Raw genomic sequence first — 115343 nt, forward strand, 5'->3', positions numbered from 1 at the left:
ATTTGATGTTGCTGCATTAGAATCATTAGAGATTGTAACTTTTTTATCTTGAGAACCTATTTTAATTGCACCAGTTGCATTAATTGTATTATTACCCCACATATTAGTAATACTACCATTGATGGTAATATCTTTTCCATCAATATTATTTGCTCCTACAGAGGTTTTTACTTCTCCTGTTATTGTAACTGTTTCTGCATTAAGTGTATTTGTTGCACTACTATTTGAGGTGAGATTTTTATTTACAGTAATTTTACTACCACTAGCAAGTGTTTCAGTGGTGCTTATACTATCAAGAGTTCCAGCACTACCACCATTTGTTACTAACTTAATAGTATTTGAACCAGCATTTGCAGTGATGTTATCCACTATAATCTCACTATTAGTTCCACCAGTTATAGTGTTTTTACTATGAGAAGTATTATTTGTTGTAATTTCAGTTGCATAAATTTTTAATGCACCTGTAGCTGTGATAGTATTAGAGGTTTCTTTAGTGGCTTGATTACCAGTTGCCTTAATGCTTGATTTCTTCTCCTCACTTCCTATAGTAAGTGTTTGTGCTGAAATAGTATTTTTATTCCATTGAGTAGTAATGTTTCCGCCAATAGTTAAGCTACCATTTGTAGCTGTAATAGTGTTTATTCCTGTGCCACTACCACTAATATTTCCTGTAATAGTGTTGGTAGAATTACCATTAAAAGTGATAGTGTTGCTTACATCAAAATTTGATGTACTTACACTAATATTTCCATCAATTTTGTTTTTTGTAGTAGTTTGAAAGTCAATTTTATTACCTGCACCACCATAACCATCGGCAGTGGCAGTGATATTACCCTGTATAATATTTTCAGGGGCATCACCACTGCTATTATTTTTAATTGTAACTTCAACATTTGAATTACTCGCAGATGAAATATCTCCACCTATCCAAGTTTTAGTCTGACTAGATTGATTACTTCCTGTTGGAGAAAAAATTACACTAACTTTTGCTTTGTTTTTGGCTGTTATACCACCAGTAATGGTTCCATCTATAAAATTAAGTTTATGTTGTGCTTGATTTGATGTTACTGAAACAGGATTACCTTCTGCACTAAAATTTCCTTTTAATGATGCTGAATTCTTAAAAGTATAGGTTGCATCCATATCATAGTAAGTATCATATTTTTTACCTGCAATATTTCCTATTACATCTCCACCAAAAGTTGCTTGAAATTTATTTTCACCAGTCCATTTTTGAGCTCTACCTCCTATAATATTGATATTACCTTTAAAAGCAACGCCACTGCCAACATTTGATAAATCTAAAATCATTTCCCTACGAGTTACATTTACAGTTCCCGTATTTCCAGCCACACCAAAATCAAAAGTAAGGGTTTTATTCTGCATATCAATACCCTTACCATTTGATATTAGCTTTAAAGTTGGTTGCCCACCAGTTCCAGTATTTCCTCCTAATTGTATAGTGTAAACATTCCCGTTTAAATTTTGACTGAGGGGATTGTTCCAAATTGATGTATTAGTAAATTTCAAAGTAATATCTACAGGTCCATTAGAAGTATTTTGTAGGGTATAAAGACTATTTTCTCCATCACCATTACTTCCATTCCAAGTTAAACTACTATCGGTAGGACTAATTTCCTTGTCACCTGTTCCATTTTGGTTATAACAAAAATATGGAGCACCATTAGAACTTGTGCAATCAGCACTTGCAATATTTGCACTTAAAAATAAAGCTAAAGAACTAGCAACTAAAGGTTTGAAGAATTTTTTTGAATCTTTTAAATTGTTTGAAGAGAAAGAAGCATTTAAAGAATTATTATACCCCCCCCCCTCATTACATCAAATTTTTGTTTCATAACAAAAACTCCTTTTTTAAGATTTTATTTTTTACTTTAAAAAGTATTTAAGCTCTTTATTTTTAAAGTAAGACAAAAATTATATATTAAAAAATTGCTTTTTTTGAATTTTTTTTAAAACTTATTTACTAAAGTTAATGAAATACAAAGAATATAGAGAAAATAATTGAATAAAAATAAAAGGATTAAAACAAAGATTTTTGGGTTATTTAGTCTTAAAAAATCAAAATAAAAATATTTATTGATACAATAATCTTTAAAAAAATTCAAAGGAAAATATACAAATGGCACAAAAAGTTGTTTTGATTATCACAGATGGTATTGGGCATAATCCTAGTAACTATTTTAATGCTTTTGCAAATGCAAAAAAACCTCATTATGATTGGCTTTTTGCAAATGTGCCACACTCTTTGATACGCACTTATGGAATGTATGCTGGATTGCCTGATGGACAAATGGGAAATTCTGAAGTAGGACATATGACTTTGGGAAGTGGGAGAATACTCTATCAAGATTTGGTAAAAATCAATCTTGCAATTGCAGATGATGTGCTAAAGGATAATGTGGTATTGAGAGATTTTTTTGACAAAAGCGATAGGATTCATCTGTGTGGATTGCTTAGTGATGGTGGGGTGCATTCTCATATCAATCATCTTAAAGCACTTATCCAACTTGCCAAAAAAACAAATAAGCCTGTATTTTTGCATCTCATCACTGATGGGAGAGATGTCTTTCCAAAGAGTGCAAAAACTTATATCCAAAGTATTGAGGAATTTTGTGATGAGCAAGTGAGGATTGCTAGCATTGCTGGAAGATATTATGCAATGGATAGAGATAAGCGATGGGAGAGGATACAGAAAGCTTATGAGTGTATTGCAAATGGCGATAATAGAATCTTGTTAGATATTTATGATTATTTAGAACAATCCTATGCAAAAGATATTGGCGATGAGTTTATCCTTCCTGCTTGTTTTGGAAACTATAAGGGTATGAAGGATAATGATGGATTTTTGTTTTTTAACTTTAGGAGCGATAGAGCTAGGGAATTGATGGAAGCACTAGATGGTAAAGCTCCTATCAAATATACCAAAGACTTAAGATTGCATTTTGCCACGATGACAGAATATGATAAGACTTTTTGCTATCCTATATTGTTTCCAAAAGAAGATATAAAAAATACTCTTGCAGAGGTGCTTGCTTCTTCTAACCTCTCTCAAGCACATATTGCAGAAACAGAAAAATATGCCCATGTAACTTTCTTTTTCAATGGAGGCATTGAAGAACCATTTATGGGGGAAAGCAGAGCTTTGATACCATCTCCAAAGGTTGATACTTATGATCTTATGCCTGAAATGAGTGCGCAAAAAGTGGGAGATAGTGTCATTAAATATATGCAAATGGGTGTAGATTTTGTGGTGGTGAATTTTGCAAATGGCGATATGGTAGGACATACGGGCAATTATGAAGCTGGGATTAAGGCGGTGGAGGCTGTGGATAGAGAGATTGGGAAAATTTTGCATTGTGCCAAAGAAAATAACTATGCTTTAATACTTACAAGCGATCACGGGAATTGTGAAGAGATGAAGAATCTCAATGGGGAAATACTTACTAATCATACAGTTGGTGATGTGTATTGCTTCATTATGGCTGATGGGGTAGATAGAATCAAAGATGGTGATTTAAGCAATATCGCTCCAAGTGTATTAAAAATACTTGGTATTGCTAAACCTCAAGAGATGAATCCTGCTCTTTTTTAATCAAAAGGCATAAGTGAGATTGATTCCAAAGGTGTTGGTATAGTTTTTTGGCTCAACAAAATTTCCTATAAAAACACCTTGCTGATAGGCTGGCACAATATTAGAATCTTCAATCTTCCAATAATCATAATAAGCACTAATTTTTAGTGCTCCTGCATTTTGAAAATAAATCTTTGTGCCAAATGTAATACGCCCTCCATAACCCATTTTTTGCTCAAAATACAAATCTTTGTCATAACCTATATCTGAAAAAGTGCTTGTATTGTGCCCAAAAAGTAAAATACGCTGTTCTATTGCACCAATAAAAGAAACCTTTGGATTAAGTGGCACTTCTCCACTCACTCCAATAGGTAAAAACAAGTATCCTTGATAGCGATCATAGGAAGCCTTGATACCTGGCTTATCTATGGAGAGATTGTGTAAAAAGCGATAGCCCAAGCCGATATAACCAAAAAATAATTCTTTTTTCATTTCAAAGAAAGTCATTCCAAATTTTGTGGTAACGCCTGTGTAATAATCTGTTGATTTTGTAGAATAGGCTGTAGTTGTTTGTGTAGTGTGATCATAAAGTCCGCCATCATAGACATTTGCCCCTACATGTGTAGCAAAATATAAATCTGTTTGAAAACGGAATATTTTTCTTATCACTCCTATTGTGCTATTAAAATTCATCATAGGACCAGTAATTTGCATCACATTTGGCTCTTTGTATTTATAGTATTCCATTCCGATACCAAGCTCTGCGATAAGCTGATTTGCCAATGGAGGCGTGATATTTTGCTGTTTATTTTTATTTACTGCTCTTGTTTTATTACCATATCTAGAAATAGTTTTTGATTCTAATGTGTTGCATAACAAAAAACATAAAATGCAAAGATTAAAGATTTTTTTCAAGTTTTTCTACCTTTTGTTGTAACTCTTTGAGCTGCTTTGTGTTTTGTGCTGTGGCACTTATTTGAGTCATCATAGCAAAAATTATAAACAATAATAAAAATACCACTATCATTGCTGATAAAATCATAATTTTTGCTATCTTTTTTTTCATCTCTCTACCCCAATAAGTTTTCTAATAAATAATATAAAAAATAAACTACACACAGATACTACTACAACGCAAGCACCTATACTTAAATCAAAAGCATAGGAAATACCAAATCCGCTCCAAATAAAAATAAGAGAAAAGATAAAAGAAAGTAGCATTTGTATTTTTAAAGAAGGTGCAAAAAACCCTGCAATATAAGCTGGAATTGAGAGGATAGAAATCACTAATATCAATCCAGCAACACTCATACTCATCACTACGCCAAGAGACATTAAAATAAACATTATGGTAAGAAATAATGGGGTATTGATTTGCTTTAGCTGACAAAACTCCTTATCATAAAATACACTGAGAATCTCTGTATAAAAAATACAAATAAAAACTAGCAGAAAACAATCAAAAAAAACAATCAAAAATAAGTCTTGAGAACTTACTGCGATAAGTGAACCAAAAAGATAGCTAGATAAATCACTACCATATCCCTTTGATAAATCAATACAAATCACACCTACTGCCATACCCAAAGCCCAAAGTGCTGCAACATAGCTATCTAAAACATTTTTATACTTTAAGGTTACATAAGCCATTAAGATTGCCATCAAGATTGCTGCAATGCTAGCACCAAAAGTCGTATTAAATCCAAAAAAAAGCGCAAGTCCTACCCCACCAAATGCACCATGAGCCACCCCCCCTGTCAAAAATACATTTTTGCTAGAAACTACAAGAGAACCGATAATTCCTGAACAAAAGCTAATGAGTATTGAAGCAAGAAAAGCATTTAGCAAAAAAGGATAATTTTGGAAAAAATCAATCATCAAAGCTCTTGCGGAGATAATTCTTTGTAAAATCTCTCTAAGTCAAATTTTTTATTAAGGTATTGTGTGATTTCTTGCGCATCAATCATAGCATTTTGCAAACAACTTGTAGCACCAGGAGATGGTGTCATATTAAAAGTGATGCCTTTTTTGGTTTGAATCTTTTTCTCACCCATTACTAATTTTCTTGCTGTCTTATCTAAAACCTGCGGACGGACTTCTCCATAATGATTTGCAAATTGCAAATCTTGCAATTTTAGGGATGGGATAATTTTTTGTGCATCAATCAAAAATTTTCTCTTTCCAATATATGGAAGCTCAAAAAGCATATTTTTAAATACATAATCCCTAATTTCCTTGTCCATAAATAAATCTTTTGCAATGGAAAAAACCTCAAGATTACAATCAAGTTTCAATAACTCTAAACTAATGTTATTAAACCATCTTTTGCCTTTTTCTAGCTTTGGTATAGATAAAGCTGTGGGACCAATGCGTGTTTTTCCTTTGATAAGAACATCTGGATCTCCGTGCAATGCTGCAAATGGTAGCTTTGGATTTTGCACTGTATAAACTTTCCCTTGTAATAAATCTGGGACAAAATAAAAACTCCCTGCTACAGGCAAACAACCCAAATCCATACCATAGCCCATAGATTGAGCCAAAGGAAGTGCATAAGAACCAGCATCTACTAAAACAAATTTTGCATAAATCTCCTCATCATCTTGAGAGATTACAGCATAGCCTTCTCCTCTTGGCTCTATCTTTTTTACCCAATAATTTAAAAAAGTGCGATTTTGTGATTTTTTTTGCATTCCCTCTTGAATAAAATGTTCGCTTAAAAGCGCATAATCCATTGCACACCAATCTTTTTCATACCCAAGCGCAACGACATTTTCAAATCTATCTTCCCCATCTGAGCCTTCAATGACTTTTGGTTCTAAAACCTTGATTTTTTGTTTATCAAAAAATTGCATTTGTGGAAAAATCTCTCTAAAATCTTCAAATCTTTTTTGAATCACCTCACACTCAAGATCTCCCACACCTATTGCCATTTTTTGATTCTCAAAAATCGCTTTGTTTTGCAAGCCTTTATTTAATGCATAATTTCTTACTTTTTGCGCTGAGAATCTTACTTTGGAGGCTTTTTGTAAATCGTAGTTTGTTTCAATGGAGCCATCGTGAATTGTTTGAGAATTTGCCCTAGCACTTGAACTAACATTTGCCCATTTATGACACTTATCTACAATCGCAATGCTTTGAATATCACTATATTCACTCAAAGTATAAAAAGCTGCACAACCTGATACTCCGCCCCCTATAATAATTACATCAAATTCTCTTTTCATTTTTTGTTCTCCATCATTTTGTTTAAAATATCAATCTCGCAAATATGCCCATCAAAAGGGACTTCAAAATTTGGAACATCATGTAACACAACCTCCCTATTTACCGATAAAACCCTAGAAGCATATCCTAATAAAATAGAAATATCGTGGCTGATGACAATTATAGTATGAAACTCATTAAAATTTTTTAATAAATCATAAATTTCTTTTTGAGTTCTAGAATCAATATTTGAAGTAGGTTCATCTAAAATAATAATGCTTGGATTCCCACATAAGGCTCTTGCAATCAAAGCTCTTTGACGCTGACCTCCTGAGAGCTCTCCAATCTTTTTATAAGCTAAATGCTCTATCCCTAATTTCTCTAAAATCTCAAATGCTTCTTGATTTTGTTTTTTAGTAGCTCTAAAACCAAAAATTTTGGGCTTTAAAAAGCCCATTTTTACCACATCGATGACTTGGATTGGAAAATCTGTATTGATACTTGTATCTTGAGGCACATAACCTATTTTTTCTTGAAGAGAATCTTGAGTGATAATTTCTCCTTTTTTTGGCTTCAATAAACCTAAAATCAATTTAATAAGCGTTGTTTTCCCCCCACCATTTGGACCAATAATGGCTAAAAAATCTTTATCAAAAACCTCAAAATTTACATTTTCTAAGACATTTTCATTTTGATAGGCAAAAAAGAGATTTTTACATTCAAAAATTTTTTGTTTTTCTTTATTTTTCATAGGCAATCTTTTGCGCAATATCCCACATATTTTCTAGCCAATCAAAAGCAAAAGGATCTAATGTAGAAATTTTGAGATGATGCTCTTTTGCCAAAAGCTCTACTTGCTTTGTTGAGAATTGAGGCTGTTTATAAATCACTTTGAGATTTTTTTGTTTAATCATTTGATTGAGCTTTTGAAGATGTTTGATTTTTGTTTCTTTATTGTGCATTTCTATGGCTAGTTCCTCTAAATTGTATTCTTTAGAGAAATATTCAAAAGCAGGGTGATAAACTAGAAATGTCTTTTGGGTATTTTTTTGCTCAAAAAGATTTTTTATTTTTTTATCTAAAACTTCTATCTCTTCTAAAAATGCTTCTAAGTTCTGCTTATATTTTTGCTGATTTTTTATATCTTTTTTTGCTAAAACCTCAAAAATCTCCCTAGCCTGCTCTTTTGCTAAAACTATAGATAGCCAAATATGAGCATCGTGCTTATGATGAAAGTCTTGGTTATGATAGTGAGATAAGTCAATAAAATCCATTTTAGGATTGATGCTTAAAAACCTTTCTTTCCACTTTGTCTCAAACTCCAAACCAATCCCAAAATACACATCAGAATCTTTTAGAAGTTTGGCTTGAGAAAATAATGGCTCATAGTGTTCTGGATTTTTATTTTTAGGAACCAAAATGATTGTCTCTACACTATCCCCTCCTATTTTTTTAACAAAAAATGCTTGAGGATCTATACTTACTGCGACTTTTAACTTTGAAGTAGTGGCAAAAAGCCCCAAAAAACAACAAAAAAATAGAGTAAAAAAACGCATGCTTCTTTCCTTATTTTATGGTAAATCCAAAATATACTGGTAGAGATCTGACATCCCTAAAATCTTATCTAGGAGTGTTTTAGATTTTACAAAAATGCCATTTTTATCACTTTCTGGTGTGAGTGTAGTAATCACCACACCCCCTAAAAGATTTTCTGTTTTTGAAAACATCTTTCTTGTCATCACACTCCAAGCACTATGAGCTACAATAGCCCTACCTTCATAAACTCCAAGATAAAGCATAATATGCCCCTTTAACCATAAAATCGTGGCAAATGGAGTAGCTTTTTGTATAATCATCTTTTCTTTTTCTTTTGCACTATAGGCACTTAAATCTATCATATTATTTGCATATTTCACTTGTGCTGCGGAATTCCTTGGTAAGAAGATTCCAAAGTTTGCAAAACTATCTCTTATAAAAGCAGAGCAATCTCTACTCTGAAGTTCTCCTCCCCAACCATAAAACTGCCCCATCATACTATCAATCACACTTGCCATATTTAAGACATCAAAATTTTTTGGAAAAAACGAAAAATCTTCTTGCTTTACTTTAGTAGTTTTAAATCCTACAAATCCATTGGCTTTTTTATAAGGCAAATAGATTTCAATATCTTTTTTTTGAATATCTTTTATAGCAAAGAGTTTTCCTATTCTTGCCATACTTAAAAATTCTTCATTTTCATCATAAATTGGTATTTTGTCTTTGTTTGAGAGCGCATATTCTCTAATATTAAAATAAAAATTCTCATCTTCTGGGGTTATCTTTGCAAGATTCTCAACTTTGACCCAACCATACACAAAACTACTTTGGATATGCGCCCAATCTTTTTTCAAATTGTAATGTGTGATTAAAACAGGAGTGCCCTCAAAGATTAAAGAATTTTGCCAACGATCAAAAGGATAATTATCCCTAGATTTAAAGCGAGGTAAAATTGTAGGCACAGCTCTTACAGAAGTATCTCTAGTAATGATTGCTTTGATATTTACACTAGGATAATGTTCCATATCCATAGAATCATAAAGCTCTCTCATCTCTTCTTGGGAATAACGCTTTAGATTTGGGGCAAAACCTGGATTTTTTAGCAATGATGGAGCTATCCAAAAAACTTCTGAAACATTAGGATTTGGGATTGGATTTTTCCAAGGGCTAAACCAAATTTCTAAATATTGTTTTTTTAACTTTGCAGAAAGTTCTTGAGAGATTTCTAAGTTTTGTAAATTCTCTTGTAGATAAAAATTTGCATCTTGAGGAAGCTTAAGATTTGCAACTTGCAAATTAGTAGCACCACAACCCCAAAAAAACAAAATGCATAGAAAACTTAAGAAAAAATGCATTAAAGAAAATTTTCCTCATAAAACATGGCATCAAAACCAAAAAAAAGTTTTTCTTTATCTTCTATCACTGGTCTTTTAATAAGACTTGGGTTTTGCACACAAAGCTGTATTTGTTCTTTTTGGGTTAATTTTTTATCTTTGAGTTGCAACTTCTTATAGGTAGTGCCTTTTTTATTTATAACAATATCTATACCTGCTTTTTCCACCCATTGTGATACTTTTTCTTCACTTGGAGGATTTTTTTTAAAATCAATAAATTCATAAGCAATTTGCCTACTCTCAAAAAACTCGCGAGCTTTCTTAACGCTACCGCAATTTACAATTCCATATATATACATTACTTAATCCCTTTTTTTACTAGGAATTCTACTTAAAATGTGTAAATTGCTTTTGCATCTCTAGCGTATCTTTTACGATACTAATCACACAATCTATGCCTCCAGCCAAAGAAAATAGCCAATATTTATGAGCATAGAGCCATTCTATTTGTTTGGCTTTTTTTTGCATATCATCTTGCGTGTATCGCACCAAGATTCTTGCTATATCCAATTCTTGATGAAAAATATAAGATTGGATAGCATCACTAAAATAATCTGTAAATTTCACATCATCAAACCAATCTTTGATTTTATCAACCTCAGTCGTTATTTTTTCTATCTTTTTGAAATTGATTTTATCTAACTGATTTTTTTCATTCAATGCTTCTAAATCTTCTGTAATCTTTGCTACTTTTAGGAAGATTTTTTCTACCTGTGCTTTTTTCTTACTCCCATAAGTAATAATATCTTCACATTTTTTTCTTGCTAGGGTGATATTTTTACTTATAGTTTTTTTATCAGGATATTTTAATTTTAATGGAATCTTATGCTTTTTTTCAACTAATGCAATAGCATCTTTAAAACTCATCTCCTTAGCACCATGTATTCTTGCACCACCTTCAGTAGCATTGATTACTTCTATCTTATAAGGAGTATGGGCGATATCTGTCTCAAAAAATTGCAAAAACAATTTCCAAACTAAGGTAGTTTCTACCTCTCCCCCACCTCCATATTTTTCAACAAAAAGCTTTTGCTCTTTTGGCTTTATCTCATCGCTCCCATAAACTGCATCTTTTGCATGGGAACTACCATCTGCACCAAAGGCTAAATCCTGCCCTATCAAAATACATCGCTTAAATCTTGAATGCACCACCATTTCATACGCCATATTTGCTGCACTCATTCCTATACCTACATAACCATACTTATGGAATCCAAACATATTTGTATAGCCAAAAGGACGCATACTAATTTGCTTAACTCCCTCTGTAATAGCATCTTTTAGCTTTGGATGGACAATAGAGGTAATTGCAAAAACCACATCTTTTTGAGCCTCTTTAGGAGTATCTGTATAAAATTTTGCAGTGGCCTCTACCCTCTCTAGAGACAATACTACATCTGGCTTGATTTCATTTTTATACAAAATAGGAAAAGAAGCATCAATGCAAAATAAAGTCGCATAAGGTGCTATTTGTTTTAATAATGACAATTGCTTGCTTAAACTTGGGCCTGTAGAAACAATAATAGCCGTATCTCTTTCTCTAAGCTCATCAATCAGATTTGTTAAAGTAGGAGAGCTTAGCATATCCGGAAGGTTGAAAATATGCTGTTTTAGTCCCACGATAGCATCATTTGCATCATTTCCCACACTAATGACATTATGTTCAATTGCTTTTATAAAATACTGATTGATTTTAATGATATCTTCTTGATATTTTTCATAAAAGAAGTTAAAAACATGCAAATCATATACTTTGGCATATAATCTACTTTTTTTATCCATCATAAAAAGAGAATTTACCATCACATCATTGCAATATGGAGTATAAAGTAAGATGACCTTATCACTTAAGATTTCTTGTTCAAAATCCACTAAATTTAATACAATAAATAAAATCTCAATTTCAGGCTCAATAATAACAATTCTTTTAATTGTCTCATTGCCTAAAAGCATCTTATAAAAAATACCATTTCCAAGACCATAAAAGTAAAAATAAGGATAATAGCTATAAGGTATAAAATCTGTTATTTTTTGAAGTGTCTCTTCTAGGGGCTTATGTGTGAAAATTGGTTTAAGATCTTTTTTTGAGATGATATTAAAATTTGCAGGATCATTTACATCCATAAAAACTTCAAAATTTTTATTTGGCTCTACTTGTGCTAAAGAAAGTGCTAGGAGTGGGTCTTTTTGTTTAAGTGCATTGAGATTTTTTGTATAAATATCCATAAAAATTCCTTAAGTATAAGGAGAAAAATCTCCTTATAAAAAATTATTGCAAAAGCCTTAAAACATTTTGTTGAACTGCATTTGCTTGAGCCAAAGCAAAACTTCCACTTTGAGCAAGAATATTATTTTTAGAGAAGTTCGCAGATTCTGCAGCAAAATCCACATCTCTAATTTGAGATTCAGCAGCCTTAACATTAACTTGTGTTGTAGAAATATTATTGATTGTAGAAACCAATTGAATTTGCACAGAACCCATATCTGCTCTAATTTTATCTAGTTGGATTCTCGCAGAATCAGCCATATCCATTACAACCATAGCACCTCGTAAGCTTGTAACGCCAGCACCAATACCTTGTCTATTTAACTCTGCTTGAGCCACATTCGCATTTGCTCCAGAAGCTGATGCAATATCTGCACCAAACATTCCTCTTATTTGTCGTAAATTTGCTGTAGCTTCCGCAATACCTTGAGCAGAGTGGAAACCAACATGCGAGAAATTCACACCACTTACAATAATATCTCTAGCATCGGTTCTAATTAGTGTAAGACGTCCTATTACTGCATGATTATTACCAGAAATTCCAGTAAAGTTTCCGCCACCAAATACTTGACCAGAATCTCCGTCTGCATGGATAGAAATTGCACGACCATCATTTGATTTAAGATTTATTCTTCCTGTAATATCCAAAGAAGCTTCTACACCTGTTTGGTCTTTTACTGAATTGATTGCATTAACAAGTTTTCCATCAGCATCATTTTTTCTAATATCATTGATTGTTCCAATCTTAATACCATTGATCTCTAACCCTCTTACAGTTCCTGATAATACAGGGCTTCCACCAGTTGCCATAACATTATAAGTTGCTCTTACACCTAATTTATCAGAAAACTTATTGATTACCTCACTCAAAGCACCAATACCTGTTCCAGCAGAAGTAGAAATTTTTACAGTTTCAAGCTCAAAGTTATTCACACCATCCACTGCTTTAAAATTAAATGCTACTTCTGTTAAATTGCTTCCAGCTGCTGAAGCGAGCATACCTACACCATTAAAAGATGCTGTTTCCATTCTAATATGTCCAATTTTATCAGAACTTGTAGCACCAATTGAAGCCTTTACTGTTGTATTAGAATACGCACCGATTTGAAATTCTCTATTTGTGAAAGCACCAGAGAGCATTTGTTGTCCGTTAAAACTTGTAGTATTAGCAATATTATCAAGCTCTTCCATCAATCTTTGAATATCGCTTTGAAGTGATTTTCTTGATTCTTGACTTTGTCCATCTTGTGCTGCTTGAATAGCCTTTGTTTTAATCGTATCAAGAATTTTTAATTGCTCATCCATAGCCTTATCAGCAATCTGAATGATACCAATTGCTTCATTTGCATTTTTAATTGCCTGACTTAAACTTTCACTTTGTGATCTTAAGCTATCAGCAATTGCCATACCAGAAGCATCATCTGCTGCCTTATTAATTCTTAAACCAGAACTTAGCTTCTCTAAAGAATTTGCTATATTTCTATTGGTTTGAACACCGATACTATGTGCATTTAATGCAGCCACATTTGTATTTATCCTAAAACTCATTTTGCATCCTTTGCGTTTTTTTAAAATGAATGCAAAACTTAAAGCAATAAGTGTTCCAACTTTTTATTTTTGAAAATTATCAAAGATGTGCTAGAATGCAAGCCTTTTAACAAACAAGTTTATATATCAGAGTAATAAAATGAAAAATCTTATCGTCGTGGAATCTCCAGCCAAAGCCAAAACTATAAAAAATTTTTTAGATTCTCAATATGAAGTTATTGCATCAAAAGGGCATATTAGAGATTTGCCAAAAAATACTTTTGGCATAAAGATACAAGATGAAAAATTTATACCAGAATATCAAATCTCTAGCGATCATAAAGAAATTGTAAAACAAATCAAAACTCTTGCCAAGGAAGCTAAAGAAGTATTTATTGCAACTGATGAGGATAGAGAGGGTGAGGCTATTGGCTATCATATTACGCAAGTGTTAGGAAAAGATGTAGCTAAATTTCCAAGAATTGTATTTCACGAAATTACAAAAAATGCCATTTTAAATGCTCTTAAAACCCCTCGCAATATCGATATGGACAAAGTCGATGCGCAACAAGCTAGAAGATTGCTTGATAGAATCGTGGGTTTTAAACTTAGCAGTCTTATTGCAAGTAAAATTCAAAAGGGACTTAGTGCTGGTAGAGTGCAAAGCAGCACTTTAAAACTTGTAGTAGATAGAGAGAGAGAAATCAATGCCTTTATTCCTGTAAGATATTTCAATATACAGGCTATTTTTAATTCAGAAATACAAGCCGAACTAATTGAATTTAAAAATAAAAAATTAGAAAAACTTAGCTTACAAGATGAAAAAGAAGTGCAAGAAATGCTAAAAATTCTACAAAATGAAAGCTATAGTATTCAAAAAATACAAAAGAAAAATAAAAAAACCCCTACTCCACCGCCTTTTATGACTTCCACACTCCAACAAAGTGCTTCAAGCATTTTAGGCTTCTCTCCTACTAAAACAATGAGTATTGCTCAAAAACTCTATGAGGGAGTGCAGACCAATGAAGGCATTATGGGTGCTATAACCTATATGAGAACTGATAGCCTTAATATTGCAAAAGAAGCCCAAGATGCTGCTAGGGCCTTGCTTTTAGAAAAATATGGAAAAGATTTTGTTCCTAAAAGTGCAAAACAATACACAAGCAAGAGCAAAGGAGCGCAAGAAGCTCATGAAGCTATCAGACCGACAAATATGAATTTTTCTCCAGATGTGGCAAAAAATTTTCTTAGTAATGATGAACTTAAACTCTATACTCTTATTTACAATCGCTTTTTAGCATCTCAAAGCAATGATGCTGAATTTGAAAGTCAAAGTATATTTTTTGAATCCACAAGTGGGCTTTTTAAAGCAAATGGCAGTAAGCTAATTTTTGAAGGTTTTTATAAAATTCTTGGAAGTGAAGATAAAGACAAACTCTTGCCCAATCTTAAAGAAAAAGAAATGGTTAAAACTCAAAAAATAAGTAGCAAAGAGCATTTCACAGAACCTCCAGCAAGATTTAATGAGGCAAGTTTAATTAAAATGATGGAAGGCTTGGGAATTGGAAGACCTAGCACCTATGCCCCAACAATAGCACTCCTATCCAATCGAGAATATATCAAAATTGAAAAAAAACAAATTTTTGCAACTGAGAATGCTTTCAAAGTTACTGATATGCTTAATGAACATTTTAATGAAATTGTAGATAGCCATTTTACAGCAAAGCTAGAAGAAGAACTTGATGATATTGCGGATAAAAAAATAAATTGGCAAAAGCTTCTGTGGGATTTTTATCAACCATTTGAAGCAAAAATCAATGAAGGTAAAAAAAATATTACTTCACAAAAAATTGTTATCCCTACAGGAGAGTTATGCCCATCTTGTGGCAAGGAACTCGTAAAACGCAATGGAAGATTTGGGGAATTTGTCGCTTGCAGTGGTTATCCAAAATGCAAATACATTAAAAAAGAAGAAAAAATACAACAAGAAATCATAGAAACTTCAGAAAAGTGTGAAAAATGCGGACTTCCAATGATAGAAAAAAATGGAAGAAATGGAAAATTTATTGCTTGCAGTGGTTATCCAAAATGCAAAAATACAAAATCTCTTTTACAACCTACACAAAATATTGATGCAAAATGCCCAGAATGCGGAGGCAATATTTTAGAGAAAAGAAGTAAAAGAGGAAACTTTTTTGGTTGTAGTAATTATCCAAAATGCACCTTTATATCAAAGTATGTGCCCATTGATACGCCAAAATGCAATTTTTGTGGCTATATGCTTGCAAAACGCACTTATAGAGGAAAAGATATCCTAGAATGCATTAAATGTAAAGAAAGACAAGAGTGTTGAAAAATAATATTATCTTTGGTCCTATTTATTCTAGGAGATTTGGAAAATCCCTAGGCATCGATCTCTCTCCTAGCCAAAAGCAATGCAATTTTGATTGTCTTTATTGCGAACTTGAGGCAAAAAAAGCCCAAGAAAAAATGATAGAAATTGTGCCAGTAAAAGAAGTTTTAGAACAGCTAAAACAAAGATTAAATGATGATATTGATGTTTTAACCATTACAGCAAATGGAGAGCCTACCTTATATCCATTTTTATATCCGCTTATGCAAAATATCAAATCCCTTATTCCAAAAAATACAAAAACTCTTATTTTAAGCAATGGTTCTAAATTTGGAGACAAAGAAGTGCAAAAGGCACTTTTATTATTTGATATTGTCAAATTTTCTTTTGATGGAGGAGAACAAAAGATATTTTCACGCATTGACAGACCTCACAAAAGCCTTTCATTAGATTCTATCAAACAAGGTATTTTGGATTTTTCAAAAATCTATCAAGGAGAACTTGTCGCAGAGATTCTCTTTGTTAAAAATATCAATCACTCACAAGAACATCTCAAAACACTTATTGATTTTTTAAGTCAAGTAAATCCTAAAAGAATTGATATCAATACTATCGACAGACCCCCTGCTTATAAATCAAATCCGCTGGATTTACAAGAATTAGAAACAATTGATTTATATTTTAAAAAACTACTACCTCATATAAAAATAAATACTCCATCAAGAAATCAACATATACAGCAAATTAAAATAAAAAATGTTGATGAACTGTATCACCTCATTAAAAAAAGACCTCTTGAAGTAGAAGAAACTCATAAAATGCTTGATCAAGAAGCATTAGAAATGCTCAAACAATTACTTAAAGATAAAAGAATTTTTATTCAAACAAATAATAATTTAAATTTTTACACTACGAAACACTAATATTTTTTATATCCACTAGTATTTTATCTGCAAAATTATCAAAACCAAGTGATTTTTCTATATCCCCTATACCTCCATGTTCAATAAAACAATCTTTTATCTCAAAACTATGCAAAGGGATATAAAAACCTTCTCTGCTCATATACTCTAAAATTGCACTACCAACACCACCAAGCAAATAACTATCACTAAAAACATAAATTTTTTTATATTGCTTTAAAATATCTTTTAATTCCAAATCAAGAGGCTTAAGAAAAACCAAATCAAGTAATCCACAACTAATATTATGGGATTTTAAAATATTCAAAACTTCATAAGCCCTACCCACACCATTTCCATACCCAATAAGTAAAATATCCTCTCCTCTTTGCAATAGTCTAGATTTTCCTAGATTAAAATCTTGCGCTTCAAATATGCCATCTTGCAAAATAAAACCACTTCGAGGATATCTAAAAGCACATGGAGCATTATTGATACTAGATGCAAAAACAATAGCTTTCTTTAAGCTTGCATTATCATATGGTGCAAATAAAATCATATTTGGAATAGGACGCAAATAAGCAACATCTAGCAATCCTTGATGCGTTTCTCCATCCTCACCCACAATACCTGCACGATCTATAGCAAACTTCAAAGGCAAAGACATAATGCTTGTATCATGTATAATTTGATCATAAGCTCTTTGTAAAAACGTAGAATAAATGCTTACAAATGGCTTAAATCCTTCTTTTGCCATTGCTGCCATAGAAGTTACTGCATGTTGCTCTGCAATGGCCACATCCCAAAATCTCTCTGGAAAAGCTTCAATAAGTCTTGATAATCCTGTTCCTGTAGGCATTGCTGCAGTTACACCAACAATTTTTTTATCATTACTTGCAAGATCAAATAATGTTTGTGAAAAAACTTCTGTTGGCGTTAAGTTAGAAGCTTTTTTAATGCTTTGACCAGTTTCAATATCAAATGCTCCAACACCATGCCATCTCTCATGCTGTCCTTCCGCAATCTCATAGCCTTTTCCTTTAATTGTTTGCGCATGTATCAAAACTGGCACCTTCATATCTCTTGCAATTTTTAATGAAGAAATAATAGATTCTAAATTATGCCCATCAATGGGCCCAAGATAATGTATCCCCATCTCTTCAAAAAGTATTCCTGGGGTGATAAGCTTAAAAGATTCCTCAAATCTTTTTGCAAGATAAGTAGCACTATCTGGCATCTTTATTAGAATCTTTTTTATTCCATCTTTCATAGTTTGATAAAAACTACTGCTCATCAATCTTGAGAGATATCTACTAATCGCACCTATTGGTTTTGCAATACTCATCTCATTATCATTTAAAATAATAATCATAGGATACTTTCTATCACCAAGCTCATTCAATGCCTCATAAACCAAACCAGCACTCATACTACCATCACCAATAAAGGCTATAGGCAAGGATTTTTTATTTTTTAGCGCAAAAGACTTGGCAACTCCTACACCCAAAGAAATAGAAGTAGAACTATGACCTGCTATAAAATAATCACCTTCACTAGGCTTTGTAAAACCACTAATACCACCAAAACGCCTTAAAGTATCAAATTTTTCCCATCTACCTGTTAATAATTTATGTGCATATGCCTGATGGCTAACATCAAAAATAAAAGGATTTTCTTTATAATCAAAAACATGATGCATTGCCACTATTAACTCAACAGCACCTAAGGTAGAGCTTAAATGCCCTCCATTCTTACTTACAACCTCAAGAATTCTTTGGCGTATAGCTGAACAAACCTCTTGTAATTCCTGAATATTACACTCTTGTAAGGTTTTATTTAAAGGAAACATTACTAAATTAAGTATTCTCTAAAACACTTTGTTTTAATATCTTAAAACGCGACATAATATTGCCATCAATATTGCCACTATTACTAGAAATAACCACTCCACCTCTTGAGATATTATCATCAGCTTCAAGCTGAATATTTTTTAATTCTAGGTTCTCTCTTAAAAAAGGATAATCTAATGTATTTACTCTAAGTTGCATTTGTGCAACATCTTTGATGCTACCAATCAATGCCTTTGCTAAAGATAAAGCCACTTGTTGTGCATTATCTTCTATTTCTTTAACAATCACTTCTCTTGCCATATCAATTGCAATTTGAGCAAGTTCTTTTTCAAACTCTGCAAGTTTTTCCTCAGAATTTTTTAGGCTTTTATCCAAGGCTATTATGGCATTAATCAAAGATTGTTTTTCTTTTTGAATTTCTTCAAGCATTTCATTTTTAGCCTTTTGTTCCCCATCTCTTAATCCATCTTTATAAGAATCGCTTTTTGTAAGAGCTAGACGATCTTCTAGGTCTAATTGTTGTTTCTCTACCTGTATTTGCATCTTTGCTAATGAAGATGAAAGCTCATCGGTTTTTTGCAGAAGTTTTTCAATCAATTCTTTTTCAAGAGAACTATTTATATTTTGCTCATTAAAGGAATTTGAAAATATATTATTAGTCTCTTGTTGAAATCCTCCATCAGCATCGCTAACTGGAGCATCGTAATCCATTACAGGAGCATTTTTATCAATAGATTTAAATTGATATCTTTGAATATTATGATTCTCTCTTCTTGATTGATGGATTAAATCTTGTTCTTCTGGATCATTCAATAACATCGTCTTCATCTCCTATCTGTATTAAACCTTGATCAGAAAGATTTTGAACAATCTCTACAATTTTTCTTTGTGCAGCCTCGACATCTCTTACCTTTACTGCTCCAAGGAATTGCATCTCTTCTACAAATTGCTCACTTGCACGCGTACTCATATTTTCTAAGAATTTTTCTTTTAAAGTATCTGGGGAAGACTTGAGAGCCAAAATCAAATCCTTCTTATCTGCAACTTTAAGTATCTCTCTAACAGCATTCTTATCAAGCTTAGTGATATCCTCAAAAGTAAACATCATTTCCTTTATCTCGCTTGCTAATTGACTATCAATCTGCTCAATATAAGAAATAGTAGTTTTTGCTGTTTTTTGCCCCAAACGATTAAAGATTTCAGCAACAGCTCTAGGACCACCAACTTCAACTTTATAAGTAGTAAGAGATTCTAGTTTATTCTCTAAGATAGCAGATACTCTTTTTACTACACTTGGGGAAATATCACCCAAATTTGCCATTCTTACAGATATTTCAGCTTTCATATCATCCTGAAAATGCCCTAGAGTTTCAGCTGCAGATAAAGAATCCATATGGGCTAAAATCAAAGCTATTGTTTGTGGATGCTCATTAACAATAAAATCAGCAAGCTGTTGTGGTCGTATTTTTGAAAGATATGAAAAATTCTTTGTTGACTGCATTGTTTTGGAAAGTTTATCTAATATCTTCTTAGCACCATCTGGGCCAAGGGTTCTGCTTAAAAGATCTTTTGCATAATCCATACCACCATTATTGATATATTGATTACTCTGCAATATTGTATAAAATTCCTCCAATACAGCAACACCAATAGACTTATCTGTCCCATTTAACTGAATAATATGCTTACTAATTTCAGTAATGCTCTCTATATCCAAATGTCTAAAAATTTCTGTTGTTAAATCTTCTCCAATTTGTATAAGCAAAATTGCAATTTTTTCTGCCATAGAAAATTCATCATATTGAGCCTTTTGCTTTGTATTGAGATTTCCTGTCATTTAAAACTCCTAAGATTGCTTCATATCAGCGCTAATCTCATCTTTTATTAGCATTTTAAATAACGTGGCAATTTCCTCTGGTTTTTCCTCTATAATTGCACGCATTTTTTCTAATAAAACATCATATTTTACTTCATCCTCATTAAATCCTTTGCCAATACCAAGTTGTTCCTCCACACGTTTGCGCATTTCACCAAATTTATTAAATTCTTCATCTTCATCATCGCTAGTTTCAAATAAAGAAGTGATTTTTTCTTCTTCTGTGTTTTGCACTTCCAACATTCTCTCTGTAAATGGCACAATAATTTTTTTATAAAAGACAAATATAATCAGAGCTACAATTACATATTTTAGCATTGGCAAAAATGGTGTTAAGTATGCTTCAATTCTTGAGGTAATCTTATCAAACTCTGTCATAGGAACATAATTTTGTGTTTTTGCATTAAATTCAAAATTACTTACAGTGACATCATCTCCACGTTTTTGACTATAACCAATGGCCTGCTTTACTAAAGAATCTATCTTTTCCATCTCAGCTTCGCTCATTGGAATGTATTCCATTTTTTCAACACCATCTGCAATAACTTTTTTATATCTACCATCTACCACGACAGCAGCACTAAGTCTTGTTAAAACTCCAAACTCCCCTTTTATCTCATTAACAGTCTTGCCAACCTCATAATTTGTGGTATTTTGAGTTTTTTCATATTTTTCTTTAGCATTATTATCTTCAAGCCCTTGCACAGGACCAATATTACTCACAGCACCAGGAACACCACCAACTTGCTTCTTTTCACCGCCTTCTCTTCTTTCTTCTAAACTCTGCTCGCTTCTTACAACATTATTAGGATCATAAACTTCTTGTAGGCTTTTTCTTTGTGAGAAATCAAAATCTGCATTAACCCTAGCAACAACTTTATCATCCCCACCAACGACAGGAGAAAGTATATTGATAATCTTAGCTTCTAATGCACGCTCTATATTGCTCTTATATTTTAATTGCGTAGCAGCCGCTTCCTTTGAAGTGCTAAGTTCATCATCTTCACCTAATGGCTCACCATTTTGACTAACAAGTTTAACATTTTCAATCGTAAGATTTGGAATGGCTGCTGCTACAAGATTTTTTATCCCAAAAATTTGCGCACTAGTGAGTGCTGCCCCCATCCTTACCCCAAGCATAACTGAAGCCGTAGGTGGAACTTGCTGAGAAACAAATACAGAGCTCTTTGGGATAGCAATTAAAACATTTGCTTTTTGTATTGGAGCTAAACTTTCAATAGTTCTTGCTAACTCCCCTTCAATTGCACGCAAGAATTTTACCTTATGCTCCTCATCTGTTACACCAAAATCCTTATTGTCAAAAATTTCAAAACCTACTTTACTTGTCTTAGGAATGCCTTGAGAAGCAAGCGCAATTCTTTGCTCATAAACCTTATCTCTAGGAATTAGTATTGTATCTTCATTTGGGATTTTATAAGGAATTTGATTTTGTTGTAAATGTTGCAAAATAAGAGCATTATCACTTGGATTCATACCTTCAAACAAAACTGCATAATTATCATTTCTCTCTTTGCCATTTGTAGTAAAAACAATCAAAAAAACAAAAAAAGCAATAAGCGCAACAGCACCGATTCCTATAACAATGCGTTGCTTTTTAGTAAAACGATTAAAAAAACTTAAAGTCTGATTAAAAACCTCTTTAATATCCAAGTAAACGCCCCAGTAAAAAATAACTTACTATTTTACGATATTTTTTCTTTTAATAAACTAAAAACTTTTAGATTTTGTTCCAATGTTCCAATTGTAATTCTAATTGCATTCAAACCATAGGATTTCAAATCTCTTATAATCACACCATTTTGCATCAAAAACTCCGCTATCTCAGAACTTTTGCACTTTTGATTCTCAAGAAAAAAGGTAATAAAATTCGTAAAAGATTCTATATATTTTATTTTATTTTCTTGTGCAAAAATCTCATATTTTTGCATTTCTATCGCATTTTGCTCTAAACTCTTTTGGATAAAATTCTCATCCTTTAATGCCTCTATCCCACACAATAAGCTCAAACTGCTCACATTAAATGGTGGTCTAATTTTATAAAGATATTCCATAATCATTTCACTTGCAATTCCATATCCTAACCGCATTCCACCTAGTCCATAAATCTTTGAAAATGTTTTTAAATAAACCACATTCTCAAATTCCTGCACCACATCTACTAAAATAGCTTTATTGACATCTCTATATGTGGCATATTCTTGATAGGCACCGTCTAATACCACAAGAGTATTTTTGTCAATTTCTTTTAAAAAATCATGAACTTCTGAAAAATCCAAACATTCTCCTAATGGATTATTAGGTACACATAAAAAAATAATATCAGGATGATGCATCCTGTATAACTCTTTAAATTCCTTAAGATTATGCATATCACTTTTTGTTTTTATAATTTGACATCCACTTTGTTTTGCATAAATTTCATACATTGCAAAAGTAGTTTTTGCCATAAGTATCTTAGAATCTTGCTGACATTTTGCACGAATGCAAAACTCAATAATCTGATCACTTCCAGCACCAATAATAAAATGCTCTGCATTGAGATTATATTTTTTTGCCAAGGCTTCTTTGAGATCTACCATACTATCATCTGGATATAAACTCACTTTTGATGCATTTGCACAAATAGCTTGACTTACAAGAGGTGAGCAACCATAGGGATTTTCATTGCTTGCTAATTTTATGATATTTTTAGCATCGATACCATAAACTCTTATAACCTCCTCTATAGGTTTTCCTGCTTGGTAAGTTGCAATGGCATTTAAATTTGTATTAAAAATCATGAAAACTCCTAAAAATCATAAAAAAACATTCGCTTTTTTCTAAAAAAAACCGCTTCTTTATATCCTATATTTTTTGCAATCTCGATCACCTGTTCATAACCAAAACCTATATGCTCAACACTATGAGCATCACTACCAAAGGTAATAGGAACTTTTTGCTCAAAAGCCATTGCAATTATCCTCTCACTAGGATATTGCTCTTTTACAGGTTTTCTTAAACCAGAAGCGTTAATCTCTAGTGCCATATTTTGCTTTTTTATTGCTTCTAAAACTTCTTGTATTTGATTCTCTAAAATCTTTGGAGGCTGATGGTTAAAAACTTTTAATAAATCCATATGACCAACAATCTGAAAAAGACCTGTGGTAATCATTTGTTTTAAAGAAGCTAGATATTCCCTCCAACACTCTAGCATATCTCTCTTTTTATATTCTCCTATAAACTCTGGGTTATCAAATCCCCAATCATCTAAAAAATGAATAGATCCAATAAGATAATCAAGTGGGGCTTTTAATAAATCTTCATATAATAAATCCAAATGATTTGGTAAAAAGTCCATTTCTAGGGCAAGTAATATTTCAATTTGATTACTAAACTTTGCTTGCAATCTTTGGATATCTATACAATAATCTTTAAACTCTTCATAACCCATGCGGAATTTTGGATCATAATTCATCGGAGCATGGCAAGAAAAACCAAAAATATCAATTTTTTTGTCTATAGCCCTTAAAATATATTCTTCAGGCATACCTGTTGCATGATTGCATCTATAAGTATGATTATGTAAATCTACCCTCATGCCATCTGCTTTGAAAATTCTTGCAATAAAAATTCTTCTAGATTGAATTTAGTGCGGTGATTTTGCGTAAAAAGATGTATCATAATATCACCCAAATCAACAACAATCCAATCTTCACTTTCTTCATCAATAGCATAAAAAGTTTCCCCTTTTGGCTTTAACTCTGTCTTTAACATATCTAACAATGCATAAGTATGTCTCCCAGCCATAGCTGTGGCTATTATGACATAATCCACGATATAGTCTTTGGTGCTTAAATCAATGCATTCAATATCTTCAGCCTTTTTCTCACTTAATTTTTCTACAATAAATTCTAATCTTGCATTTTTCATTTTCTTCCTTCCATATTCTTTAAAACATCTTTAACAATCTCTTGAGGAATAATTTTTGAAGAAATCATTTTATTATCTTCTTTAATTAGACTAGATGAGAGTGGAAAAGTGATATTTTCCAACTCTATCTGCAAACAAGATGTTTTATCTACATTATACTCAAAACCCCTTCTCTTCACAAACACAAAATGAACCTTTTGTTTCAAAATTTCATAATCTTTCCACCTATGCAAACTCAAAAGATTATCTTCACCTAAAATCAAAGTAATACTCTTTGGCATATAAGAATCTTCAAAATACCTAATAGTATCAATGCTGTAGCAAATCTGATTTTGAATTTCAAAATCACTAACTACTACACGATCAAAATTACTGCAAACTTTTTGCATCCATTTTAATCTTAAGGCATCTTCAAAAAAAGTGTTTGATTTTAAGGGATTTTGATATGCAACCATAACAACTAAAAAATCTAATGGTATTTTTTTTAGTGTTTCTTTTATAATCTCAACATGTGCAATATGAGGGGGATCAAAACTTCCACCATAAATTGCAATATGTTTATTTTTAAACAAAGTTTATCGCTCTTGTAAGTTTTGAAAATTTTACCCCTTTCAAGCCACCAATTTCTAGACTTATGCGATAAATATCGCTACTTTTCCCCTTAAAAACAATAGTTTCCAAACAATTATGATGATCTAAATGCACATGTGTATTACAAAGGATTCTCATTGCATCAGCACCATGCTGTATATCTATCATTCTTTGATTCAACCCCCTAGCATGATGATCATAAATTAAAACCAAAACAGCCACCTGCTCTTGATGATCATCTTCCCACTGCTCTTCTATCATTTTTTCTCTAATCAAATCTCTAACAAGCTCTGATCTTGATGCATATCCCTGATTTGTCAATCTTTCATCTAGCTTATCTAAAAGATTTTTTTGCAAAGAAACACTAAAGCGTATAAGTTCATTCTTGGAATTTTCCATATATCTATCCAATTCAATAAAAAATTACTACACATTTGAAATACTTATTTTAACAAAAATACATTTAAAACTTAAAAATTCTTGAGGTTTAGTTACTGAAATAAATTTAATATTAAAAATTATTCTTATTATGTTATAATCCAAAACAATCGTGCAATAAAAACAAAATTAAGGTATCTTACAAAATGGAATTTTTGAGTGTTTATCTAGATTATATTATTTTTTCTATTCTTGGTTTTATGGGATTTTTGGCAATATGGTTTAGCGTAGAGAGAGTTATTTTTTTCTCAAAAATTAAACTTGAAAATTATACATCTTTAGATTCTTTAGAAGAAGCACTTACCAAACATCTAACCGCACTTTATATCATCTATTCTAATGCTCCTTATATCGGTCTTCTAGGCACAGTAGGAGGAATTATTGTAACTTTTTATGGAATGAGTCTTGGTGGAGATATAGATGCAAAAAAAATTATGGCAGATTTATCTTTGGCACTAGAAGCAACAGGTGCTGGACTAATTGTTGCCATACCTGTATTGATGATTTATAATATGCTCCTTAGAAAAATAGATCTTATCATTAATAAATACAAGGCCTTGCGTCAATGAAAATCAAAAAAGGAGAAGGGCTAAATATCGTTCCATTTATCGATATTATGCTCGTGTTGCTTGCCATTGTTTTAAGTATTTCCACTTTTATTGCCCAAGGAAAGATAAAAGTAGAAGTTCCACAAGCAGATTCTGCACAACAACCAAAAGAAGAAAAAAGAGTTGTTATCACTGTTGATGCAGATAATAAAATTTATCTTGATGATAAATTAACAAATCTCACTGAACTTAAAAGCTCCCTTGCCCCCATTGATTCTAAAACATTGATTGAATTAAAAAGCGATAAGGAATCTAAATTTGATATTTTTGTGCAAATTTTAGATATTCTCAAAGACAAAAATCATGAAAATTTTGCAATCTCTACAAGAAAAAATTAAACACCCTACAATTATAGGTTTTTTAGTTGCACTAACCTTTTATCTCATCATCTTTGTAATCATATTTATAAGACTTTCAAACAAGACTATTAGTGTGCAAGAAAATGGGAATCAAAACATCACAATGAAACTAGCTAGTGTGAATAGCGGTGGAAATGAAACACAATTTTCAAAAACCCCGCCAAAACCAAAAGAACATAAACCCAAAAAACCCAAACCCAAGAAGCCAAAACATCATAAAAAACCTACACAACCACCACAAGAAACTCCAAAAGAACTGCCAAAAGAAGAGCTCTTGACGCAAAAACAAGAAAAGAGTGATGAAAAACAAAAAAACTCCAACCTAGATCAAGAAGGTTCAAATGCAGAATCTCTAGCCTATAATCAGGGGGTAAGTGATGAATTTTTATCCAAGATAAGGCTTGCTATCTCAAACAACAACCCCTACCCAAGGATTGCTAGAATCAGAGGTCTAGAAGGAGAAATTACCGTAGAATTTATTTTAAATATTGATGGTAGCTTAGAAGGATTAAAAATTTTAAATAGCACTGCTGGAGATATTCTCAATAAAAATGCCCTAAAAGCAGTAAGCGATGCATCAAGATACTTCCCTACCCCAAAACAAAAAGTTCGTATCAAGGTTCCAATTGTATATAGTCTCAATCGAGGATAGTTGATACTTTTTATCAAAAAAAATCTGCAAATTTTCAAGAAATAATTTACAAAATTAGCACTATAATTGCGCATTTTTTATCAAGGACAAAAAATGGCTATTATCCATCTCAAAGGCTATGCTCTCAAACCCTTCAGTTTAGAAACAAAAACCATTATGGAATCTTACCTAAAGCAATATGAAGTTGATGTAAGTGATTATTCCTTTAGTGCAAATTATATTTGGCTATCAAAATCTAGTGGCTTTTATGCGATTATTAAAGATACTTTCTGTTTATTTGTAATGAGTGGTGGAGAATTATCAATGCTACTACCGCCTCTGGGAAAACCACAAAATTGCTATGAGGCGATTTTGGAGTGTTTTGAAATTATGAATGAAAATAATTCTTCAAAATTTTATTCAAAAATAGAATATGTCTGCGATAATTTTTTAGAAGGTTTTATCACACACACTCAAGAAGGCGAGGTTATTTTCAGCTCTTTAGACAATTATATAATCGAAAGAAAATTAGTAGATTACATTTACAAAAGTGAGGATCTAATCGAGCTAAAAGGAAATGCTTATCACACCAAAAGAAATGAAATCAATAAATTCAAAAAAGCCTATCCCAATCATCACATAGAAATTCTTGATCCAAAACAGCATGCAGAAGCAATCAGATCACTTTTTGATAAATGGGTTAGCGATCGCTTAAAATATATTCCAAAAACCGAAGTTGATACTTTTTTAGATGGAATCTATCAAGAAAGATTAGCAATCAAACGATCTTTGCAAGATTATGACACATTGGGATTAGATGGATTAGTGCTTTATATCAATGATGATTTGAAGGGATTTACAATTGGTGAGCAAGTATGTAGCGACACTGCAAGCATTTTGGTTGAAAAAACTGATTTTGAAGTTTTAGGATGCGCGCAATTTATTTTTCAAGAATTTTCAAAAGTTTTGAAAGAAAAATATCAATGCACTTATATCAATGTTGGTGATGATATGGGATTTGAAAATCTCAAAAAAGTAAAAATGTCATATCGTCCTGAAAAAATTGTGCCAAAATATACAATTTATCAAAAAATATGATTCTAAAAGCTCAAAAATATCACCTAGAAGCCCTCTATCAAATTGAGCAAGAGTGCTTTGGGGATGATATTTATATGTTGAGTAAAAATAATATAGCCTATCATATAAAAAAAGGTAATATCCTAATCTATCTAAGCAATCAAAAAATTGCTGGATATATTCTTACTATCAATTACAAACATTCAATCAGAATCTACTCTCTTGCCATCAGACAAGAATTTTTAAAAATGGGGATAGCAACAAAACTTTGCCAAAAAGTCATTCAAACCTCTGCAAAAAAAGTATATCTTGAAGTAAGAAAAAGCAATCAGATTGCAATCAAGCTCTATGAAAAACTAGGATTTAAAATCATTAAAGAATTACCTCTTTACTATCAAAATGAAGATGGTTTAAAAATGTTGTATTCGTAATATTTTTTTAAGCTTTTATTTTTTATAATTCTCTTTATAAAAAATAATAATGATTATCATAATTTGGAGATTTAATGAAGAAATATTTATTTTTATTTACAACTTTTTTATTTTCACTAGCACAAGAAGAAAACAAAGAATTACAAAAAATTATCACAAGTGATTTTAAAACCAAGCTTGATGAACTCAATCGAAATGTTTATATCATCGATAAAGATATGATTGAAGACAAAGGATTTACCTCGCTAAATCAAGTATTTTCATACGCACCCTTTGTGGGATTTAGCAATACTGGAATTGGAAGCAATATTGATCTAAGAGGTCAAGGAAGCAGTGCTAATGTAAATACGCAAATACTTCTTAATGGCATTAGTTTAAATATGCTTGATTCCTCACATGGAGTAACCCCTCTTGATAGCATTAGCATCAATGATATAGAAAGCATAGAGATATTGCCAGGAGGTGGTGCTGTAATGTATGGAAATGGAACAAGGGGTGGGGTTGTCAATATCAACACAAAAAAACGCTATGAAAATTTTAGTCTTAATAGTGGTATTTCATATAACTACTCTAATGGATCACAAACTCAAATTGATTTGAAGATAGGAGATAAAATCAAAGAGAATCTATTTTATACACTCTCTACAAGATATCTCTTCTCACAAGGATATCGTGATAAAGACTTAGGGCATTTAGGGAATATCGGAGGGAATTTTACTTGGGATATTTCACAAAATCACTCCCTATCTTTTGATTTTAATTACTTCAAGGGTATAAGCTCTAGCACCCCTGTTTTAAGATTTAGTGATATTACCACCCCTAGTGTATCTGATAGGACAAAAGCAGGAGATGGAGAGATAAAAACTTTGCAAGATCGCATTTCACTTGCACTAACCTATGATTATAAAATCAATAAAAGACATAAACTAAATTTTAAAACTTTCTATCATTACTACAATTCTTTTTATGATAAGAATCTTCAAAATATGAATTACACCTATAGCACTTTTTACCTTGAAAATACACAAGTGAATCAAAAGGGGAGTTATTTTTTAGATACCAAACTAGGTTTTCAGACAAAATATGACTATCAGCACAATAATGGCTTATTTATTCTTGGGATAGATAGTATTTATAACAAGGGGATTAGAAATCTTGATTTATTGATTGATTGGAGTGGAAACCTAGCCTTAGGAAAAATATCACTCACAGGATACAATCACTCTATTTTTACCTATGTAGATGCAAGTAAATTTAGCAATGCAATCTATGCGATTGAGAAATATGACTTCACAAAGAATTTTTCTCTTACAACAGGTGGAAGATATGAGCTCGCTTATTATGATGGATATAGAAAACTTGCAAATGATATGAAAATTTCTATGACCTCATTTTCTCCCATTTCTACCTATAATCTCTACAAAAATATTTCAGATTTACATCATAATTTTGCCTTTGAGTTTATTCCAAAATACAAGCTTGCTATTGGGGATTTGTATTTTAAATACGAACATGGTTTCCGCTCCCCAAATCCAGATAATCTCACTTATAGAAATGGTAGCGGAGCGAGTGCAAATTATATTGATACAAATATCAAATCAGAAAATTATGACACTTTAGAAATAGGAACAAAACTTTTTGCTAATCATCACGCAATGTTTCTTATCACAGCCTTTTATACTCTCACAAATGATGAGATTTATACCATAGGAAGCGCGCACACAGGCAGTGGGTTTAAGGTAGGAAATTATGACCTTACACAAAGAGCAGGGATTGAGCTAGCAAGTGAGCAAAACTTTTTTGATGGAATCTTGAGTTTTAGTGAAAGTTTTAGTTACATTGATGCAAGGATTCTAAAAAATGAAGGTCAAAAAGTAAATACGCTCATTCCTTATGTCAGCAATTACAAAGCTACATTAAATGCAAGTTATGAGTTTGTTAAAAACTATAAGTTATGGATTCAAAATGCTTTTATAGGGACACAAAGAGATAGTGCGCAAAATATTATCAAATCTTACAATCTTACAGATATTGGTTTAGGTTTTAAGCATAAGTTTTTTTCACTCTCTCTTGGAATTAGAAATCTATTTGATAGCTTCTATTATAGTTTTTACAACAAAGATAAAAGCGATGAAGTCATCGGATATGCTTTTTTGATTGCACAAGGAAGAAGTTATTTCATCGAAGGTAGATATAAATTTTAATTTATTTTTTGGGTGGGTGGCAGGCAAAAATTTAAGGAGTAAAAAATGGATTTTTCAAATATTTTAAAACATATGAATGAACATCATCAATCAGAAATGATTGGACTTTGTAAAAAATTTGGCAATGTAGCTGAAGTAAATAATGTGATTTTAGAAAGCGTAGATTTTAATGGCTTAAATCTCATCTTCAATCATCATCAAAAGCTAAGGATAGAGTTTCCTCAAAAAGCAGATGAAAAAACAATCAAACAAGCTATTATTGATTTATGTCAAAGTGTCCCACAAACTCTAGAATTTGAAAAAGTTAAAGAGGAAATTCAAGCATTTAAACAATCCTTTGGTTCTTGTATCCTTGCAACACTCACTCAAGATAATTTCCCCCTAAGCTCCTATGCACCCATCATTCAAATGCAGGATAAAAACTATATCTACATCAGTGCCACAGCTGAACACTTTGCTAATATCAAAAATAATCCTCAAAAAATTGAAGTAATGTTTTTAGAAGATGAATGCAAGGCAAAATCTGTGATTTTGAGAAAAAGACTAAGATATAAAGCAGAGGCAAGATTTATCCAAAGAGAAAGCGAGGAATTTACAAAAGCTCTTGATTTCTTAGAATCTTCTATGGGTGGCTCTGGAGGTGTAAAAACTATCAGAAATTTTAGTGATTTTTATCTTATCGAGCTTATACTAAAAAATGGTCGTTTTGTCAAAGGCTTTGGGCAAGCTTATCTCATATCAGATAGTGGCGCAATAGAACATATAGGCATCAGTGGGAATCCTCACAACAACCCTCATACATCAAAACACTAAAATAATGGGGCAAAAAGTATTTTTAATAAGATTTCTTTTTCCCCAAAAATATATTTACTTTCATGAATCTCTTTTTGAATGCTCTCAGATAATTCTTCCATTGATTGAGTATAGAGTCTAGGATAAATCAACCATACTTCTTTTGCTTCATGATAAATCGCATAAGAAAAAAGCTGATAAAGATCACCTTGAGAGATTCCAAAGTGTTTATTGGAATCTAAAGTTAATTGTTTCCATTTTGTATCTGCGATAATTATCTCTTGATTTCTTTCAATATGCAAATCCAAAGACATCTTAAATCTTTTTTTATCATCTTTTGCAAGCAACCATTTATCAGATTTTTGAGTTTGAATTGGAAAGTTATTGTGTTTTTTTAGCATACAGGCTACATATTTTTCAAAAAGCTTTTCCATAGGAAATAACAAAGCATATGTCCTACTATCTCCACTATAAATATCAAAGCCATTACCCTCCAAAAAAAGCTTACACCACTGCAAAATATTCTCATAATAGCTAAAATGTCTTGAAGCATTACAAGATTTAAAATCCAAGATAAAATCCTTGCTTCTTGGTATATCTCTAAAAAATTCCAATGCTTGATTGACTTGCTTCAATGTAATATGAGCCACTGCTTTGCTTTTTAAAAATTCTAAGGTTGTTTTTATCAAACGATTTTGAGGAATATCCGCAAGATATTCTTGATTAGAAGTAAAGAAACGCTCTTTTGACACAAGATTATGTTTTAAATGCTCTTTAAGAAGAAGCTTGCCCTTAAGATAAGAATGATTTTTTTGAATATTTACATAATCGTGGCGAATACCCCTCTTATAAATTTCAAAAAATTCTTGACAAAACATCTGGATAAAAATATCCAACAATGGAAACTTAGAAGTTTGCAAAAAAGAGCTTTTTGCTACTTTTGGCAAAAGAGAAAATAATTTTAAACATTCAATCAAAAAATTTCTACTCGCTGCTCTTGCCCCTATCTTATCTAACTCTTTATTATCAAAAAGTTTTTCTTTTGAAAGATTTTCAAAATTTTCTAATCGATATAACTCCTTTAATCTCTGCTTTGATATAACAAAAGAAACTTCCAAATCCCCTTTTGCCTCTCTTTGCAAAACCTCATCATCAAAACACTTAGGCAATATCTCAAGGGAGCCATATTTTGTCTGTATCACGCCTACATAGTTTTGGGCTTTGAGATAATCTACTCCTGCTTTTTTGTGGTGCTTGATAAAGCACTCATTCCCCTCAATCTGAGAAAATGCCACAAGGGAGTCAAAAAACTCCCCATTGCATTTATCACTTTCTGTAAAATCTTGATATTCAATGACTTGAAAAGATTTCATCAATCATTCTTTTGAGAGGTTTGGTAGATTTTAATATATGTATTTTCACTATTCCAAACATTCTCATCAGAGGCAATGCTATACATTTTTTTGACTTCCAAATCAAGCTCCTTGATAAGGTCTTGTGAGCCAAACAAATCATTAAGCTCTTGTTTCTCTTTTATAATCATTCCATTATCATTTAGCACAGCTTGAATGAGTGCATAATCATTGTAAAAATACTCTTGAAGCAAAGGAATGATTTTGTTTTGAAAAATGTCTTTGAGTTTCTCTAATGCGATAGAGTTCTCTCCTTCTTTGCACCCACTCAAAAAGAATGCGTGTCCAATTGTTTTTTCCCTATCATAAAGAAACTCAATTCTTTTATTTATTTTTTCTAGCATATCACAAAGCTCTATGCCTGTATCTTTGTTGTCCTTATAGACTCGTAGATTTTTCAGCTTATTTGAATCAGGCATCATCTCCACAAACTCAAATCTCCTTCTCAATGCTGTATCAATGCTTGTAATACTTCTATCAGCCGTATTCATTGTTCCGATGATATAGAGATTGCAAGGCACTCCAAACTCTTCTTGACTATAAGGAAGCCTAACCCTTAACTCTTCACTCTTCCCAATCCTTTTGCTTGGCTCAATGAGAGTAATAAGCTCTCCAAAAATCTTGCTAATATTCCCACGATTGATTTCATCAATAATGAGGATATAAGGATGGAGGATATTATCACATTCTCCTTGTCTTTGGGCTTTTTCAAAATCTCCTTTTCTAAACTCTTTATAAAGCTGAAGCATATAGGTTCGAATTTGTGATTGATATGTTTTTTCTCCAAAAACTTCAAATGCTAATTCTTTTGAAGATTCAAAATCTCGATTTGATAATACAATCTTTTCAAAATCTGTAATTAAAAAGTAAAGATTACTTTTTGTATCTTCGGTTTTTATATAAACTCTATTATTTTGAATTTCTCTTACGCTAAACCCACTTTTTTTGCTTTTTTAAAAAAAGTTTCTTCTACAATATGCTTATCAAAAAAATCTAAAATCGCATTATTAACCTCAGCTTCTTTTTGAAGTATCTCTTGTGGTTTTTGAGAATCTGCAAGATTTTTTCCTGCAGTTTCACAAAGCTTTTTAAAAATTCCCTTTTCAACTTCATAAACCACATTGCCATTATCATCAGTCTTTGGTTTGATTCCCTCTACAAACTCCTCATATCCATAACTTTGATGAAAGGTTACAAACTCAATCTGTCCTTTTTGTCTATACTCATCAAAAAGCTCTTTTCTAGCTTTTCTATCTTCTTGACTTGGAAGCTTTAATCCCTCATCATAGCTTGCTAGAATCTCTAAAGCCCTATCAATTATATTATAAGTTTTCCCTGTCGCAGGCGGACCATAGAGAATTTGATTTACTTGATTTAATGGGGTATTATTTTTATCTTGTTGCATTTTCTCATCTTCTCCTTTTGCAATCTTTTTCTTCTTATCTTTAAAATCATATTTTTTTAAGCAATCCTTTGCTTTTTGCAAAATATCAACCAAGCTATACTTTTTATCCCACAAAATTCTTTGATACATCTGATAAGTTTTCAAATCTGTTTCACCAAATTCTTCCTTTACAATTTTCTCAAGCCATCTCTTATTAAAAATATTAATGATTTTTATATCACTAATATTCTGATAGTGAAAAGCTATTTTCCATTTTACAAGATGATCAAAATCAATTTCCTCTATCTTTTCCAAATCATTTGCCAAACTTGCTTCAGCAATAGAAATAATTTTTTCTTTAATTACCTTGAAAACTTCTTGTTCATTTTTATCTGCACCATATTTTTCAAGCCATGCATATTTTTGATTATTTGAATAGTAGTGTTTAAATTTAATATTCATTTTTCTATTACTACAGACACAAATACCAAACTTAAGATTCCCAATTCCTCCATTATGCCCACGAATATTTCCAATATTTCTTAATAATATTTCAACCCAATATGCAAAATCATCTCTCTTTCCATTAGAATATAACATCGTGCTAGTATATTCTTCCAAAGTCATCGATTTTAATCTCTCTAGATTCCATTTATTCTGAAATTCCTTAAAGAGTCTTACTTTTTCATCAAAATCTATTGACACCTTTTACCTCCTCTTATCTAATCTTAGCAATGATGGTATTAAAAGTCTTGCTTGGGCGCATAATAGCCTCTGCTTTTTTATCATCAAACTTATAATATCCTCTCAAATCTACAGGCACCCCCTCTTTACTCAAAAATTCCTCTTTAATTTTTGCTTCATTCTCACTCAATTCTTTTGCAATTATCTGATATTTTGCCTGCAAGCTCAAATCCTCTTTTTGATTGGCTAGCTCTTGTGCAAAATACATCGCTAGATAAAAATGGCTTGTTCTATTATCATCTTCTTTTGCCTTTCTTGATGGAGCTTTATTGTTTTGCAAATATCTACCAATTGCAATATCCAAAGCCTTTGCAAAGATTCTAGCCTCATTGTGGGCATTTTTATTTGCAAAAAATTCCAAACTCGCCTGCAAAGCCAAAAACTCCCCTAAGCTATCCCATCGCAAGTGATTTTCCAAAATCACTTGCTCTACTTGTTTTGGTGCTGATCCGCCAGCACCTGTCTCAAACATCGCACCACCATTTAGCATTGGCACAATCGAAAGCATCTTAGCACTTGTTCCAAGTTCTAAAATAGGAAATAAATCCGTAAGATAATCTCGCAATACATTACCAGTTATCGAAATAACATCTTCTTTCTTTCTAATCAAACTTAATGTTTTTAAGCACGCCTCTTTTGGTGCCAAAATCTCTATATTTCCCTCATTTTTACCCAAATGCTTTTTTATCAAATCTATCATAATTGCATTACTAGGTCTTTTTTCATCTAGCCAAAAAATAGCCTTATTGCCCGTAAGCTTATTACGCTCTATCCCTAAATCTATCCAATTTAATATTGCATCATATTTCACCTGATTCACCCGATAGATATCCCCTTGAGCAACTTTGTGTTGTAATAAAATCTGATTATTTTCATCTAAGATTCTAAAAATCCCATTACTTGGTGCTATAAATGTTTTATCATGCGAACCATATTCTTGAGCTTTTTTTGCCATCAAGCCAATATTAGACACGCTTCCTAATTCACTAGGATTTAAACTGCCAAAATGATGCAAATCTTCCAATACTGCCTCATAAATCGTAGCATAAGTTTGATCAGGGATTAGTGCATTTGCATCACATTCTTTGCCATCTTTATCCCAAAGTTTTGCACCATTTTTTAGCATTGCTGGCATTGAAGCATCTACTATCACATCGCTTGGTATATGAAGATTTGAGATACCTTTATCAGAATTTACCATTGAGATTTTTGCACTCTTTTGCAAAATCTCTTGGTATTTTTTCATAATCTCATCTTTTTTGCTAGAGGTTTCTATTTTTGTCAAAAATTCTGATAAACCATTATCTGCATTGATTTTTAGATTCTCAAGCTCTTCTTTAAAATCCAAAAACAATTCTTTAAAATACGCCTTGATGGCATAACCAAAAATAATAGGATCACTTACTTTCATCATCGTAGCTTTAAGGTGCAAAGAAAACAAGATATCCTCTTGCTTGCAAATTTCTATTTGTTGCTCATAGAATGCACTTAGTTTTTTAACATCCATAAAACTCGCATCTAAAATCTCATTTTTTTCTATTTTTATCTTTTCTTTAAAAATCTTGATATTTCCATCTTTATCTATAAATTCTATTTTTGCATTTCCATCTTCTGGCACTAAAATAGCTTTTTCATTACTGAAAAAATCCCCATCTTTCATATAAGAAACTCTACTTTTAGAAGATGTGTCAAATTCTTTGATTTTATAGGGATTTTTTCTTGCATATTCTTTGACAGATTTAGTGCATCTTCTATCAGAATTCCCTTGTCTAAGCACTGGATTTACAGCAGAACCTAAAACCTTTTGATATTTTTGATAAATCTCTATCTCTTCTTGTGTATTTGGATTTTCTATAAAATCTGGTATTGCAAAACCTTTTTTTTGTAATTCTTGTATTGCAGATTTTAGCTGTGGGATTGAGGCTGAAATATTTGGAGTTTTAATGAGATTTGCTTCACTTTTTTGCACTAAAAAAGAAAGTTTTTCCAAATCATCATCAATACGCTGGTTTTCTTTTAAAAATTCTGGAAATTGTGCCAATATTCTTCCTGCTAAGGAAATATCTACACTTTCTACTTCAATACCAATGGAATCTAAAAATGCTTTGATAATTGGTAAAAAAGAATAAGTTGCTAATGCCGGAGATTCATCTGTGAGTGTATAGGTGATTTTCATTTTATGCCCTTTTTATTACAATTTTTAAGCCTACTTAGTATATCCAACAATAAAAACTTTAGTATCAAAGATAACTTTAAAAAATAAAGAAATATCCTATAATCACACAAAAAATTAAGGGTAAAAGTGTTTAATCCACAATCAAAACTTCTTCTTTTTGCACTCCTTGCAGAAAGCTTTATCATTTATGCTAGCGTATTGGTCAAAATTGTAGAGCTAACTCCAATTATACTAGGTTTTTATCGCGTGGCTTTAGCAATCCCATTTTTTCTTATTTTTGCACAAAAAGATATTTTTAAAACTCCATTAAAAGATGCCTTGTTGATGATACTAGCTGGAATATTTTTTGGTTTAGATTTGGTATTTTTTAATACCGCCCTACACCACACAAGTGTCGCTCATGTAAATCTTATTAGCTCTCTTGTTTGTTTTACTCTTGTGCCTATTGGTGCAATATTTTTTAAAGAAAAGATTACCTTAAGTTTCATCATGGGCTCCCTCGTAGCCCTTGTTGGAATCTTCTTACTTCTTGGAGGTAGAGAATCTAATAGCCCCTCTTCTTTATTTGGTGATTTTTTAGCTTTTTTGAGTATGTGTTGTTATAGCATTTTCTTAGCACTTGTATATCGTATCAGAAAGACATACAATACAATGATTTTAATGTTTTTTGCCTGCATTGGTTCTAGTATTTTACTTTTACCAATGGGAGGATTTTTAGAAGGGTGGCAAATACCAGAAAATCCAAAAGAATGGTTTTATGTTTTATTGGTCGTTTTATTTGGTCAGATTCTAGGGCAAGGATTTTTTGGATACATCATGGGAAAACTTGATACTAAAACATCTTCACTGATCCTCTTATTCTCTCCCATAACAGCGGTTATATTGGGCTTTATCTGTTTGAGAGAGATTATCAGCTTTTTAGAGTGTCTAGGGATTTGTATTATTCTTGCTGGAATTTTTATCGCAAAAAAATAATCCCTCTCCACTTTTTGCACTTTGCTTAACCAATTAAAAACTTAATGACATTATAAATTCCTAAAGCTAGTGCTGTGCCAAATGCTATAGCTAGCGTATATCTCTTTGTAAGTGCCCAAGGTTCTAGCATCTTTCTACCTGCACGATAGCCTGTCATAAGTGCTCCAGTAAATCCACCACCTGGGAAAGCAAATGCTGATGCAAAATAAAGATTTTTTACACTCTTTGATTCATATCTCTCTCTGCTCAAGAAAGTCTCTCCATCCTGATCATAACCATAAGGAGTTCCTTTTCTTGTTCTGATATATCTCTCAATAGTCTTTGGAGTAGCTAATTCAGAGTGGATACAATGTTGCATAATCCCTGGGAATGCATTTTCAAGCCTACCTTCAAGGATTGCTTTTACTTCTTCTTTTTTTGCCTTATACTCCTCTTTTTCCAACTCCCAATCTTCATACTTACCATAAGTAGTAATAACACCTAAGTATCTATCATCTCTATCACTTAAACCACTATCTATTTTAGAATAATTTACAAAAACAAAATCCATATCTTTGTAAGCAAGCTTACTATAATCCAACTCTTTAAAATCTTTGTTTAATTGTTCATCGTTAACAATAAAGGTGCTGTAATCCATATCAGGATACAATTCACTTAAATTCTTATCAAAAATCATATAAATAGAAATCAAAGAAGTATCTGTTTTTAAGTTTCTTGTTACACGTAAATCTTTCTCATAGCTTCTATCTTTTGGTAAAAGTTGATTATATACAATTGCTGGATCGCAGTTTGCCACTACATTATCCGCATATACCACAACCTCTTCTTTAGTTTTTTTATCAAAATATTTTACTCCTACAGCCTTATTGCCATCAAGCAAGATATCCGTTACATCAGATTTCGCTCTAACCTCTCCTCCATTAGCAGTAATAATGCCAGAAATAGCATCAGCAAGAGCTTGAGAACCTCCATTGACATACATACCTTGAGTATAATAAGCATTTTGTGGGATAGCATGATAACTCCAAATAAATTTATATGGATCATAGTGATAATATACGATATTGATATTCAAAATTCTCTTAAGTTTAGAATCCTTAATACATTCATCCAATACTTGTCCCACTGTTCTATTGCTCAAAAAATTATAAGCCAAAAACATCATCACTCTAAAAGGTGCTGTAAAAAATTCCAAGAAACTCATATCAAATGGATATTTTCTAGCGATTTTTGCTTGAAAAGCTATCTTTTTAAAATATTTATCAATACCATCAGCTTCATGAGGAAACATTTTTTTTAAGGCTTCCTTTGTGTTTGTGTGAGGGATAACAAGTCTTTCATTTTGAGTTTGAATTGTCCAAGCAGTAGGCAATGGAACTAATTGTATCTTATCCCACAATCCTATATAATCAAAGATTCTATATTTCATATCAATATTTTTTGGACCAAAATCAAGCTCATGCAACCCAGCATCTACCATCATTCCCTTTCTAGGAAAGCAAGTGGAACAGCCACCAATAAGATTATGTTGCTCCAATACCAAAACCTTTCTGCCATTCTTGCTTAATACAGCACCGCAAGTCAATCCACTTAATCCTGAACCAATAATAACTGTGTCAAACTTTTGCATTTCTACTCCTTATTTTTAATCTTGTGGAATTGTCTCTTCAACAATTTTAAGATCCACATCTCTAGACAAATATGGCTCCACCTCTTCTTTTGAAAGTTTTTTCCATACTATTGTTTTTCCAAACATACCCACAGAATCAGAAGAAGCCCTAATAACTAAATCATCTCCCTTTACTTCTGCTTTTGCATAATAAGTTTTTCCATTTACATAATTATATACTTTTCCACCAACATATTTATCTTCAGATTTTTTTTGCAGATTCCATACAAAAACACTACCCTTAACTCTTCTTTTTTGAAGTTCTTTATTTGGATTTTTTACATCATATCCAAAATCTGCATTATCTTTTGAAGTAAAGCCATAGGCATAATATTTATTATCTTTTTCAAAAACTCTTACCACACTCTCAAGCCCGTGTTCATTCTTTGGCAAAATGTAATATCCTGTGATATCCGCACCAAAAATACCACTCAAAAATATAAAAATGCTAAAAACAACTCTCATTTTTTCTCCTTATTCTTGTTTGTGCTATCTTAAGAAAAAAATATCAAGTAAATATCAAGTAATATTGAAGTAAGTGATTTGAAGCTAAATATACCCCTTAAGAAGTCTCTTAAGGGGTAATTTTTAATGTGTAACAACTGGTATTACTTCTGGAATAACAAAAGCAATAAAGGCTGTCATAAGACCTACGAGTATAATAAAACCTACAGAATACTTCACTGTAAATCTAAAAAGTTCAGATTCCCTGCCCACTAGACCAACAGCAGCACAAGCTACTGCTATACTTTGTGGACTTATCATTTTTCCTACTACACCACCAACTGTATTTGCAGCCAAGAATAAAATTTCAGGGATATCAAGCTGTCTTGCGGTAACTTGTTGCAATGTACCAAACAATAGATTTGCACTTGTATCACTTCCTGTTAAAAATACTCCAATCCAGCCAACCATAGGTGAGAAAAATGCAAATGCATTTCCTGTATGTGCCAACGCTAAAGCTAGTGATGCAGAAATACCACTATAATTTGCAATATACGCAAATGCAAGTACTAAACCTATTGTTAAGATTGCGAATTTCATTTCATTGAGTGTTTCTCCAAAAGTGCTTATTGCCTCAGAGGGCTTCACTTTTAAAAGCAACATACTAATGAGAGCTGTAAGGAAAATAGAAGTCCCCACTGTATTGATAAGAGGTAATTCAAATAATGATTTTACAGCCTTATTTTCTGCTACTACTGGTTGAGTTTGATAAATACTTGCCAAAGAATCAAAGTTAAATTTCAAGGTGCTAAAGTTCAATATCCCATCAGAAGCAAATAAGCCTTTAAATGAAGGCATTGTCCAAATAACAATCATACCAATAAGTATTACAAAAGGCGACCAAGCCAAAATCACTTCAGAAGTGCTGTGATTTTTTTGTGTCTTGATTTCTTCTTTTTGAGAATCAAACTTAAAAATATTTTTTGGTTGCCAAAATTTTAAAAATATTGTTGTTGCAACAATAGAAACAATAGCAGAAGCAATATCTGGTAACTCTGGTCCAAGATATGTAGCCGTATAGTGTTGAACGATTGCAAAGCTCAAACCAGCTACTAATAATACAGGCCAAGTCTCTCTCACTCCCTTAAATCCATTCATTAAAAATACTAGAAAAAATGGAATAAATACAGAAAGTGGCGGGAGCATCAAACCTGTCATTGCCGAGATGTCAATTGCAGGAACATTTACAAGTTTTGCCATTGCAATAATTGGAATCCCCACAGCACCAAATGCTACTGGAGCAGTATTTGCAATCATACATAAACCTGCAGCATACAAAGGTCTAAGTCCCAATCCCACCAAAAGTGCAGCAGTAATTGCTACAGGACCACCAAATCCTATCGCACCCTCCAAAAATGCACCAAAACAAAAACCAATCAAAACAACCTGAATTCTCTGATCTGGAGTAATTGCAATAATACTATCGCGCAAAATATCAAAATATCCTGATTTTACTGAAAGTTTGTAGAGAAAAATTGCAGCAATAATAATCCAAGCAATAGGCCAAAGACCATACAAGAAACCATATGCCAAACTTGAAAAAACCTTATCAAATGGCATATGATAAACAAACAATGCAATCAAAGTTGCCAAAAACATTGTTAGAAAACCTGCCACATAACCCTTGAGTTTAAAAACTACTAAACATAGAAAAAATAATGCTATGGGCAAAAAAGCCACAAATGCACTTAGCCAAATATTATCCAATGGATTGTAATTTTGAACAAATTCCATAATCACCTCTTTTTAATTGTTGTTAAAATTTTCATTATACTTTATAAAATATATTTTTTGCTCAAAAAAGTAAAATTTAAATTTACTTTGTAACTTCTATACACTTTTTAAACAAAATAACATCATTCTTCATAAGCTTTTATATGGTAAATTGCATTTTTATAACTAAATTTTCTTATCAAAATCAAAAACTAGGAATAACCCTATGAAATATATTCTTGAAGCACAACAAAAAGTATCTATGGATTTACTTATTTGGACACAAAGATTTCTAAGATATAAAGTCACCACACTATCCAATCGTCTTGTTAAAGACAAAGAGCATTTATTAAAAAATCTAGAAATCTTGCAACAAGACATCACAATAACAACTCTAGATAAAACTTGCAAAGAAATACGCAATTGTGGTCTTATTGGAATCAATACCTATGCACAGCCTCTCATCAAACTTTATTACTTCATTGAAAAAAAAGATTTAAAATCAATCAAAGAAATTGATGAAGAGCTATTAAGTGATTTCTTACTCCTTGAGACAAGTACCCTTAGTGTGCAAACCAAGAAAAATTACCGCATCGCTCTGCTAGGCCTATTTGATTATATCAGCAAGCAAAATAAAGATACTTATAGCTTCAATATTACACTAAAAATCAATGCAATTAAAAACAATAAATCAAAACTTCCCACATATCTCAAGGAAGATGAAATAAAAAAATTTCTAGAAGCTATTCCTACATTTCCTATAAACAAAACCATAGAAGCTAGAAATAAACTCATCATTACACTAATTATTTACACAGGTATTCGTGTAAGCGAGGCGACAAACCTTAGCACAAAAGACATCATCAAAGACGGGAAAGTTTTTTTGCTTAACATAAGAGGAAAGGGAGATAAAAGTCGCGTAGTAATGATAAAGGCTACACATATACACAACTGGCTTGAAGAATGGTTACAAATACGAGCAAAAATCACCAATATAGAAAATCAATTGTTATTTTGCAATCAAAAAGGCAAGGCTCTTTCTCAAGCCTATATCTATAAAAATGTTGAAAATATTTTACACTATATAGGAATCAAAAAAGAAAAAATGGGAGCACACATGCTAAGACATTCTTTTGCTACATTGCTTTATCAAAAACATAAAGATTTGGTACTTGTGCAAGAAGCTCTAGGACACGCGGATTTAAACACAAGTAGAATCTACACACATTTTGATAAAGATAATTTATCAAAAGCCGCAAGTCTTATGGATGATTTATAATGAAACTATCGTCTAAATTCTCCACTTTTTCCACCACTTTTTGATTCTAGTAGAATATCACTAATCACCATGGTTTTATCAATTGCTTTTGCCATATCATAAATTGTTAAAAGCCCTATACTTACCGCACTAAGAGCCTCCATCTCAACTCCAGTTTTTCCACATGTTTTTACTTTTGCTTGCAAAATAAAAGCACAAACCTCATCATCTTGTTTAATTTCAATATCTACACCACTTAAGAATATATTGTGGCACATAGGTATAATTTCGCTGGTCTTTTTTGCACCCATAATTGCTGCAACAACAGCTGTTTGCAATACTGCGCCTTTTTTTATTTTTTGATCTAAGATAGCGAAATAAGCCTCTTTGCTCATGGTAATCTTGCCACTTGCAATAGCTTCCCTTTGAGTATCTTCTTTCATCGCAACATTAACCATCTTAGGATTATTGCTTTCATTTAAATGTGTTAATTTCATTTTATAGCCTCTTTTGGTCTAAAAATTTTAATATTCTCCTCATTAGCCTGAATATAATGACCTCCAATCAAATCTATACAATAAGGTATTGCAGGAAAAATTGCCTCTAAACACTCTTGTATGCTTTTTGGCTTACCTGGCAAATTTACAATCAAGCTTTGTTTTCTAATCCCTGCCGTCTGTCTTGATAAAATTGCCGTTGGCACATACTGCAAACTCACCTGCCTCATCAACTCTCCAAAACCTGCTAATATCTTCTCGCACACATTATGCGTAGCTTCTGGAGTAACATCCCTTGGAGCAGGACCAGTTCCACCAGTTGTAACAATCAAATCACACTTTGTTTCATCACTCAACAAACAAAGTGTATTCTCAATGTCTTTTTGCTCATCACTTATAAGATGATAAAAAAAATCGCATTGATTTAAGATATAAGATTCTAATACCTCTTGTATTTTTTTACCAGAAATATCCTCATAAATACCGTTATACGCCCTATCACTAGTTGTCACAATTCCTATTTTTATCAAATCCATCCTAACTCCTTTGGTGTTTTTGCATTTTTTTCAATCCATTTAAAAATCATCATCACTTCATTAAGATTCAAAATCTCTCCACAAAAACTATTTTTTTGCCAACTCAAATCCATATCATCAATGGCTATGGCATGAGAATTTTTAATTTCCTCATAAAAAATCTTCCCCCTTGCTACGCAAATTCTAGGTATTACGATATCTTTATACCCTTCTATAAAAATATAATCTTTAAAAGCAAAGTCTAAACATATTTTCTGGAGTTCTTGTTTATTATGCAAAAAAATAGCACTTTTTTCATTAGAGCTAATCACCACATCAGCCCCTGCTCTAAAAAATTTCTCACTATCCTTGCCATATGTATCAAATACTGCCTTATTCTTTGAATCATGCTTTATCGCCAAGATATCATATTTGTCACTCAATAATAAAATAAGTTTTTCTATAAGGGTAGTTTTACCACTATTACTCACACCCCCAAAAGCAACAATTCTTACCATTAGGCCAATAATCCACTCTGAGGTAATTGATAGCTTCTCTCTTTGGCATAAATCCTTTTCCCACTTTTTATATCATATTTCCAAATAGGAGCATTATGTTTAAAATCCTCTACAAAAGTATCATAATATTTTAGAGCCTTTTTTCTTTGCTGAGAGATAATTGCACACATAAAAGAACTTTCTTGATTAAAAACATTGCCTATAGAATGAGCCATGCACAATACCACACCATCTTGCTTCATTTTTTGTTCCCATTGTTCAAACCATCGTTGTAGTAATGGCATGTAAATATCAAAACTTAAACCCTCATTGCCATCTTCTTCCCTAACAATGCCACAAAAAATACAACAAGCTCCAAAGTTTTTACCTTGCGCAATTAGATGATATTCCTTATATAACTCTTGCACATCAAGAGCCCCATTCACAATCTTTAACACAATTAACCACCACAAACAGGGGGTAGAATTACTACCTTATCACCTTCTTTTAACTCCACATCCACAGAATCTACAATCTCATCATTTATTGCAACTGCACTAATCTTAAGCCACTCTTTTAACTCAGAAATTTGATGCAATTGCTCTTTTAATTCTTTTAAATTTTTTGCCTCATATGTCCTAGAATCTATACCTATTGGACCCAAAAATTCTACATGTATCATTAATCAAACTCCTTAAATAAAATTACCTTTATTTCTTGATTTTTATCAATAAAATCCTTATCTAAAATTGCCAAAGCACTCTCTCCGCAAAGATTATTTATTATAGCACTCTGATTGCTCTTTTTTTGCATAAAACTTATTTCATATTTTCCAGAAACAAGCTTTATAAAACAACTCCGGAATTCCATTCTTAAATCTTTCTTTTTTATTTCCTCTTGCGTAATTGCATTAACAATTTTTAAATGTTCTTCTTGTTGCAATAATTTAGAAAAAATAAATTTACCAAAAACATAAAAGGTAGTAGCCACAGCATTCGGATTTCCAGAGAGACCTAAAATAGGCTTGTTTGTATTTTTATCAATAGCAAATATTGTTGGTTTTCCAGGTTTAATATCCACACCTTGAAAAATAACTTCACTATTTTCTAATATTACATTTTGAGTAAAATCATAATCCCCCTTACTCATACCCCCAGTAGTAACAATAAAATCACACTCTCTTAGCATCATAGAAAAAATCTCTCTAATATCATCAAGATTATCGTGTGTATTTTTATAGACAACAGCTACACCTCCCATTTTTTCAATCATTGCCCTTAACAAATGCTGATTCGTATTTCTCACCTGTCCAAAATGCTTTCTTTGTTCTCCTACTTCTATAATCTCATTTCCACTTACCAAGATTCCAACTTTTGGTTTTTGCCTTACTCTTACAAAGGCATAATTTAACTCTGCTAATAAGCCAATTTCATAGGGAGTGATCTTGCAACCCTTGGATAAAAGCATTTCTCCACTCCTATAATTATCCCCTCTTTGTCTTACCCAATCACCCTGCTTTGGTTGTATATTTTCTCTTAAATAAATCTTATTATCCTTCACTTCTACGGATTCTACGATGACTAAGGTATCGCTATTTTTTGGCATCAATGAACCAGTAAAAGTCTTGATTGCCTTATACCTTTCAAGCTCTATAAAATCGCTACCAGCTGGATTATCTTGAGAAATTTCCAATCCATTTTGCCTAAAATACTCTAAATATTCTATTTTAAAAGCATATCCATCCATACTTGAAACTGGGAATAATGGCATATCTTCTTTTGCAAAAATATCTTCATTTAGCACTCTATCCAATGAATTGCCAAAAAATATAATCTCATCACCTATAGAAGGGATATTGGAATCTCTTATTTTTTGAATTGCTTCATAAAAACTTATTTTACTCACAACTCTCCTCCTCTAACAAATGCCCCATTTTTTCTCTCTTAACTCTTAAATATTTTTCATTATGACAATTGCTCTTAACGATAATGCTACTTCTTTTTACCTTGACAAACTGCTCCATTGAAGCAATTTTTTTAGGATTGTTTGTTAGCAACTCGATTTGTTTAATGTTAAAATGCTTAAAAATCTCCCCAACAATACCATAATCCCTCTGATCACTTTTAAACCCTAAGACCTCATTAGCCTGGATGGTATCATACCCCTGATCTTGCAATGCATAAGCATTAACCTTATTAAAAAGTCCAATCCCCCTACCCTCTTGCCTCAAATAAATCAGCATTCCTCCTTGCAAATCACTTACCCTAGCAATTTGTTCCATTGCCAAAGCCAACTCACCACCGCAATCACATTTCAAAGACCCAAAAACATCCCCTGTCAAACACTCTGAATGCACTCTTACCATAGGAGTTTCAGAGAATCTTTCTGTAAAAACAATCAAATGTTCATGATTAATATTTCCAACTATTTCTCTACAAGATTGAATTAAAAAATTTCCAAATTTTGTTGGCAACTTTGCTTGTTGTGAAAATTCTATTTCCATTATAATTCCTTAATATTTATTGATTATAATCTTGGGATTATAACCACAAAAAATAAACTCTAATATCTAAAGGAAGCTTGCATGGCTGTTATCGGAAACCTTCACTCACTCTCTTATCTTTTTAGCAAGACTCTACCATTACAAGAACTCTACACATATCTCTGCAATGCAACTAATCCACAAAATGCCATATCAAAAAGGATTCTAACAATGAAAAATGGAGAAGAAAAATTTGACATTGGATTTGGCATGATTGCAATAGAGCAAACCTACTTTCTAAAAAACCCAAAAAATGCATTTTATGAAAGCCATGTAAAATATGTTGATTTTCAATTGATTGTCAAAGGGGAGGAATATTTTCATTTGGGAGATCCTTGCTACTTTACAATACAAATGCCATACGATGAGAAGCGAGATCTCATAAGCTATACACCACAAACAAAAAACTCAAATCTTCTTTTAAAAAAAGAAGATTTAGCTATTTTTTTTAAACATGACATACATGCTGGAGGTTTATATTACCAAGATCTTCAAGAAACAAATCAAGTATATAAAACTGTGGTTAAGGTTCCACAAGAATTACTTAAGCTTAAATTATAATTTAATCCACTCTAGGGCAATACGCACCGCATTTGTCGCAGCCCCTACCCTAATTTGATCAGCCACACACCAAAGATGCAGTATCTTTTTATCATACAAATCATTCCTAATTCTTCCAACATAGGTCATATCCGTATCTGTAGCAATTGATGGCATTGGATATATGAGTTTTTCTGGATCATCGCATACCACTATATTTTTAGTTTCTTTTAAAATTTCTCCAGCTTCACTTGCCTGCACTTCATTTTCAAAAGTTATGCTAATACTTTCACTATGACTTCGCAAAACAGGGACACGAACGCAAGTAGCACTTAATGCAAAATCACTATGCATAATTTTATTAGTTTCTAAAATCATCTTCATCTCTTCTTTTGTGTAATTATTTTCCATAAATTTATCAATTTGAGGAATAGCATTTAGGGCAATTCTATAGGGGAATACTTCAGGTTGGACATCTTCGAGTTCAAAAGCAAAAAATTTTTGCATTTGATGCACCAATTCTTCCATTCCCTTTTTTCCAGCACCACTAACTGCTTGATAAGTACTCACATCAACACGTTTAATATGATATTTTTGATGCAACGGATTTAAAACTTGCACCATCTGTATTGTTGAACAATTAGGATTTGCAATAATGCCCCTTTGTTTCCAAAGTGCAATATCTTGAGGATTGACTTCTGGAACCACCAATGGCACATCCTTATCCATTCTAAAATGACTTGTGTTATCAATCACAACAGCACCAGATTGAGCTGCATATGGAGCAAATTCTTTACTCACCTCACCTCCAGCAGAAAAAAAAGCAATATCAATTTCTTCTTTCTTAAAAACCTCAGATGTAGTTTCTAGAATTTTATGCTTCTGATTAAAAATCTCTATTTCACTACCTGCACTTCTAGCACTTGCTAAAGGCACAATCTTATTGATGGGAAACTCTTGCTCCTCTAAAATCTTAAAGATTTCTTCACCTACTGCTCCACTTGCACCAACTACTGCCACATTATATTTTTTCATTATTTTTCCTTAAAGAATCATAAAAATATCAAAGCATGATTATACAAGATTTTTTGGTTTTTATTTAGAGGTATAATTTTTGCTATAATCTTTGAATATTATATAGCTTGCTAGGAAAGGAAAGTTTATTGAAAAGTAAAAAAGTCCTACTTGGCACTTATGTTATTTTTTCTTCCTTCTCGCTATTATTGAGTTTGCAGATTACATCAGATACTGCAGGACAAAATGTTTCAGTTACTGCTTCCATTCCAAATGATAAAAATTTTCTAATTGATAAAAAAAGCGAGATTCTAAAAACTCCTGACCAAAATATAACAATCGAACTTACAGGCGCATATTCTGGAAACAAAGATACCTTATATGGGGCAATTGCTAATAGTCAAAATAGTCAGGTGCAAAATTTTAATGGGCAAACAAGTATTAATATGACTATTGACACAACTAAAGCTACAGGTGAACAAGGATCCTTATTTTTTGCTGGTCAAGGCGGGACAATGACATTTAATACAAATCTAAGCATTCGTTTTACTACAAATAGCAATATTGGTGCTGGGATTTTTTTGAGTGATATTTATCAAACAAAAGATCCTGGGGGTAATGATCAACTAGGAACTTTTAATTTTAATAAAAATCTTATTGTAGATACCACAGGTGTAACAGGTAGTGGATATATTTTTAATCTCAACCAACAAAAAGCAGAGATGTATATCAATTATAATAAAAACAATAGTGGTGAAGCTTTAGGAAATAATACTATCCAGCTTACAGGAGACATACGCCTAAATGGTAAAAATGCTATTTTGGGAATAAATCTTAATAATTCAAATTCTTATATTCTAGGCAAAGAAGATTATACAAGCGGAAATTTCAATCTCCATCTTAGCGAAGGTGGAAAGTGGATTGTAACTGCAAATGATGTGCATATTAATAACTTAAATATTCAAAATAATGGAGATCCTAATAATAATACAGGATTAAACTCTACAGATCTAAATGCCTCAATGAGTATGATTGATATTGCTACAAGAAAAATGACTCAAGGATTTACCACACCACAAACCATCCATATCAATACTCTTAGTGGCAATAATGGTGTTTTTAGAATCATGGTAGATCTACCAAAAAATCAAGGGGATCTTATCACTATTCAAAATAAAAACAATGGGGCACAAACACACTATATACAAATCTTTCAAAAAACAGCAGACTTGGCAAATATTACAAATGATGTTTCCTTAAAAGTAGCAGAGATTATCAATGGAGGTGATGATCTCACTTTTAATGCATTACCAACAACCATAGGTCTTTATACCTATACAGCACAAATTTCAAAAGAAAGGCAAAATGCAGGATATCGCTGGGTGATTTACCAAAAAAAAACAAACCCCGATAATCCTGATAACCCCGATAATCCTGATAAAAAACCCGCAGAAATTCAAGATACCCTCGTTAGATGGATGAGTTTGCAATATCGAATCTATCGCATTCAAACTGATAGTATCAATAAGCATATTGATGAACTTACCTTTACACGCAAAAAACATAATGTATGGGCTAATTATTTTTTAGGCAAACAAAGCTATGAGCAATCAAAAGATCATTATCAAACCTTTCAAAGTGGGTATGACTGGGGCATGAATTCAAATAATCTCAGACATTTTGCCGGAGGATTTTTTGATTATACAAAAATGAAAGATTATGATATATCCTATAATGGAGAAGTAGATTCTATTGGATTTGGCGCATACTATCAATCTACTATTTTTTTAAACAAAAAAACAACTATCGATTTTGATGCAAAAATGAAATATACCTACAGCTCCCTAGAGTATTCTGGAAAAAATGGGCTTGCTAATGCTAATTTTTTAGATTCTTATCATCTTTTTTTTATAGGAACTCGTCTTGGTGGCAAAATAGGATTAGATAAAAAAAATACATTATTTTTAGAACCTAGTGCGCAAGCTGGGATTGGTTTTATGAATGGTGGATTTATCAATATTATTGATCAGCCTACACAAACCAATTTTGGCGCACAACAAGATAGTGCCAAAATCACATCTATTAAAACAAATTTAAGTTTTGGTAAAAAATTTCAAGATAGAAATAATTATTGGGACATAAGGGCTAAAACATATTATGCTTATGACAATAACACCGGTGGAGATATCACTCTCATTGATGTTAATCCTACTGATAGAATCTTATTTAACACAGTTGCTGATCATCGTATGGGTATTGGTATTGATGCAAATACCTCAATAAATGACACCATAAGATTATATGCAAGCTTTGAGAGAACTTTTTTTAGTAATTATAATACAAACTATCTTATATATTTTGGTGCTCGTATTAGCTTTAATTCTGATATCTTTAAAAATCTAAGAAGAAATAATACAAATAACATTTCAAATCAAAACAATAGTGGAAAAACAAAAGATACTAAAAAACAAGGGAAAATTATATTTGGAAAGAATGCAAGACCACTACCCAAACTTATCAAGGAAGAATAAACTTCCTTGATAAAAAATTATTGCATTTGTGCAGCTACTTCAGAAGCAAAATCCTCGACCTTTTTCTCAATCCCCTCACCTAATTCAAAGCGAATATATTCTAAAACTTCTATCTTATCACCAATCTCTTTTGACTTGTCTTCCAATACTTGTGCAATAGTCTTCTTGTCATCCATAACAAAAAACTGACCCATCAAAGTTAGACGTTGATCGATCAAAGTATTATCTGCAATAAATCGCTCCATTTGTCCTGGAATGATTTTATCCCAAATATTCTCTGGCTTGCCCTGATTTTTAAGTTCTGCTTTTAACTTATCTTCCTGATTTTTCAATACCGAATCTGTAAGCTCACATCTGCTGATAAAACTAGGAATAACTTTTAAGGGTTTTCCCAATCTCTTAAGTTCTTCATTTTCTTTTTCAAGCTCAGCAATAAGTGCCACCTTCTCTTTTTCAATAAATTCCTTGCTAAATCCAGAATAATCCAAAACCTGTGGTTTCATTGCTGCTGCATGCATACAAATATTTCTGATAAGTTCGGATACCTTTTTAGCATTATCTTTATTTGAGCATTTAATAGAAATCAAAACTCCCACTCTGCCATTTGAATGCACATATCCCGTTACAATACCATTTGCATCAGCTTTAAGGTTTGCGATACGACGAACAACTATATTCTCACCAATCTTTGCAATTTGTCCATTAAGAAAATCCGCAAAACCTTCACCATCAATATTAGTCTTCTGCAAATCTTCTATATTTGCAATGTTATTTTTTTGCACACATTGCATTGTTTTTTCCACTAATGACTTAAAGCCATCATTTTTTGCAACAAAATCAGTTTCACTATTAATCTCTAACATAGCAGCAGAATCTAAATCAGATGCAACACTTACAGACACGACACCCTCAGCAGCAATTCTATCAGCCTTCTTTGCAGCCTTGCTTAAACCCTTCTCTCTCAAATATTCTACAGCTTTTTGTAAATCTCCATTTGTCTCGACCAATGCTTTCTTACAATCCATCATACCCGCATCTGTCATTTCTCTTAGCTGTTTTACAAGTTGTGCACTAATGTCAGCCATATTATTCTCCTTTAGCCATTTCTTTTTCTAATTCAGCAGTTACCTCTTGCATAAGCTCTTGTTTTTCTTCATCACTTGCAGGCTCAACTGCTTGCACTTCAGCTTGACCTTCAGCACCAATCATAGCCCTACCCTCAACAATTGCCTCACTCATTTCTTTACAGAATAGCTGAATAGATCGTATAGCATCATCATTTCCTGGAATTGGATAATCAACTAAATCTGGATCACAATTTGTATCAAGAGGAGCAACCACAGGTATGCCCAATCTTCTTGCTTCTGCTACCGCAATCTTTTCTTTTACAACATCAATTACAAAAATCATATCTGGTGCTTTTTTCATATGGCGCACACCACCAAGATATTTGTTTAACTTATCTTTTTTTCTTAGAATCATTAATTTTTCTTTTTTAGTTAGCATATCAATTTGACCACTTGATTCCATTTCTTCGATAATTTCCAATTTTCTAATTGATTTCTTAATTGTGCTAAAGTTTGTAAGCATACCGCCAAGCCATCTATAATTAACATATGGCACTTGAATTTTTTCTGCATACTCTTTTAAAGTTTCATTTGCTTGTTTTTTAGTCCCAACAAACATAATGCTTTTACCTTCTGCAGCTGCATCTCTAACAATATTATATGTATATCTAAAATAACGCAATGTTTTTTGCAAATCAATAATGTGAATATTCTTTCTTACTCCAAAAATAAAGCGCTTCATTTTTGGATTCCAGCGTCTTGTTTGATGCCCAAAATGAACACCACATTCTAATAAATCTTTCATAGTTACCATTTTCTTCTCCTTAAAAAAATATTTGGTTTTCCCTCCACGCCCCTTAATGACAAAAAGTCACAACCTTATGAGAAATAAGCGTGTGTGTAATTAAAATGGGAGATGTATTATAACATATATTTTATTTTCAATTATTGTATTGCTCTATAAAATATACTTAAAAGCCTGTTCTAATATTTTACAAAGAAACTGGTTTTTTTGCTTTATCCAAAAGTGGTAATCACAAACAATAATAAGTTGTTTTTTTAATCTACTGATTGCAACATTTAAAGCAAATAAGGCTTCCAAATTTCTAGAATCTGTAAGATAATAATGCAATCTAACAGGGGAAAAAATCACTATATCAAATTCTCTTCCTTGGGAAGAATGTATTGTTGTAACAGCATCTTGAGGCACACCCAAATCAACAATAAGTTCTTTTTGTTTTTTAAAAGGTGTAATAATCCCACAATCCCTATGTTTATTTTTTTGATAAACCCTCAAAACCCCATTTGCTTCAGAAGTAGAACTCAAATCATTATCATATTGAAAACTACCTATATCTACATAAAAAATATCAGTAGTTTCTCCTAATCCAATCAATGGATTTTTCATGCGATAAATCTCTGTGTTTAAAATCTGTGCTAAATTATTTCCATAACGATATGTTTCATTTAACGCAAACATATTTATTTTTGACAACTGTGGTTCAGAAGTGATAGTTTTTTTCAATAAGTCTTTATTAAAAAAGAAATCTTCTAAAAACAAAGCAGAAAAATTCCATAACCTAGCAATAGAATTTTCTCCCATCATATCTTTTTCAGGCATTTCACAAATTGGACTTAACTGCTTATGATCCCCAAACAAAGTCAATGGAGTATTATCCACGCACAATGCTAATGCTTTAATCAACGGAGTAAAGGCACATTCATCTAAAAAAATATGAGAAAACTTAATTTGTAATCCCGCATATCTTTTAATAAAACCATCTATCGTCATTGCAAAAATTATGGTTTCTGCGATACGATCCTTTGGACTTAAATTTTGTACAAATAAGTCCACTTGATTCTTTTGTCTAATAAAATTTGGATCACACACTTCTTTAAAATTAGCCATAAAATGAGCACTAGGCATACCAAATCTTAAAATCTTACTTCTATCAATTTCTAGAGAATCTAGCCTGAAAATCAAACTCTCTAATATAATATCTAATGCACTATTTGTTGGTGCTAAAACACAAACTTTCTCTCCTTTTTGCAAAAAGTACATTAAGGCTTCAAATAAAACAAATTGTGTTTTTCCACATCCTGGAGGCCCCCAAACATAACTCACTCCTGAATTTAAAATACTGCTAAAAGCCTTCTGCTGCTCTATAGAAAGTTTTAAATTCTCATAAACTTGGGTGACTTTTTTAACCTCTGGAAATTTTGGAGTAAATTCCAAAAAAAAATTTTTTAAATTTAAAACTAAAAATTTTAAATCACTATAAATTTTCAATCCACCTACTTGTAAGGCTTGAAGCAGCTCAAATCTCAAATCCTCACTTACCTCAATTTCCAAACGCTTTAAGTCATCATAATACTGAGAATGCAAAACTCTCTCATCATCTAGAAAAAAACTAGTTTCTAAAGTTTGAAATACAACAGAATCTAGGGTAACTATCTTGTTTTTAAAAAGAAAAACAAAAGCATTATCTCTTATTTCATATTTTATAAAATCTAAATTTTGCACACCTTTTGCAGAATGAAGCAAATAATCATAATATAATTGGCAAGATTGTATAAGAATATCTTGCATTAACTATTTTTGTAATATTTTGCTGGCATATTCCTCACCAACATCAAACGCCTTCTTATTTAAATCAACCACCTTTGATGGAACTTTTTCAATCATTGTCTTAAAAACCAAATCCCTATCCACACATTGTGTAAAATAGACCGTAACTGCTAAAGCCACAACAGACTGGGTTACTACATTGCCTACATCTTCTTTTGCAATATTGATTATAGGTATCTCATAAATATTAAAATATTCACGATCCTCTAGAGTTGGTTGGACTAAATTTGGGTCAATAACAACAATACCCTTTTGCTTAACCCCGCTTTTAAATTGCTGATATCCTAATTGTGCAGTAGCAAGCATAAAATCAATTTCCCCTTCAATTGCGTAAGGATATAATATCTCCTCTTTGTCCAATAAAATATCCACCTTTGTAGGCCCACCTCTAACCTGAGAAGTATAAGTAGATGCTTTGATTCCATATCCTCCAGCCAATATCTTAGATTCTGCTAATATCTCCCCAGCAAGTAAAACTCCTTGACCACCTACACCTGTAAATCTCAATTGTTTTTCCATAACTTCTATAACCCTTATTTTTGTTGTGCTTTTTTTATTATTTCTTGATATGCTTCAGTATATTCAACCTTATCCATTTCATGTTTTAAAATTCCTGTAGGAAATTTCCCATCTTGCTCTTCTGAAGAAAGCAAATCATATTTTTTCTTTGACAGAGTACAAGAATCTATCCACTTTAGCATATCAACAGCCTCTCCCATCTTATTTTTTCTTCCTAGATTTATATGACAGTTGCTATGGATATCAAAAAAACTAAACCCCTTATGCTTAAATCCCTCAGTCATTACCTTTTCAATCTTAGCAGAATCTAACACTGTTTCTCTTGCAATAAATGTTGCTCCAGCAATATCAGCAAGCTTGCAAGCATCTATACTATTATCAATATTTCCATATTGGGCTGTCACTGTCCACATTCCCTTAGGAGTTGTGGGAGATGTTTGAGAATTAGTCAAACCATAAATAAAATTATTCACTAAAATAAAATTAAGGTCAATATTCCTACGACAAGCATGCATTGTATGATTCCCGCCAATTGCAAGCGCATCTCCATCACCACTCACCACAATCACATGTTTTGTTGGATTTGCAAGTTTGATCCCAGTAGCATATGCCACTGCTCTTCCATGAGTTGTATGAACAGTATTGCAATTTACATAAGAACTCATTCTCCCACTACACCCAATGCCACTAACCAAGCAAACATCATTCATATCCCAACCAACATTGGCAATTGCCCGAACAATAGCTTTTAAAATTACACCATCTCCACAACCCCAACACCACAATGTTGGCATTTTATCCACTCGTAAATATTCATCATAATTAAAAGCCATATTACATCTCCTCTAACTTTGCCACAATCTCATTTGGGGAAATACTTCTACCATCAGCTTTACCAAAAAATTCTACTTTTCTTTTTAAAACTCTTTCAATCTCTTGGACATACTGTCCCTTGTTTAATTCTATAACCAAAATCTTCTTGATTTTATTTCCCAATTCTAAAATTTCTTTTTGTGGACTAGGCCACAAGGTTATAGGACGGAATAATCCGACTTTCTTACCTTTATTTTTCATTATTTTTATTGCTTCTTTAGCTGCAAGAGAAGTAGAACCATATGCAATAATGGCAATATCCGCATCATCGAGATCCAAACATTCATTTTTTGTAATTAGAGACATATTGGTATCAATTTTTGCAAATAATCTATCAATTAAACTCTGTGCTAAATGTGCATCTTCTGTAGGGAATCCTATAGGACCATGATGCAATCCTGTAATATGATAACAATATCCTGTGAAAAATGGATTTAATATCGCTGACTCATTGCTTTTAACATTATAGGGTTGATACTCTTTGTAATCCCCATTAAAAACCCTTCTATTTATTATCTCAATTTCACTTAATTCTGGTAAAAGTGCCTTACCATACATATGCCCAATAGTCTCATCCATTAACAAAAAAACAGGGGTCATGAATCTCTCAGCCAAATTAAATGCTCTAATTGTCTCTAAATATGCCTCTTGCAATGTTCCTGGAACTACTGCTATAGATTTAAAATCACCATGTGTAGGATTTTTTATAAAATCAACATCCCCCTGTGCAACACGAGTTGGCATACCAGTAGATGGTCCTGATCGCATAACATTGGCAATAACCAAAGGTATTTCAGCCATAAAACCATACCCTATTTGTTCTGCCTTTAATGAAATACCAGGCCCAGAGCTTCCAGTCATAGACTTTACACCACTCATACTTGCACCCAATGCTACAGATATACCACTAATCTCATCTTCCATTTGTATAAAACTACCACCATGCTTTGGTAATAAAATACTAAGCTCATGCATAATATCTGAAGATGGGGTGATAGGATAACCTCCATAGAATCTACAACCAGCATCAATAGCAGCCTTTGCTACCAATCCATTTCCATCAGCAATTACTTCACGCATTTATTTTCCTTATTTAATTTTCAAAATTATAAATATAGCCATTCATCTTTATTTTATTAGCCCTCTGTTTGGCATCTTCTGTAAGTTTTGCAAATTTAAAATCTTTTCTATCTGCTACATAAATAGCAAAGTCTGGGCAATGCAATTCACACTCCCTGCAACCTATACAACTCTCAGGATACAAAACCTTTACAACCTTGCCTAAAACCTTTTTAGAATCTAATTGCATACTTAAAACACCAGCAGGACATTTTGCGACACAAATATCACACCCTTTGCAACGCTCTTCATTTGTCCAAACACTAACCGGAGCCTCTATCGACACCATAATAATTTCTCCTTAATTCCTAATTATTGTTCCATTACGAAATATATAAATAAATTGGGTGGTAATATATCATAAGTTATGCAAATTAAATAAACACTGCAAATTATTTAATATTTTTTTGATGCTCTGTGTATGTCCTGCTAAAACTATGTGTTCCATTTTTATTTTTTACAAAAAAGAGATAGTCGACCCTTGCAGGATTTATAGCAGCCTTTATCGCATCAATACTCACACTACCAACAGGATTCTTTGGAATGCCTTTATTTTTATATGTATTAAACTCACTCATATCCTGCCTAATCCTCTGTGCACTTACCTTGGTATGAGAATATTTACCATAGTTTAAACTTCCATCCATTTGCAATGGCATACCTTTTTTTATCCTATTATAAATTACCGCACTCACAATAGGCATTTCTTCAATATTTGCAGCCTCTTTTTGTATAATTGAAGCAATGCTTACATATCTAAACCACTGCTTTTGATCATAAATACCTAAAACTTTGATGGCAAGCTGTCTGTGTCTTTCCATGGAACGTTCAACCAAATATTGCATCAAAAAATCAGCACTAGCCCCCATAGGAAGTTTATAAGTATCAGCAAAAATAACTCCATCTTGATAAGATGCATATTTTTCAAATGCCTTTTGCAAATCCTCAACCTTTAAATCAAAATTTTCAGACAACAAAAGATTAAAAAAATACATGGTTTCTCCAGGGATTAGCGTTACATCCCTTAAAGCAGCTTTTGATTTTGTTAGTGCATATAAAAAATCTATTTTACTCAAATAATTATTCCCAATATCAATAAAACCACTTTGCGGTCTCCCAATAAATCGCAAAAAAAATCTATCAAATCTATTAACATCATATCCATTATTAGAGAGGTGTGTTATAATTGAGGCAATAGATCCTTTTGGAATAAAAATATTTTTTTCAGAAGCAACAGTTGTATTAAAATAAAATATTACGGTAAAAATAATGAGTAAAATCAAATCAAAGAAAATACTAAGTCTTGTTATATTTTTTCTAGTCATTTTTATCCTATTTTTTAGCTTTTATAAGATTTTATCACATGGTATCAATATTCAAAAGCTGTCTCTTGGTAAAGTCACTCTAGAAAAATTGTATCTAAAACTTGATAATAAATTTATCCTAGAGCTTGACAAACTTAATATACAAGAATTGTTAAAAAGCCCTAGTAACAATGCTATTGATATTGAAGATATTAGTAAAAAAATCAAATATTTTACTTGGGGTATTGCCTATTTTCAAAAGCTATTTATTAAACAAATTATCCTTGACAAACAAAATACAGCTAGCATTTTGTTTGATGGGAAGCAATACCAATTACTTTTCCCAAATATTGAAGCAAAGTTTAATATACAAGAAGATTCCAATCATTTAAATCTAGAAATAGTAAAACTTGCATTAAAAAATTTCAAATTAGATGTTAAAGGAAAAATCATCTATATTCCAATCAAACATGAAATAGCTTTTGACTTCGCCTTAAACCATCAAGAAAACAAAATTGGTCTGCAAACTCAAGGTATTACAGACTTAAAAAATATAAGCATGAAAATAAAAAGCTCTTCTTTCTCATCTTTAAATTTTTTAAAGCCCTATCTCCTAGGTATCAATAATCAATCTCTCAAAGAATGGCTTTTTGAAAAAGTTTTTTTTGATAATGCCAGAATAGAAAAATTTAACTTTGCAACAATCCTAACACAAAAAGGCTTTTTAAGTGGGATTGAAAAGACCCTTGATGCAAAAATTACAATAAAATCCGCAGAAGTTACTCTATTTAACGACTTAGATCCCATACGCTCACAAGAAGTAATTGCAAGTTTTCAAAACAAAAAACTTACTTTAGAGCTCAATCACCCCACATATGGAGAAACAAACTTGGATGGTTCCAAACTTGAGTTTGAAAATTTTTTACGCCACCCAAAAATTAGTATTTTTATCAAATCACCATCTTTTTCTTATAGCTCTAATATTCTAGATATTTTGAAGCACTATAATATACAAATTCCTATCCAATCTTTAGATTCCAAACTTATTGCTGATTTGAAACTTACATTACAATTTTTGAAAAATAGCCAATTATTAGTAAATTTTGGAGGAAATCTCAAAACCTCAAACTCTAATATTGAAATTTTCCATATTCCCTTATATGCAAAATATACCGATGTAACATTTGACATTACTCCTCAATATAAATTCATTTATATAAAAGCTCAAGATGCTTTCTATTATAATATTTTAAACTCCAATTTAGATGGTGTTTTAGATTTAGAAAAATATACCTACAAAACACGTCTTAGTATTACTAAAGCCCAAATTAACACAAATCAAGAAATAAATTTTTCAAAACCCTTCTCAAACAAAGTGATTCCAACAGAAGATACACAAGAAAATATAGAAAATAACAATTTTGATTTTACAAAAGATATCAATACCCTAGCACCAATTGAACTTAAAAAACTCGTGCTTGCCTCAATTAAGGAAGATGAAAAACCATATACTCAAGATTTGCTTTACATTCCTCAGGAAGAAAACATCATTACGGACCTTGAGGTAGATTTTAGCAATAGTGATAATATTGTAGCAACATTACCAGACTTTAAAATCAACCTTAATATTCAAAAAGATAACTTTATTATTGCCTTGGATGATTTTTCAAAAATTAGCACCTACTCTCCCTTACTAAATCATCTAGATATCAAAAATGGCAATGCAAAAATCACTACTAGCAACTTTAAAGATTTTGATTTTATTTTTACCTTTGACAATCTCACTCTTCCACTTTATGATACCAATAGATCATCTGTTAATAGCCTAGATTTCAGTGGATTTATCAAAGATGATGTTATTCAAATTCATAGTTTGGATAAAAATATATCTTTTATTAGAAAAAATTCTCAAAATAAAATTCAGATTAAAAATTATAATTTTAATATGGATGAGTTTTTTGATAGCAAGATTCCTGCAATACAACAGGCATTGCATGGTGACAATAGCGGAAAATCACCCACAAAAGAACAAGTAGCCAATAAACTAGAATTCTTAAAACAAAAACATCGATACGAAAGACAGCACAATATAAAACCCCAAATGACAAATATTGAAATATCCAACATGCATATTTACTATAAAGACTACATTATCCCAACAGAAGACATCAATATCCGTTTTAGAGATCAGAGAATACTTGCTGATCTCACGTATAAAAATGGTATTGCTAATCTTGACTTTATTGATGGTGATATTTATATCAAGGCAAGCAATTTTAGTGCGGATTTTATCAATTCAGTGGCACAAAAAAAGATTTTTAATGGAGGATTATTCACACTAATTGGCGCATATAAAAACAAAACATTTAATGGAGAATTAAAGATTCAAAATACACTATTTGAAAATTTTGTTGTTTTACAAAATATTATCAATCTTATTGACACAGTTCCATCACTCATTGTATTTAAAAATCCAAACCTAGGAGCAAAAGGCTATCAAGTATCTCAAGGGAATGTTATTTTTGGATTGAATGAAAAATACTTAGGCTTAGAAAAAATCCATCTTATAGGAGATTCGATGGATATAGATGGTAATGGCATTATACAACTCAGCAATAAAGAAGTAAATGTTAATCTTGAAATATCTACAATAAAAAATTTTAGTAATATTTTGAGTAAAATACCTATTGTTGGCTATCTAATATTAGGTGATGAAGGGAAAATATCAACAAATCTAACAATAAATGGAACCCTAGATAACCCAAAAACAAGTGTTAGTCTAGCAGAAGATGTAATTACTGCTCCATTTAATATTTTACGCAGAATTTTCACCCCTATTGATTTAATGGTGGATGAAATAAAAAATGAAATAAAAGATGATGATTACAGAAAATAATATACATATAAAAAATAAAAAGAGTTATAAATGAATCTAATTGAATCTACAATAAATACACCCTATGAAGTAATTGCTATTGATAGCAATGATGACAAATTAATTACAAGATTATTGTCTTTTGGAATTACAAAAGGTAGCATTATCACTCCTTTATACTTTTCCATAAAAAAATCCACACTTGCAATATCAGTACAACAATCTCAAATTGCTTTAAGATATTCTGAAGCAAGCAGAATTATCATAGAACCAATCAATGACTAAACAACAAAAAGCCACATTGATTAAACAAGCCTTGCTTGAACATTTTGTTGCACCAAAAACAGAGTTAAAATATAATAATATCTTTGAGCTGCTTGTTTGTGTTATGCTTTCTGCTCAATGTACTGATAAAAGAGTAAATATTGTAACCCCTAGTGTATTTGCCAAATATCCCACAGTTCAAAAACTAGCAAATGCAAACTTGGAAGAATTAAAACTCCTTATTCATTCTATTTCTTTTTTTAATAATAAAGCTCATAATCTCATCTTGATGGCCAAACAAGTTATGGAACGATTCAATGGAGTTATCCCCAACAATCAAGAAGATTTAAAAAGTCTTGCTGGAGTCGGTCAAAAAACTGCAAATGTAGTTTTAATAGAGTATTTTGAAGCAAATCTTATGGCTGTGGATACCCATGTATTTAGAACATCACATCGACTTGGTTTAAGCAATGCCAAAACAACATTGCAAACAGAATTGGATCTAACAAAACTATTTAAAACAGATCTTGATAAATTACATCAAGCTATGGTGCTTTTTGGGAGATACACATGTAAGGCGATAAAACCTATTTGCGATCAATGTTTTTTGCATAATTTTTGTAAAACAAAGAAAAATTTCAAACCTTCCTAAAAAAAGATATAATATTTAAAAATCCATTGAATGGGGGATAAACCTTGAATATCTTCAGAAATAGCTTTATTGATGTTGTTGAAAAAACTATATGCATCACTCCAGAAGAATCTCTTCTGGCACTCAAGGAAGGTTATATTTCGAGTATAGAAATTCTTGAAAGTGGTATTGTTATCTATATTGTTACAAATAAAGATTTTTTAAGGCTTTTGTCCATTAAACTGCTTGCTGAAGACAATCCTGATGAAGAAACACTTGAGGATCTCTCCAAAGAATTTACCAATCTTATAACAGGAAGAGCAAAGGTTTTATTACAAGAAAAAGGTAGGAGTTTTACTATCTCTACACCAACTTTCTATCATGATAAAATTATGGAAAACTATAATAATGGTGTGCATTTTCATATAGATGATGCTCATTGCAGTATATTTATGAGAGGAGCATAAATCCAATGAAAAAAAAATCTGCATTTGGTGTATATGACCAAAAAGAACAAGAATTGACAACATATCTTGATGATATGATTCAAAGCTATGAAGGACTTTTGGATATCGAGGCAGTATTTACAGCAGAACTAGGATCCACAAAACTAACTCTAAAGGAAATATTAAATTTTGAAAGAGGTAGTGTAATTGACTTGGAAAAACCTGCTGGAGAAAGTGTTGATGTATTTATCAACACTAGAATAGTTGGTAAAGGCGAAGTAATGGTATATGAAAAAAATCTTGCAATACGACTTAATGAAATTTTAGATTCTGATGCGATTGTATATTATCTCACCAAAGAAACTCAATGAAATATCTCTACATCCTTATAATTACTAGTATTACATTACTCTCAAATGATTTAACACATATAAAAATTACTACTCACAATAACAATATCAATCTTGAACTTACTTTTTCAGAAACATTAGATCGGAAAAATATTTTTCAAGAAAAAAAATCTATTAAGATACAAAAAGTTACACCTATTAAAGCTATTGAAAAAAAATTACAAGCAAACAATGCTACTTTATATATCAACTCTACGCACAATACACTTCATATTTCAATCAATTCATTAAAATCATATAGCACAGAGTATAAAGTACAGAAAAATAAAATAAAGATATCTTTTAATCATTTATCAAATAAACAAAATTTTTCTACACAATATTTCATTGTTATCACAATATTATGTTTTTTATTTTATCTGCTCTGGCGTATAAAACGATATATTCCTAAAAAACAAAATGATATGCCTATTATAAAAAGCCATATCATTGATTCAAAAACTAAACTTTTGTGTATTAATTTAAATAATAAACAATACATCATCCTTGATAGCCCTAATAGCAAAATACTCTTAGATACCATTATCTCTCCTGAAGATGAAAAATAATCAACGTTTATTTATTGCTATATTTATATCTTTCCTTTTACATTGTATTTTTATTTTTGTTATCGTTTCTATAAAACAACTTCCAACAAAAAATCAAAAAAAAGTAAAGCTAGAAAATCTTTTGGTTCTTAAAAGAGGTCAAAGTCTAGATCCATCAAAAAAGACACAAGAAGCAAAAAAGCCCTCCCTTGCTTCACAAAATACCCCCCATACTCCTCCAGCTCACAATCAAAATGCACAATACCCCTCACACCAAACACTACAAAACAAAAATCCACTAAAAGAACAATCAGATTCTCAAAAAAATTCCCTTAAACATAGTGATTCTAGCCATTTTGATCCTAAGAATCTTTCTTTATTAAATCAAGAAATGCAACCAGAAATGCAAAACCTATCCTCGCATGCCATTCAAGAAAATGACAAAGGCAAGGACCCTCAAACAATTCAAGAAATTGATGAACTCTATGGTGAAGAATTTGGAGATCTTGGAAATGCCCAAAAAGACTTTATAAGAAATAATCTAAGAAATATAGGCAGAATCACTCAACAATATCTTAGCTATCCTAGAGTAGCAGCTTATTTTGAACAGAGTGGAATCAATGCCGTAGAATTCTACCTTCATCCAAATGGAGATATTACAGATCTAAAAATTATAAAATCTTCAGGCTTAAAATCCTTTGACAACGCAACTTTAAATACAATAAAAATTGCTTACAAGGACTATCCTAGACCTCAACAAAAAACACTTATACGCATTAAGGTAACTTATTCTTATTTTGGATTCTAACTCAAAGAATCCTTCTACCATACTCTTGATATTGTTTCCAATACCACTGGACAAAATCATTTGCATTTTTTAGATGCAAGCTTCTTGTAGAGCTATCCATATAACGCTCTAACCACTCCTTTGCATCCCTCTTATTTTGATATAATAAGACAAGTTCTTTGTAAGCATCTAAATACCACTTTTTAAAACTTTGGTATTTTTCCTTTATGACTTTTAGTTTATTTCCTTTTGCATGCTCATCAAATATCAAAACCCCTGTCTCAAAAGCCCCATAAAGATGCAATAAAACTTCATAATAATAAGGTAACATTTCTTCTTGCTCCCTATACCCCAAAATATTTATACACCGCATTAAATGATCAAGCATTAGGGCTTGAATACAATTTTCATCATCTTGTAAAAAATATCCAACCAAGCCACCACTTGTTGCCTTAAATTCCTCAATATTTTTAAAGTGACCACTTTTATTCATCAATACTTGCGTATCATCTTCCATCCAAAGAATATGCCCAAACTCATGTCCATTTGTACTAATTGTATAAACTCTTTCCCATAACTCTGGCTGATTTTGCAATATATCAAAATACTCTGACATAATCTTACCCCCAAATACCTCATAATGTAGCCACAATTTTGGTTTATTGATAGCAATCATTCTCACTCTATCTGGAAAAGCAAAAATCTTTTTTCCATACTGTTTCATCAATGTTTCATCATTAGGTATCACTTGCGCAGAAAATAAACCATTATTTTGAGAACCATAAAATAAACCAAAAGATGCCCTATAGCTTTTTGTTGTCTTTAATACTCTTAAAGTTTGCTCATAGCTTTGCTTATTTAAACCCGTTTGAGAGGCAAAATAATCAAAACAGGCAATTATGCTATTTGATACAAAATCACTATCTTCTAAATAACAGATTCTCAAATCCCACTCTGGAGACACACAATGTCTATATCTATCCTCATAATATTCAAAAAAATGACATATTTGAAAAGGGGTGTCAATTTGTATCCAATACTCATCAACCTGACGCCATTTTTGTATTAATAAATCACAATCTTTCTCTAAAAAAACCTGCTTTAATGCTAAAAAGTATTGCAAATATAAATCTTTCTGATCAAAAAGCTCATCCTCTAATACTTGCAATCTCTCCAATATTTTTATTATCTTCTTTGCAATCTGTGAACTAATCTCACAAAAAGCACTAGCATATGATAATTTTTCAAAATCATCACAATCTCCCTTTTGCACAATAGAATAACTTCTATCTGCTACCTCACCATTATCCCTATCCATTGTATTTTGTAAAATTTTCAGCATTTCTTTATGAGTATATGTTTCACTTAATGTTGCATATATTTCTTTAAAAATCTTATTTTTCCATTGCACAAAAAATATATTGATACTCAACCCTATATCATGCACACCTCTAAAAATACAACGATAAAATTCACTAAACAATTCTTTTTCTTCAATAAAATCTAGCAGTTCTTGATGTCTTCTAGCATAAAAATCAATATTAAACTTTAATAACTTATCTTGGATTTTTTCAATTAGATCTTGTGAGTATTTACGCTGCCTTAATTCTTGTATTAACGATGTTTCTTGAAGTTTTACAATACGATCAAGAATTGCTATTTTCATCTTTTTATCTAAAATCAAATCTATTTCATGAAATTCTTGTTGAATTTTATGAAATAACTCAATTTCTAAATCAATAGATTCATAAAGCCTAAAAATCTCTGCATCTAGTTGCATATTTTTCTGCAATAGAGCTTGTAAGTCTTGCTTAATATTATTTTTCTTCACTAATTAAATCCAAAAATTTTTTTACAGATATATCAAGTAGTTCAAACGCTTCAAAAAAACCATCCAGACCCTTATAATAAGGATCAGGTATATCTCTACCATCTAATCCATAATCTCCAATTTTTACAATCTTATCCCTATCAACCCCCAAAGCTATCAAATCTCTTACATTTTCACTATCCATTGCCACAAAAAAATCAAAATTCATATACACACTAACTTTTGAACCCCTTAGCATACTAATATCAATACCAAACTTCTTTGCAACCAAAATTGAATAATGATGCGGAGTTTCGTCAATATGATAGCCAGATGTACCTGCAGAATCTACAATAATCTCATATCCCCTACTAGCAATATAATCCCTTGCAATGCCTTCTGCAAGAGGAGACCTGCAAATATTACCCAAACAGACAAATAAAACCTTTTTCAATATCGCACCTCTAGCCACTTTAGTGTTTTAGTGTATAATTATAATAAAAAATCAAAAGGTTAATAAAAAATGCAAAATTCTCACCATTTTTTATTTTATTGCTTTATTTTTTTTGCATTATGTCTATCTCACGCTCTAATATACTACACCTTCTTTTATAAAATCAAATTTTTTACAAAAAAGAATATTTTTGCATTTTTAACTATACTTTTTTTATCCAACCTTTCGTATTTTACTCTACACAATATGATACACCTGCCCTATGGTATAGATTTTTTTCTTGCACTTATGCTTGGGGTAAATTTTCTCTTATGTATAGGAGCAGTATTGTATTATTGCAGTATCTTACCCCTTGCTCTTTTTGGTTCCAAATCGCAGTATTACAGCTTTGTTCCCTATGCAAAAACTATTACCATAAGTTTTGTTATTATAGGCATATTTTATGGATTCTATAATGGCTTTTTCAAAGAACCCAAACTACAGAGAATTTCTCTTAATATCTCTAATCTTTCTCAAGAATTAAAGGTATTGCAAATTAGTGATTTGCACATAAATACTCTGACAAGAATGCAAACCCTTAAACAAATTATACAAATAAGCAATCGTGCTAATCCTGATATTATTGTCTTAACCGGTGATATTATTGATGCAAAAAGTCATTTTATTGAAGAAAAAATCAACCTGCTAAAAAATCTCAAAGCAAAATATGGTGTTTATTATGTCTTAGGAAATCATGAATATCTCTATGATATTGATACTATTCTCAATAAATTAAAAGAAAATCATATTACCATTCTTAATAACACAAGCTCAATAATTACAATTAACAATAAGCCAGTTATCAATATTATTGGAATCACAGACTTTTTTGGGAATCAGGTGAATTACTTAAAGCCAAATATCAAACAAGCAATTCTAAAAGGTATGCCAAAAATCCCAAATCTTTTACTCTCACATCAACCAAAAGTTATTTATTTTTTAGATAATTCTTCAAAAATTGATCTTGTACTTTCTGGACATACACATGGGGGACAGATTTTTCCTTTTAATTTTTTGGTTTTATTGGAACAACCCTACATCAAGGGATTACACGAATTTAAACCGCAGGAATATATCTACATCAATCAAGGTACTGGAACTTGGGGAGCTCCTATAAGAGTTGGAACAAATTCAGAAATCACTCTTATTACCTTACAACCAAAATAATCATTTTTTTAAAACATAAAAAAAATATTAAATCTTTTTATGTTTTTTTAAGCTTTAATTTAATATAAACCCTCTACAAATATATCAAATAAGGAATAAACAATGATTACACAAGAAGATATACTCAATACATTAAAAACAATTATATATCCGAACTTTAAAAAAGATATTGTAAGTTTTGGGTTTGTAAAAGATGTAAATCTACATCAAGAGCAATTGGCTTTGCGTATTGAAATACCATCTAATAGTATCGAAGTCATAAATCAATTAACAAATGAGGTTAATGAAAAAATCCGTTCACTAGGTATCAAAAAAATACAGCTTGATATCAAAACACCTCAGCCAAATGAAAACAAACCAGCTATGACAAAAAATATTGCTCCACAAATTAAAAATTTTATTATGGTAAGTAGTGGAAAAGGTGGCGTTGGAAAAAGTACAACTAGCGTAAATTTAGCAATTGCACTTGCACAACAAGGAAAAAAAGTAGGATTGCTCGATGCAGATATCTATGGACCAAATATCCCAAGAATGCTTGGATTACATACCAATAAACCAGAAGTAGATTCTAGTGGCAAAAAACTTTTCCCACTAAAAGCTTATGGAATTGAAATGATGAGCATGGGTGTTTTATATGATGCTAATCAAAGTTTAATTTGGAGAGGTCCTATGATAATGCGAGCCATACAACAAATGCTTACTGATGTCTTATGGAGCGAATTGGACATTTTAGTGATTGATATGCCGCCTGGAACAGGAGATGCGCAATTAACTTTTGCACAAAGTGTTCCAGTTAGTGCAGGTATTACAGTTACCACTCCCCAACAAGTAAGTCTTGATGATAGTGCAAGAAGTCTTGATATGTTTCAAAAACTAAATATACCAATTGCGGGTATTGTTGAAAATATGAGTGGTTTTATATGCTCACACTGCAATCACGAAAGTGATATCTTTGGAAAAGGCTCATCAGAAAAACTTGCAAAGCAGTATGATACAAATATATTGGCTCAAATACCCCTTGAAGGAAAAATTAGAGAAGGTGGAGATAATGGGAAACCTATTGTATTCTTCAATCCTGAAAGCGTTAGTGCCAAATCTTATACAAAAATGGCAGATACACTTATTAGCTTTCTAAAACAAGTTAATCAAAATAACTTAGCTGACAATAAGGATATTCAACCAACTCAAGATAATTCACATCTTCATTAATCTAAAAATTCCAAAACTTTCTGTGCGTGTCCCTTTGCACGGACACCATAGAATACTTCAACTATTCTTCCTTCCTTGATAATAAAGGTACTTCTAATAACTCCAAAAACTTCTTTACCATACATCATTTTCTTTCCATATGCGCCGTATGCCTTCATTACTACTTTTTCAATATCACTCAAAAGCATAATATCTAGCTGTTTATTCTGGATAAAATTCCTATGACTCTTTGGAGAATCTGGACTGATACCAACGATTATCACACCTTTTTTCTCAAACTCTTCTTTTAAACAAGAAAAATCCTGTGCTTGCAATGTGCAACCTGAAGTATTATCCTTTGGATAAAAATATAACACAATATCCCTATCTATTAAATCCTTTAAACTTACTTCAATATCATCCTGATTTTTTAAACAAAAATCTGGTGCCTTATCACCTTTTTTTAACATTTTTAGAATCCTTAGTATAAAATTACACTAACTTTTTGAGGACCATGAACACCAAAAACGGTTTTTAACTCAATATCAGCAGTTCTTGATGGCCCTGCAATGAATAAAAGATTTGTTGCTAAATCTGTATTTAAAGATTTTAAAAACTTAATTCCCTCAAATAAATTCCATACAATTTTTGTAGAATCTAAAAGCATAATACAATGAGGTGCGATAAGAGAGGTAAGCCTTGGGGAATCTACTGAACTCACAAGCCCCATTATTCCTAAATTTGCTATACCACATCTTGCATTTACAATACTTACATCAACATCAAACATCTTTTCTCTATTTGTTTCTATGGTATTGCAATAAGGCATCTTTTCAAAACCATCAAATTTATTCATATCACAAGGCAAATCATTTGCATACAAAACCTTTTGTGGCTTAATTTGAAGCAAAAGTTTTTGCATATCTTCAAATAATTTTTCCTTACTAGAGATAATCACATCAGCCATATTAGATTTTTGAAGCCTAATATACTCCTGCAATATGTCATCTTGTTCTCTTTTAATAATATCTCTAAAGTTCCCTTTATCTAAAAATTCTTCCCTATGTGACAATGCTTCTTTAATATTGCTTAAAATTAAATTTTTACTCATAAATCACACCCTTCATATTTTTTACTTTACTATGCAAATTTGCATCTATTTTTGGAAATTCCCTGTATCTAGTCCAACGATTTAATATTGGAATATATCGGTGTAATATTTTTCCCAAACCACCAAAGATTCTCACTTTCCACAATAGCATTCTCCATTTAAACCCAGAAGTAGCAATCCAAGAAAACATATTCATTAATATTTGTTCTATTTTATTAGGATTCTCATTTTTATATCCCAAAACTTTTCCATTGCCTTGCCCAACCTTTTCGCTCCTTAAATCTCTAATCAAATCTGCCAAAGGTATTTTAACAGGACAAACCTCAGAACATCTGCCACAAAGACTACAAAGATTTACCATATAACCACAATTTTGCAATCCGAATAACTGCGGTGAAATTACCTCACCTATTGGACCAGGATATGTACTTAAATAAGCATGTCCACCTATTTTGTCATAAACTGGGCAGTGATTTAGACAGGTTCCACATCTAATACAACTTAGCGCTTTAAAAAAATTCTTATCATTTAGCATATTAGAGCGATGATTATCTAATAAAATAATATGAACTTCTTTTGGACCATCCTTCTCTCCTTCCTTTCTTGGAGATGTAATAATATTATTATAACAAGTGATCTGTGCTCCTGTTGCTGATGGTACAAGTAACGTGCCTAATATGGAAGCATCTTCAAAACTTTCAACAACTTTTTCTATACCACAAATTGCTACATGAATATCACAAGCAGTACTTGTCATACGACCATTACCTTCATTTTCTACTAACCATATAGCACCTTCATCAGCAATAGCAAAATTAACTCCAGTAAGTCCCATTTTAAAAGATTCAAACTCTTTACGCAAATGTTTTCTTGCAATAGCATTAAGCTTTTGAGGATCATCTTCCAGGGGTGCTTGTAGTTTTTCTTCAAAAATTTTTCCAATTTCATACCGATTTTTATGCACAGCAGGAACAACTATATGCACAGGAGTTTCATCAATCAATTGTATAATCAATTCACCCAAATCTGTTTCAACGGCTTTTATTCCCTTTTGCTTTAAGAAAGAATTTAAATGTATCTCCTCGCTTGCCATGGATTTCCCCTTCAGCACAGAAGTAATATTATTTTCTTTTATCAGATTCAAAATAATTTCATTAGCCTCTTGCGCACTACCAGCCCAATGTATTTTCATTCCATTTTTTGTAGCATTTTTTTCAAAACGCTCTAATAAAACATCTAAATGTGTTAATGCTTTTAGTTTTAATTTTCTAGCCTCCTCTCTTAATCCCTCCCAATCTAGATATCTTGTTGCAATCAATTTTTTTCTATTGCCTTTAAGAGTATCCATCGCGCTCTTTAGATTTTCTCTTAGCTGTCTATCTTCTAGCTTTTCTCCAATAATATTTTCAAACTCTTTGTTTGAATGAAAATTACTTGCACTTCCCATATTCTTTCCTCTTAATTATATTCCCATACGATATGCTAAAAAATCATAAAGATGCATTGCCTTTACTTTTGAACCCATTTTTTGCATTGCACCAGAGATATTTAAAAGACAACCACCATCTCCAGAAATAACATACTCTACATCCCTTGCATGAATATCTGCAATCTTTTCCTTAACCATAGCATTAGAAATCTCTGGTTCCTTTACACTAAAAGTTCCTCCAAAACCGCAGCACTCCTCTTCTTTTTCAAGTTCAATCAAAGTTACATTTTTTAAAGAGTTAAGAATCTTCTTTGAAGAAGGGATACATTTTGCAACCCTTAAGGCATGACAATTAGAATGCCATGTGATTCTTACTGGTTCTCCCTTGTCTTCAAACTTAAAATCCAATACCTTATCTAGAAATTCACTCAATTCATAGACTCTAGAACAAAATTTTTTAACTTTATCAAATTCACCATGCCCTTCAAAAAGCTCTAAATAATCGTGTTTCATCATTCCTGCACAAGAGCCACTAGGTAAAACTATAGGATATTCCTGATCAAATAAGGCAATATTATGCAAAGCCACCTTTCTTGTCTCTTCAAAATAGCCAGAATTATAGCTAGGTTGCCCACAACAAGTCTGATCTTTTTTAAAAATAACCTCAACACCAGCTTTTTGTAAAATCTTAATTGCATTAACACACATCTTGCTATATGCCACACCACCCAAACAAGTAGCAAAAAAATAAACCTTCAACCCTATCTCCTCACACTAAAAATTAAAAACCATTCTATCCAATAAAGGTAAAATATTTTTTTACATTTTAAAATTTATTCTTGAAATGTAGAACAAGGATAACAAACAGAGCAAAGACAAAGGTATCAAGAGCATTAACTCTGGCGAAAGCAAACCACTAACACTCATCTTACCAAACGCAAAAAACAATCCCCAAATAACCAATGATAATACAATAAAAATAAAACCCAATAAAGCTAAATTACTATATCTTGCAAGAGATGGAATAAAAAAAGCTATGATCATAATAGTTAATGGTACAAAAAATGGAACCAATATAAAGCTATACAAAATAGCTCTTATTTTTGTATGATTAGCTTCTTGTTTTTTTAAAATATGCAAAGATTGAAACGCATCAATAATGGATACTGATGGTTTATTTTGGTAGATTGTATCCAAAACTTTTGGCCTAAAACCTTTTAATATTCTAAACTCTTCCTCCTCTTTTACCTCTAATCCTTTAGCACCTAAAATCAATTGTTTTGGAACACTAGATACTATAGCTTGATTCATTACCCAATAATTATCGATAAAATGAGCTTCCTTTGATTGTGCAAAATTCTCTAATATTCCATTACTATCAAGCTTAAAAACCTTTATATTCTCAGCCTTCTGTATCAAAGGATAAATTTTTCCAAAATACACATAATTATCTTTATACTTCACCAATAAATCTTCGGTTATATTAGAGAAGTTTCCTTGAGAAATAATCGCCTCTGCTTTTTCTTGAGCATAAACAAAAGGCGTAGCATTTAAACCTATATAAAACAGAATCAAAAATGTAGAAACCATCAAAATGGGAGATAAAATCTTTCTCTTTGAATATCCCAATGCAAGAAAAGCGGTATATTGATTACTTTTTGTTAAGTTTAAATAAAAGATAATGCTGGCCAGCAAGATTGAAATTGGCAAAGTATAATTCAAAGCATATAAAAAATCATATACAAAAAATAAAATAATTAAATTTGCAGAGCTTGGCAATTGATCAAGATATTTTAAACTATCGATACTGATAAAAAAAACTTGCAAAGCTGAAAAAATAATCAAAACAAACCGAAAATAATTCCAAGCCAAATAAAAAAACACGACAACCTACTTTAAAGTAAAATTATTTTGTAATTTCAAAAAATCAGGATTATCAAAAAAATAAATAAGAGCATCAACGCAATACTCTACTAATCTATCCCTACTGACACTATCATTAAAGTTTCCCAAAACATGATCAACTACACTTTTATGCTCATCTCTCCCAATACCAAAACGCAAACGATAATAATTATTGCCACATAATCTATCAATAGATTTTAATCCATTATGTCCGCCATTACTACCACCATTTTTAAATCTAATAGAACCAAATGGCAAGTCAAGATCATCATGCAAAACAAATAAACTGCTATCTTTATAAAATTTTTGAATTTTATAAATTGCTTCACCGGAGAGATTCATAAAAGTCTGTGGTTTTATCAAATAAAAGCTTGCAATTTTATTTTTGTATAAAACTACATCACTCAAAAATCTTGAATCATACTTAAATTTTAACCCTAATTTACTACACAATACCTCTAAAATAAAAAAACCAATATTGTGACGAGTATCACAATATTGGCTCCCAGGATTGCCAAGTCCAGCAATAAGATAAGTCATAAAAAATTATTTTGCTTTAATAACACCTACAACAGCGACAGCTGGCTTCTCAATAATCTTTACATTTGCTATTTCAGGCAAATCTCTAACTAAAATAGAATCGCCTACATCTAAGTTAGATACATTAAGCTCATAAACATTTGGAAGATTTTCTGGAGCTGCTTGCACTAAAATTCTTTTTTTAGAAAACATTAAAACACCTTTATTTTTCAAACCTATAGGTGTCCCTACCGCCTTAACTGGTATTCGATACTTTGCAACAACACCCTTCTGTGCTAACATCAAATCAACATGTAAAATATTTGAAGTGACAGGATCTTTTTGATACTCTTGTATAACAACATCAAAATTCTTTGTGCCAACCTTTACTGTAAATACTAAAGTATCTTTAGATTTTACAGCACGAATAAAATCATTAACTTTAAATGCACAATGTATATTATCCACGCCCTTGCCATAAATATTAGCAATTAGATAACCATCATTCCTTAAAGCCTTAACTTCAGACTTTGAAATACTCTCTCTAATAATTCCTTCTAACATTTTTTTCCTTTTTTAATTTTAAATTCATAAAAGGTTATTATAACATAGTTAAATAATTTCTTCTATATATTTTAAGGCATCTTGTTTTGGTATAGTTTTGTGTTTTGGGATATCCAAAACTTTGAGTTTTTTTTGTCTATCAAAAAAAACTAAGTCAATAATATCACCAATTTTTATTTCCTTACTAGGTTTTGCAACACTACCATTTATAAAAACAACTTGATTTAAACACATATCCTGTGCAATACTTCTTCTTTTGGTCAAATTTACAATATTTAAAAATTTATCAATTCGCATTTCTTCCGCCAAAAATATACGCATATGAAAAACTAATAATTCCATAACTATTATATTTTGCACTGTGTATATCAAAACTATTATTATTCCTATCTACGCCACTACCAGAAAAATTTAAAAAACTATAAAATGGGATTCTATATTCCAACTCTATGCGATGTCTCCAAGAAAAAGTTTTAGAAAATCCTGTTTTGGCAAAAAATCCATGTGTATTAAACACACTAGTATCAAGGATATAGGGACTACTTTTTAAATCGCTTAAAAATTTTCCATAATTCCATTCATACCCAAACCCAATAAAATATCCTAAAGGATTCTTACCTTTTGTAAAATCCACTAAATAATCCAATCCAATACCTGTTGAAACAATATAAAAAGGTTTATTATCTTTATATTTTGGACTTTTAAAATCTCCATAAAGCGTTGTGCTAAAAATTCTCAAGCCGTTATATGCATTAAAAAAAATCTGATAACCAAGTCCTACACCAACCATTGTATTTAGCTCTAATGAATTATAGCTTGCCTTAGGATTATTTATATAACTACCATCAAAATTAGCATGGTGTATACTACCGCCCAAAGAAGCTTGCACATACACTCCTCTTTTATATTTTCTTTCATATTTCAGATCTGTTTCTATAAAATCATCAGCATACCTATCATAAGTTTGTCCAACAGCATTACTTTCTTGATTCTCCAAAACCTGCTCTTGAGTATATAAAAAACTAAAGTCTAAAATCAGCATTACAAAAAGAAGTTTGAAACCTCTCATATTTCACTCCATATTTTCAATAAAAATAAAAAATTTTATCGTATTTTCCTTAGCTTTATTTCTGAAATCTTATAAATTTTTGAAGCATCTTTTTCTTGATATCCTCTCCTATCAATCACCAAAATATCTGCCATTTTTTTTGCCCATTGCAAGCAAAACGGCTTTGAAGACAAGTTTGCAGAAGAAGAATAAAGCATTCCAAATTTTTCTAAAAATAAGAGATGAGTTTGATCTCTAACAACCCGAAAAGATTTCTTATTTTTTAAAATAAAAGTTACTTTCTCTTGTCTTCTTAAACGCTTTTTTAAAACATTTGGAACCCTAGTATAACTCTTAAGATAGCTTAAATTAGCAGTTTCTAGAAGCACTCTTTGATTTAACTTTCTTGATTTAATAGTATTGATATCCTTATAAGAATGACTCAAAAATCCTACTGTTGTATCTGTTTGTGCTAAAAAAACTATTATTGTTCCTTTAAAAATTCTTGTAAGGATTTTGGCATATATACATCCATTTTTCTCATATCCTTCAATGCTTCCACAGCCACCCTAGCACCCTCTAGCGTCGTAAAATAAGGGATAGAATTTTTTAAAACTTGCGTGCGAATAATCTTTGAATCATCCTTGCTTGATTTTCCATTGGAAGTATTAACTACCAATTGAATTTCATTATTGGCTATCTTATCTTGAATATTTGGCCTACCTTCATAAATCTTCAATACTCTTGTAGAGGCAATGCCTTTTTCTTCTAAAACTGCTTGCGTTCCACTTGTGGCACAAACCTCAAATCCCAATTCTATAAAACTTTGCGCAATCTCTGTTGCGTATTTCTTATCCTTATCACACAAAGATAAAAATAACATTCCAAAAATAGGCAGAGTATTTTTACTAGCCATTTGACTTTTTGCAAAACTCAAACCAAAACTATTGCTAATTCCCATAACTTCACCAGTACTTTTCATCTCTGGTCCTAACAATAAATCTGCCCCAATTAACTTATTAAAAGGAAAAACAGATTCTTTAACAGCAATATGATTTAATTTTTTTGTTTGAAAAACCCCATCTTTAAATTCAATATTACCAAATGCTCCATAAAACTCTAATGCCTCTTTCAAGTTTCCTTGCCACATCACACGAGTTGCTATTTTTGCCAAAGGCATACCAGTAGCCTTGCTTACAAAAGGAACTGTTCTAGATGCTCTTGGATTAACTTCAATTAAATAAAGCTGTTCATTGTAAATTGCATATTGAATATTCATCAATCCAACTACACCAAGTTTTCTAGCAATTAGAGCACTTGTGGCATTAATTTCTTTAAGCATCTCCTCTTGAATAGTAATTGTAGGCAATGATGAGGCAGAATCTCCACTATGTATTCCAGCCTCTTCAATATGCTGCATAACACCGCCAATATAAACATCATTACCATCACAAATACAATCCACATCAAGCTCAATAGCACCTTCTAAAAACTTATCAATCAAGACAGGAGAATTTTCACTAACGCGCACAGCCTCATCCATATAAACCTTTAATTCTTCATCATTTTCCACAATTCTCATTGCCCTACCACCAAGCACATAGCTAGGTCTAACCAATACAGGAAAACCAATTTTATTGGCAATTAAAAAGGCTTCTTCTTTTGTAAAAGCAATCCCATTTTCAGGCTGTCTTAGATTATTTTCTTGAGCAAAATTAGCAAACTTCTCTCTATCTTCTGCAATATCAATTACTTTTGCAGAAGTCCCGATAATTTTTGCTCCATATTTATGTATTTCTTTGGCAAGTTTTAATGGTGTTTGACCACCAAAATGCACGATAACTCCATCTGGCTTTTCTCTGTCTAATACAGATTTAACAAACTCAAAAGCAATAGGCTCAAAATACAAAGCATCACTAATATCATAATCCGTGCTTACTGTTTCTGGATTGCAGTTATACATAATGCTTGAAACTTCCATATCCTTGAGTGCAAAACTCGCATGCACACAACAATAATCAAACTCAATCCCCTGACCTATACGATTTGGACCTCCTCCAATGATTAGCACCTTCTTCTTATCACTTAAAGGAAGTTGATTGGCAAAAAGATTAGTATCATAAAAACTAGAATAAAAATAAGGAGTTAAACTATCAAACTCTGCAGCACAGGTATCCACCTCTTCATAAACCCTCTCAATACCAAGCTGTATTCTAGCATGAGATATCTCACTCTCACTAATTTCTATACCCTCATTTTTAGCAAGCAACTTAGCGATCATTTTATCGCTAAATCCCATTTTTTTAGCTTCCAACATTGATTGCTTATTTTTTAAAATACCAGATTCTATGCTATTTTCATAGGACACTATATCTTGTATCTTTCCTAAAAACCACAAATCAATCTTGCTAAGCTCATAAATCTCTTGCAAATCAAGTCCTACTCTAAAAGCATCGGCAACATACAAGATTCTCTGAGCATTAGGTCTTCTGATTTCCTTTTTAATCAATTCAATATCTGCACTTAAAGTATCAAATCCACATAAACCCGTTTCCAAACTACAAAGTGCCTTTTGAATGCTTTGATAAAAATTTGCTCCAATAGCCATAACCTCACCGATACTTTTCATTGAAGTACTAAGAGTATCTTCTGCGTGAGGAAATTTTTCAAATGTAAAACGAGGAATTTTAGTCACAATATAATCTATACTAGGCTCAAAACTTGCAGGCGTTCCTGTAATGTCATTTTGTATTTCATCTAGACTAAATCCAACTGCCAATAATGTCGCAATTTTTGCTATTGGATACCCTGTTGCCTTAGAAGCTAGTGCTGAGCTTCTTGATACACGCGGATTCATTTCAATTACAATCATTCTCCCAGTTTGTGGGTTGATAGCAAATTGCACATTACTCCCACCAGTATCTACCCCTATCTCTCTAAGTATTGCAAAGGATGCATCACGCATTCTTTGGTATTCTTTATCAGTGAGTGTAAGAGCTGGTGCTATAGTGATAGAATCTCCTGTATGCACTCCCATAGGATCGAGATTTTCTATCGAACAAACAATGATACAATTATCATTTTTATCACGAATAACCTCCATCTCATACTCTTTCCAACCAAGTAAAGATTCTTCAATCAAAATCTCGCTAATAGGGCTTGCATCTAATCCTGCTTTTGCTAAAGTCTTAAATTCTTCAATATTATAAGCTACGCCACTACCGCCACCAGCAAGAGTAAAACTTGCTCTTATTATCAATGGAAACCCTATAGATTTTGCAGCCTCTAAAGCTTGTTCTTCATTGTAGGCATAAAAAGATTTAGGCAAGTCCATACCAATTTTTAACATCGCTTCCTTAAAGGCTTGTCTATCCTCACCTTTCTTAATTGCTTCTGGCTTAGCCCCCAAGAATTCCACCCCCTCAAGCATACCTTTTTCATACATTTGCATTGCAACATTTAGAGCCGTTTGCCCTCCCATTGTTGGGAGAATTGCATCTACTTTTTCTCTTTTAATAATATTTGCAATAATTTCTTCTGTGATAGGTTCGATATATGTCTTATCTGCAAATTCTGGATCCGTCATAATGGTCGCAGGATTTGAATTGATAAGCACCACCCGATATCCCAATGATTTCAAAGTTTTTACAGCCTGTGTTCCTGAATAGTCAAATTCACAAGCCTGACCAATAACAATAGGACCTGAACCAATCAATAAAATTGTCTTTATATCTTCTCTTTTTGGCATTTTCTAACCCTAGTTTTTTGCCGATATTTTACAAAAAAATATTGCACTTTCACAAGAGATTAAAGAATATCAATCACACTTATGGCATAATCTTTGCTTAAAATGCTATAAACTAAATCCACAGCATTACCTAGGAGAAAATCATTATAAGATTATTGCTTGTCATCTTATCATTGTCTTTTTTCCTCCAAGCTGCGACAAATAAAGATGTAGTGCAAATAAAAGAAAGTTACAATAGCGATACAACAGAAAATATCTTTATTAATCTTGATTGGACTCCAAATAATGGAAACAATGGTTTTAGCGGATGCAAGCAACCAGATCAGTCCGATTGCTATAGCGGTGCAATTTTTGCTACCTATGATACTCTCACACTCAATAACAATGCCACGCTTACAGTAAATGTAACTGCTACTGGTAATTATGGGGGATGGGCAGCAGTATTTTTTAGAGGGCAAGGAGGAAAAACCTATACTATCAATGGGGGTAAATTTGTCTTAAATCTCCTCTCTCTTCCAGATCCAAACTCCACTCTTCCTGTAGAAGGTGTCTTTATGACAAGGGGGGCACATAGCGACTTACCTGTAAAATTTATATTTAACACAGATATGGTAGTTACTGCTACAGAAAACTTTTATATCACAAGAGGAATTTTCAATGTAAATGATGGCAAGGGTGGGTATCAGTTTAATGGCAATACTTATATTGATGTCTCAAAAATGCAAAAATCAAAAGGATGGAGCGGATCTGGAGTAGGATATAGAAGCATCACTAGTCTTGGAGGAGATGGGTATTTTTATATGAACTACAATCCTGATACCAAAACCACTTACAATAGAGATAATATCATTCAACTCAAAGGTGATATTGCTGTTGAAAAAACCTCTACTGCAACAAGTGAGGCAATCATTCATCTTACCAATCCTCAAAGTTTTTTTCAAGGAAGATTCTCCTTACAAGGAGATGCAAATGCAGAACTCTTGCTTGATAGAGGAGGCAAATGGATTCTAACTGCAAATTCTGCAGTTAGAACACTCAATACCAATAATAACAAATCAGATTTAGATGACCAATACCACAATATTGATAATATCGCTGTTGTAGATTTTATTAAAATTGCAGATGATGGCAGTGGCTCAAGACTCACAAGCAATGCAACTTTTCAAAAAAGAACTCTTGAAATTCACAGAAGTCTTAATGGAACCAATGGGGTTTTTAGGCTAATGGCAGATGTTCCAATGGGACAAGTAGATAGTGTGCAAACAGCAGAACTCAATGGAACTCAATATATCCAAATCTATCAAAATGGCTCAAGACTTAGCTTTGATGTAGCTGGAAAAAATATGGTTGTCGCACATGCTGATACAGTTAATGGAGATTTTGTTGGGCTTTCAACTATCACAGGTATTTACAATTACGACCCTATATTAACAAAAGTTAATCAAAATGGCGGAACAGACTGGGTTTTAGACGCCATCACCCTCACACCAAATCAAACTGCAAAAACACTCTTTAACATTCTCTCTACACCCTACAGAATCTTTAGGCTTCATGCAGATTCTATCAATCATCGTATAGAAGACCTACTCTTTCCTCCTACAAAATTTGGAGCTTGGGCAAAGATGTATGGCGGTGGTATCTATGGAATCAATAGCTTTGATCACAAAGAAAGCACTCAGAATCTCTTCTTTAGTTTTCAAGGAGGTTTTGATTATGGAAAAAATTTTGAAGATTCTCGCTATTTTTATGGAGGAAGTTTTGATTTTTTAAAGCTCTATGGTAATGATGCCGGATATGATGGTAGTGTATCTAGTTATGGCTTTGGAGCCTATGCTGGTTTTATCAAGAATGATGATTTATTTTTGGATGCAAAAATCAAATATATCTTTGCTTCTTTCCAAAATAATCTCTACCAAGCACAAGATCCAATCAATTTTTATGGAAATATTCTCCTTTTAAACCTAAGAGCTGGTTATAATTTTTACTTTTTTAAAACTCCTAGAACAAAAACAATTCAAACTTGTAAAAGAGGAAATGATGGAAAATTATTCTGTAGAAATGACAAATCAGTGGGCTATGTCAGAGACACAAGTTTTTATATTCAACCTTATCTCTCCATTACCCCTGGAATCATCTCTGGGCACTCTCTAAATTTTTTAGACAAAATCTCTTCTTATAATGTACTAGGAAAGCTTGATGTATCTCCTGCCTTAATAACAACAGTTGGAATCTTGGGCGTCAAACGCTATGAATATGACAATTTTAATGTCCTAGCAAAAACTTTTATTGCCTATAACTATGACATCAATCTTGGAGGGAAAATTATGCTTGTTGATGATGCTAATATCCCTCTTTATAATGAATATAAAAATGGGGATCATAGATTATCTCTAGGTCTTGGTGGTGAAGTTTTGTTTTTTAATGATAGTTTAAGAGTTTTTGCGGATTTTAAAACAGAATTTTTTGGAGCTTTAAATACTTATTGGGTTTTCTCTGGCGGATTGCGCTATAAATTTGGAAATCCCCCTATAAGGAAAAAAAGCTCTCTAAGCTACAGACCAAAATCTGCTCCAAAGCAAAGAAGCTTTAAAGAAAAATTTGGTCCTTACAAAAATACACCTGCAGCAGAAGAAAAAAGTTTCAACAAGCAAAATCACTTTATTGAAACCCAAAGTGGATATATTAGAAAAAAATAATTTTTCTAATTATAAATCATCAATAAATTTTTTAATTCTCTCAACTCCATCTTTAAGTTGTTGCATAGAACAAGCAAATGATAATCTTACATACCCTTCCATTCCAAAAGCAACTCCAGGAACCAAAGCAACTCCATATTTTTCTAAAAGTTGTTTTGAAAATTCAAGAGATTGCAAGCCAGTCTCTTGAATATTGATAAATAAATAAAATGCACCTTGAGGTTTTAGAGCGCTTATTTTTTTAATTTGATTTATTTGATTAAATACAAAATTACATCGCTCTAAAAATGCCAATCGCATTTCCTCAATCTCTTTATCCACTCCTCCATTTAGAGCTATCAAAGAGGCTTTTTGTGTTATAGAGTTGATATTTGAAGTACATTGACTTTGCAGATTATCCATAAGTTTTACTAATTCTTTATTTTTTGAAGCAAGATAACCAATCCTCCAGCCCGTCATCGCAACAGATTTTGATAATCCATTGACAGTGATTGTTCTTTGCAGTAAATCTTCATTTACTGATGCAATTGAGCAAAAACTACCATCAAATACTAATTTTTCATACATTTCATCACTAACAATAATGATATCTGTATTTTTAATAACTTCATAAAGTTTCTCTATTTCACTCTTACTATAAATCATCCCTGTTGGATTTGATGGACTAGTTAAAACCAGCATTTTTGTTTTAGAAGTAATATTTTTTTGTAGCATCTCTGGGGTAATTTTAAAGCCACTCTCCTGAGAAGTAGGAATAAAGATATTCTTTCCTCCACTATAAGTTACTAATTCTGGATAAGTAACCCAATAAGGAGATGGAATAATAACTTCATCACCATTATTTATTAAAGCCTGAAAAATATTAAAAAGAGATTGCTTTGCGCCATTGCTAACTAAAATTTCTGAAGGTGTATATTCTAATCCATTTTCTCTTTTAAGTTTATGTGCTATTGCCTCTCTCAACTCTAAAATACCAGCTACTGGGGTATATTTTGTAAAACCTTCTTGTATAGCTCTGATAGCAGCTTCTTTTATGGAATCTGGAGTATCAAAATCAGGTTCGCCCGTAGAGAAGCTTAAAATATCTCTGCCTTGCATTTTTAAGTTTTGTGCCAAAGTGCTTATGGCAATAGTTGCAGATTCTGCCAAATTTAAAACCCTATCAGAATATTTCATTCAACATCCTTCATTAAATTTTTTCTAAATAATAACATAAACAAAAGCTAGCAATATAATTTTTATTAGGTGAATATTTAAATAAAAAATTGGATTTTTAAATTGCAAGATAAGAATAAATAAAATGGTGCCGAAGGTCGGAATCGAACCGACACGGAGTTGCCTCCACCAGATTTTGAGTCTGGCGCGTCTACCAATTTCACCACTTCGGCATTATATTAAATAAATATGGTGCGCTGAGCGAGACTTGAACTCGCACGAGTTTCCTCACCACCCCCTCAAGATGGCGTGTCTACCAGTTCCACCATCAGCGCAAAATCCCCCTCCTTTACTAATAAATTATAGGAAAGGATTCCCATAAAGAGCTATAGCAGCAAAAACCAGAGTATAGATAACTTGAGCTTCAATCATAGCAAGCGCAATAAACATTGTTGTAAAAAGCTTACCACCGATACCAGGATTTCTAGCTGTCCCAGATATTGTAGCAGCTGCAGTGTGACCCATACCAATAGCACCACCCAAAGCCGCTATACCTAAACCAACAACAGCAGCTAAAACAGAAAAAGCCTGTATCAATTGTGTATTATCATCTGCAAAAGCAAAACCTACTAAACCAAAAAGAATTGTAAAAATAACTTTCATTTTATTCTCCTAAATATTTCTTTCGGATCAATCCCCTACTCGAAAAAATAAAAACCCTATTATCTCAAAAAAAACATAAAAATAACTTTAAAAAAATCATTTTTCAATATCCAAATCAATCTTTCCTTTATTAAATCCCAAAATCTTACAACATACTCTCTGCCCTTCTTGAAAAAAATCACTAGCTTTCTGTGTCTTATTTTGAGCAAATTTACTTATATGCAATAATCCATCACCTCCCCTAGGAAGTGAAACAAAAACACCAAAATCTACAACTTTCTTAATACTCCCTTCAAAAACCTCTCCTTCACTATAAGGCATTTTTTCACCAATAAGAATTAAAATAAAATCTTTGGCTTGTAAGACTTTTTCTGCATTACTGCCAAAAATCTTCACATTACCACTCTCTCTATTTAAATCAATGCTTACATTAAACTTTTCTATAATTTCTTTAATAACCTTGCCACCGCTACCAATAATTTCTACTATTTTACTAGGTGGGACACTAAACTCTTCTTCTTTTGGCAAAATTGCATTATTTAAAACAATATCTTGTTTGGCTTTTTCCATAATTGAAAGTATATGAGCTCTTGCTTCTTTTGCTTGCAATAAAGCCTCTTTTAGAATCTCCAGACTTATCCCACCAAGCTTGATATCCATTTGCATTGCTGTAATCACATTTCTATTTCCCGCAACCTTAAAATCCATATCCCCATCATGATCTTCTAGTCCCATAATATCAGTTAGAATTGCATATTTACTATCCTCAAGAACAAGACCCATTGCCACGCCTGCTATCAATCCTGTTGTTTCAATGCCACTTGCGCATAATGCCAAAGATCCTCCACAAACACTAGCCATAGAACTTGAACCATTGGATTCTAAAATTTCTGATACCAATCTGATTGTTTTTTCTTTATGAACAATGCTATCCTCTAAGGCTTTTTTGGCAAGATTTCCATGTCCAAGCTCTCTTCTACCCACACTCCCAATCATTGAAGCCTCTCCTACGCTAAATCCTGGAAAGTTATAATGAAAAGTAAAATAATCTTTTTGTGCACTAGTATCACTCAATAGTTCTCTATTCTGCGCATCACTATCGCTACCAATTGTGCTTACAACCAAGCTTTGAGTTTGTCCTCTGGTAAATAAAACACTTCCATGCGCACAAGGTAAAATATTTGTTTGAATCTCAATAGGTCTCACTTCATCCAATTTTCTACCATCAACCCGAATATTTTGCTCTAAAATTTGCGATCTTACAAGCTGTTTTTTATATTTTTGCAAGTTAAAGTTTATTTCTGCCAAGCTCCATTTTTCCTGATTATTGCTAAAAATAATATTAGCAAGTTCCAGCAATTGAGTATTTCTCTCGCTTTTTGCCATGGCATTAAGAATATTTTTTAGTGTTGGGGTATATTCTTTTTGTAAAAAATCATAAATATCCTGATTAAACAAAACCTCATCGCTTAATATTACACAATCTTTGCGCTTATATCCGTGTAGTCTCTCTTGATACAAACAACTTATCTCATTGATTTTACACATCGCAAAATCAATTGCTTCTAATAATTGATTCTCATCAATACCTGTTTCCTTTGTGCTTCCACCTTTCATTTCTATCATAAGCAAATCTTTAAAACTACCAGATATAAAAAGATCAATTTTAGAATCTTGCAACATATCAACATTAGGATTAAAAACAAAACAATCATCTATCAATCCTATTCTAACACCAGCAACAGGTATAGCAAATGGAACACCTGAAATCAACAACGCATTAGCAGCTGCATTAAGAGCGCAAACTTGCAAATCACTTTTACCACCATAACTCAAAACAAAAATACTGATATGTGTTTGCTTCTTGTAATTTTTAGGGAATAATGGCCTTAGGCTTCTATCAATTAAACGGGAAGTTAGAATCTCAAATTCATTTGGTTTTCCTTCCCTTTTGATAAATCCTCCAGGTATTTTTCCCACAGCATAACTTTTCTCAATATATTGAACACTAAGAGGTAAAAAGTCGCCTTCAATATCTTCATCTCCTATAGCAACACTTGCTAAAATTACCGTATCTTGATGTTGATACAAAACAGATCCACTAGCTTGTTTTGCAACATAATCAACTTTAAAATTTTCCCTCCAATGTTCCAAAACAATATCAATACTATGCATTTTTATTCCTTTTATCTTTTTTATAATTATGCCATATCATTTATTGTAAAACCGATATGTAAGTCCAGTTTGGGTGAGTGGAGAGAAGCTAAATTCAAATTTCACATAAGTATTATTCAAAACACTAGAAGCATAGCCTCCAGAAGTTGTATCATTTGTCAATATAGGAGTTCTTTGACTTGCAAGTTTTAATCCAATACCAAAACAACGAATATTTTTAAAAATTCCAAATGACCAATTTGTTAATGCATCATAATAATTATTACTATTGACAAGATTATTAAAATTTACACCAATGGATGCATTAAGACCAAAATAACCAAAATCATTACTAAAATTAAAACTAAGATAATTTGCTGTTGTCTCTTGCTTTAGCGTAGTAATATCATTAAATTGATTTTTAATGTAATACGTCAAAGATGTGTTTAAATATGCCCTATTATAACTCGCACTAATGGATAATTCCTGTAAATTTTGATAAAAAAATGAGTAAGATAAAATACTTGATAAATCCAATCCCTCAATGGGAGAAAAACCAACCTTATTTTGCAATGGATTTCTATAATAGGAAAACGGATCATCAAAATCTAGCCTCTGAAAAATACGCCAATAAAACAATTCCCTTCCATTAGAACCAAAAAAATACTGATTAAGCTTTAAATCTAGCTTCCTTGTTGTTGTGGCATAATCACTCAATATAGCAGGATTCCAAACATCATCATACCATTTGCCATTTATCAAATATTGCCCTGTCGCCTTATTATAAAAACTCGTATAATCATTTACTGCCAAAAAAGTCCTATCTAACAGACCACTAGATTGTTGAAAATATGGTGCCGTAAAAATTGCCTCAAGATTTATCACATGAAAAATTTTATTATAATCTTTTGCTAAATCCATATTTACATTAAAAGTATAATTAGCAGAAATAAAATTACCACTTTTGCCCGTAGTAATATCTGAATCAATATAACTTTTTTGTGTATTGTAAATACTCAGATTACTAGCGTAGATATCAGACCATAATCCAAAAGATAAGAATTGATCAAATATGGCAAATTGCAATCCAAGTGGAACTTTTACACTATTTTCCACATAGCCATACCCTAGATTCCTATAAGTATTTTTCATTTGATAATCTATAGAATAAAGAAAATTTCTAAAAAACAAAGAATCTAAATACTTATGGTATTGAAGGTTTGGGAGTGATTGAAAGGTGGTATCATTGTTAATTTTATTTAAGTTTAGAAAATAACGAAAATTGATACCATAATAATGATCTTGTGTTTGAATATAAAAGTTTGCCTTTGAAATTCTAGTGCCATCTGTAATTCTTGCATTAAATTTATCAAAACGTAAATAATCCAAGTCGTTCATATATAAAAAATCAAGATATACACCATTATCTAAATCTTTTTTCATTCCAAAATATTTTTTTAGAGGATTATCACTGGAATGCAGAAAATCAAATCCAAATATATGCTTATTTCTTAAATCATAGCGTTGCACATATGTATCTTTATTTAAAAAGTATTTGATATTAAATAAAAATTTATCCTCTTTAGAATCAACAGCCCTAAATTCTATAGAACCACCTATACCACGATCTGTTCTAACTTGTGGTGTTAAAGTCATATCCCAAAAATCCTGAAGAGCTATATAAAAAGGCTGGACAAAAATAAAGCCTTCTCTACTTGAAGTTGCAAATTGTGGATACAAAAAACCACTTGATCGTTCATTTTTTGTAGAAAGCGTTAAATAAGGAAAATAAAAAATAGGAACATCGCCGACATACAATGTGGGATTCCAAACACTTAATGTAGAATTTTCACTATCAAAACTACCAGAACTAATATTCATATACCAAATAGGTCTCTCAATACTACAACCAGATATCATGGCTTTTTTAAAAGAATAAACTTTTTGTTTATTTTGCGCTTGTGCTGCACCAATCCACATACCACTTTGACTCTCTTGTATATAAAAAGGCTCAATGATTCCATAATCTTCATCCATATTTATCATAGCATAGTTGGTTTTTGCAAATATACTCCCCCCCTTGTAAATCTTCACATCTCCCTTAATATCCAAAACCCTATTATTCTTATCATAAACTACTTGATTGGCTATAATATACAAATCTCCATTAAACACCACTGCATTACCAGAGGCATATACCTTATCATCTTTTGTATATACATTATCTGCAAGCAATTCAAATATTTTATTATTGTCCTTATCAAATTTTTGCACACCCACTTCAGCATACAACAAAGCAAGACAGGCGATACAAATACTTAAAAACCTCAAATATCAATCCTGCATTATCACTATTGTCTTTACAACTCTATCATGAAGTGTTCTAACAAACTTATCCCCCAAAGCAAAAAAATAAGTCACATAAAAAAACATTTGTCCAATCTCTTTAAAAAAAGTTCTTACCACCGCATCCAATAAATTAGGATTGTCTAATGTATCAACTCTAATAATTCTTATCTTCAATAGTATTTTTCCAATACTAGCACCATACAAAGCAGTAAATAAACTATGATATACACTTCTTAAAAGCACCAAATAAAAAAAAGTTTCTTTCAACAAATCCACAATAGCCTCTGGATTGTTTCTCAAAGCATAAAAGGAATTAAAGAAAAGAAAGAAAAATAAAATTGTCATTAAAAAATCATCAATTAAAAAAGCAAATAAACGTCTCTGAAATGAAGATATGCGAATTTCTTCTCTAAATAAGATTTCCTCTAACTTTTCATCACTTATTTGCATACTTCATCAATCCTATGTCCTATATCCCTTCTATACTGCATACCTGAAAAATCAATAGATTTGATAATTTGATATGCATTATCCTTTGCTATTTTTAAATTCTCTCCTATGCCAACACTCAATAATACCCTACCTCCAGTTGCAATCATATTTTTATCTTGCATTGTGACCCCAGCAAATACAATATGTCCCAAGCTCTCATCATAATTATTAAAAGTAATTTTTTGAGGTTTTGCTTGAGTATAAGGATATTCCTTTGAAGCAATAACAACCGCTAAAGCACTTTTTTCATAAAATTCGATTTTAACTTTTTTTATCTCTCTTTTTATAACACTCTCACAAATATCAATCAACGGTGTTTTTAGCAATGGCATCAATACTTCACATTCAGGATCTCCAAATCTTACATTATATTCCAATAAAAAAGGTTCCTTTTCCCCATTGATATCCCTAACCATAATGCCTGCAAACAATACACCTTCAAAAGGATTGTTTTCTTGTTTTAGTCCATCCAATGTTGGTTGAATAATTTTATTAGCAATTTTTTTCATCAAATTATCATCGCAGAATGGTGCTGGAGCATAAGCCCCCATCCCACCTGTATTTGGCCCCATATCATTATCTAGCAATCTTTTATGATCTTGGCAAGCAGGCAATAAAACATAATCCTTCCCATCACAAATTGCAAAAACAGAAAGTTCTATACCATCAAGATATTCTTCTATAACAACACACTTCCCCTCGTTACCAAATTTTTCACCACTAAGCATCTCTTGAATACTTTGTAATGCCTCTTGCTTATTAGATGTAATAATCACTCCCTTTCCAGCACACAAACCATCAGCCTTAATTACATATGGTGATTGCAAAGTTTCTAAAAATTCCTTTGCTTTAATAAAATCTGATGTTTGAATATAAGATGCTGTAGGCACTTTATAGCGTGTAATAAAATCTTTCATATATGCCTTAGATCCCTCAAGAATACCGGCTTTTTTACTAGGTCCAAAGACTTTAATACCAGCTAGACGCAACGAATCAGAAATACCATCAATAATATAAGCTTCAGGCCCTATAATTACAAGATTGATATCAAATTTTTGAATCTTTTCTATTAAATCTTGATGCGTAGAAAAAGAAAAATTTTCTCCAATATGAAATGTTCCTCCATTGCCAGGAGCAAAATACAACTTTTTACATCTACTATCTTTTAATAGATGCAATCCGATAGCATACTCCCTTCCACCATTGCCTAAAATCAGAATCTTATATTCCATTGCTTATACCTCCATAAATACCCAGACAACCGCTATTTAAATGTAAAGCCCATTAAAGCAAAAAACAAGACCAAAAGAAATTTATCAGGCGGCAGATTCTAAACTTAATAAAAGCCTCAAACAAAAATACCGAACACACAAAATTTACTATTTAGTCTAAACATAAATTCCATATAGACGAACAAAATAAAAAACACGTATTATCTAGGCAAGCGTAATTATAAAAAAAAGCTTATTATTTTTTACTTAAATCTCAAGAACAAATCATAAAAACAAATAATTTTTAGCTAATACCATCAAATGCTACCAAAGCCGATCCCCAAGTAAGTCCTCCACCAAAGGCATCCAAAAGCATCAAATCACCATTTTTCAACTTTCCACTCTCATAAACATCATTCATTGCCATCGGTATACTAGCAGCAGAAGTATTACCATATTTTTGCACTGTTAGCACTATTTGCTCCTTTTGAAAAGAAAGGCGTTCGGCAACTGCAGAAATAATTCTTAAATTTGCTTGGTGTGGAATAAAGAATAATATGTCTTTTGATGAGAGATTATTTTTATTAAGTATCATTTCCACATCATTTGTCAAAGTCTTAACTGCAATTTTAAAAATCTCATTACCCCTCATATTCAAACATTGCTTCACTGCACTTTTTGAATCAGCAATCGGGGTATATAGCAAATTGGCATAATCTCCATTTGAAGAAACATGGACATCCAAAATAGATTTTTCTTTATCCTTTGTTACACCAATAACAGCTGCACCAGCGCCATCACCAAAAAGCACGCAAGTACTTCTATCGTTAAAATCTAAAATGGAACTAATCTTCTCTGATCCAATAATCAAAATATTCTTACATGCTCCACTTTCAATAAAAGATTTTGCAATTGACAATAAATAGATAAATCCTGTGCAAGCGGCAGATATATCAAAGGCTGGCTTATCTGTAATACCCAATTTGCTCGCAACAACACAAGCTGTTGATGGCATACCCAAAAAATCAGGACTCAAAGTAGCAACAATAACCATATCTATATCACTGTTTTTAATTCCAGCTCTATCTATGGCTTTTTTTCCAGCCTCTACTGCCAAATCACTAGTAAACTGCTTGTCCTCTGCAAAGTGTCTTGTATATATACCAGTTCTCTCAACTATCCATTCATGAGTTGTATCAATACTTTTCTCAAAATCAAAATTGTTTACACATCTGCTAGGAACAAATGAAGCAATAGATTTAAGAGAAGCAAACATACAAACACTCCTTAATTATTTTTATTACTCGCAAAAACCTGTGTTAATTTATTTGGCATATCTGCTTTTATGGTGTTAATTGCCTGATAAATAGCATTTTCTATTGCTCTTGCATTACTTTTACCATGACTAATAATAACATTACCATTTACACCAAGCAAGGGCGCTCCACCATATTCAGCATAATCCATTTTTTTCTTAAGACTCTTAAAAACATTTCTCAATAATATGGCACCAAGCATACCTATGAAAGATTTTTTAATTTGATTTTTCAATAAAGAAACTACAGAATCTGCAACACCCTCACTTGTCTTCAGAACAATATTTCCAGTATAGCCATCACACACAATAACCTCTACACTTCCATTAAAAATATCATTCCCCTCTACGTTGCCATTAAAAAATGGATATTTCTTCAAGATATTAAAGGTTTCTTTAGTTAATTCATTACCCTTAGTATCCTCTTCTCCATTTGCAAGTAACCCCACTCTTGGTTCTGCATACCCTAAAACATTTTTAGCATACTCATATCCCATAAGTGCAAAATCATGCAAATAAATAGGCTTGCAATCAGTATTAGCACCAGCATCTAAAACAACACTCGGGGTATCTGCAATTGTAGGCATTATAGTGCAAATCGCAGGTCGATTCACCCCAGATATTCTTCCTAGTCTCAAAGTTGCCAAACTCATAGTAGCACCACTATGTCCAGCAGAAACTAGAGCATCTACTTGCTTATTTCTCAACATTTCCATAGCAATAAAAATAGAAGAATCTTTTCTTCTAGCAGCACTTGAAGCCTGCTCATCCATCCGAATATAATCATCACAATGTATAACTTCAATATGTTCTCTAGAAAAATCTCCTAAAAATTTTTCTATTTGCACAGAATTGCCAATAATATACGCAAAAAAATCCTCTTTATCAAAAGCTTGTTTAATGCCCTGTACTATTGGAAATATACCACTATCAGCCCCCATTGCATCAATAGCTATCCTAAACATAAATTTTTCTCACTTATGCAACACAAGAATAAAAAAATTAATTATAAGTACCACTAAATTTATTTCTATGGTGTGGCATCTTCCAAGTACCATCCTTGTCTTTTACTGGAATCTTTAAATCAATTTTATAATGAGTTCTTCTCTTTGCTGCTCTAGTTTTACTTACACGTCTCTTAGGTACTGCCATGTCTTACTCCTTAATATGATAATCTGATTTTATCAGTTCTATTTCACTGTAAAAGATATATGCAATATCAATAAAGCCATCAAAGAATTCTATAACATCAATAGCATCTTCTTTAAATTGACTTTGTAAATTCCACAAACCATCTGCAATATACAAAACCAACTTCTGAGCAATTTCCTTCTCAAACTCTTCCCCAGTAATATCACAACATAAAGTAACTTTTCCTGTTATATACCCATCTAATATACAAGTATGAGAATCTCTTCTATAAATCTCGCACTCAAACTTCAAACCATCTTGCTCTAAAACAAATCTCTTCTTTTCTTGAGTAATTTTCCTAAAAGATACCCTCATTTTTAGAAACAATTATTTACGCAATTCTTTTTTTAAACCTGAGTTAATATACCGCATTCTTTGCAAAGAAAAACTCAATCTCTATTTTTGCATTTTCTAAACAATCACTTCCATGCACAGCATTTGCTTCAACACTATCAGCAAAATCTGCTCTAATAGTTCCCTTCTTGGCTTCTTTTGGATTTGTAGAACCCATCAGCTCCCTATTTTTTAATACAGCATTTTCTCCCTCTAAAACCATTACAATAACAGGACCGCTAATCATAAATTGTATTAAATCAGAAAAAAAAGACCTCTCTTTATGGACAGAATAGAATTGTTCTGCATCTTTTTTACTTAATTGCATCTTCTTAATAGCAGCCACTCTCAATCCATTAGTTTCAAATCGATCAATAATCTTTCCAACAACAGACTTTTTAACCGCATCAGGTTTTATAATAGACAATGTTTGCTCTATCTTGTTCATAAAATCAAAAACTCCAAAACAACTTAAAATAAAAGCACACTGAAATAAAGAGTGCTAGACAGTACGATATCTCACAATAATATGGTATCCTCGGCGGGATTTGAACCCACGACCTTACGATTAGGAATCGTACGCTCTATCCAGCTGAGCTACGGGGATGGATCCCTTGTCGCTTATTGCGACAAGGAAAAATGCTTACTTCTTAGCTACCAAATCTTTCAAACCTTTACCTGGCTTAAACTTAGGAACCATCTTATCAGCAGTCTTGTAAGTTTTATTGCTTCCAGGAACTTTCCCTTCTTTTCCTTTTTGTAATACTGTTTCAAATTTACCAAAACCTACAAGTTCAATACTTTGTTTTTTTGATAAAGCTTTCTCAACAGCAGCAACAAAAGAATTTACTGCAGTTTCTGCATCTTTCTTAGTCGCATAATCACCAACTTCTTTTACCAAATCTACAAATTCTGCCTTATTCATTACTAAGGATCCTCCCTAAAATTTAATCTTGTTAATGTTTTTTGTTCAAAAACGCGATATTCTACACACTTTTTTTTCAAAAATCAAGAATCAATATCTTGGTTTTTTGTTTTTTTGCATCTTTTCTGATAGAATTTCCAATTCATATCTAAAATTTTTAATCAAAAAACCTTTCATTAAGCTATTCAAAAATCATTATCAACAAAGCTTGATGAAGTAAAGAATATTTTTTAAGGTAAATTACTTATGAACAAAATTGCAATAAATGGGACAGGAAGAATAGGGCTTTGTGCAATTAAAATTGCTAGTATGAGAAAAGACTTGGAAATTGTTGCTATCAATACAACAACAGATATTGAAACCCTAATACATCTAATTAAATACGACTCTGTACACGGAAAATTTGGAGTCAAACAGATAGATTCTAATACACTAGAAATAGGAAACAGTAAAAATATAAAAATTTTAAGCAACAGAGATATTCAGTCTTTAGATTTTTCAGTGTATGGGGCACAATGTGTTGTAGAATGTACGGGTAGTTTTAATTCTCTAGAAAAATCTTCTGCCCATCTCAAAGGAAGTGTCAAAAAAGTAATTATATCAGCCCCTGCAGACAACACACCAACATTTGTTTTTGGTGTAAATCATACATCATACAATGGTGAAACTATTATTTCAAATGCTTCTTGCACAACTAATTGCCTCGCACCAATACTAAAAGTTTTACATCAAAATTTTGGTGTTGAAAATGGACTTATGACAACTATACATAGCTATACAAACGATCAGAATCTACTTGATGTAAAACATAAAGATATTCGTCGAGCTAGGGCAGCTGCTCTTAATATCATCCCAACAAGCACCGGAGCTGCAAAAGCTATCGGATTGGCAATTCCAGAATTAAATGGCAAACTCAATGGATTTGCCATCAGGGTTCCAACACCAAATGTTAGCCTTGTGGATTTAAGTGTAACCTTAAATCATTCTACAACAAAAGAAAGTATCAATCAAGCTTTTTTTGAAGCACAATCTAGCTATATGAAAGGACTCATCAAGGTTGATGAAGACAAATGTGTATCAAGTGATTTTATTGGTTCACATTACAGTGCAATTTTTATCCCAGACAAAACACTTGTTCAAGGCAATAGCGCGAAGGTATTGGCATGGTATGATAATGAAATGGGTTATTCATATAGGTTAATTGATATGTGTGCCTATATACTAAATCATTGAAATATCTCAAGCAAAAAAGCTAAAATATGCTAAATTTTACACATTTTTTTGATAAGAACAATTATGACAATAAACTAGCCAAACCAAGCAAAGAAGCCCTAGATAATGTTTTTTCTCTAATTAAACAAGAAAAAACATTAAATAAAACTGGGTATTACAGTCTCGTGCATGATTATAAAGCACTAGAAGATTCTTTATCTTTTTTAAAAAAACATAAAAACTTTCTAGAAACAATAAAAAATATTGTCATTATTGGTATTGGTGGTAGTTCTCTTGGTATAAAGGCAATCGATGGAATGCTTAAACACCTCCCTAGAAGAAAAAATATCAAATTAAGATTTTTGGAACATACAGATCCAATTGAAATACAAAAAACACTAAATAAAATACAACTTACTCAAACTCTTTTTATAGCAATTTCAAAATCTGGAACAACAATTGAAACCTCTTCATTGCTTAAATTTGTTATTCACAAGTATAAGCTTTTAACTCCTCACAACAAAAAACATCTAATTATTATTACCGATCAAGATTCTCCGCTGTCTTTATTTGCCAAAGAATATCATTTTGATTTTTTTGAAATTGATCAAAATATAGGAGGTCGTTTTTCTGTATTAAGCACAATTGGTATTCTTCCCCTTACTCTTCTTGGATATGATACCAAAGAGCTTTTGGAAGGTGCAAAAAAATTTCAAGATAATTTTTTTGAAAGAAAAGAAGAGCATGTTTTGCAAAAAGCAATTTTTTTGGCAAAAAACAAAGAGCGTTATCCTATCAATATTCTTTTTTCCTACTCGAGCGTATTTAAAAATTTTAATGCCTGGTATGTTCAACTATGGGGAGAATCTTTAGGTAAAATTGATATTTATGGAAAAAAAGTTGGACTTACTCCCATTAGCCTTATAGGTAGCATTGATCAGCATTCTTTTTTGCAACTTATCACACAAGGAGTTATGGATAAAACAGTTACTTTTATAAGTTTGGATCAAGCAAATTACACTAAACCAAAAATACCAAAGCTTTCTTTAAAATACTTAGAATCTACCGACTTTGTTAATAACACTTCTTTTGCAAAACTTTTAAGCACTCAGCAAATTGCCACAATGCAAACGATACAAAATGAAAATATACCAACTGATCATATAGAAATAAATGAGCTTTGTGAAAGAAGCGTAGGCACGCTTATCATCTATTTTGAACTTCTTACATCAGCTGCTGGTGCGATTTTAAACATCAATACCTATAATCAACCAGGAGTTGAATTTGGAAAAATCCTCTTAAAAAAAATGTTTTAATTTTTGATAAAATACCATTTTCATAAATTAAAAAGAGGTGCTCTTATGCTTCAAGTAGCTGGAATTAATTTTATGCAACAAACAAAAAGTATTAAAGATATTGATATATGTGACAAACATATACTTATTCGGGTAGATTTTAATGTCCCGATGGATAAAGACTTAAATATATCAGATGATACAAGAATCAGAGAAGCCTTACCTACTATAAATTACTGCATTGACAATGGAGCAAAAAGTATTGTCCTTGTAAGCCATCTAGGCAGACCCAAAGGAAAAGACTCTAAATTTTCTCTCAAACATATCTTAAAAAGACTTGAAAGGCTGCTAGAGAAAAATATTCTTTTTGCCGAAACAATTGAACAAGCAAAAGAATTGCAAAATCAATATCAAGGCATTATTTTATTAGAAAATATCCGTTTTTATCCAGAAGAAGAAAAAAATTCTGATTCTCTTAGCCAAAAACTCTCAACCCTGTGTGATATTTTTGTAAATGATGCTTTTGGAACAAGCCATAGAGCACATTCAAGCACTTATGGGGTTGCCAAATTTGCCTCTCAAAAAGTTGCTGGGATTTTATTAAAAAAAGAGATTGATTCTTTTGCCAAGGCGCTAGCAAATCCAATCAAACCTGTTTTACTAATTGTTGGTGGTAGTAAAGTAAGCTCAAAGCTTGCTCTACTCTACAATATCCTAGATGTTGTAGATAGAATTATCATTGGTGGTGCTATGAGTAACACTTTCTTAAAATCTTTAGGTTATGATATGCAAAAATCTCTTGTTGAAGATGGATTGCTTGAAGATGCTAGAAAAATTTTACAATTAGCAAAGGATAAGGGAGTAAAAGTCTATTTACCTGTTGATGTAATTAGCACTGATTGCATTGAGGGTAATCGAAGGGTTGAAATTTCTCCTGCTCAAGATATCCCTTCTAATTTTATGGCTGTTGATATGGGTCCAGCAACAACAAAATTGTTCAATCAAGTAATTAGATCTAGCAATACAATTATCTGGAATGGACCACTTGGAATTTATGAGGATGCGCAATTTTCTAGAGGAACTTTTTCAATTGCCCATACCATAGGAGATACTTATGCATTCTCTCTCATAGGCGGGGGTGATACTGCTGATGCTGTAGATAAGGCTGGTGAAAGAGATAACATGAGCTTTATTTCAACAGGTGGTGGAGCTTCGCTAGAACTTTTAGAAGGAAAGATATTACCTGCATTTGAAGTTTTAGATAAGAAAGATTAGAAAATGATGAATATCTTTATCAAAAAAAGCTCTTTTGTTGTTAGAGAGAGTTTTAGTAGTGTAGAAAAAATCAATCTAGAGAATCAAGTAATTTTATGGATAGATCTGCTGCACCCTACTTTTGAAGAAGTAGCATACATTGCAAAAACTTATAAATTAGATATACCAACAAAAGAAGAAAGGGAAGAAATCGAGCAAAGTGCTAGATATTGGGAAGATAGCACTGGTATTACAATCAATAGCTATTTTTTAATGCGACCAGCAAAACTACAACTACGCAATGAGACAGTAACATTTATTTTGCATAATGGTATTTTATTTACCATTAGATATGGTGATTTCAAGGTTTTTGATGAAATACAACAACGCGTTTTAGCTAGTCCAAAAAATTTTGAAGATGGTTTTGATGTAGTAAGCAAAATTTATGAAGTCCGTGTGGAAAAAGATGCTGATATGCTAGAAGATGTGGGGCAAGAGACCCGTATATTACGCAAAGAAGTCTTTGACAAAGATCATGGAGACTATGGCAATATTCTTGAAAGACTTTCTAATTTACAAGAAATCAATATGAGCGTGAGAGATTCCTTATTTGATAAAAGAAGAGCAATCACAGCTCTTTTAAAGAGTGATAAAATTGATATGGATATTAAAAAAAATTTAAATATTGTTTTAAAAGATCTTAATTCTCTTGTTGAATTTACAACTGTCAATATGAATATTCTAGATAATGTTCAAAGTCTTTTTACCAATCAAATCAATATTGAACAAAATAAAATTATCAAATTATTTACAGTTGCAACAATGGCAATGATGCCTCCTACACTAATTGGAACAATCTATGGAATGAACTTTAAATATATGCCAGAACTTGAATGGAGTTTTGGCTATCCTATTGCAATTCTTGTTATGGTTATCTCAACTATTGTCCCTGTAATTTATTTTAAGAAAAAGGGATGGCTCTAAATGCTAGAATGGTTAGCACAACCAGAAGCTTGGGGTGCTCTTATCACACTAACTCTACTAGAAATTATTCTTGGGATAGATAATATTATTTTTATTGCAATTGCGGTGGCTAAATTACCCAAACAACAACAAAATAAAGCAAGAATTCTCGGATTATTTTTAGCAATGTTTACAAGAATTGCTTTACTTTTCTCTATTGCTTGGATTATTACGCTGCAAACCCCCATTATCAAAACTTCTTTAATTTCATTATCAGGAAAAGATATCTTCTTGATTGCTGGGGGTATTTTTTTGATTTATAAGGGTATTTTAGAATTAAAAAATCTATCACTTCATACAAATGAAGAGATTTCTCCTCAATCAAATACTAAAAACACAAGTTTTTTAACTTGTGTTCTGCAAATTGCGATTTTAGATATTGTTTTTTCTCTAGATTCTGTTATCACTGCCGTAGGAATGCTACAAAACACAATTACAAACCCCAAAGAAATCACTTTGTTGGCAAGTATTGCAATCATCATAGCAGTTTTTATTATGATTTTTGTATCTGGCTATATCTCAGATTTTATCAATAAAAATCCTTCTATCAAACTCCTAGCTCTGTGCATTTTAATTCTTATTGGCATAAATCTTATTGCAGATGGTTTAAGCTACCATATCTCTAAAAATTATATTTATGCTATTATGGGATTTAGTTTTTTTGTAGAATGCATTAGAATTTATAAAGATAAAAACTAAACCCCTCTTTTATTACCCCATATCCTAATATGCAATCTATCTGATAAATAAAAATTATTTTCTAAGCAAAGGGGTAATAAAAATTTTATATTTCTATTTAAGGTTTCTATATCACTGCCCTGTGGCATTAAATATACCTCATAACTTCCACTAACCTGAGCAAGTATTTCATTTATTTCAGCAATCCCACTCCCATCTTTACACATCTCTTGATTGAGCACAAACTTAAAATATACACTCTTTGCATGATCTAAAATATTCTGTATTGCTTTAATATTTATTCTTTTCTCTTTTAAATCAAGAGTATTGCTTAATTTAACCCCCAAGGTAAAATGCAAAGATTTTAAAATCTCATTAAAATCAAAAAATACACTTCCATTGCTTTCTACATAGATATGATGATGTCTTTTGATAAAATATTTCAATGTTTCAAGTAAAACCTTATTGCCAAAGTACAAACTTGGCTCTCCACCAGTTAAAACAATATCAAAATTTCCATTTCCCTTTTGCTCAATCTCACTAATAAGCTTCTTAGAATCTTCAAAAACAATCCATTCTTTAGAAAAAGCCTTATTTGCCGCATAAATACTATCACAGCCTATAATTTTTTTCCCTTCATATTGCACACTCTCTGAAAAACCCTTGCAAGTCAAATTACACATACCTACTCTTACAAAAACGCTAGGTCTGCCCATTTGTCTGCCTTCGCCCTGAATACTATAAAAGATTTCTGAAATTTTTAACATCAAACTTGTTGCAACGGGGTTTGAAAAACAAAAGGTTTTTTTATCTTATCTAGTTCAAATTCTTTGAGTTTATCAAGCATAAAAGGATCCTTCCAATCTTGCTTGATTGCTTCAGAAAAAAGAATGGAATCTAAACTAACTTTTTGCATAAAATATAAATTTTTCAAATCATTACTAAAGGCTTCTGCATATCCATGATCTGTTTCATGCACCCTTACAGATTCTACAACAATACTCCCTTCATTATTGCCAAACTCCATTGCTTGCAAAAACTTATCAACAAAAAATAATAATAACAATGCATAATTTTCAGCGCTAGGATTATGAGTCAAGATAACATAACGCTCTGAATTCTTAATAGCAAAATCTCTAATCTCATTTTGTTCCCTATCCCAAACATGATAGGCATGATCAAATCCATCAATAAAATCAGCAATTTGGTTTTTAAAAATACCAAAGTCAAGTATCATACCTGCATTATCTAATTTATCAGATCTTACAAAAACCTCTACTTTATAATTATGTCCATGCAAGCTCCTAGAACATCTTATAGAGGAGCAATTCCTCACTATGTGCGCAGCACAAAAACCAAACATTCTTCTAATAATCATTAATCACAAACCCAATATCTTGGCAAAGGAGAGGTATAGTTATAATTCTCCTCTCTAGTAAAATCCATACGATTGATTGTATGATAAACCAAATCCCTAAAAACATAATTATATCCGCAAGTTTTTCCTCTCACACTACCGTCAACAAACATAATTCTTTGTCTTGTATTTACATCATACCAATCCAAAGTAAAATGATAAGTGAGAACATAATCCATTCTTTGAGAAAAATCTGTCAGATTTAATGTCTTTTGCGGTGAATTGTCACAATAAAATTTTTCACCATAAAAATAACAAGAAGAAACCACGCCATCATTCATAACACTATAATTATAACTGACACTTGGATAAGGTTTTACTTCCTTATAAAGGCGAATAAAAATTGCATTTCTAGCATGAGATAGTTTTAGCTCACTTTGCTTGTATAAACTTGTAAATCCTCTTTTTTGCAACTCATAAATAATCAAATCTACATAATAGGCAGACAAAATATCATTAACATCATGCATAATCACAACTGGGGCATTGATATTAAATCTATAATCTTTTTGCAATACAGAGTAGTAACCCATATTTAAATTACTAGAACAACCCACAAACAACAAAACAAAAGATATAATCGCTATTAAGATTCTCAAATAATCCTCCAAATCATCCTAATACAATCTTGCAATCATCTCTACTTGGGATAAAATCACCAATAATGCTTGCTCTCTCATATCCTGATTTTTTTAATATATTAAGCAAATTTTTTGCTTTCTCTTTAGGCAAAGCAAAAACAATTCCACCAGAAGTTTGAGCATCATATAAGGCAATATCATCTTGTATATTTGCTTCATTTTTAACAAATTTTTGAAAATATTTTTGATTATTCTTACTACCACCAGAGACGCAACCCTCTTTGAGTGCCCTATCCATATTTTCAAAAAAAGGAATTTCTGACACATTTAATGCAATTGCAGTCTTATTGTTACACATTTCATACAAATGTCCAATCAGTCCAAATCCAGTAATATCTGTACAAGCACTGATAGGATAATCTTGCGCAACTCTACTTGCATAAAGATTTAATCTTTCCATAGAATCTAAGCATTCTTTGGCATCTAAGTCCTGCATTTTTCCTTGTTTTAGTGCCGTTGTAATCAATCCGCTCCCAATAGGTTTGCACAAAATAATTACATCTCCAATATTTGCTGTGTTATTTCTCCAAATCTTTGATGCCAGACCACCAACACTTAATCCATACTTTTGTTCTCTATCAACAATAGTATGTCCCCCTAAAAGCGAAGCATCAGATTCTATAATCTTTTCCATACCCCCTCTTAAAATCTCTTGCAATGCCTGCTTAGAAACATGCTCTTTATCCCACATAAGGATATTTAAAGCTGTTTTTGCTTCGCCCCCCATTGCAAAAATATCGCTCAAAGCATTACACGCAGCAATTTTTCCAAACAAATAAGGATCATCTACCACTGGTGTTATAACATCTACACTTTGCAGCAGCATTGTTTTATCATCTATACGATAAACTCCACAATCCTCATTGCCTTCAAAATCTATGATAACATCTTTATTTTTTGGTCGGTGCATTGTAGAAAAAATTTGTGTTAGATCCTCCGGACCTACTTTTCCAGCTCAACCAGCACACTGAACAAATTGTGTTAATCGATCTATCATAAACTCACAACCTCATTACTTAAAATCAATTGAGTAATATGCATTGCATTATCAATTTTACCAACAACATTTTTCTCTCTTAATCCAAAAAAATCTATACAAGTTTGGCAAAATAAAATCTCAACACCCATTTCTTCTAATTTTTGCAGTGATTGTAAGGCGACCTCATTTTGTATTTGCTCATTTTTCGTTCCAAGCAATACGCCTCTATTTAATAAGATAATACTTTTTGGAAGCATTGCTTGATCTTGCAAACTTATTGCTTGCAAAAATCCTCCCATCATCATACCTCCAAGCTCTCCTTCACCAATCTTATCATCCTTAATCAAAAACACTTTTTGCATCTTAACTCCTTAAAAAATTATTTGCTATTTGTAAAAAAACTTGCGAAAGCTTTTTTATTTCATCTATACATACACATTCATTTAAACTATGTATCCTATCATTTTTTACCCCAAATTCCACAACTTCCACTCCATATTGTGCAAAATATCTTGCATCACTTGTTCCACCACTTGTGCTTAGCTTTGCTTGCAAACCTGTCTGTTCTTTTATAACCTGCAAAAGATTATTTACCAACCAACTTGTATTAGAGCTTTTAAAAGGAAAAGAGCTTTGAGTAAGCTCTAATTCATAATCAATGTCTTTTAACACACGATGTATATAATCTCTCAATGTTTCTTTAGTGCTTAATGTATTATTGCGAACATTAAACATTATTTTTAGTTCATTTGGTGTCACATTAACCACTTCCATACCACCTCTAATATCAGTGATTACTATTTTTGAGGGCAAAAAGTCTTCATCTCCTTGATCCAAAAAATATCCAGCCAAGTCACCCAATCTAGCTCCCAGCAATTCAACAGGATTGATGCATTTTTCAGGATATGCAACATGTCCTTGCAATCCTTTAATTTTTAAAATTCCATTGATAGATCCTCTGCGACCTATTTTTACTGTATCTCCAAAAATCTTATCACAAGTAGGTTCGGCAACAATTGCAAATTGTGGCAATAGGTCTATTTTTTTTAGCTCATCAAGAACATATCTTGTGCCATCAATCCCTACTCCTTCTTCATCGCTTGTAAGCAAAATTGAGATGATTTTCACTTCACTTATTTTTTGTATTTCCAATAATTGTGAAGCCCTAAGAAAACTTGCTACGCCCCCTTTCATATCCTGTGTTCCCCTACCATATAAAAAATTATTTTCTATGAAAGGTAAAAATGGATCATATTTCCAACCATCACCAGGTGGCACTACATCAATATGACCGGCAAAACAAAAATGTGGGGTATTCTTATCTATCTCACCTTGACCAAATTTTTTATACAAAAATAGATTCTTAACCTCCCCCTTATCAAATCTCAAAACTTCAAAATCCCCCAAAATTTCTGCAATGTATTCATAAATACCACATTCCTTTGGTGTTATTGTTGGATAGGAAATAAGTTTTTTTAATATGTCAATTGCTTGATTCATTGATTTTTCTTCTTGTGATATAAGTGAATATATAAATGCAAAACATCTAAACTTGCTGGGGTAATACCGCTAATATTTGATGCATGAAATAAAGTAGCAGGCTTATATTTATTGAGCTTTTCCACTACCTCCAAACTCAAACCTGCAATCCCATCAAAAACAAAATCCTTTGGTATCTTGACTTCTAGCATCTGCTCCATCTTTGCAACACTCTCTAATTGCTTTTGGATATAGTTATCATATTTTGCAAGAATTCTAATTTGCTCTTTTGCTCTTTTGCTTACATTTTTAAAGCTGATATCAAATTTTTCAAGTTTATCATCATCAAAACTATCTCTTCCAACAACTAAAATTGCCTGACATTTATCATTGATAGGTTCTTCTTGAATATCTTGTAAAAACTTTAAGGTTTCTTTTGATGGGGTTAAAATCTTTTGTTTTAAAAATTCTATACCCTCTTTAATGTCTTGCATATCCTTTTCTAATGTATCATAATCTTGTTTTTCCATCAAACCAAGTGTATAAGCATATTTTCCAAGCCTAAAGAGTGCATTGTCCTCTCTTAAAAGCAATCTATATTCAGCACGAGAGGTAAAAACTCTATAAGGCTCTGTTGTGCCCTTTGTCACCAAATCATCTATCATAACCCCGATATATCCCTCATCTCTACGAAGAATAAACTCTTGCATATCACCAAATTTATTTTGAAATCTCCCATCTTCTTTCTTTAAACTCAAAACCGCATTTATACCAGCTACAATCCCTTGTGCTGCCGCTTCTTCATAACCTGTTGTTCCATTTATCTGTCCTGCAAAATAAAGCCCACTAATAAGGCGTGTTTCAAGAGTATGCCACAAGGCTGTAGGATTTACATAATCATACTCTATAGCATAACCATAACGCGTGATTTTTGCATTTTCAAGCCCAGTAATAGAATGTATCACTTTTTCTTGCACATCAAATGGCAAAGAAGTGCTTAAACCATTGATATAATATTCCACCTTATCTTGAGTTTGAGGCTCTAAAAATAACTGATGTCTTTCTTTTTCTGCAAACCGATGGATTTTATCCTCAATACTTGGACAATATCTAGGACCAACGCCTTCAATTTGACCTGTAAAAAGAGGAGCTCTAGAAAAATTGTCTCTAATATATTGATGTGTAGTTTCATTGGTATAGGTTACAAAACAAGGCAATTGTTCGGGGTTAAAATCCTTAGTTCTATAACTAAAATTTGGTGGTATTGTATCACCAAAATGTTGTTCTAAATTTGCAGTATCGATACTTCTGCCATCGATTCTAGGACAAGTCCCTGTTTTTAATCTTCCTAACTCAAATCCCAAATCCCTAAGACTTTGAGATAATCCAATTGATGCATTCTCGCCAAATCTACCATTAGTAATTTGTGTCTCACCAATATGCACCAATCCTCTTAAAAAAGTGCCCGCTGTAATTATCACTTTTTTTGCAAAATAAGTTTTTCCAATATTAGTCCTTACACCAATCACTTTTTGCTCTTCAACCAACAAACTCTCAACAACCTCTTGAGAAACACTTAAATTTGAGGTATTTAAAACCATATTTCTAGCTTCTATACGATATTTATCCATATCAATTTGAGCCCTAGTCCCCCTTACAGCAGGTCCCTTTGATGCATTTAATACACGATATTGTATCCCGCTTTTATCTGTTAAAATACCCATAACACCGCCAAGAGCATCTACTTCTTTAACCAAATGCCCCTTACCAAGTCCTCCAATTGCTGGATTGCAACTTGCAAGCCCTATATTTTCCACAAGCATTGTTAAAAGATGCACTCTAGCCCCCATCTTAGCACTTACAATACTAGCTTCAATACCAGCATGACCACCGCCTATTACCAAAATATCAATATTATCATCACGCATAATACTTATTTACTTACCCCATACTTCAAAGTTCTTTCAAAATTATATTAAAACTTTAGAAAGTTTTCACTATAATTTACCCGACAGTAGCTTTGCATTAAAGGATTTTTATGGGTTTAAAAAATGCTATTTTTTCTGATAAAAAACGCTATATCACGGGTATATCTCTCATTATAGCTCTTACACTTTTACTTTGGATCAACAATTCTTATCTCATCTGGTTTGTGCTAGGCATTGCTTTTTTTATCGGACTAGTAGAAAGTCTTAGACTCTTTAAATGTCCAAATCATCCCATTATTTTTTTATTTGCTATCTTAATTTGGATTGGCGCTCTTTTTAATGCAAGGCCATTAGAATCTGGAATCTTTTTTACAATGCTATTGGCAGGTTTTCTAGCCTACAAACAAAGCATAGAATCTAAATACCTACTTGCTTTTATTTACCCCACTCTACCATTTTTAATTCTATATGCAACTTATAGAGATTTTGGTATTGAGGCAATTATTTGGCTTATTGCTACAATTGCAATTTGTGATAGTGCTGCATATTTTGGTGGAAGAGCCTTTGGAAAAACTCCTTTTAGCCCCACATCTCCAAAAAAAACAATAGAAGGGGTTGTTGTTGGTGTTATTTTTGCAGTTAGTATAGGCAGTATTCTTGGTATTGGTGTCTTTCACCAAAACTTTTTTGTTTCTCTTTTTATTAGTCTTATTGTCGCTATTAGTGGAGTTTTGGGTGATCTTTATGAAAGCTATTTAAAGCGTCAAGCTGGTCTTAAAGACAGTGGCAATATTTTACCTGGGCATGGTGGCATACTTGATCGCTTTGATGCAGTTTTATTTGGTGGCATTGCGATGCATTTTTTGCTTTATTTTTTCTCAAGCCAACCCAATCAAATGATAGTATTTTAAATGATTCTTTTAGGTAGCACTGGTTCTATAGGAGTTAATACTCTTGCTGTGGCAAAAAAATTTCATATACCTGTAGAAGTGCTTTGTGCCGGAACAAATATCACCCTTTTAAACCAGCAAATACAGGAATTTAATCCAAAAATCATTGTTATCGCCAATAAAGAGGATTACCATAAGCTTTGTTATAGCAATGCAAAAGTTTTTTTTGGTAATGATGGGATTATTCAAGCTATCCAAGAAGCAAAATCCCACCTTGTAGTAAATGCACTTGTAGGTTTTACTGGATTATATCCGAGTCTTATTGCAAAACAATGTCAAAAAAAACTTGCCTTAGCCAACAAAGAAAGTCTAGTAATCGGGGGTTGGCTTTTTGAAGATTACCCTATTACTCCTATTGATAGCGAACATTTTGGCATTTGGTATCTTTTAAATAATCGTCCGATAGAAAAAATCATCATTACAGCAAGTGGTGGTGCTTTCAGGGATATGGATATCAATCAAATTCCTATGCAAAAAGCACAACAAGCCTTGCAACACCCAAACTGGAAAATGGGGAAAAAAATCACCATAGATTCTGCAACAATGGTAAATAAACTTTTTGAAATTTTAGAAGCACGATGGCTATTTAAACAAAGCAATATTACAGCACTGATTGAAAAAACCTCTAGCATTCATGCAATATTAAATTTCCAAGATGGCTCAAGCACAGCCCATTTTGCAAACCCAGATATGCAACTCCCCATAGCATACGCACTAGATCCCATACAAGCCAAACAACAACACATCATTAAACTATTTTGTTTTGAAGAAACCTTTTGTTTTTGTTTTGAAAAAATTGACACTAAGCGTTATCCAATATGGAGCATTAAAGAGCAACTTTTAGAAAATCCAAAATTAGGAGTTGTTTTAAATGCAAGCAATGAAATCTTAGTGCAATACTTTTTGCAAGAAAAAATCTTATTTGGTGAGATTGCACAAAATCTATTTAAAGTACTTGATTTTTTCTCCAATCAATGCCATATCAATTCCATAGAAGAGCTTTTTGAATTAGACAACAAAGTAAGAATCTATACCAAGGAAATACTAAAATGAAAAAATACTTTTTATTGTTTTCTTTGGGTATTTTTGCACTTTCAAAAGACTTTAATGCAGAAGTCATCAATTATACTAAAATAGGTTTTAACAACAATGCAATCAACCTTCAAGATGGGACATATCCCACAGATAGCTTTTCGGTTCTTTATACCTCAATCAACTACAATAAAAATTTAGAACATCTCTTTTTTGGTGCAGGACTTGCATTTGGTGGCATTGTATTTGATTCTACAAAATCAGATATTAAAGATGGATTAGCCTATAAATATCTAGGTTACAACACAGGCTTTCTTGGCAATCAAAAAGCCTCAGCTCAAAATACACAAAACTATTTCATAAAAGATTTATATATTGGTTATCAAGACTCCCATTTTAAATTTAGTGTAGGAAGATTTTTATTCAATAATACAGACTGGCTTACAGGTCGGCATGCTGGTGCAGAAATACATTTTTTTACACATTCTTATGATTTTTATGCTGCAATAAGTGAAAAAAAATCATCTTATGGTGGCAAATGGCTTAAAACCTATAAATTTATGAACTCAAGCAAAATTCCCACCTTTGTTTTAGGCACAAAAATGAATTTTGATGCTCTCAAATTAGACTTTTATCTCCAATCACATATCAACCTCTATTATGCTTTTGGAATCCATACTACCTATCAAACCAACTTCAATACATCAAATCAAGACATTAGTAGCAAAAGCGATTTTATAGGACTTTATGTTTATCATACCAACCAAGCACAAGAAAAATTCTCTGGCTATGATATGGGATCTCTACCAATATATGGAGCTATTGATACAAAAAATCCTACCTTGCAAGGCTATCTAGGTAGAAAGGTGGGTCATGGAGGATTTTCTTTGGGCTTTAAACAAACTTTTGGCATTTCAAGCTATAACTTTGGAATCCAACTTTATGGCAATATAGGCAATCCCAACGAATTTATCGGACGCTATGGAAACCCTATTGGAATTGATCTTAATGACAATACTATCTATGATAGAGGCACTGCAAACAATGCGATTTTTGATTATAACTCTTTTAGCAATATCATCTTTATGGACAAAAAATTCCCTTCTTGCACCATAAAAGTATCCAATCGCTTCACAACCTCAAAAAGAAACAACGAAGAGAATTTTTCAGTTAGTGCAAGCTATAAGATAGAAAAAAACACTACCATTGGTATCAATCTAAGCCTTTATCTCATTGAAACAAATGCTGGATATAAGATTTATAAGACCTACCTTACACACTCAAGATGGGATGATAGAAGTTTTGCTTCAACCTATATCACTCATAGATTCTAATACTTTCATTGCTTTTAAAATTAGGAGGTTATATAATTACAACAGAGAAATGATTGACTTTTAAATCTCTAGCTTATATCTCAAAAAGGAAAAAATAATGAAAAAAATTTTAATTGCTTTATTGATGTTGGAAATACTCCAAGCAAATGAAGAAGAGATAGATGACAAAAAACTCCAAACAGAATGCGATAGTGGGAAATATGAATCTTGTGCTGCACTTGGATTTTTATATGATTTTAATATAGGTGTTAAACAGGATTATTTCAAGGCAGCAGAGCTTTATGAAAAAGCGTGTAATGGTGGTTTTATTTCTGTGTGTGGTAGACTTGGATCTTTATATGCCAATGGTCATGGTGTTAAACAGGATTATTTCAAGGCTAAAGAACTCTATGAAAAGGCGTGTAATGGCGAAGAACTTTCCGATTGTTTTTTTCTTGGATATTTATATCATGAAGGCTATGGTGTTAAACAGGATTATTTCAAGGCAGCAGAGCTTTATGAAAAAGCGTGTAATGGTGGGTTGGCTTCTGGATGCCGTAGTCTTGGATCTTTGTATTATCAAGGCATAGGTGTTAAACAGGATTATTTCAAGGCTAAAGAACTCTATAAAAAGGCGTGTAATGGCAAAGAAGCTGTAGGGTGTTTTTTTCTTGGAGTTTTATATGCCAATGGTCATGGTGTTAAGCAAGACTACTCCAAAGCTAAAGAGTTTTTTGGCAAAGCGTGTGATTTAAAAAATGAATTTGGATGTAAAACTTACGCCGAATTAAATCAACAAGGATACTAACCAAAAGCCATTTTCATCATAAAAGCATCACTAAGATATGCAAATAAGATTTGAAAAGTGGTGTTTTTATATATTTTTGCAATAAAGGAGGTTTTTATTTATACAAAAGCAAGATTATCAGCCAATGTGGTGATAATATAGATTGCAAAACTTTCTAATTACTCCATTTTTTTCCACTACCCTCCCCCCGCCATCTTATTAAATCTAGCCATATCAATCAATAGTGATTGCATAAAAAACAGCATAATTAAAATAAAATACTAAGTTTTATTTATATAAAAAAACTAATAAAACTTTATATAAAATGACTAAACTTTATATAAAATTAGCAGTTTTTTAAACTAAATGCTAATTTTATTTACTTTTTTTATGGAATAATACGACCAACACAAAAACTTACAAAGGAGTTTTAAAAAATGGCTTATCCTAAAGATTTACTTTTAGAAAAAGTCATAGAAGTATATTTGAAGCAAAAAGAACCTATTGGTTCAGAAACTCTTAAATCTACTTTGCAAATTAAGGTTTCCTCAGCAACTATACGCAATTATTTTAAAACTCTAATGGATGAGGGGATTTTAATCCAACCTCATATAAGTGGTGGCAGAATCCCTACATATTTTGCGATGAAGAACTATTGGAGAGCAAAACTTGATTTTCAAAATCTAAGCTTTGATATTAAAAATCTAGAGATTCTCAAACAAGCTTGTTTGAAACATCAAATTTTTGTGTTAATTCGCAAAAAAAATACACAAAGATTCAAAAAACTTATCAATTATGAGAACCAATTTTTGATACTTTTGTTTGAAAGTCAAGAGGTTATCATTCCTTATCAGCAAAATTTTGAGAGATTTTTAAGCGAGCTTATTGGTCTTGAGATTGAAGAAGTAAAAAATATTGCCTATCAAGTGATGGCAAATGAATTATTTGAAAAAATCAATACCTTGCAAAATCAAAAAATTATTTATTTTGGTTTAGAAAATTTAGATTTTTTGATAAAAAATCCTACTTATCAACACCTATTTTTTGAAAGCTTAGAGGGAAAAATATTTGACAAGCTTTCAAATGGTGTCTATTTTGAACCTCTAATGCCAGAAGGCTTTATGGGTGTCATACAAAATATTACACATCAAGATTCTAAAGCAAAAATGCTATGCATTGGATCGCTTATGTGTGATTATCAAAGCTTCTATAATCAAATAGCAGCTTAATCTTATTGTAAAGGAGTAATTATGGAAGAAGAAAAAGAAGACATACAAAACCAAACTGAAGAAATACAAGAGAATAACGAAATTGAAGAATCTGAAACAAAGGAGGATTTTGAACAAAAATACAATGAATTAAAAAATGAATATCTAAGAGTATTCGCTGATTTTGAAAATAGCAAAAAAAGACTTGAAAAAGATAAATTTCAAGCCCTTGAATATGCATATGAAAAATTTGCAAAAGATTTATTGCCAGTCATTGATGCATTACAAAATGCAAAAGAGGTATCAAAGGAAAATCCCGCTATCTTAGAGGGAATAACACTCACCTTAGAAAATCTCATCAAAACCCTATCAAAATATGGGATTGAAGAGATTGACACACAAGGTGATTTTGATCCCAATCTTCACGACTGCATTATGCAAATGCCAAATGCAGAGCTAGAAGATGGAAAAATTGCTCAAGTAATGCAAAAAGGTTATAAATATAAAGAAAGAACTTTGCGACCTGCAATGGTAGCAATTGTAAAAAACTAAAATTTAATCTTAAAAATGAAAGGATAAAAAATGGGAAAAGTAATTGGAATTGACTTAGGAACAACAAACTCTGCAATGGCAGTATATGAAGGAAATGAAGCAAAAATCATTACCAATAAAGAAGGAAAAAATACCACTCCATCAATCGTGGCTTTTACAGATAAAGGAGAAATCTTAGTAGGAGAACCTGCAAAAAGACAAGCTATCACAAACCCTCAAAAAACCATCTATTCTATTAAAAGAATTATGGGCTTGATGTTTAATGAAGATAAGGCAAAAGAAGCTGAAAAAAGACTACCTTATAAAATAGTTGATAGAAATGGCGCTTGTGCAATTGAGATTGCAGATAAAACTTACACACCTCAAGAAATTTCTGCAAAGATTCTTATGAAACTCAAAGAAGATGCGGAAAGTTATCTAGGCGAGAGTGTTACTGAAGCAGTAATCACAGTGCCTGCGTATTTCAATGATGCACAGAGAAAAGCAACAAAAGAAGCTGGAACTATCGCTGGCTTAAATGTCTTAAGAATCATCAATGAGCCAACTTCTGCGGCACTTGCCTATGGACTTGATAAAAAAGAATCTGAAAAGATTATGGTATATGATTTAGGTGGTGGGACATTTGATGTTACCGTGCTAGAAACTGGAGATAATGTCGTAGAAGTTTTGGCAACTGGTGGAGATGCTTTCCTTGGTGGAGATGATTTTGATAATAGAATCATTGATTGGGCTGCTGGTGAATTCAAAGATGAAACAGGAATTGATATCAAAGCTGATGTAATGGCTCTCCAAAGATTAAAAGATGCGGCAGAAAATGCAAAAAAAGAACTCTCAAGTGCTCAGGAAACAGAAATAAACCTGCCATTTATTACCGCAGATGCAAGTGGTCCAAAGCATTTGGTAAAAAAACTCACTCGTGCAAAGTTTGAGAATCTTATTGATGATTTGATTGAACAAACTATTAGCAAAATTGATTTTGTTATCAAAGATGCGGGTCTTAGCAAGAGTGATATCTCTGAGATTGTAATGGTTGGTGGTTCTACAAGGATTCCAAAAGCTCAAGAAAGAGTAAAAGAATTTATCGGAAAAGAGCTCAACAAATCTGTAAATCCTGATGAAGTAGTAGCTATTGGTGCAGCAATTCAAGGTGGTGTTTTAAAAGGTGATGTAAAAGATGTATTATTACTTGATGTAACTCCTTTAAGTCTTGGTATTGAGACACTTGGTGGAGTAATGACAAAAGTCATTGACAGAGGGACAACTATCCCTGCTAAGAAAACTCAGACTTTTTCTACTGCAGAAGACAATCAACCTGCTGTTTCCATCTCAGTGCTACAAGGTGAAAGAGAAATGGCAAAAGACAATAAATCTCTAGGTAGATTTGATCTTCAAGGAATCCCACCAGCTCCAAGAGGTGTGCCACAAATTGAAGTAACATTTGATATTGATGCAAATGGTATTCTAACTGTTAGTGCAAAAGACAAGACAAGTGGTAAATCTCAAGAAATTAAGATCAGTGGATCTAGCGGCTTAAGCGATAGTGAAATAGAAAAAATGGTAAAAGATGCTGAATTACACAAAGAAGAAGATGCAAAAAGAAAAGCAACTATAGAATCAAGAAATCTCGCTGATAATCTCGTGTATCAAACACAAAAAATGCTCGATGAATCTAAAGATAAAATATCTAATGATGAAGCTCAAAAAATTCAAGGTGCAATTGATGCTTTAAAAGACACTCTAAAAGATGATAATGCAAGCAAAGAGCAAATCGAAGAGAAAATGAAACAACTCTCTGAAGCAGCACAAAATCTTGCACAAAGTGCTCAGCAAAATGCAAATACTCAACAAAATACAAAAAAAGATGATGATGTTATTGATGCTGAGGTAGAATAAAAAATAAACTCTCAAGAGCAAACTCTTGAGAGTTTATCAGATTTATTTCTCATAAGGCTTATCTAATGTTAAAGCAAATTTTAAAAACAATCCTTCCAAATAAAATCCAAAGAATACTTTCAAATTTTTACCATACTTATATCACAAAATATAGCCAAAATTCGTATGCACAAGAAGGTGAAGATCTAATTCTTTTAGAAATATTTGACAAAAAATTATATAGGGGGGGGGGGCTTTTATGTAGATATCGGAGCACATCATCCCTTTAGATTCTCAAATACTTTCAAACTCTATCAAAAAGGCTGGAGTGGAATCAACATTGATGCAATGCCAAAAAGTATGAAGCTTTTTAATAGATTTAGAAAAAGAGATACAAATCTAGAAATCGGTGTAGGAAACAAAAGCTCCATAATCAATTTTTATATATTCGAAGAACATGCTCTCAATACTTTTGATGAAGAGATTGCAAAACAAAGACAATTAAAACACCCTATTAAAGAGATTCAAAAAATTCCAGTTGAAAATATCAATACCATACTTAAGCAATATCTTAACCACGCCCAAAAAATAGATTTATTAAGCATTGATGTAGAAGGCATGGATTTGGATATTTTAAAATCTCTTGATTGGGCACTTTTTTATCCAGAAGTAGTTTTAGCAGAAAGCTATAAAAAGGACTTGCACACAGATCCAATTTATCTTTTTATGCAATCACAAAATTACAAAATGCTTGCCAAAACAACAAGAACATATATTTTCATAAAAGAAGATTCAATATTACTATCTTAAAAATTTATTTTTGATAGCCTTCAAAATCTTATATATCCTAGGAAAATGATAAGCCACTTTACTTCCAAATGAAGCATATTTCTTATATTCTTGCAGTGCTTCTAACATTTTTCTACAATTTCTTGGGTCTTTAGCAAAAGTGATGGAGCCAAAAGCAAAAAATGCCCTATGACCAATCATTTCAAAAAGCTTATTTCTCAACTCTAATTCTAATGGTATTGATTTTACAAACTTATCTATTTCTATACACATGACGCAAGCAGAATACGCAAAACTATAATACCTCACATCACAAGGATTGCAATCAAATGCTTTTACGATATCTGTCATATGAGCTGGCCACTTTGGGACAAAACCACTCTGATGTAATGTATGCTGCGAAATAGAATTTGGACGAATGCGATAAAAAGCCAATCCTTTGTCCAAAATAAAAACCTGTCTAGCAAGAGAAAAAAGCATCATGC

General features: G+C 31.9%; 112 protein-coding genes, 3 tRNA genes and 1 pseudogene (1 of these 116 running past the window's edge). 37 read left to right on the forward strand and 79 right to left on the reverse strand.

What is annotated here, in order from left to right; translation table 11 throughout:
- Positions 1 to 1386: beta strand repeat-containing protein (locus CQA57_RS01785; RefSeq protein WP_147288338.1), on the reverse strand; the 1386-nt coding region annotated here is incomplete at its 3' end.
- Between the two features lie 754 nt (positions 1387 to 2140).
- Between CQA57_RS01785 and gpmI the strand changes: the two genes are divergently transcribed.
- Positions 2141 to 3613: a 2,3-bisphosphoglycerate-independent phosphoglycerate mutase gene (gene gpmI, locus CQA57_RS01790; protein ID WP_115578530.1), complete on the forward strand. Its 1473-nt coding sequence runs from the start codon at positions 2141 to 2143 to the stop codon at positions 3611 to 3613.
- Here gpmI and CQA57_RS01795 read toward each other — a convergent pair whose 3' ends face one another.
- From CQA57_RS01795 to CQA57_RS01835, 10 genes are read right to left on the reverse strand one after another with little or no spacing between them, the layout of a single operon-like run.
- Positions 3614 to 4507, reverse strand: a complete 894-nt coding sequence (locus tag CQA57_RS01795) for a hypothetical protein (protein WP_115578531.1) — start codon at positions 4505 to 4507, stop codon at positions 3614 to 3616.
- Entirely contained in the window at positions 4491 to 4658 is a 168-nt protein-coding gene (locus CQA57_RS08140) for a DUF5408 family protein (RefSeq protein ID WP_170126801.1), read from the reverse strand. The genes CQA57_RS01795 and CQA57_RS08140 overlap by 17 nt, the downstream gene beginning before the upstream one ends.
- Positions 4655 to 5470 carry a metal ABC transporter permease gene (locus CQA57_RS01800; protein WP_115578532.1) on the reverse strand — a complete coding sequence of 272 codons (816 nt, stop codon included), beginning with the start codon at positions 5468 to 5470 and terminating at the stop codon, positions 4655 to 4657. The genes CQA57_RS08140 and CQA57_RS01800 overlap by 4 nt, the downstream gene beginning before the upstream one ends.
- On the reverse strand, positions 5470 to 6816 hold the full coding sequence (locus CQA57_RS01805) for an FAD-dependent oxidoreductase (protein WP_115578533.1): 1347 nt from the start codon (positions 6814 to 6816) through the stop codon (positions 5470 to 5472). Before CQA57_RS01805 ends, CQA57_RS01800 begins: the two co-directional genes overlap by 1 nt.
- Positions 6813 to 7547, reverse strand: coding sequence for a metal ABC transporter ATP-binding protein (locus CQA57_RS01810; protein ID WP_115578534.1), 735 nt, complete (start codon positions 7545 to 7547; stop codon positions 6813 to 6815). Before CQA57_RS01810 ends, CQA57_RS01805 begins: the two co-directional genes overlap by 4 nt.
- A complete protein-coding gene (locus tag CQA57_RS01815) occupies positions 7537 to 8352 on the reverse strand; it encodes a metal ABC transporter solute-binding protein, Zn/Mn family (RefSeq protein ID WP_115578535.1) in 816 nt (271 codons plus the stop codon). The genes CQA57_RS01810 and CQA57_RS01815 overlap by 11 nt, the downstream gene beginning before the upstream one ends.
- Positions 8353 to 8367: 15 nt before the next feature.
- Positions 8368 to 9687 (reverse strand): SH3 domain-containing C40 family peptidase, encoded by a 1320-nt coding sequence (locus CQA57_RS01820; protein WP_115578536.1) that lies wholly within the window; start codon positions 9685 to 9687, stop codon positions 8368 to 8370.
- Positions 9687 to 10025, reverse strand: coding sequence for a Spx/MgsR family RNA polymerase-binding regulatory protein (locus tag CQA57_RS01825; RefSeq protein ID WP_115578537.1), 339 nt, complete (start codon positions 10023 to 10025; stop codon positions 9687 to 9689). The genes CQA57_RS01820 and CQA57_RS01825 overlap by 1 nt, the downstream gene beginning before the upstream one ends.
- A 28-nt stretch (positions 10026 to 10053) precedes the next feature.
- Entirely contained in the window at positions 10054 to 11952 is a 1899-nt protein-coding gene (locus CQA57_RS01830; protein WP_115578538.1) for a motility associated factor glycosyltransferase family protein, read from the reverse strand.
- 43 nt (positions 11953 to 11995) lie between these two features.
- Positions 11996 to 13540 (reverse strand): flagellin B, encoded by a 1545-nt coding sequence (locus CQA57_RS01835; protein ID WP_115578539.1) that lies wholly within the window; start codon positions 13538 to 13540, stop codon positions 11996 to 11998.
- Between the two features lie 139 nt (positions 13541 to 13679).
- Here CQA57_RS01835 and topA point away from each other — a divergent pair, with 139 nt between their 5' ends.
- Entirely contained in the window at positions 13680 to 15872 is a 2193-nt protein-coding gene (gene topA / locus CQA57_RS01840; protein ID WP_115578540.1) for a type I DNA topoisomerase, read from the forward strand.
- On the forward strand, positions 15869 to 16795 hold the full coding sequence (locus tag CQA57_RS01845; RefSeq protein ID WP_245941832.1) for a radical SAM protein: 927 nt from the start codon (positions 15869 to 15871) through the stop codon (positions 16793 to 16795). The genes topA and CQA57_RS01845 overlap by 4 nt, the downstream gene beginning before the upstream one ends.
- Here the strand turns inward: CQA57_RS01845 and dxs are convergent.
- Genes dxs through nikR form a run of 9 tightly spaced genes read right to left on the reverse strand, consistent with a single transcriptional unit; the run spans position 16782 to position 25420 of the window.
- The gene (gene dxs / locus CQA57_RS01850; protein WP_115578541.1) at positions 16782 to 18623 is read right to left on the reverse strand and encodes a 1-deoxy-D-xylulose-5-phosphate synthase; all 1842 of its coding nucleotides are present in this window, start codon (positions 18621 to 18623) and stop codon (positions 16782 to 16784) included. The two genes, CQA57_RS01845 and dxs, sit on opposite strands and share 14 nt — an antisense overlap.
- A gap of 7 nt (positions 18624 to 18630) precedes the next feature.
- The gene (fliH, locus tag CQA57_RS01855) at positions 18631 to 19443 is read right to left on the reverse strand and encodes a flagellar assembly protein FliH (protein WP_115578542.1); all 813 of its coding nucleotides are present in this window, start codon (positions 19441 to 19443) and stop codon (positions 18631 to 18633) included.
- Positions 19430 to 20461 carry a flagellar motor switch protein FliG gene (gene fliG, locus CQA57_RS01860; RefSeq protein WP_115578543.1) on the reverse strand — a complete coding sequence of 344 codons (1032 nt, stop codon included), beginning with the start codon at positions 20459 to 20461 and terminating at the stop codon, positions 19430 to 19432. The genes fliH and fliG overlap by 14 nt, the downstream gene beginning before the upstream one ends.
- Positions 20462 to 20470: 9 nt before the next feature.
- Complete coding sequence (fliF, locus tag CQA57_RS01865; RefSeq protein WP_115578544.1) at positions 20471 to 22171, reverse strand: flagellar basal-body MS-ring/collar protein FliF; 1701 nt, start codon at positions 22169 to 22171, stop codon at positions 20471 to 20473.
- 32 nt (positions 22172 to 22203) lie between these two features.
- The gene (gene hisC, locus CQA57_RS01870) at positions 22204 to 23301 is read right to left on the reverse strand and encodes a histidinol-phosphate transaminase (protein WP_115578545.1); all 1098 of its coding nucleotides are present in this window, start codon (positions 23299 to 23301) and stop codon (positions 22204 to 22206) included.
- 8 nt (positions 23302 to 23309) lie between these two features.
- Entirely contained in the window at positions 23310 to 24098 is a 789-nt protein-coding gene (locus CQA57_RS01875) for a histidinol-phosphatase (protein WP_115578546.1), read from the reverse strand.
- The gene (gene rsfS / locus CQA57_RS01880; protein WP_115578547.1) at positions 24095 to 24430 is read right to left on the reverse strand and encodes a ribosome silencing factor; all 336 of its coding nucleotides are present in this window, start codon (positions 24428 to 24430) and stop codon (positions 24095 to 24097) included. Before rsfS ends, CQA57_RS01875 begins: the two co-directional genes overlap by 4 nt.
- The gene (gene nadD, locus CQA57_RS01885; RefSeq protein WP_115578548.1) at positions 24427 to 25002 is read right to left on the reverse strand and encodes a nicotinate (nicotinamide) nucleotide adenylyltransferase; all 576 of its coding nucleotides are present in this window, start codon (positions 25000 to 25002) and stop codon (positions 24427 to 24429) included. The genes rsfS and nadD overlap by 4 nt, the downstream gene beginning before the upstream one ends.
- The gene (nikR, locus tag CQA57_RS01890) at positions 24995 to 25420 is read right to left on the reverse strand and encodes a nickel-responsive transcriptional regulator NikR (RefSeq protein WP_115578549.1); all 426 of its coding nucleotides are present in this window, start codon (positions 25418 to 25420) and stop codon (positions 24995 to 24997) included. Before nikR ends, nadD begins: the two co-directional genes overlap by 8 nt.
- A 185-nt stretch (positions 25421 to 25605) precedes the next feature.
- Here nikR and exbB point away from each other — a divergent pair, with 185 nt between their 5' ends.
- The 7 genes from exbB to CQA57_RS01925 all read left to right on the forward strand — a co-directional run bounded on the left by exbB (position 25606) and on the right by CQA57_RS01925 (position 31582).
- Positions 25606 to 26028 carry a TonB-system energizer ExbB gene (gene exbB, locus CQA57_RS01895; protein ID WP_115578550.1) on the forward strand — a complete coding sequence of 141 codons (423 nt, stop codon included), beginning with the start codon at positions 25606 to 25608 and terminating at the stop codon, positions 26026 to 26028.
- Positions 26025 to 26405, forward strand: coding sequence for a TonB system transport protein ExbD (exbD, locus tag CQA57_RS01900; RefSeq protein ID WP_115578551.1), 381 nt, complete (start codon positions 26025 to 26027; stop codon positions 26403 to 26405). The genes exbB and exbD overlap by 4 nt, the downstream gene beginning before the upstream one ends.
- Complete coding sequence (locus tag CQA57_RS01905) at positions 26371 to 27078, forward strand: energy transducer TonB (protein WP_245941833.1); 708 nt, start codon at positions 26371 to 26373, stop codon at positions 27076 to 27078. Before exbD ends, CQA57_RS01905 begins: the two co-directional genes overlap by 35 nt.
- A gap of 93 nt (positions 27079 to 27171) precedes the next feature.
- Positions 27172 to 28155 carry a DUF2156 domain-containing protein gene (locus CQA57_RS01910; RefSeq protein ID WP_115578552.1) on the forward strand — a complete coding sequence of 328 codons (984 nt, stop codon included), beginning with the start codon at positions 27172 to 27174 and terminating at the stop codon, positions 28153 to 28155.
- Positions 28152 to 28565 (forward strand): GNAT family N-acetyltransferase, encoded by a 414-nt coding sequence (locus CQA57_RS01915; RefSeq protein ID WP_115578553.1) that lies wholly within the window; start codon positions 28152 to 28154, stop codon positions 28563 to 28565. Before CQA57_RS01910 ends, CQA57_RS01915 begins: the two co-directional genes overlap by 4 nt.
- A gap of 74 nt (positions 28566 to 28639) precedes the next feature.
- On the forward strand, positions 28640 to 30769 hold the full coding sequence (locus CQA57_RS01920) for a TonB-dependent receptor (protein ID WP_115578554.1): 2130 nt from the start codon (positions 28640 to 28642) through the stop codon (positions 30767 to 30769).
- A 45-nt stretch (positions 30770 to 30814) separates the two neighbouring features.
- The gene (locus CQA57_RS01925; RefSeq protein WP_115578555.1) at positions 30815 to 31582 is read left to right on the forward strand and encodes a HugZ family heme oxygenase; all 768 of its coding nucleotides are present in this window, start codon (positions 30815 to 30817) and stop codon (positions 31580 to 31582) included.
- Here CQA57_RS01925 and CQA57_RS01930 read toward each other — a convergent pair.
- The 4 genes from CQA57_RS01930 to CQA57_RS01945 all read right to left on the reverse strand — a co-directional run bounded on the left by CQA57_RS01930 (position 31579) and on the right by CQA57_RS01945 (position 37277).
- Complete coding sequence (locus CQA57_RS01930) at positions 31579 to 32934, reverse strand: McrC family protein (RefSeq protein ID WP_115578556.1); 1356 nt, start codon at positions 32932 to 32934, stop codon at positions 31579 to 31581. The two genes, CQA57_RS01925 and CQA57_RS01930, sit on opposite strands and share 4 nt — an antisense overlap.
- A complete protein-coding gene (locus tag CQA57_RS08315; RefSeq protein WP_115578557.1) occupies positions 32934 to 33722 on the reverse strand; it encodes an McrB family protein in 789 nt (262 codons plus the stop codon). The genes CQA57_RS01930 and CQA57_RS08315 overlap by 1 nt, the downstream gene beginning before the upstream one ends.
- Positions 33723 to 33898: 176 nt before the next feature.
- Complete coding sequence (locus CQA57_RS08320; RefSeq protein ID WP_115578558.1) at positions 33899 to 35062, reverse strand: hypothetical protein; 1164 nt, start codon at positions 35060 to 35062, stop codon at positions 33899 to 33901.
- 13 nt (positions 35063 to 35075) lie between these two features.
- Positions 35076 to 37277 (reverse strand): NADP-dependent isocitrate dehydrogenase, encoded by a 2202-nt coding sequence (locus CQA57_RS01945; protein WP_115578559.1) that lies wholly within the window; start codon positions 37275 to 37277, stop codon positions 35076 to 35078.
- A 126-nt stretch (positions 37278 to 37403) separates the two neighbouring features.
- Here CQA57_RS01945 and CQA57_RS01950 point away from each other — a divergent pair, with 126 nt between their 5' ends.
- Positions 37404 to 38252, forward strand: coding sequence for a DMT family transporter (locus CQA57_RS01950; RefSeq protein ID WP_115578560.1), 849 nt, complete (start codon positions 37404 to 37406; stop codon positions 38250 to 38252).
- A 25-nt stretch (positions 38253 to 38277) separates the two neighbouring features.
- On the opposite strand, the gene CQA57_RS01955 is transcribed toward CQA57_RS01950, so the two are convergent.
- From CQA57_RS01955 to CQA57_RS01965, 3 genes are all read right to left on the reverse strand, one after another.
- Positions 38278 to 39882 (reverse strand): phytoene desaturase family protein, encoded by a 1605-nt coding sequence (locus CQA57_RS01955; RefSeq protein ID WP_115578561.1) that lies wholly within the window; start codon positions 39880 to 39882, stop codon positions 38278 to 38280.
- 15 nt (positions 39883 to 39897) lie between these two features.
- Positions 39898 to 40386, reverse strand: coding sequence for a DUF2147 domain-containing protein (locus CQA57_RS01960; protein ID WP_115578562.1), 489 nt, complete (start codon positions 40384 to 40386; stop codon positions 39898 to 39900).
- A gap of 123 nt (positions 40387 to 40509) precedes the next feature.
- A complete protein-coding gene (locus CQA57_RS01965; protein ID WP_115578563.1) occupies positions 40510 to 42159 on the reverse strand; it encodes a lactate permease LctP family transporter in 1650 nt (549 codons plus the stop codon).
- A 205-nt stretch (positions 42160 to 42364) separates the two neighbouring features.
- On the opposite strand from CQA57_RS01965, the gene CQA57_RS01970 reads away from it, so the two are divergent.
- Positions 42365 to 43417, forward strand: a complete 1053-nt coding sequence (locus tag CQA57_RS01970; protein ID WP_115578564.1) for a tyrosine-type recombinase/integrase — start codon at positions 42365 to 42367, stop codon at positions 43415 to 43417.
- A 5-nt stretch (positions 43418 to 43422) separates the two neighbouring features.
- Here CQA57_RS01970 and moaC read toward each other — a convergent pair whose 3' ends face one another.
- From moaC to ribA, 7 genes are read right to left on the reverse strand one after another with little or no spacing between them, the layout of a single operon-like run.
- Positions 43423 to 43893 carry a cyclic pyranopterin monophosphate synthase MoaC gene (gene moaC, locus CQA57_RS01975; RefSeq protein WP_115578565.1) on the reverse strand — a complete coding sequence of 157 codons (471 nt, stop codon included), beginning with the start codon at positions 43891 to 43893 and terminating at the stop codon, positions 43423 to 43425.
- Positions 43890 to 44429, reverse strand: coding sequence for a molybdopterin adenylyltransferase (gene mog / locus CQA57_RS01980; protein ID WP_115578566.1), 540 nt, complete (start codon positions 44427 to 44429; stop codon positions 43890 to 43892). Before mog ends, moaC begins: the two co-directional genes overlap by 4 nt.
- Positions 44420 to 44926: a molybdopterin-guanine dinucleotide biosynthesis protein B gene (gene mobB / locus CQA57_RS01985; protein ID WP_115578567.1), complete on the reverse strand. Its 507-nt coding sequence runs from the start codon at positions 44924 to 44926 to the stop codon at positions 44420 to 44422. The genes mog and mobB overlap by 10 nt, the downstream gene beginning before the upstream one ends.
- On the reverse strand, positions 44926 to 45363 hold the full coding sequence (locus CQA57_RS01990) for a molybdopterin synthase catalytic subunit (protein WP_115578568.1): 438 nt from the start codon (positions 45361 to 45363) through the stop codon (positions 44926 to 44928). Before CQA57_RS01990 ends, mobB begins: the two co-directional genes overlap by 1 nt.
- A 2-nt stretch (positions 45364 to 45365) precedes the next feature.
- The gene (locus CQA57_RS01995; protein WP_115578569.1) at positions 45366 to 45587 is read right to left on the reverse strand and encodes a MoaD/ThiS family protein; all 222 of its coding nucleotides are present in this window, start codon (positions 45585 to 45587) and stop codon (positions 45366 to 45368) included.
- On the reverse strand, positions 45587 to 46810 hold the full coding sequence (locus CQA57_RS02000; protein ID WP_115578570.1) for a molybdopterin molybdotransferase MoeA: 1224 nt from the start codon (positions 46808 to 46810) through the stop codon (positions 45587 to 45589). Before CQA57_RS02000 ends, CQA57_RS01995 begins: the two co-directional genes overlap by 1 nt.
- Positions 46803 to 47408: a GTP cyclohydrolase II gene (gene ribA, locus CQA57_RS02005; protein ID WP_115578571.1), complete on the reverse strand. Its 606-nt coding sequence runs from the start codon at positions 47406 to 47408 to the stop codon at positions 46803 to 46805. Before ribA ends, CQA57_RS02000 begins: the two co-directional genes overlap by 8 nt.
- An 81-nt stretch (positions 47409 to 47489) precedes the next feature.
- Between ribA and CQA57_RS02010 the strand changes: the two genes are divergently transcribed.
- Positions 47490 to 48008, forward strand: a complete 519-nt coding sequence (locus CQA57_RS02010; RefSeq protein WP_115578572.1) for a YhcH/YjgK/YiaL family protein — start codon at positions 47490 to 47492, stop codon at positions 48006 to 48008.
- Here the strand turns inward: CQA57_RS02010 and CQA57_RS02015 are convergent.
- Positions 48003 to 49022: an aspartate-semialdehyde dehydrogenase gene (locus tag CQA57_RS02015; RefSeq protein WP_115578573.1), complete on the reverse strand. Its 1020-nt coding sequence runs from the start codon at positions 49020 to 49022 to the stop codon at positions 48003 to 48005. The genes CQA57_RS02010 and CQA57_RS02015 overlap by 6 nt on opposite strands.
- A 128-nt stretch (positions 49023 to 49150) precedes the next feature.
- Here CQA57_RS02015 and CQA57_RS02020 point away from each other — a divergent pair, with 128 nt between their 5' ends.
- Entirely contained in the window at positions 49151 to 51532 is a 2382-nt protein-coding gene (locus CQA57_RS02020; protein WP_115578574.1) for an autotransporter domain-containing protein, read from the forward strand.
- 17 nt (positions 51533 to 51549) lie between these two features.
- On the opposite strand, the gene tsf is transcribed toward CQA57_RS02020, so the two are convergent.
- From tsf to mltG, 8 genes are all read right to left on the reverse strand, one after another.
- On the reverse strand, positions 51550 to 52617 hold the full coding sequence (gene tsf, locus CQA57_RS02025) for a translation elongation factor Ts (RefSeq protein ID WP_115578575.1): 1068 nt from the start codon (positions 52615 to 52617) through the stop codon (positions 51550 to 51552).
- A 1-nt stretch (position 52618) separates the two neighbouring features.
- Entirely contained in the window at positions 52619 to 53413 is a 795-nt protein-coding gene (gene rpsB, locus CQA57_RS02030; protein ID WP_115578576.1) for a 30S ribosomal protein S2, read from the reverse strand.
- Between the two features lie 144 nt (positions 53414 to 53557).
- The gene (locus tag CQA57_RS02035; protein ID WP_115578577.1) at positions 53558 to 55189 is read right to left on the reverse strand and encodes an AAA domain-containing protein; all 1632 of its coding nucleotides are present in this window, start codon (positions 55187 to 55189) and stop codon (positions 53558 to 53560) included.
- A gap of 3 nt (positions 55190 to 55192) precedes the next feature.
- Positions 55193 to 55747 (reverse strand): 2-oxoacid:acceptor oxidoreductase family protein, encoded by a 555-nt coding sequence (locus CQA57_RS02040; protein ID WP_115578578.1) that lies wholly within the window; start codon positions 55745 to 55747, stop codon positions 55193 to 55195.
- 14 nt (positions 55748 to 55761) lie between these two features.
- On the reverse strand, positions 55762 to 56580 hold the full coding sequence (locus CQA57_RS02045) for a 2-oxoglutarate ferredoxin oxidoreductase subunit beta (protein ID WP_115578579.1): 819 nt from the start codon (positions 56578 to 56580) through the stop codon (positions 55762 to 55764).
- Between the two features lies 1 nt (position 56581).
- Positions 56582 to 57700 (reverse strand): 2-oxoglutarate synthase subunit alpha, encoded by a 1119-nt coding sequence (locus CQA57_RS02050; protein ID WP_115578580.1) that lies wholly within the window; start codon positions 57698 to 57700, stop codon positions 56582 to 56584.
- A 13-nt stretch (positions 57701 to 57713) separates the two neighbouring features.
- The gene (locus tag CQA57_RS02055; RefSeq protein ID WP_115578581.1) at positions 57714 to 58028 is read right to left on the reverse strand and encodes a 4Fe-4S binding protein; all 315 of its coding nucleotides are present in this window, start codon (positions 58026 to 58028) and stop codon (positions 57714 to 57716) included.
- A 103-nt stretch (positions 58029 to 58131) separates the two neighbouring features.
- Positions 58132 to 59064, reverse strand: coding sequence for an endolytic transglycosylase MltG (gene mltG / locus CQA57_RS02060; protein ID WP_115578582.1), 933 nt, complete (start codon positions 59062 to 59064; stop codon positions 58132 to 58134).
- Here mltG and CQA57_RS02065 point away from each other — a divergent pair.
- From CQA57_RS02065 to CQA57_RS02095, 7 genes are all read left to right on the forward strand, one after another.
- Positions 59009 to 61939: a DUF3971 domain-containing protein gene (locus CQA57_RS02065; RefSeq protein WP_115578583.1), complete on the forward strand. Its 2931-nt coding sequence runs from the start codon at positions 59009 to 59011 to the stop codon at positions 61937 to 61939. The two genes, mltG and CQA57_RS02065, sit on opposite strands and share 56 nt — an antisense overlap.
- Positions 61940 to 61969: 30 nt before the next feature.
- Positions 61970 to 62203 carry a FeoA family protein gene (locus CQA57_RS02070; RefSeq protein WP_115578584.1) on the forward strand — a complete coding sequence of 78 codons (234 nt, stop codon included), beginning with the start codon at positions 61970 to 61972 and terminating at the stop codon, positions 62201 to 62203.
- Positions 62196 to 62834, forward strand: coding sequence for an endonuclease III (gene nth / locus CQA57_RS02075; protein ID WP_115578585.1), 639 nt, complete (start codon positions 62196 to 62198; stop codon positions 62832 to 62834). Before CQA57_RS02070 ends, nth begins: the two co-directional genes overlap by 8 nt.
- Positions 62835 to 62878: 44 nt before the next feature.
- Entirely contained in the window at positions 62879 to 63280 is a 402-nt protein-coding gene (locus CQA57_RS02080; RefSeq protein WP_115578586.1) for a chemotaxis protein CheX, read from the forward strand.
- A gap of 5 nt (positions 63281 to 63285) precedes the next feature.
- Positions 63286 to 63630 (forward strand): flagellar motor switch protein FliN, encoded by a 345-nt coding sequence (gene fliN, locus CQA57_RS02085; RefSeq protein ID WP_115578587.1) that lies wholly within the window; start codon positions 63286 to 63288, stop codon positions 63628 to 63630.
- Complete coding sequence (locus CQA57_RS02090; protein ID WP_115578588.1) at positions 63627 to 64217, forward strand: hypothetical protein; 591 nt, start codon at positions 63627 to 63629, stop codon at positions 64215 to 64217. The genes fliN and CQA57_RS02090 overlap by 4 nt, the downstream gene beginning before the upstream one ends.
- A 121-nt stretch (positions 64218 to 64338) precedes the next feature.
- On the forward strand, positions 64339 to 65004 hold the full coding sequence (locus CQA57_RS02095) for an energy transducer TonB (protein ID WP_245941834.1): 666 nt from the start codon (positions 64339 to 64341) through the stop codon (positions 65002 to 65004).
- Position 65005: 1 nt separating this feature from the next.
- On the opposite strand, the gene ciaB is transcribed toward CQA57_RS02095, so the two are convergent.
- Together ciaB and CQA57_RS02105 are read right to left on the reverse strand one after the other, a co-directional pair.
- Complete coding sequence (ciaB, locus tag CQA57_RS02100; RefSeq protein ID WP_115578590.1) at positions 65006 to 66814, reverse strand: invasion protein CiaB; 1809 nt, start codon at positions 66812 to 66814, stop codon at positions 65006 to 65008.
- The gene (locus CQA57_RS02105; RefSeq protein ID WP_115578591.1) at positions 66801 to 67247 is read right to left on the reverse strand and encodes a low molecular weight protein-tyrosine-phosphatase; all 447 of its coding nucleotides are present in this window, start codon (positions 67245 to 67247) and stop codon (positions 66801 to 66803) included. Before CQA57_RS02105 ends, ciaB begins: the two co-directional genes overlap by 14 nt.
- Before the next feature lie 327 nt (positions 67248 to 67574).
- On the opposite strand from CQA57_RS02105, the gene CQA57_RS02110 reads away from it, so the two are divergent.
- Together CQA57_RS02110 and CQA57_RS02115 are read left to right on the forward strand one after the other, a co-directional pair.
- Positions 67575 to 68453: a metallophosphoesterase gene (locus CQA57_RS02110; protein ID WP_170126803.1), complete on the forward strand. Its 879-nt coding sequence runs from the start codon at positions 67575 to 67577 to the stop codon at positions 68451 to 68453.
- A 102-nt stretch (positions 68454 to 68555) separates the two neighbouring features.
- A complete protein-coding gene (locus tag CQA57_RS02115; RefSeq protein ID WP_115578593.1) occupies positions 68556 to 69662 on the forward strand; it encodes an Mrp/NBP35 family ATP-binding protein in 1107 nt (368 codons plus the stop codon).
- Here the strand turns inward: CQA57_RS02115 and CQA57_RS02120 are convergent.
- From CQA57_RS02120 to carB, 11 genes are read right to left on the reverse strand one after another with little or no spacing between them, the layout of a single operon-like run.
- Positions 69659 to 70111 carry a peroxiredoxin gene (locus tag CQA57_RS02120; protein WP_115578594.1) on the reverse strand — a complete coding sequence of 151 codons (453 nt, stop codon included), beginning with the start codon at positions 70109 to 70111 and terminating at the stop codon, positions 69659 to 69661. The two genes, CQA57_RS02115 and CQA57_RS02120, sit on opposite strands and share 4 nt — an antisense overlap.
- 11 nt (positions 70112 to 70122) lie before the next feature.
- The gene (locus CQA57_RS02125; RefSeq protein WP_115578595.1) at positions 70123 to 70752 is read right to left on the reverse strand and encodes a LutC/YkgG family protein; all 630 of its coding nucleotides are present in this window, start codon (positions 70750 to 70752) and stop codon (positions 70123 to 70125) included.
- On the reverse strand, positions 70745 to 72199 hold the full coding sequence (locus CQA57_RS02130) for a LutB/LldF family L-lactate oxidation iron-sulfur protein (protein ID WP_115578596.1): 1455 nt from the start codon (positions 72197 to 72199) through the stop codon (positions 70745 to 70747). The genes CQA57_RS02125 and CQA57_RS02130 overlap by 8 nt, the downstream gene beginning before the upstream one ends.
- Positions 72200 to 72214: 15 nt before the next feature.
- The gene (locus CQA57_RS02135) at positions 72215 to 72940 is read right to left on the reverse strand and encodes a (Fe-S)-binding protein (protein ID WP_115578597.1); all 726 of its coding nucleotides are present in this window, start codon (positions 72938 to 72940) and stop codon (positions 72215 to 72217) included.
- 60 nt (positions 72941 to 73000) lie between these two features.
- A complete protein-coding gene (locus CQA57_RS02140; RefSeq protein ID WP_115578598.1) occupies positions 73001 to 74065 on the reverse strand; it encodes an LptF/LptG family permease in 1065 nt (354 codons plus the stop codon).
- Positions 74066 to 74071: 6 nt separating this feature from the next.
- Positions 74072 to 74626 carry an aminoacyl-tRNA hydrolase gene (gene pth, locus CQA57_RS02145; RefSeq protein ID WP_115578599.1) on the reverse strand — a complete coding sequence of 185 codons (555 nt, stop codon included), beginning with the start codon at positions 74624 to 74626 and terminating at the stop codon, positions 74072 to 74074.
- A gap of 6 nt (positions 74627 to 74632) precedes the next feature.
- Positions 74633 to 75169 (reverse strand): 50S ribosomal protein L25/general stress protein Ctc, encoded by a 537-nt coding sequence (locus tag CQA57_RS02150; RefSeq protein WP_115578600.1) that lies wholly within the window; start codon positions 75167 to 75169, stop codon positions 74633 to 74635.
- 48 nt (positions 75170 to 75217) lie between these two features.
- Positions 75218 to 75466 (reverse strand): RNA-binding S4 domain-containing protein, encoded by a 249-nt coding sequence (locus CQA57_RS02155; RefSeq protein WP_115578601.1) that lies wholly within the window; start codon positions 75464 to 75466, stop codon positions 75218 to 75220.
- Positions 75456 to 76238 carry an outer membrane beta-barrel protein gene (locus CQA57_RS02160; protein WP_115578602.1) on the reverse strand — a complete coding sequence of 261 codons (783 nt, stop codon included), beginning with the start codon at positions 76236 to 76238 and terminating at the stop codon, positions 75456 to 75458. The genes CQA57_RS02155 and CQA57_RS02160 overlap by 11 nt, the downstream gene beginning before the upstream one ends.
- A gap of 35 nt (positions 76239 to 76273) precedes the next feature.
- Positions 76274 to 76663, reverse strand: a complete 390-nt coding sequence (locus CQA57_RS02165; RefSeq protein WP_245941835.1) for a Sua5/YciO/YrdC/YwlC family protein — start codon at positions 76661 to 76663, stop codon at positions 76274 to 76276.
- 38 nt (positions 76664 to 76701) lie between these two features.
- The gene (carB, locus tag CQA57_RS02170) at positions 76702 to 79965 is read right to left on the reverse strand and encodes a carbamoyl-phosphate synthase large subunit (RefSeq protein WP_115578604.1); all 3264 of its coding nucleotides are present in this window, start codon (positions 79963 to 79965) and stop codon (positions 76702 to 76704) included.
- A 212-nt stretch (positions 79966 to 80177) separates the two neighbouring features.
- Between carB and CQA57_RS02175 the strand changes: the two genes are divergently transcribed.
- A complete protein-coding gene (locus CQA57_RS02175; protein ID WP_170126804.1) occupies positions 80178 to 82661 on the forward strand; it encodes a hypothetical protein in 2484 nt (827 codons plus the stop codon).
- Positions 82662 to 82670: 9 nt separating this feature from the next.
- Here CQA57_RS02175 and CQA57_RS02180 read toward each other — a convergent pair whose 3' ends face one another.
- The 15 genes from CQA57_RS02180 to CQA57_RS02250 form a co-directional block, all read right to left on the reverse strand.
- Complete coding sequence (locus CQA57_RS02180; RefSeq protein WP_115578606.1) at positions 82671 to 83837, reverse strand: pyridoxal phosphate-dependent aminotransferase; 1167 nt, start codon at positions 83835 to 83837, stop codon at positions 82671 to 82673.
- 125 nt (positions 83838 to 83962) lie between these two features.
- Positions 83963 to 84049, reverse strand: a tRNA-Leu gene (locus CQA57_RS02185).
- A gap of 17 nt (positions 84050 to 84066) precedes the next feature.
- A tRNA-Leu gene (locus CQA57_RS02190) sits at positions 84067 to 84151 on the reverse strand.
- 25 nt (positions 84152 to 84176) lie between these two features.
- Positions 84177 to 84479, reverse strand: a complete 303-nt coding sequence (locus CQA57_RS02195) for a F0F1 ATP synthase subunit C (RefSeq protein ID WP_115578607.1) — start codon at positions 84477 to 84479, stop codon at positions 84177 to 84179.
- A gap of 96 nt (positions 84480 to 84575) precedes the next feature.
- On the reverse strand, positions 84576 to 86654 hold the full coding sequence (locus CQA57_RS02200; RefSeq protein ID WP_115578608.1) for a polyribonucleotide nucleotidyltransferase: 2079 nt from the start codon (positions 86652 to 86654) through the stop codon (positions 84576 to 84578).
- Between the two features lie 36 nt (positions 86655 to 86690).
- A complete protein-coding gene (locus tag CQA57_RS02205; RefSeq protein ID WP_115578609.1) occupies positions 86691 to 88964 on the reverse strand; it encodes an LPS-assembly protein LptD in 2274 nt (757 codons plus the stop codon).
- A 3-nt stretch (positions 88965 to 88967) separates the two neighbouring features.
- Positions 88968 to 89432 (reverse strand): RDD family protein, encoded by a 465-nt coding sequence (locus tag CQA57_RS02210; RefSeq protein WP_115578610.1) that lies wholly within the window; start codon positions 89430 to 89432, stop codon positions 88968 to 88970.
- The gene (purD, locus tag CQA57_RS02215; RefSeq protein ID WP_115578611.1) at positions 89423 to 90706 is read right to left on the reverse strand and encodes a phosphoribosylamine--glycine ligase; all 1284 of its coding nucleotides are present in this window, start codon (positions 90704 to 90706) and stop codon (positions 89423 to 89425) included. Before purD ends, CQA57_RS02210 begins: the two co-directional genes overlap by 10 nt.
- Before the next feature lie 283 nt (positions 90707 to 90989).
- The gene (locus tag CQA57_RS02220) at positions 90990 to 91961 is read right to left on the reverse strand and encodes a beta-ketoacyl-ACP synthase III (protein WP_115578612.1); all 972 of its coding nucleotides are present in this window, start codon (positions 91959 to 91961) and stop codon (positions 90990 to 90992) included.
- 11 nt (positions 91962 to 91972) lie between these two features.
- Positions 91973 to 92965, reverse strand: a complete 993-nt coding sequence (plsX, locus tag CQA57_RS02225) for a phosphate acyltransferase PlsX (protein WP_115578613.1) — start codon at positions 92963 to 92965, stop codon at positions 91973 to 91975.
- A gap of 37 nt (positions 92966 to 93002) precedes the next feature.
- Positions 93003 to 93152: a 50S ribosomal protein L32 gene (rpmF, locus tag CQA57_RS02230; protein ID WP_115578614.1), complete on the reverse strand. Its 150-nt coding sequence runs from the start codon at positions 93150 to 93152 to the stop codon at positions 93003 to 93005.
- A gap of 3 nt (positions 93153 to 93155) precedes the next feature.
- Positions 93156 to 93506, reverse strand: a complete 351-nt coding sequence (locus CQA57_RS02235; RefSeq protein WP_115578615.1) for a DUF177 domain-containing protein — start codon at positions 93504 to 93506, stop codon at positions 93156 to 93158.
- A 43-nt stretch (positions 93507 to 93549) separates the two neighbouring features.
- Positions 93550 to 93963 carry a nucleoside-diphosphate kinase gene (gene ndk, locus CQA57_RS02240; RefSeq protein WP_115578644.1) on the reverse strand — a complete coding sequence of 138 codons (414 nt, stop codon included), beginning with the start codon at positions 93961 to 93963 and terminating at the stop codon, positions 93550 to 93552.
- A gap of 91 nt (positions 93964 to 94054) precedes the next feature.
- Positions 94055 to 94131: transfer RNA gene (locus tag CQA57_RS02245), tRNA-Arg, on the reverse strand.
- 36 nt (positions 94132 to 94167) lie between these two features.
- Complete coding sequence (locus CQA57_RS02250; protein ID WP_115578616.1) at positions 94168 to 94449, reverse strand: HU family DNA-binding protein; 282 nt, start codon at positions 94447 to 94449, stop codon at positions 94168 to 94170.
- Positions 94450 to 94695: 246 nt separating this feature from the next.
- On the opposite strand from CQA57_RS02250, the gene gap reads away from it, so the two are divergent.
- The 5 genes from gap to CQA57_RS02280 are packed head-to-tail and all read left to right on the forward strand — an operon-like array spanning position 94696 to position 99932.
- Positions 94696 to 95682: a type I glyceraldehyde-3-phosphate dehydrogenase gene (gene gap, locus CQA57_RS02260; RefSeq protein ID WP_115578618.1), complete on the forward strand. Its 987-nt coding sequence runs from the start codon at positions 94696 to 94698 to the stop codon at positions 95680 to 95682.
- Positions 95683 to 95708: 26 nt separating this feature from the next.
- Positions 95709 to 96977, forward strand: coding sequence for a glucose-6-phosphate isomerase (locus CQA57_RS02265; RefSeq protein ID WP_115578619.1), 1269 nt, complete (start codon positions 95709 to 95711; stop codon positions 96975 to 96977).
- Positions 96978 to 97022: 45 nt separating this feature from the next.
- Complete coding sequence (locus CQA57_RS02270; RefSeq protein ID WP_115578620.1) at positions 97023 to 98231, forward strand: phosphoglycerate kinase; 1209 nt, start codon at positions 97023 to 97025, stop codon at positions 98229 to 98231.
- Between the two features lie 3 nt (positions 98232 to 98234).
- Positions 98235 to 99194 carry a magnesium/cobalt transporter CorA gene (corA, locus tag CQA57_RS02275; protein ID WP_115578621.1) on the forward strand — a complete coding sequence of 320 codons (960 nt, stop codon included), beginning with the start codon at positions 98235 to 98237 and terminating at the stop codon, positions 99192 to 99194.
- The gene (locus CQA57_RS02280) at positions 99195 to 99932 is read left to right on the forward strand and encodes a TerC family protein (protein ID WP_115578622.1); all 738 of its coding nucleotides are present in this window, start codon (positions 99195 to 99197) and stop codon (positions 99930 to 99932) included. It abuts the gene before it with no gap.
- Here CQA57_RS02280 and CQA57_RS02285 read toward each other — a convergent pair.
- The 7 genes from CQA57_RS02285 to mnmG form a co-directional block, all read right to left on the reverse strand.
- Positions 99929 to 100678, reverse strand: coding sequence for a 7-carboxy-7-deazaguanine synthase QueE (locus tag CQA57_RS02285; protein WP_281270378.1), 750 nt, complete (start codon positions 100676 to 100678; stop codon positions 99929 to 99931). The two genes, CQA57_RS02280 and CQA57_RS02285, sit on opposite strands and share 4 nt — an antisense overlap.
- The gene (locus CQA57_RS02290) at positions 100678 to 101289 is read right to left on the reverse strand and encodes a 6-pyruvoyl trahydropterin synthase family protein (protein WP_115578624.1); all 612 of its coding nucleotides are present in this window, start codon (positions 101287 to 101289) and stop codon (positions 100678 to 100680) included. Before CQA57_RS02290 ends, CQA57_RS02285 begins: the two co-directional genes overlap by 1 nt.
- Positions 101289 to 101927: a hypothetical protein gene (locus CQA57_RS02295; RefSeq protein WP_147288339.1), complete on the reverse strand. Its 639-nt coding sequence runs from the start codon at positions 101925 to 101927 to the stop codon at positions 101289 to 101291. Before CQA57_RS02295 ends, CQA57_RS02290 begins: the two co-directional genes overlap by 1 nt.
- A 13-nt stretch (positions 101928 to 101940) precedes the next feature.
- A complete protein-coding gene (gene selD / locus CQA57_RS02300) occupies positions 101941 to 102879 on the reverse strand; it encodes a selenide, water dikinase SelD (RefSeq protein ID WP_115578626.1) in 939 nt (312 codons plus the stop codon).
- 83 nt (positions 102880 to 102962) lie between these two features.
- Positions 102963 to 103310: a DsrE family protein gene (locus CQA57_RS02305; protein ID WP_115578627.1), complete on the reverse strand. Its 348-nt coding sequence runs from the start codon at positions 103308 to 103310 to the stop codon at positions 102963 to 102965.
- Between the two features lies 1 nt (position 103311).
- Positions 103312 to 104448 carry a succinyl-diaminopimelate desuccinylase gene (gene dapE, locus CQA57_RS02310; protein WP_115578628.1) on the reverse strand — a complete coding sequence of 379 codons (1137 nt, stop codon included), beginning with the start codon at positions 104446 to 104448 and terminating at the stop codon, positions 103312 to 103314.
- The gene (mnmG, locus tag CQA57_RS02315; protein WP_407918728.1) at positions 104445 to 106355 is read right to left on the reverse strand and encodes a tRNA uridine-5-carboxymethylaminomethyl(34) synthesis enzyme MnmG; all 1911 of its coding nucleotides are present in this window, start codon (positions 106353 to 106355) and stop codon (positions 104445 to 104447) included. Before mnmG ends, dapE begins: the two co-directional genes overlap by 4 nt.
- A 110-nt stretch (positions 106356 to 106465) precedes the next feature.
- On the opposite strand from mnmG, the gene CQA57_RS02320 reads away from it, so the two are divergent.
- The 8 genes from CQA57_RS02320 to CQA57_RS02355 all read left to right on the forward strand — a co-directional run bounded on the left by CQA57_RS02320 (position 106466) and on the right by CQA57_RS02355 (position 114879).
- A complete protein-coding gene (locus CQA57_RS02320) occupies positions 106466 to 107266 on the forward strand; it encodes a phosphatidate cytidylyltransferase (RefSeq protein ID WP_115578630.1) in 801 nt (266 codons plus the stop codon).
- Complete coding sequence (gene dxr / locus CQA57_RS02325) at positions 107267 to 108358, forward strand: 1-deoxy-D-xylulose-5-phosphate reductoisomerase (RefSeq protein ID WP_115578631.1); 1092 nt, start codon at positions 107267 to 107269, stop codon at positions 108356 to 108358.
- Positions 108355 to 109671: an outer membrane family protein gene (locus tag CQA57_RS02330; RefSeq protein ID WP_115578632.1), complete on the forward strand. Its 1317-nt coding sequence runs from the start codon at positions 108355 to 108357 to the stop codon at positions 109669 to 109671. Before dxr ends, CQA57_RS02330 begins: the two co-directional genes overlap by 4 nt.
- A 97-nt stretch (positions 109672 to 109768) precedes the next feature.
- Positions 109769 to 110458, forward strand: a complete 690-nt coding sequence (locus CQA57_RS02335; protein WP_115578633.1) for a tetratricopeptide repeat protein — start codon at positions 109769 to 109771, stop codon at positions 110456 to 110458.
- A gap of 416 nt (positions 110459 to 110874) precedes the next feature.
- Positions 110875 to 111666 (forward strand): HrcA family transcriptional regulator, encoded by a 792-nt coding sequence (locus CQA57_RS02340; RefSeq protein WP_115578634.1) that lies wholly within the window; start codon positions 110875 to 110877, stop codon positions 111664 to 111666.
- A gap of 21 nt (positions 111667 to 111687) precedes the next feature.
- Positions 111688 to 112197, forward strand: a complete 510-nt coding sequence (grpE, locus tag CQA57_RS02345) for a nucleotide exchange factor GrpE (protein ID WP_115578635.1) — start codon at positions 111688 to 111690, stop codon at positions 112195 to 112197.
- Between the two features lie 30 nt (positions 112198 to 112227).
- Positions 112228 to 114090, forward strand: a complete 1863-nt coding sequence (gene dnaK, locus CQA57_RS02350) for a molecular chaperone DnaK (protein WP_115578636.1) — start codon at positions 112228 to 112230, stop codon at positions 114088 to 114090.
- 204 nt (positions 114091 to 114294) lie between these two features.
- Entirely contained in the window at positions 114295 to 114879 is a 585-nt protein-coding gene (locus tag CQA57_RS02355; protein WP_245941837.1) for an FkbM family methyltransferase, read from the forward strand.
- On the opposite strand, the pseudogene CQA57_RS02360 reads toward CQA57_RS02355, so the two are convergent.
- Positions 114871 to 115343: pseudogene (locus tag CQA57_RS02360) on the reverse strand (glycosyltransferase family 2 protein) (it continues 627 nt past the right edge of the window). The gene CQA57_RS02355 and the pseudogene CQA57_RS02360 sit on opposite strands and share 9 nt — an antisense overlap.

It is taken from the genome of Helicobacter anseris, assembly GCF_003364335.1.
GTDB lineage: Bacteria > Campylobacterota > Campylobacteria > Campylobacterales > Helicobacteraceae > Helicobacter_H > Helicobacter_H anseris.

Coding starts and splice junctions, on each gene's coding strand:
- gpmI (WP_115578530.1), top strand. CDS start 2,141: ATGGCACAAAAAGTTGTTTTGATTATCACAGATGGTATTGGGCATAAT.
- CQA57_RS08140 (WP_170126801.1), bottom strand. CDS start 4,658: ATGAAAAAAAAGATAGCAAAAATTATGATTTTATCAGCAATGATAGTG.
- CQA57_RS01800 (WP_115578532.1), bottom strand. CDS start 5,470: ATGATTGATTTTTTCCAAAATTATCCTTTTTTGCTAAATGCTTTTCTT.
- CQA57_RS01805 (WP_115578533.1), bottom strand. CDS start 6,816: ATGAAAAGAGAATTTGATGTAATTATTATAGGGGGCGGAGTATCAGGT.
- CQA57_RS01810 (WP_115578534.1), bottom strand. CDS start 7,547: ATGAAAAATAAAGAAAAACAAAAAATTTTTGAATGTAAAAATCTCTTT.
- CQA57_RS01815 (WP_115578535.1), bottom strand. CDS start 8,352: ATGCGTTTTTTTACTCTATTTTTTTGTTGTTTTTTGGGGCTTTTTGCC.
- CQA57_RS01820 (WP_115578536.1), bottom strand. CDS start 9,687: ATGCATTTTTTCTTAAGTTTTCTATGCATTTTGTTTTTTTGGGGTTGT.
- CQA57_RS01825 (WP_115578537.1), bottom strand. CDS start 10,025: ATGTATATATATGGAATTGTAAATTGCGGTAGCGTTAAGAAAGCTCGC.
- CQA57_RS01830 (WP_115578538.1), bottom strand. CDS start 11,952: ATGGATATTTATACAAAAAATCTCAATGCACTTAAACAAAAAGACCCA.
- CQA57_RS01835 (WP_115578539.1), bottom strand. CDS start 13,540: ATGAGTTTTAGGATAAATACAAATGTGGCTGCATTAAATGCACATAGT.
- topA (WP_115578540.1), top strand. CDS start 13,680: ATGAAAAATCTTATCGTCGTGGAATCTCCAGCCAAAGCCAAAACTATA.
- dxs (WP_115578541.1), bottom strand. CDS start 18,623: ATGTTTCCTTTAAATAAAACCTTACAAGAGTGTAATATTCAGGAATTA.
- fliH (WP_115578542.1), bottom strand. CDS start 19,443: ATGTTATTGAATGATCCAGAAGAACAAGATTTAATCCATCAATCAAGA.
- fliG (WP_115578543.1), bottom strand. CDS start 20,461: ATGACAGGAAATCTCAATACAAAGCAAAAGGCTCAATATGATGAATTT.
- hisC (WP_115578545.1), bottom strand. CDS start 23,301: ATGATTTTTAATACAAATTTAAATGCCATTGCAACTTACCAAGCAGGA.
- CQA57_RS01875 (WP_115578546.1), bottom strand. CDS start 24,098: ATGAGGGTAGATTTACATAATCATACTTATAGATGCAATCATGCAACA.
- rsfS (WP_115578547.1), bottom strand. CDS start 24,430: ATGAAAAATGCAAGATTAGAATTTATTGTAGAAAAATTAAGTGAGAAA.
- nikR (WP_115578549.1), bottom strand. CDS start 25,420: ATGGAAAATTCCAAGAATGAACTTATACGCTTTAGTGTTTCTTTGCAA.
- exbB (WP_115578550.1), top strand. CDS start 25,606: ATGGAATTTTTGAGTGTTTATCTAGATTATATTATTTTTTCTATTCTT.
- exbD (WP_115578551.1), top strand. CDS start 26,025: ATGAAAATCAAAAAAGGAGAAGGGCTAAATATCGTTCCATTTATCGAT.
- CQA57_RS01905 (WP_245941833.1), top strand. CDS start 26,371: ATGAAAATTTTGCAATCTCTACAAGAAAAAATTAAACACCCTACAATT.
- CQA57_RS01910 (WP_115578552.1), top strand. CDS start 27,172: ATGGCTATTATCCATCTCAAAGGCTATGCTCTCAAACCCTTCAGTTTA.
- CQA57_RS01915 (WP_115578553.1), top strand. CDS start 28,152: ATGATTCTAAAAGCTCAAAAATATCACCTAGAAGCCCTCTATCAAATT.
- CQA57_RS01920 (WP_115578554.1), top strand. CDS start 28,640: ATGAAGAAATATTTATTTTTATTTACAACTTTTTTATTTTCACTAGCA.
- CQA57_RS01925 (WP_115578555.1), top strand. CDS start 30,815: ATGGATTTTTCAAATATTTTAAAACATATGAATGAACATCATCAATCA.
- CQA57_RS01930 (WP_115578556.1), bottom strand. CDS start 32,934: ATGAAATCTTTTCAAGTCATTGAATATCAAGATTTTACAGAAAGTGAT.
- CQA57_RS08315 (WP_115578557.1), bottom strand. CDS start 33,722: ATGCTTCAGCTTTATAAAGAGTTTAGAAAAGGAGATTTTGAAAAAGCC.
- CQA57_RS01945 (WP_115578559.1), bottom strand. CDS start 37,277: ATGAAAATCACCTATACACTCACAGATGAATCTCCGGCATTAGCAACT.
- CQA57_RS01955 (WP_115578561.1), bottom strand. CDS start 39,882: ATGCAAAAGTTTGACACAGTTATTATTGGTTCAGGATTAAGTGGATTG.
- CQA57_RS01960 (WP_115578562.1), bottom strand. CDS start 40,386: ATGAGAGTTGTTTTTAGCATTTTTATATTTTTGAGTGGTATTTTTGGT.
- CQA57_RS01965 (WP_115578563.1), bottom strand. CDS start 42,159: ATGGAATTTGTTCAAAATTACAATCCATTGGATAATATTTGGCTAAGT.
- CQA57_RS01970 (WP_115578564.1), top strand. CDS start 42,365: ATGAAATATATTCTTGAAGCACAACAAAAAGTATCTATGGATTTACTT.
- moaC (WP_115578565.1), bottom strand. CDS start 43,893: ATGAAATTAACACATTTAAATGAAAGCAATAATCCTAAGATGGTTAAT.
- mog (WP_115578566.1), bottom strand. CDS start 44,429: ATGGATTTGATAAAAATAGGAATTGTGACAACTAGTGATAGGGCGTAT.
- mobB (WP_115578567.1), bottom strand. CDS start 44,926: ATGGTAAGAATTGTTGCTTTTGGGGGTGTGAGTAATAGTGGTAAAACT.
- CQA57_RS01995 (WP_115578569.1), bottom strand. CDS start 45,587: ATGATACATGTAGAATTTTTGGGTCCAATAGGTATAGATTCTAGGACA.
- ribA (WP_115578571.1), bottom strand. CDS start 47,408: ATGGAAATAGAATTTTCACAACAAGCAAAGTTGCCAACAAAATTTGGA.
- CQA57_RS02010 (WP_115578572.1), top strand. CDS start 47,490: ATGGCTGTTATCGGAAACCTTCACTCACTCTCTTATCTTTTTAGCAAG.
- CQA57_RS02015 (WP_115578573.1), bottom strand. CDS start 49,022: ATGAAAAAATATAATGTGGCAGTAGTTGGTGCAAGTGGAGCAGTAGGT.
- tsf (WP_115578575.1), bottom strand. CDS start 52,617: ATGGCTGACATTAGTGCACAACTTGTAAAACAGCTAAGAGAAATGACA.
- rpsB (WP_115578576.1), bottom strand. CDS start 53,413: ATGGTAACTATGAAAGATTTATTAGAATGTGGTGTTCATTTTGGGCAT.
- CQA57_RS02035 (WP_115578577.1), bottom strand. CDS start 55,189: ATGCAAGATATTCTTATACAATCTTGCCAATTATATTATGATTATTTG.
- CQA57_RS02040 (WP_115578578.1), bottom strand. CDS start 55,747: ATGGAAAAACAATTGAGATTTACAGGTGTAGGTGGTCAAGGAGTTTTA.
- CQA57_RS02045 (WP_115578579.1), bottom strand. CDS start 56,580: ATGGCTTTTAATTATGATGAATATTTACGAGTGGATAAAATGCCAACA.
- CQA57_RS02050 (WP_115578580.1), bottom strand. CDS start 57,700: ATGCGTGAAGTAATTGCTGATGGAAATGGATTGGTAGCAAAGGCTGCT.
- CQA57_RS02055 (WP_115578581.1), bottom strand. CDS start 58,028: ATGGTGTCGATAGAGGCTCCGGTTAGTGTTTGGACAAATGAAGAGCGT.
- CQA57_RS02065 (WP_115578583.1), top strand. CDS start 59,009: ATGAGTAAAATCAAATCAAAGAAAATACTAAGTCTTGTTATATTTTTT.
- mltG (WP_115578582.1), bottom strand. CDS start 59,064: ATGACTAGAAAAAATATAACAAGACTTAGTATTTTCTTTGATTTGATT.
- CQA57_RS02070 (WP_115578584.1), top strand. CDS start 61,970: ATGAATCTAATTGAATCTACAATAAATACACCCTATGAAGTAATTGCT.
- nth (WP_115578585.1), top strand. CDS start 62,196: ATGACTAAACAACAAAAAGCCACATTGATTAAACAAGCCTTGCTTGAA.
- fliN (WP_115578587.1), top strand. CDS start 63,286: ATGAAAAAAAAATCTGCATTTGGTGTATATGACCAAAAAGAACAAGAA.
- CQA57_RS02090 (WP_115578588.1), top strand. CDS start 63,627: ATGAAATATCTCTACATCCTTATAATTACTAGTATTACATTACTCTCA.
- CQA57_RS02115 (WP_115578593.1), top strand. CDS start 68,556: ATGATTACACAAGAAGATATACTCAATACATTAAAAACAATTATATAT.
- CQA57_RS02120 (WP_115578594.1), bottom strand. CDS start 70,111: ATGTTAAAAAAAGGTGATAAGGCACCAGATTTTTGTTTAAAAAATCAG.
- CQA57_RS02125 (WP_115578595.1), bottom strand. CDS start 70,752: ATGAGTAAAAATTTAATTTTAAGCAATATTAAAGAAGCATTGTCACAT.
- CQA57_RS02130 (WP_115578596.1), bottom strand. CDS start 72,199: ATGGGAAGTGCAAGTAATTTTCATTCAAACAAAGAGTTTGAAAATATT.
- pth (WP_115578599.1), bottom strand. CDS start 74,626: ATGACTTATCTTATTGCTGGACTTGGCAATCCTGGGAGCCAATATTGT.
- CQA57_RS02150 (WP_115578600.1), bottom strand. CDS start 75,169: ATGTTAGAAGGAATTATTAGAGAGAGTATTTCAAAGTCTGAAGTTAAG.
- CQA57_RS02155 (WP_115578601.1), bottom strand. CDS start 75,466: ATGCGAATTGATAAATTTTTAAATATTGTAAATTTGACCAAAAGAAGA.
- CQA57_RS02160 (WP_115578602.1), bottom strand. CDS start 76,238: ATGAGAGGTTTCAAACTTCTTTTTGTAATGCTGATTTTAGACTTTAGT.
- carB (WP_115578604.1), bottom strand. CDS start 79,965: ATGCCAAAAAGAGAAGATATAAAGACAATTTTATTGATTGGTTCAGGT.
- CQA57_RS02180 (WP_115578606.1), bottom strand. CDS start 83,837: ATGAAATATTCTGATAGGGTTTTAAATTTGGCAGAATCTGCAACTATT.
- CQA57_RS02195 (WP_115578607.1), bottom strand. CDS start 84,479: ATGAAAGTTATTTTTACAATTCTTTTTGGTTTAGTAGGTTTTGCTTTT.
- CQA57_RS02200 (WP_115578608.1), bottom strand. CDS start 86,654: ATGCATAGTATTGATATTGTTTTGGAACATTGGAGGGAAAATTTTAAA.
- CQA57_RS02210 (WP_115578610.1), bottom strand. CDS start 89,432: ATGCAAATAAGTGATGAAAAGTTAGAGGAAATCTTATTTAGAGAAGAA.
- purD (WP_115578611.1), bottom strand. CDS start 90,706: ATGGAATATAAGATTCTGATTTTAGGCAATGGTGGAAGGGAGTATGCT.
- CQA57_RS02220 (WP_115578612.1), bottom strand. CDS start 91,961: ATGTTTGCTTCTCTTAAATCTATTGCTTCATTTGTTCCTAGCAGATGT.
- plsX (WP_115578613.1), bottom strand. CDS start 92,965: ATGTTTAGGATAGCTATTGATGCAATGGGGGCTGATAGTGGTATATTT.
- rpmF (WP_115578614.1), bottom strand. CDS start 93,152: ATGGCAGTACCTAAGAGACGTGTAAGTAAAACTAGAGCAGCAAAGAGA.
- CQA57_RS02235 (WP_115578615.1), bottom strand. CDS start 93,506: ATGAGGGTATCTTTTAGGAAAATTACTCAAGAAAAGAAGAGATTTGTT.
- CQA57_RS02250 (WP_115578616.1), bottom strand. CDS start 94,449: ATGAATAAGGCAGAATTTGTAGATTTGGTAAAAGAAGTTGGTGATTAT.
- gap (WP_115578618.1), top strand. CDS start 94,696: ATGAACAAAATTGCAATAAATGGGACAGGAAGAATAGGGCTTTGTGCA.
- CQA57_RS02265 (WP_115578619.1), top strand. CDS start 95,709: ATGCTAAATTTTACACATTTTTTTGATAAGAACAATTATGACAATAAA.
- CQA57_RS02270 (WP_115578620.1), top strand. CDS start 97,023: ATGCTTCAAGTAGCTGGAATTAATTTTATGCAACAAACAAAAAGTATT.
- corA (WP_115578621.1), top strand. CDS start 98,235: ATGATGAATATCTTTATCAAAAAAAGCTCTTTTGTTGTTAGAGAGAGT.
- CQA57_RS02280 (WP_115578622.1), top strand. CDS start 99,195: ATGCTAGAATGGTTAGCACAACCAGAAGCTTGGGGTGCTCTTATCACA.
- CQA57_RS02285 (WP_281270378.1), bottom strand. CDS start 100,678: ATGTTAAAAATTTCAGAAATCTTTTATAGTATTCAGGGCGAAGGCAGA.
- CQA57_RS02290 (WP_115578624.1), bottom strand. CDS start 101,289: ATGATTATTAGAAGAATGTTTGGTTTTTGTGCTGCGCACATAGTGAGG.
- selD (WP_115578626.1), bottom strand. CDS start 102,879: ATGCACCGACCAAAAAATAAAGATGTTATCATAGATTTTGAAGGCAAT.
- CQA57_RS02305 (WP_115578627.1), bottom strand. CDS start 103,310: ATGCAAAAAGTGTTTTTGATTAAGGATGATAAGATTGGTGAAGGAGAG.
- dapE (WP_115578628.1), bottom strand. CDS start 104,448: ATGAATCAAGCAATTGACATATTAAAAAAACTTATTTCCTATCCAACA.
- mnmG (WP_407918728.1), bottom strand. CDS start 106,355: ATGCGTGATGATAATATTGATATTTTGGTAATAGGCGGTGGTCATGCT.
- CQA57_RS02320 (WP_115578630.1), top strand. CDS start 106,466: ATGGGTTTAAAAAATGCTATTTTTTCTGATAAAAAACGCTATATCACG.
- dxr (WP_115578631.1), top strand. CDS start 107,267: ATGATTCTTTTAGGTAGCACTGGTTCTATAGGAGTTAATACTCTTGCT.
- CQA57_RS02330 (WP_115578632.1), top strand. CDS start 108,355: ATGAAAAAATACTTTTTATTGTTTTCTTTGGGTATTTTTGCACTTTCA.
- CQA57_RS02335 (WP_115578633.1), top strand. CDS start 109,769: ATGAAAAAAATTTTAATTGCTTTATTGATGTTGGAAATACTCCAAGCA.
- CQA57_RS02340 (WP_115578634.1), top strand. CDS start 110,875: ATGGCTTATCCTAAAGATTTACTTTTAGAAAAAGTCATAGAAGTATAT.
- grpE (WP_115578635.1), top strand. CDS start 111,688: ATGGAAGAAGAAAAAGAAGACATACAAAACCAAACTGAAGAAATACAA.
- dnaK (WP_115578636.1), top strand. CDS start 112,228: ATGGGAAAAGTAATTGGAATTGACTTAGGAACAACAAACTCTGCAATG.